102 protein-coding genes and 1 tRNA gene are annotated in these 98,394 nt (G+C 70.5%); 51 read left to right on the plus strand and 52 right to left on the minus strand.

Annotated features, from left to right (window positions below; all coding sequences use genetic code 11):
- The first annotated feature begins 117 nt into the window (after positions 1 to 117).
- The gene (locus tag ACFWP7_RS16790; RefSeq protein ID WP_328973475.1) at positions 118 to 495 is read left to right on the plus strand and encodes an HIT domain-containing protein; all 378 of its coding nucleotides are present in this window, start codon (positions 118 to 120) and stop codon (positions 493 to 495) included.
- Positions 496 to 502: 7 nt separating this feature from the next.
- Here ACFWP7_RS16790 and ACFWP7_RS16795 read toward each other — a convergent pair whose 3' ends face one another.
- The 11 genes from ACFWP7_RS16795 to ACFWP7_RS16845 all read right to left on the minus strand — a co-directional run bounded on the left by ACFWP7_RS16795 (position 503) and on the right by ACFWP7_RS16845 (position 9,835).
- Entirely contained in the window at positions 503 to 1,582 is a 1,080-nt protein-coding gene (locus ACFWP7_RS16795) for a glycosyltransferase (protein WP_384382107.1), read from the minus strand.
- A 74-nt stretch (positions 1,583 to 1,656) separates the two neighbouring features.
- Positions 1,657 to 1,731: transfer RNA gene (locus tag ACFWP7_RS16800), tRNA-Ala, on the minus strand.
- A 195-nt stretch (positions 1,732 to 1,926) separates the two neighbouring features.
- Positions 1,927 to 3,597 carry an aminoacyl--tRNA ligase-related protein gene (locus ACFWP7_RS16805; protein WP_384382109.1) on the minus strand — a complete coding sequence of 557 codons (1,671 nt, stop codon included), beginning with the start codon at positions 3,595 to 3,597 and terminating at the stop codon, positions 1,927 to 1,929.
- Positions 3,594 to 4,700 carry a glycosyltransferase family 4 protein gene (locus tag ACFWP7_RS16810; protein ID WP_384382111.1) on the minus strand — a complete coding sequence of 369 codons (1,107 nt, stop codon included), beginning with the start codon at positions 4,698 to 4,700 and terminating at the stop codon, positions 3,594 to 3,596. The genes ACFWP7_RS16805 and ACFWP7_RS16810 overlap by 4 nt, the downstream gene beginning before the upstream one ends.
- Entirely contained in the window at positions 4,697 to 5,437 is a 741-nt protein-coding gene (locus ACFWP7_RS16815; protein ID WP_384382112.1) for a WbqC family protein, read from the minus strand. The genes ACFWP7_RS16810 and ACFWP7_RS16815 overlap by 4 nt, the downstream gene beginning before the upstream one ends.
- A complete protein-coding gene (locus ACFWP7_RS16820; protein WP_384382114.1) occupies positions 5,434 to 6,177 on the minus strand; it encodes a PIG-L deacetylase family protein in 744 nt (247 codons plus the stop codon). The genes ACFWP7_RS16815 and ACFWP7_RS16820 overlap by 4 nt, the downstream gene beginning before the upstream one ends.
- On the minus strand, positions 6,174 to 6,698 hold the full coding sequence (dcd, locus tag ACFWP7_RS16825) for a dCTP deaminase (RefSeq protein WP_384382116.1): 525 nt from the start codon (positions 6,696 to 6,698) through the stop codon (positions 6,174 to 6,176). Before dcd ends, ACFWP7_RS16820 begins: the two co-directional genes overlap by 4 nt.
- Positions 6,695 to 7,255, minus strand: coding sequence for a deoxycytidine deaminase (locus ACFWP7_RS16830; RefSeq protein ID WP_384382118.1), 561 nt, complete (start codon positions 7,253 to 7,255; stop codon positions 6,695 to 6,697). Before ACFWP7_RS16830 ends, dcd begins: the two co-directional genes overlap by 4 nt.
- Positions 7,252 to 8,067 carry a TauD/TfdA family dioxygenase gene (locus ACFWP7_RS16835; protein ID WP_384382120.1) on the minus strand — a complete coding sequence of 272 codons (816 nt, stop codon included), beginning with the start codon at positions 8,065 to 8,067 and terminating at the stop codon, positions 7,252 to 7,254. The genes ACFWP7_RS16830 and ACFWP7_RS16835 overlap by 4 nt, the downstream gene beginning before the upstream one ends.
- Entirely contained in the window at positions 8,064 to 9,242 is a 1,179-nt protein-coding gene (locus ACFWP7_RS16840) for a phosphodiesterase (protein ID WP_384382122.1), read from the minus strand. Before ACFWP7_RS16840 ends, ACFWP7_RS16835 begins: the two co-directional genes overlap by 4 nt.
- The gene (locus tag ACFWP7_RS16845; protein ID WP_384382124.1) at positions 9,230 to 9,835 is read right to left on the minus strand and encodes an rRNA adenine N-6-methyltransferase family protein; all 606 of its coding nucleotides are present in this window, start codon (positions 9,833 to 9,835) and stop codon (positions 9,230 to 9,232) included. The genes ACFWP7_RS16840 and ACFWP7_RS16845 overlap by 13 nt, the downstream gene beginning before the upstream one ends.
- Before the next feature lie 233 nt (positions 9,836 to 10,068).
- On the opposite strand from ACFWP7_RS16845, the gene ACFWP7_RS16850 reads away from it, so the two are divergent.
- Positions 10,069 to 11,391, plus strand: coding sequence for an XRE family transcriptional regulator (locus ACFWP7_RS16850; protein WP_384382126.1), 1,323 nt, complete (start codon positions 10,069 to 10,071; stop codon positions 11,389 to 11,391).
- Positions 11,392 to 11,555: 164 nt separating this feature from the next.
- Here ACFWP7_RS16850 and ACFWP7_RS16855 read toward each other — a convergent pair whose 3' ends face one another.
- The 18 genes from ACFWP7_RS16855 to ACFWP7_RS16940 all read right to left on the minus strand — a co-directional run bounded on the left by ACFWP7_RS16855 (position 11,556) and on the right by ACFWP7_RS16940 (position 30,077).
- On the minus strand, positions 11,556 to 13,697 hold the full coding sequence (locus ACFWP7_RS16855; RefSeq protein WP_384382128.1) for a tetratricopeptide repeat protein: 2,142 nt from the start codon (positions 13,695 to 13,697) through the stop codon (positions 11,556 to 11,558).
- Between the two features lie 41 nt (positions 13,698 to 13,738).
- Positions 13,739 to 15,814 carry a tetratricopeptide repeat protein gene (locus tag ACFWP7_RS16860; protein ID WP_384382130.1) on the minus strand — a complete coding sequence of 692 codons (2,076 nt, stop codon included), beginning with the start codon at positions 15,812 to 15,814 and terminating at the stop codon, positions 13,739 to 13,741.
- Positions 15,798 to 16,091 carry a helix-turn-helix domain-containing protein gene (locus ACFWP7_RS16865; RefSeq protein ID WP_384382132.1) on the minus strand — a complete coding sequence of 98 codons (294 nt, stop codon included), beginning with the start codon at positions 16,089 to 16,091 and terminating at the stop codon, positions 15,798 to 15,800. The genes ACFWP7_RS16860 and ACFWP7_RS16865 overlap by 17 nt, the downstream gene beginning before the upstream one ends.
- Before the next feature lie 12 nt (positions 16,092 to 16,103).
- Complete coding sequence (locus ACFWP7_RS16870) at positions 16,104 to 16,607, minus strand: hypothetical protein (protein ID WP_384382134.1); 504 nt, start codon at positions 16,605 to 16,607, stop codon at positions 16,104 to 16,106.
- Positions 16,604 to 16,801, minus strand: coding sequence for a hypothetical protein (locus ACFWP7_RS16875; protein ID WP_384382136.1), 198 nt, complete (start codon positions 16,799 to 16,801; stop codon positions 16,604 to 16,606). Before ACFWP7_RS16875 ends, ACFWP7_RS16870 begins: the two co-directional genes overlap by 4 nt.
- 259 nt (positions 16,802 to 17,060) lie before the next feature.
- Positions 17,061 to 18,413 carry an MFS transporter gene (locus tag ACFWP7_RS16880; RefSeq protein WP_384382138.1) on the minus strand — a complete coding sequence of 451 codons (1,353 nt, stop codon included), beginning with the start codon at positions 18,411 to 18,413 and terminating at the stop codon, positions 17,061 to 17,063.
- Entirely contained in the window at positions 18,410 to 18,928 is a 519-nt protein-coding gene (locus ACFWP7_RS16885; protein WP_384382140.1) for a response regulator transcription factor, read from the minus strand. The genes ACFWP7_RS16880 and ACFWP7_RS16885 overlap by 4 nt, the downstream gene beginning before the upstream one ends.
- Before the next feature lie 95 nt (positions 18,929 to 19,023).
- Positions 19,024 to 20,859, minus strand: a complete 1,836-nt coding sequence (locus ACFWP7_RS16890; RefSeq protein WP_384382142.1) for a glycoside hydrolase family 15 protein — start codon at positions 20,857 to 20,859, stop codon at positions 19,024 to 19,026.
- A gap of 238 nt (positions 20,860 to 21,097) precedes the next feature.
- Positions 21,098 to 21,784 (minus strand): HAD family hydrolase, encoded by a 687-nt coding sequence (locus tag ACFWP7_RS16895; protein ID WP_384382144.1) that lies wholly within the window; start codon positions 21,782 to 21,784, stop codon positions 21,098 to 21,100.
- 5 nt (positions 21,785 to 21,789) lie between these two features.
- Positions 21,790 to 22,491: a hypothetical protein gene (locus tag ACFWP7_RS16900; protein ID WP_384382146.1), complete on the minus strand. Its 702-nt coding sequence runs from the start codon at positions 22,489 to 22,491 to the stop codon at positions 21,790 to 21,792.
- A gap of 105 nt (positions 22,492 to 22,596) precedes the next feature.
- Positions 22,597 to 23,031: a hypothetical protein gene (locus tag ACFWP7_RS16905; RefSeq protein ID WP_384382148.1), complete on the minus strand. Its 435-nt coding sequence runs from the start codon at positions 23,029 to 23,031 to the stop codon at positions 22,597 to 22,599.
- Positions 23,028 to 24,278: a cytochrome P450 gene (locus ACFWP7_RS16910; protein WP_384382150.1), complete on the minus strand. Its 1,251-nt coding sequence runs from the start codon at positions 24,276 to 24,278 to the stop codon at positions 23,028 to 23,030. The genes ACFWP7_RS16905 and ACFWP7_RS16910 overlap by 4 nt, the downstream gene beginning before the upstream one ends.
- Positions 24,279 to 24,292: 14 nt before the next feature.
- Complete coding sequence (locus ACFWP7_RS16915; protein WP_384382152.1) at positions 24,293 to 24,853, minus strand: ATP/GTP-binding protein; 561 nt, start codon at positions 24,851 to 24,853, stop codon at positions 24,293 to 24,295.
- Positions 24,843 to 25,232 carry a DUF742 domain-containing protein gene (locus ACFWP7_RS16920; protein WP_384382154.1) on the minus strand — a complete coding sequence of 130 codons (390 nt, stop codon included), beginning with the start codon at positions 25,230 to 25,232 and terminating at the stop codon, positions 24,843 to 24,845. Before ACFWP7_RS16920 ends, ACFWP7_RS16915 begins: the two co-directional genes overlap by 11 nt.
- Entirely contained in the window at positions 25,229 to 25,687 is a 459-nt protein-coding gene (locus ACFWP7_RS16925; protein ID WP_384382156.1) for a roadblock/LC7 domain-containing protein, read from the minus strand. Before ACFWP7_RS16925 ends, ACFWP7_RS16920 begins: the two co-directional genes overlap by 4 nt.
- A gap of 16 nt (positions 25,688 to 25,703) precedes the next feature.
- A complete protein-coding gene (locus tag ACFWP7_RS16930; protein ID WP_384382158.1) occupies positions 25,704 to 28,019 on the minus strand; it encodes a nitrate- and nitrite sensing domain-containing protein in 2,316 nt (771 codons plus the stop codon).
- A 227-nt stretch (positions 28,020 to 28,246) separates the two neighbouring features.
- Complete coding sequence (locus tag ACFWP7_RS16935) at positions 28,247 to 29,113, minus strand: hypothetical protein (protein WP_384382160.1); 867 nt, start codon at positions 29,111 to 29,113, stop codon at positions 28,247 to 28,249.
- A gap of 508 nt (positions 29,114 to 29,621) precedes the next feature.
- Positions 29,622 to 30,077 (minus strand): ATP-binding protein, encoded by a 456-nt coding sequence (locus ACFWP7_RS16940; protein WP_384382162.1) that lies wholly within the window; start codon positions 30,075 to 30,077, stop codon positions 29,622 to 29,624.
- 312 nt (positions 30,078 to 30,389) lie between these two features.
- On the opposite strand from ACFWP7_RS16940, the gene ACFWP7_RS16945 reads away from it, so the two are divergent.
- Both ACFWP7_RS16945 and ACFWP7_RS16950 read left to right on the plus strand, forming a co-directional pair.
- The gene (locus tag ACFWP7_RS16945) at positions 30,390 to 31,769 is read left to right on the plus strand and encodes a Tat pathway signal protein (protein WP_384382163.1); all 1,380 of its coding nucleotides are present in this window, start codon (positions 30,390 to 30,392) and stop codon (positions 31,767 to 31,769) included.
- 186 nt (positions 31,770 to 31,955) lie between these two features.
- Entirely contained in the window at positions 31,956 to 32,447 is a 492-nt protein-coding gene (locus ACFWP7_RS16950) for a TrmO family methyltransferase (RefSeq protein ID WP_384382165.1), read from the plus strand.
- A 59-nt stretch (positions 32,448 to 32,506) separates the two neighbouring features.
- Here ACFWP7_RS16950 and ACFWP7_RS16955 read toward each other — a convergent pair whose 3' ends face one another.
- Positions 32,507 to 32,872 (minus strand): hypothetical protein, encoded by a 366-nt coding sequence (locus tag ACFWP7_RS16955; RefSeq protein ID WP_384382167.1) that lies wholly within the window; start codon positions 32,870 to 32,872, stop codon positions 32,507 to 32,509.
- 578 nt (positions 32,873 to 33,450) lie between these two features.
- Here ACFWP7_RS16955 and ACFWP7_RS16960 point away from each other — a divergent pair.
- The gene (locus ACFWP7_RS16960; RefSeq protein WP_384382169.1) at positions 33,451 to 34,311 is read left to right on the plus strand and encodes a helix-turn-helix domain-containing protein; all 861 of its coding nucleotides are present in this window, start codon (positions 33,451 to 33,453) and stop codon (positions 34,309 to 34,311) included.
- Between the two features lie 20 nt (positions 34,312 to 34,331).
- Positions 34,332 to 34,535, plus strand: coding sequence for a DUF397 domain-containing protein (locus tag ACFWP7_RS16965; RefSeq protein WP_384382171.1), 204 nt, complete (start codon positions 34,332 to 34,334; stop codon positions 34,533 to 34,535).
- Positions 34,536 to 34,839: 304 nt separating this feature from the next.
- Here the strand turns inward: ACFWP7_RS16965 and ACFWP7_RS16970 are convergent, their stop codons facing one another.
- Positions 34,840 to 35,145, minus strand: coding sequence for a hypothetical protein (locus ACFWP7_RS16970; RefSeq protein ID WP_384382173.1), 306 nt, complete (start codon positions 35,143 to 35,145; stop codon positions 34,840 to 34,842).
- Positions 35,146 to 35,291: 146 nt separating this feature from the next.
- Here ACFWP7_RS16970 and ACFWP7_RS16975 point away from each other — a divergent pair, with 146 nt between their 5' ends.
- A complete protein-coding gene (locus tag ACFWP7_RS16975) occupies positions 35,292 to 36,137 on the plus strand; it encodes an SDR family oxidoreductase (RefSeq protein ID WP_384382175.1) in 846 nt (281 codons plus the stop codon).
- A 3-nt stretch (positions 36,138 to 36,140) separates the two neighbouring features.
- On the opposite strand, the gene ACFWP7_RS16980 is transcribed toward ACFWP7_RS16975, so the two are convergent.
- Genes ACFWP7_RS16980 through ACFWP7_RS16995 form a run of 4 tightly spaced genes read right to left on the minus strand, consistent with a single transcriptional unit; the run spans position 36,141 to position 40,033 of the window.
- Entirely contained in the window at positions 36,141 to 37,715 is a 1,575-nt protein-coding gene (locus ACFWP7_RS16980) for an amidase family protein (RefSeq protein WP_384382177.1), read from the minus strand.
- Positions 37,712 to 38,932, minus strand: coding sequence for an MAB_1171c family putative transporter (locus ACFWP7_RS16985; RefSeq protein WP_384382179.1), 1,221 nt, complete (start codon positions 38,930 to 38,932; stop codon positions 37,712 to 37,714). The genes ACFWP7_RS16980 and ACFWP7_RS16985 overlap by 4 nt, the downstream gene beginning before the upstream one ends.
- A 15-nt stretch (positions 38,933 to 38,947) precedes the next feature.
- On the minus strand, positions 38,948 to 39,502 hold the full coding sequence (locus ACFWP7_RS16990; RefSeq protein WP_384382181.1) for a hypothetical protein: 555 nt from the start codon (positions 39,500 to 39,502) through the stop codon (positions 38,948 to 38,950).
- Positions 39,503 to 39,547: 45 nt separating this feature from the next.
- Positions 39,548 to 40,033: a hypothetical protein gene (locus ACFWP7_RS16995; RefSeq protein ID WP_384382183.1), complete on the minus strand. Its 486-nt coding sequence runs from the start codon at positions 40,031 to 40,033 to the stop codon at positions 39,548 to 39,550.
- Between the two features lie 1,012 nt (positions 40,034 to 41,045).
- Here ACFWP7_RS16995 and ACFWP7_RS17000 point away from each other — a divergent pair.
- From ACFWP7_RS17000 to ACFWP7_RS17010, 3 genes are all read left to right on the plus strand, one after another.
- Positions 41,046 to 41,573 carry a hypothetical protein gene (locus ACFWP7_RS17000; protein ID WP_350248582.1) on the plus strand — a complete coding sequence of 176 codons (528 nt, stop codon included), beginning with the start codon at positions 41,046 to 41,048 and terminating at the stop codon, positions 41,571 to 41,573.
- 8 nt (positions 41,574 to 41,581) lie between these two features.
- Positions 41,582 to 42,805, plus strand: a complete 1,224-nt coding sequence (locus ACFWP7_RS17005; RefSeq protein WP_384382185.1) for an MAB_1171c family putative transporter — start codon at positions 41,582 to 41,584, stop codon at positions 42,803 to 42,805.
- 329 nt (positions 42,806 to 43,134) lie between these two features.
- Positions 43,135 to 43,764 carry an HAD-IA family hydrolase gene (locus ACFWP7_RS17010; protein ID WP_350248584.1) on the plus strand — a complete coding sequence of 210 codons (630 nt, stop codon included), beginning with the start codon at positions 43,135 to 43,137 and terminating at the stop codon, positions 43,762 to 43,764.
- Positions 43,765 to 44,088: 324 nt separating this feature from the next.
- Here ACFWP7_RS17010 and ACFWP7_RS17015 read toward each other — a convergent pair whose 3' ends face one another.
- The gene (locus ACFWP7_RS17015; RefSeq protein ID WP_384382186.1) at positions 44,089 to 44,988 is read right to left on the minus strand and encodes a helix-turn-helix domain-containing protein; all 900 of its coding nucleotides are present in this window, start codon (positions 44,986 to 44,988) and stop codon (positions 44,089 to 44,091) included.
- 346 nt (positions 44,989 to 45,334) lie between these two features.
- Between ACFWP7_RS17015 and ACFWP7_RS17020 the strand changes: the two genes are divergently transcribed.
- The 11 genes from ACFWP7_RS17020 to ACFWP7_RS17070 all read left to right on the plus strand — a co-directional run bounded on the left by ACFWP7_RS17020 (position 45,335) and on the right by ACFWP7_RS17070 (position 53,316).
- A complete protein-coding gene (locus ACFWP7_RS17020; protein WP_384382188.1) occupies positions 45,335 to 46,522 on the plus strand; it encodes a SpaA isopeptide-forming pilin-related protein in 1,188 nt (395 codons plus the stop codon).
- Between the two features lie 116 nt (positions 46,523 to 46,638).
- Positions 46,639 to 47,457, plus strand: coding sequence for a sortase (locus tag ACFWP7_RS17025; RefSeq protein ID WP_384382190.1), 819 nt, complete (start codon positions 46,639 to 46,641; stop codon positions 47,455 to 47,457).
- Positions 47,458 to 47,862 (plus strand): hypothetical protein, encoded by a 405-nt coding sequence (locus ACFWP7_RS17030; RefSeq protein ID WP_384382192.1) that lies wholly within the window; start codon positions 47,458 to 47,460, stop codon positions 47,860 to 47,862. It begins immediately after the preceding gene.
- 88 nt (positions 47,863 to 47,950) lie between these two features.
- Positions 47,951 to 49,342: a winged helix-turn-helix domain-containing protein gene (locus tag ACFWP7_RS17035; protein WP_384382194.1), complete on the plus strand. Its 1,392-nt coding sequence runs from the start codon at positions 47,951 to 47,953 to the stop codon at positions 49,340 to 49,342.
- Positions 49,339 to 50,202: a DciA family protein gene (locus ACFWP7_RS17040; protein WP_384382196.1), complete on the plus strand. Its 864-nt coding sequence runs from the start codon at positions 49,339 to 49,341 to the stop codon at positions 50,200 to 50,202. Before ACFWP7_RS17035 ends, ACFWP7_RS17040 begins: the two co-directional genes overlap by 4 nt.
- Before the next feature lie 62 nt (positions 50,203 to 50,264).
- Positions 50,265 to 50,438 carry a hypothetical protein gene (locus ACFWP7_RS17045; protein ID WP_328973421.1) on the plus strand — a complete coding sequence of 58 codons (174 nt, stop codon included), beginning with the start codon at positions 50,265 to 50,267 and terminating at the stop codon, positions 50,436 to 50,438.
- The gene (locus ACFWP7_RS17050) at positions 50,435 to 50,845 is read left to right on the plus strand and encodes a WhiB family transcriptional regulator (RefSeq protein WP_384382199.1); all 411 of its coding nucleotides are present in this window, start codon (positions 50,435 to 50,437) and stop codon (positions 50,843 to 50,845) included. The genes ACFWP7_RS17045 and ACFWP7_RS17050 overlap by 4 nt, the downstream gene beginning before the upstream one ends.
- Positions 50,842 to 51,036 carry a hypothetical protein gene (locus ACFWP7_RS17055; protein WP_384382201.1) on the plus strand — a complete coding sequence of 65 codons (195 nt, stop codon included), beginning with the start codon at positions 50,842 to 50,844 and terminating at the stop codon, positions 51,034 to 51,036. Before ACFWP7_RS17050 ends, ACFWP7_RS17055 begins: the two co-directional genes overlap by 4 nt.
- Before the next feature lie 116 nt (positions 51,037 to 51,152).
- Positions 51,153 to 51,695: a GNAT family N-acetyltransferase gene (locus tag ACFWP7_RS17060; protein WP_384382203.1), complete on the plus strand. Its 543-nt coding sequence runs from the start codon at positions 51,153 to 51,155 to the stop codon at positions 51,693 to 51,695.
- A gap of 2 nt (positions 51,696 to 51,697) precedes the next feature.
- Positions 51,698 to 52,624: an alpha/beta fold hydrolase gene (locus ACFWP7_RS17065; protein WP_384382205.1), complete on the plus strand. Its 927-nt coding sequence runs from the start codon at positions 51,698 to 51,700 to the stop codon at positions 52,622 to 52,624.
- 65 nt (positions 52,625 to 52,689) lie between these two features.
- Positions 52,690 to 53,316, plus strand: a complete 627-nt coding sequence (locus tag ACFWP7_RS17070; RefSeq protein WP_384382207.1) for a hypothetical protein — start codon at positions 52,690 to 52,692, stop codon at positions 53,314 to 53,316.
- 22 nt (positions 53,317 to 53,338) lie between these two features.
- Here ACFWP7_RS17070 and ACFWP7_RS17075 read toward each other — a convergent pair whose 3' ends face one another.
- The gene (locus ACFWP7_RS17075) at positions 53,339 to 55,135 is read right to left on the minus strand and encodes a hypothetical protein (RefSeq protein WP_384382209.1); all 1,797 of its coding nucleotides are present in this window, start codon (positions 55,133 to 55,135) and stop codon (positions 53,339 to 53,341) included.
- Between the two features lie 200 nt (positions 55,136 to 55,335).
- On the opposite strand from ACFWP7_RS17075, the gene ACFWP7_RS17080 reads away from it, so the two are divergent.
- Complete coding sequence (locus tag ACFWP7_RS17080) at positions 55,336 to 55,728, plus strand: hypothetical protein (RefSeq protein ID WP_384382211.1); 393 nt, start codon at positions 55,336 to 55,338, stop codon at positions 55,726 to 55,728.
- A gap of 85 nt (positions 55,729 to 55,813) precedes the next feature.
- Entirely contained in the window at positions 55,814 to 56,614 is an 801-nt protein-coding gene (locus ACFWP7_RS17085; protein WP_384382213.1) for a GNAT family N-acetyltransferase, read from the plus strand.
- 57 nt (positions 56,615 to 56,671) lie between these two features.
- Here ACFWP7_RS17085 and ACFWP7_RS17090 read toward each other — a convergent pair whose 3' ends face one another.
- Both ACFWP7_RS17090 and ACFWP7_RS17095 read right to left on the minus strand, forming a co-directional pair.
- On the minus strand, positions 56,672 to 57,535 hold the full coding sequence (locus ACFWP7_RS17090; RefSeq protein WP_384382215.1) for a DNA ligase: 864 nt from the start codon (positions 57,533 to 57,535) through the stop codon (positions 56,672 to 56,674).
- Between the two features lie 106 nt (positions 57,536 to 57,641).
- Entirely contained in the window at positions 57,642 to 58,313 is a 672-nt protein-coding gene (locus ACFWP7_RS17095; RefSeq protein ID WP_384382217.1) for a PolC-type DNA polymerase III, read from the minus strand.
- Between the two features lie 189 nt (positions 58,314 to 58,502).
- Here ACFWP7_RS17095 and ACFWP7_RS17100 point away from each other — a divergent pair, with 189 nt between their 5' ends.
- The 10 genes from ACFWP7_RS17100 (at position 58,503) to ACFWP7_RS17145 (ending at position 70,252) form a co-directional block, all read left to right on the plus strand.
- On the plus strand, positions 58,503 to 58,877 hold the full coding sequence (locus ACFWP7_RS17100) for a DUF6573 family protein (protein WP_384382219.1): 375 nt from the start codon (positions 58,503 to 58,505) through the stop codon (positions 58,875 to 58,877).
- 157 nt (positions 58,878 to 59,034) lie between these two features.
- A complete protein-coding gene (locus ACFWP7_RS17105; RefSeq protein WP_384382221.1) occupies positions 59,035 to 59,523 on the plus strand; it encodes a hypothetical protein in 489 nt (162 codons plus the stop codon).
- 180 nt (positions 59,524 to 59,703) lie between these two features.
- Positions 59,704 to 60,366, plus strand: a complete 663-nt coding sequence (locus tag ACFWP7_RS17110; RefSeq protein ID WP_384382223.1) for a lysophospholipid acyltransferase family protein — start codon at positions 59,704 to 59,706, stop codon at positions 60,364 to 60,366.
- Between the two features lie 320 nt (positions 60,367 to 60,686).
- Positions 60,687 to 62,048: a DUF6292 family protein gene (locus ACFWP7_RS17115; RefSeq protein WP_384382225.1), complete on the plus strand. Its 1,362-nt coding sequence runs from the start codon at positions 60,687 to 60,689 to the stop codon at positions 62,046 to 62,048.
- A gap of 288 nt (positions 62,049 to 62,336) precedes the next feature.
- Positions 62,337 to 65,759 (plus strand): DNA polymerase III subunit alpha, encoded by a 3,423-nt coding sequence (locus tag ACFWP7_RS17120; protein WP_384382305.1) that lies wholly within the window; start codon positions 62,337 to 62,339, stop codon positions 65,757 to 65,759.
- A 5-nt stretch (positions 65,760 to 65,764) separates the two neighbouring features.
- Positions 65,765 to 66,790, plus strand: coding sequence for a hypothetical protein (locus ACFWP7_RS17125; RefSeq protein WP_384382227.1), 1,026 nt, complete (start codon positions 65,765 to 65,767; stop codon positions 66,788 to 66,790).
- A 39-nt stretch (positions 66,791 to 66,829) separates the two neighbouring features.
- Positions 66,830 to 67,288 carry a hypothetical protein gene (locus ACFWP7_RS17130; protein ID WP_384382229.1) on the plus strand — a complete coding sequence of 153 codons (459 nt, stop codon included), beginning with the start codon at positions 66,830 to 66,832 and terminating at the stop codon, positions 67,286 to 67,288.
- 416 nt (positions 67,289 to 67,704) lie between these two features.
- The gene (gene lexA, locus ACFWP7_RS17135; protein ID WP_384382231.1) at positions 67,705 to 68,394 is read left to right on the plus strand and encodes a transcriptional repressor LexA; all 690 of its coding nucleotides are present in this window, start codon (positions 67,705 to 67,707) and stop codon (positions 68,392 to 68,394) included.
- A gap of 153 nt (positions 68,395 to 68,547) precedes the next feature.
- On the plus strand, positions 68,548 to 69,489 hold the full coding sequence (locus tag ACFWP7_RS17140) for a hypothetical protein (RefSeq protein ID WP_384382233.1): 942 nt from the start codon (positions 68,548 to 68,550) through the stop codon (positions 69,487 to 69,489).
- A gap of 355 nt (positions 69,490 to 69,844) precedes the next feature.
- Complete coding sequence (locus tag ACFWP7_RS17145; protein WP_384382235.1) at positions 69,845 to 70,252, plus strand: hypothetical protein; 408 nt, start codon at positions 69,845 to 69,847, stop codon at positions 70,250 to 70,252.
- Here ACFWP7_RS17145 and ACFWP7_RS17150 read toward each other — a convergent pair.
- Positions 70,204 to 70,446 carry a hypothetical protein gene (locus tag ACFWP7_RS17150; protein ID WP_384382237.1) on the minus strand — a complete coding sequence of 81 codons (243 nt, stop codon included), beginning with the start codon at positions 70,444 to 70,446 and terminating at the stop codon, positions 70,204 to 70,206. The two genes, ACFWP7_RS17145 and ACFWP7_RS17150, sit on opposite strands and share 49 nt — an antisense overlap.
- A gap of 507 nt (positions 70,447 to 70,953) precedes the next feature.
- Here ACFWP7_RS17150 and ACFWP7_RS17155 point away from each other — a divergent pair.
- From ACFWP7_RS17155 to ACFWP7_RS17180, 6 genes are all read left to right on the plus strand, one after another.
- On the plus strand, positions 70,954 to 71,331 hold the full coding sequence (locus ACFWP7_RS17155; protein WP_384382239.1) for an SH3 domain-containing protein: 378 nt from the start codon (positions 70,954 to 70,956) through the stop codon (positions 71,329 to 71,331).
- Positions 71,332 to 71,588: 257 nt separating this feature from the next.
- Complete coding sequence (locus ACFWP7_RS17160; protein ID WP_384382241.1) at positions 71,589 to 72,839, plus strand: MFS transporter; 1,251 nt, start codon at positions 71,589 to 71,591, stop codon at positions 72,837 to 72,839.
- A 15-nt stretch (positions 72,840 to 72,854) separates the two neighbouring features.
- Positions 72,855 to 74,117 (plus strand): ATP-grasp domain-containing protein, encoded by a 1,263-nt coding sequence (locus ACFWP7_RS17165; RefSeq protein WP_384382243.1) that lies wholly within the window; start codon positions 72,855 to 72,857, stop codon positions 74,115 to 74,117.
- A 107-nt stretch (positions 74,118 to 74,224) separates the two neighbouring features.
- Complete coding sequence (locus ACFWP7_RS17170) at positions 74,225 to 75,523, plus strand: PTS transporter subunit EIIC (protein ID WP_384382245.1); 1,299 nt, start codon at positions 74,225 to 74,227, stop codon at positions 75,521 to 75,523.
- Positions 75,520 to 75,894, plus strand: coding sequence for a hypothetical protein (locus ACFWP7_RS17175; RefSeq protein WP_384382247.1), 375 nt, complete (start codon positions 75,520 to 75,522; stop codon positions 75,892 to 75,894). Before ACFWP7_RS17170 ends, ACFWP7_RS17175 begins: the two co-directional genes overlap by 4 nt.
- 32 nt (positions 75,895 to 75,926) lie before the next feature.
- Entirely contained in the window at positions 75,927 to 76,721 is a 795-nt protein-coding gene (locus ACFWP7_RS17180) for a glycosyltransferase (protein WP_384382249.1), read from the plus strand.
- A gap of 176 nt (positions 76,722 to 76,897) precedes the next feature.
- Here ACFWP7_RS17180 and ACFWP7_RS17185 read toward each other — a convergent pair whose 3' ends face one another.
- From ACFWP7_RS17185 to ACFWP7_RS17195, 3 genes are all read right to left on the minus strand, one after another.
- A complete protein-coding gene (locus tag ACFWP7_RS17185; RefSeq protein WP_384382251.1) occupies positions 76,898 to 77,515 on the minus strand; it encodes a hypothetical protein in 618 nt (205 codons plus the stop codon).
- Between the two features lie 309 nt (positions 77,516 to 77,824).
- Complete coding sequence (locus ACFWP7_RS17190; protein ID WP_384382253.1) at positions 77,825 to 78,070, minus strand: hypothetical protein; 246 nt, start codon at positions 78,068 to 78,070, stop codon at positions 77,825 to 77,827.
- A gap of 121 nt (positions 78,071 to 78,191) precedes the next feature.
- The gene (locus ACFWP7_RS17195; protein WP_384382255.1) at positions 78,192 to 78,974 is read right to left on the minus strand and encodes a hypothetical protein; all 783 of its coding nucleotides are present in this window, start codon (positions 78,972 to 78,974) and stop codon (positions 78,192 to 78,194) included.
- Positions 78,975 to 79,212: 238 nt separating this feature from the next.
- Here ACFWP7_RS17195 and ACFWP7_RS17200 point away from each other — a divergent pair, with 238 nt between their 5' ends.
- The 6 genes from ACFWP7_RS17200 to ACFWP7_RS17225 all read left to right on the plus strand — a co-directional run bounded on the left by ACFWP7_RS17200 (position 79,213) and on the right by ACFWP7_RS17225 (position 84,752).
- A complete protein-coding gene (locus ACFWP7_RS17200; RefSeq protein WP_384382257.1) occupies positions 79,213 to 79,920 on the plus strand; it encodes a hypothetical protein in 708 nt (235 codons plus the stop codon).
- Between the two features lie 340 nt (positions 79,921 to 80,260).
- Positions 80,261 to 80,791 carry a hypothetical protein gene (locus ACFWP7_RS17205; RefSeq protein ID WP_384382259.1) on the plus strand — a complete coding sequence of 177 codons (531 nt, stop codon included), beginning with the start codon at positions 80,261 to 80,263 and terminating at the stop codon, positions 80,789 to 80,791.
- 60 nt (positions 80,792 to 80,851) lie between these two features.
- A complete protein-coding gene (locus ACFWP7_RS17210) occupies positions 80,852 to 81,073 on the plus strand; it encodes a hypothetical protein (protein ID WP_384382261.1) in 222 nt (73 codons plus the stop codon).
- A complete protein-coding gene (locus tag ACFWP7_RS17215; protein ID WP_384382263.1) occupies positions 81,070 to 82,017 on the plus strand; it encodes a hypothetical protein in 948 nt (315 codons plus the stop codon). The genes ACFWP7_RS17210 and ACFWP7_RS17215 overlap by 4 nt, the downstream gene beginning before the upstream one ends.
- 252 nt (positions 82,018 to 82,269) lie before the next feature.
- Complete coding sequence (locus ACFWP7_RS17220; protein WP_384382265.1) at positions 82,270 to 83,784, plus strand: hypothetical protein; 1,515 nt, start codon at positions 82,270 to 82,272, stop codon at positions 83,782 to 83,784.
- Between the two features lie 224 nt (positions 83,785 to 84,008).
- Complete coding sequence (locus ACFWP7_RS17225) at positions 84,009 to 84,752, plus strand: nuclease-related domain-containing protein (RefSeq protein ID WP_384382267.1); 744 nt, start codon at positions 84,009 to 84,011, stop codon at positions 84,750 to 84,752.
- Between the two features lie 255 nt (positions 84,753 to 85,007).
- Here the strand turns inward: ACFWP7_RS17225 and ACFWP7_RS17230 are convergent, their stop codons facing one another.
- The 6 genes from ACFWP7_RS17230 to ACFWP7_RS17255 all read right to left on the minus strand — a co-directional run bounded on the left by ACFWP7_RS17230 (position 85,008) and on the right by ACFWP7_RS17255 (position 88,367).
- On the minus strand, positions 85,008 to 85,487 hold the full coding sequence (locus tag ACFWP7_RS17230; protein WP_384382269.1) for a hypothetical protein: 480 nt from the start codon (positions 85,485 to 85,487) through the stop codon (positions 85,008 to 85,010).
- Between the two features lie 71 nt (positions 85,488 to 85,558).
- Positions 85,559 to 86,050 (minus strand): hypothetical protein, encoded by a 492-nt coding sequence (locus ACFWP7_RS17235; protein ID WP_384382271.1) that lies wholly within the window; start codon positions 86,048 to 86,050, stop codon positions 85,559 to 85,561.
- 150 nt (positions 86,051 to 86,200) lie between these two features.
- A complete protein-coding gene (locus ACFWP7_RS17240) occupies positions 86,201 to 86,407 on the minus strand; it encodes a hypothetical protein (RefSeq protein ID WP_384382273.1) in 207 nt (68 codons plus the stop codon).
- A gap of 65 nt (positions 86,408 to 86,472) precedes the next feature.
- On the minus strand, positions 86,473 to 86,928 hold the full coding sequence (locus ACFWP7_RS17245) for a hypothetical protein (RefSeq protein WP_384382275.1): 456 nt from the start codon (positions 86,926 to 86,928) through the stop codon (positions 86,473 to 86,475).
- Between the two features lie 355 nt (positions 86,929 to 87,283).
- Positions 87,284 to 87,844, minus strand: coding sequence for a hypothetical protein (locus ACFWP7_RS17250; protein ID WP_384382277.1), 561 nt, complete (start codon positions 87,842 to 87,844; stop codon positions 87,284 to 87,286).
- Positions 87,845 to 87,878: 34 nt separating this feature from the next.
- Complete coding sequence (locus tag ACFWP7_RS17255) at positions 87,879 to 88,367, minus strand: hypothetical protein (RefSeq protein WP_384382279.1); 489 nt, start codon at positions 88,365 to 88,367, stop codon at positions 87,879 to 87,881.
- Between the two features lie 312 nt (positions 88,368 to 88,679).
- On the opposite strand from ACFWP7_RS17255, the gene ACFWP7_RS17260 reads away from it, so the two are divergent.
- The 5 genes from ACFWP7_RS17260 to ACFWP7_RS17280 all read left to right on the plus strand — a co-directional run bounded on the left by ACFWP7_RS17260 (position 88,680) and on the right by ACFWP7_RS17280 (position 93,171).
- On the plus strand, positions 88,680 to 88,958 hold the full coding sequence (locus ACFWP7_RS17260) for an HU family DNA-binding protein (RefSeq protein ID WP_384382281.1): 279 nt from the start codon (positions 88,680 to 88,682) through the stop codon (positions 88,956 to 88,958).
- A gap of 172 nt (positions 88,959 to 89,130) precedes the next feature.
- Positions 89,131 to 89,904, plus strand: coding sequence for a hypothetical protein (locus ACFWP7_RS17265; protein WP_384382283.1), 774 nt, complete (start codon positions 89,131 to 89,133; stop codon positions 89,902 to 89,904).
- A 37-nt stretch (positions 89,905 to 89,941) separates the two neighbouring features.
- Positions 89,942 to 92,068 carry a hypothetical protein gene (locus tag ACFWP7_RS17270; RefSeq protein ID WP_384382285.1) on the plus strand — a complete coding sequence of 709 codons (2,127 nt, stop codon included), beginning with the start codon at positions 89,942 to 89,944 and terminating at the stop codon, positions 92,066 to 92,068.
- A gap of 10 nt (positions 92,069 to 92,078) precedes the next feature.
- On the plus strand, positions 92,079 to 92,681 hold the full coding sequence (locus tag ACFWP7_RS17275) for a hypothetical protein (RefSeq protein ID WP_384382287.1): 603 nt from the start codon (positions 92,079 to 92,081) through the stop codon (positions 92,679 to 92,681).
- A 76-nt stretch (positions 92,682 to 92,757) separates the two neighbouring features.
- Positions 92,758 to 93,171, plus strand: coding sequence for a hypothetical protein (locus tag ACFWP7_RS17280; protein ID WP_384382289.1), 414 nt, complete (start codon positions 92,758 to 92,760; stop codon positions 93,169 to 93,171).
- Positions 93,172 to 93,280: 109 nt separating this feature from the next.
- Here ACFWP7_RS17280 and ACFWP7_RS17285 read toward each other — a convergent pair whose 3' ends face one another.
- From ACFWP7_RS17285 to ACFWP7_RS17295, 3 genes are all read right to left on the minus strand, one after another.
- On the minus strand, positions 93,281 to 93,931 hold the full coding sequence (locus tag ACFWP7_RS17285) for a hypothetical protein (protein ID WP_384382291.1): 651 nt from the start codon (positions 93,929 to 93,931) through the stop codon (positions 93,281 to 93,283).
- Positions 93,932 to 94,333: 402 nt separating this feature from the next.
- Positions 94,334 to 94,654, minus strand: coding sequence for a hypothetical protein (locus ACFWP7_RS17290; protein WP_384382293.1), 321 nt, complete (start codon positions 94,652 to 94,654; stop codon positions 94,334 to 94,336).
- A gap of 40 nt (positions 94,655 to 94,694) precedes the next feature.
- Entirely contained in the window at positions 94,695 to 95,084 is a 390-nt protein-coding gene (locus ACFWP7_RS17295; RefSeq protein ID WP_384382295.1) for a hypothetical protein, read from the minus strand.
- A gap of 662 nt (positions 95,085 to 95,746) precedes the next feature.
- Between ACFWP7_RS17295 and ACFWP7_RS17300 the strand changes: the two genes are divergently transcribed.
- Positions 95,747 to 98,359, plus strand: coding sequence for an MXAN_6230/SCO0854 family RING domain-containing protein (locus ACFWP7_RS17300; RefSeq protein ID WP_384382297.1), 2,613 nt, complete (start codon positions 95,747 to 95,749; stop codon positions 98,357 to 98,359).
- The last annotated feature ends 35 nt before the right edge of the window (positions 98,360 to 98,394 follow it).

Below are 98,394 nucleotides of genomic sequence, written 5' to 3' on the forward strand. Positions count from 1 at the left end.
GTGGTGGGTGTTTTGGGGGGGGGGGGGGCGGGGGGATTCGTTGTGGTGGGCGCTGCCCCGACGACATGGTGGGGCTGGCGCCCTTCCGACGTTCCTGCCCAACGAAGGTGTGCGCTTGTGACCGGTACCGCGACCGTCTCCGACTTCTACTGCCATCAGGCGCTGGCCGGCGCGGTACCCATCGAGAGGGTGAAGGAGACCGAACGGGTCCTGGCCTTTCATCACACCAACCCCTCGTACCCGGTCCACATCGTGGTGATCCCCAAGGAGCACGTCCCCTCGCTCACTGACCTCGGCAACGCTGAGGAAGGTCTGCTGAACGAGGTGGTGGCCGTGGTGCGGGAGGTGGCCGCCGGAGTGGAGAAGGAGCACGGGGCGTGCTCGGTGACGACGAACCTGGGCCTGTACCAGGAGTCGAAGCACATGCACTGGCACGTCACCTACCGGGGCGAAAGCGAGGCGGAGATCCGCGACATGTACGGCAACCACGACTGACCCTGCGCTACCGGTGCTGATCCGCCGCTTGCAGTACGAGATCAGCGACGCGCTCGGCTGCGGCTTCCGACCGGGGACGGGCGCCCTGTCCGCCGCGGGGGACGGCGGACAGGGCAGCGCAGGCCTGGACGAGTACGCCGGTGTCGGTCAGCTGCTCGTCGGCGACGACGCGGCAGCGCTCCGGGTGCTGAGCGGCGTAGGCGCGCGCGTTGTCGAGCTGGTCACCGCGGCTGACGGAGGCGGGCAGCGGAACCAGGACGGCGGGCAGTTCCAGGGCGTCGAGTTCGGCCAGGGTGGTGGCTCCCGCCCGGCCGATGACGAGGTCCGCCAGGGCCAGCGCGTGGGGCATGTCGTCGTGCAGGTACTCCAGCTGCCAGTATCCGGGCCGGTCGGCGAACTGGGGGTCGAGGTTGCCCTTGCCGACGACGTGCAGCACGCTGTACCGCTCGGACAGGGCGGCGAGTTGGGTGCGGATGGCGCTGTTGATGCGCTGCGATCCGCTGCTGCCGCAGAAGACCAGCAGTACCCGCTTGTCGGCGGGAACGCCGAGACGGTCGCGCAGCCCTTCGGGCTTGGCGTCGGAGAGGTCCGCGCGCAGCGGCAGCCCGGTCACCTGGGTCTTGCCGCGCATCCAGCGCGGCATCGGGCCGGAGGCAGGGACGCTCAGGCAGATGGTGGTAGCCAGGCGCCCCAGGATCCTGTTCGCCAGGCCGAGGGAGTGATCGCTCTCGTGGATGACGACGGGGACGCGGGCGAGGGCGGCGCCGATGCCGACAGGCACGGAGACGTACGAGCCCTTGGAGAACAGGGCGTCGGGCCGGTCGCGCCGCAGCGCCGTGAAGGCGGCGACGATGCCCCGGGCGACGGTGAACGGCATCAGCAGGTTGCTGGCGGAGCGGTGGCGGCGCAGCCCGGCCGACGGGACGTGACGGAAGGGGATGCCGGCGCGCTGGGCGTAGTCGTGCTCGATCGTGTTCTCGCGCCCGAGGAAGACCAGCTCGGCGCCGCGGTCGCGGAGCTGGCCGGCGACAGCGAGGGCCGGAACAACGTGACCGGCACTGGCGCCGCCCGTGATGGCGATTTTCATCGGACCCTTTTCTGCAATGACCGCACCGTGTTTCACCACGGGAGCGTTCTTCTGTCGCCTTGAATATGGCTAATTGGTCGGGTCGGCTGGATTCGAACCAGCTCCTCGGCAACGCTTTTGCCGTGCTCCACCGATTGAGCTACGACCCGTTTCGAGTTGCGATGGGAAGGACGCTAGACCGCCTGTCGCCTGCGGTCAACGGGTCCGTGCGGCCGAGCGAAAACATTCCGCCGCCGCACGGACCGATTGAACTGCAAGCCCGTTTCCCGATTTTTGAAATGACAATTCGAGACGTCACCGAGGCCGGTGTCGTCCTGCATTTTCGGCTGTTTACCGCAGTGGATCTATGTGGGTGTGAAAGGATTCTGGTCGGCGATTTGGCTGAGATCGGAACGGGTGGTGCGTCCGGTGGAGCGTGCGATGACTTCGATCTCGGTATCGGGGTGGTCGGGGGAGAGGACGGCCGCGTGGGGCAGGCCGAGGAGGCGTGCGTAGCGGAGCTTGTCGCCGGCGGGCAGGGGCCGGTCGTCGACGAGCACGCTCACGCGGCGCGCGGTGAGGCTGCGGGTGAGACGGTCCGCGCGGTCGCGCATGTCGGGCTGGTCGGCGCGTAGCACCACGAGGTGGACGTCGGCGGGGCCGGTGCCCGGTGCCCATCGCAGGCCGTGCCGGTCGCGGTTGAGGTCGGCGGCGGTCTGGAGGCATCGGGTGATGCCGATGCCCGAGCAGGCCATCCAGGGTGTGGCGGGGCGACCGGCGGGATCGCTGTAGCGGAGGTTCATCGGGGTGGCGTACTGCGTGCCCAGCTCGAAGACGTGGGCGACCTCGACGGCGCGCAGGAGGCTGTAGCGGCCCTGGCGGCAGGTACCGCAGCCGCTGTGTTCGGTCGCGTGGTGCAGGTCGACGCCACTGGGGTGCAGCGCGGGCAGACCGCGGGTGCCGCTCCAGCGGACGCCGGTCCGGAGCCCGGTGTCTCCGTCAGAGATGGCGAAGGTGTCCAGTTCGGCTGCGGACAAGTCGTACAGGGGCAGGACGTCGGCGGCGTCGGTGGCGTCCCAGGGGGTGAGGGTGCCGGCCTTCTTGCCGAGCAGGTCGGGAAGAAGGCCGGGGTCGATGAGGTCGACGCGGGCGGCGCCGGTGGCGGCGGCGATCTTGCGGGGGCTGACGTGGAGGTCGGATCGGATGGCGACGGTCGCGGTCTGTGTGGTGCCGTCGGGCAGGGTGAGGGTGAAGGCGATGACGTTGACGACCGGGTCCGGGCCGGGCGGCGGGGGCTGGGCGGCGACGACGGCGCCGTCGCCGCGGTTGCCGCAGTGGGTGCAGGCGACGATGGTGCCCTGTCCGCTGTCGGCGAGGACGAGGTGTTCGGTGCTGGGGCCGGAGGAGATGCTGCCGCCGTCGGCGGGCGCGGTGAAGGTACCGGTCAGGCCCATGCCGGTGAGGGCCGCGGTGCAGGCCTGGTTGAGGAAGTCGACGGACTCGCGCATGGTGTCGGGGCCGGTGTCGAAGGTGTAGGCGTCGGCCATGGTGAATTCGCGGCCGCGCATCAGCCCGCCGCGCGGGGAGAGCTCGTCGCGGAACTTGGCGGTGCTCAGTGACAGGCGGACGGGCAGGTCCCGGTGGGAGCGCAGGTGCTCGCGGACGGTGGCGGCCGCGATCTCCTCGGAGGTGGGGGCCAGGCACATCTCCTCACCGCTGGAGGAGGCCACGGTCAGCAGCGCCCCTTCGCGGCGGTAGACGTCCCAGCGCCCGGTCTGGTCCCACAGGGTGCGGCTCTGCAGTGTGGGCGGGGCGAAGGTCAGGGCGCCGCGCTGCTCGAAGGCGCGCCGGGTGATGGCGGTGAGCCGGTCGTGCACCCGCACGCCGAGCGGCAGGAGGCTGTGTACGCCGGTCGCGTCGGTGCGGGCGATGAAGCCGAGGGTGTGCAGCAGGTCGAGGGTGGAGGCGGAGGTGTCGCCGGTGCGGGGCCTGACCGGCGGCCACAGGCGGCTGGCGTACAGCGGGACGTCGTTCATCGGGCGCCTTCCATCGCGGTACGGGACAGCGCGGTGAGGTGGGCCGCGGTGTGGGCGACGTCGTAGCCGCGGGCGTTGGCGACGGCCGCCTGGTGCAGGAGCTGCCGCGTGGCTGGGCTGGCGGCCAGGTTGTCGATGAGCGAGGCGAGGGCGGCTGCGTCGCCCGGTGGGAAGCTCAGACCGCCGGTGCCGAGCGTGACGTGCAGTCCGGGAACGTCGCTGTAGAGGATGGGCAGGCCGTACGCCTGGGCTTCGACGGCGACAAGCCCGTAGGCCTCCAGCTTGCGGGTGGTGAACAGCATCGCGTCGAAGTCACCGAACCGCTTGAACAGGTCCTGCCGCGGCAGGAACGGCTCGAACGTCACACGGTCGGCGAGTCCGAGGTCGGCGGCCCGCCGGATGAGGGTCTCGAGTTCGCTGCCGCTGCCGATCACGGTGAGCTCGTGTCCCGTGGTCCGCGCCAGAGCCTCGATGGCGGTGACCGTGTCCTTGTTGGCGTCCAGGCGGCCCGCGTGCACCAGGCGCAGGTGCTTTCCCGGGCGCGGATGCGCGGTCGGTGCCGTGGGCAGCGGGACACCCCAGGGCACGACCACCAGGCGGTCGGTGTGGCGGCCGTCGGTGAGCCGGTTCACCTCGTCGGCCATGGCCGCGTTCGGGACGATGACGCGCACGCTCGCGTCGACGATCTCGTTCAGGACGGCTCGCGCCTGCCCGTGCTCGGTGGCGGCGATGACGTCGGTGCCGTGCGCGACGGACACCATCGGCGTGCGCCCGGCCGCCCGCGCGAAGGCGAGAGCGAGGCCGAACCCGAGGTGCTGGGCGTGGATCAGGTCAGGCCGGTGTTCGCTTACGAGGCCGCGGACTTCGTCGGTGAGCGCGTCGGCGTACGCGTCGAAGCCGGGCCCGTACGGTGCTTTCTGCGCGGCCAGTTCGGCGGTGTCGGTGAAGCCGTGCTGCCAGGTTCCGCTGCCGGGCAGGTGCGCGAACACCGTGCGGTAGCCGTGGCCGGTCAGGCGGGTGTAGACGTCGCTGCACCAGATGGTCGAGCCGCACGAGGGCTCCAGGGGCAGGTCGATGCCGGTGAGGATCAGCGGGCGCGTCATGCGGTCGCCTCCTTCGGGGCGTGCTGCTGGAGGTAGGCGGCAAGGCCGGTGCGCAGGAGCGCCGTGGTGCCCGCCCAGCCCAGAGCGCTGACGGTGTCGATGACGGACAGGTTGGACGCGAAGCCCTGCCGGCCCCATGCCTGGACGTAGGCCGGGTGGCGGTCGGCGTACTCGTTCCACCGCACGCTGACGCCGTGCTCGGCCAGGGCCGTGGTGTCGAGGTAGGTGCGGGTGCCGGAGCCCGCCCACAGGATCTCGGCGCCGGTGGCCGCGCAGATGGCGGCCAGACGCCGGGTGCGGTCTTCATCGTCGATGTGCAGCTCGGAGGTGAGTTGCAGGCGCGCGGGCGCGCCGAGAGCGGTCCGGATCTGTGTGAGCAGGTCAAGGTTCAGGTCGGCCAGCCAGGTGTGCCCGGCGCCGAGGACGGGCCGCAGGACGTGCAGCGCCTCGTCGATGTGCGGGGCGCGGGCGTAGGCCAGGCGGATCGTGCGCAGCATGCTGTCGGCGTCGAAGCCGGAGGCGATGGGGGTGTCGCGGATCAGCCGACCGGGGGCGCGGGTGACCGGGACGGTCAGCCAGCGCACGCCGTCGGCGGTCTTGATCCGGTTGCGGTTCTGGTAGCCGCCGTCGGTGTAGGGGACGTCGTCGTAGAGGGCAACGGTGTCGCAGGCGAAGAGGGCTTCGCAGAACCCGAGCCAGGGCGCGAAGGGCGGCTGCTCGATGTAGGTCACGGTCACGGCCGTTCCTCCTGGGGGAAGAGAGTGAGCACGGAGGTCTCGAAGGACTCGTAGGCGCGTCCCGCGGCAGCGGCCGCGGGGCGCAGGTGCCATCCGGCCTGGGCGGCGCGGTGGTGGGTGTAGTCCTTGCCGAGGTACCAGCGCCCGGCCTGGGTGCGGTGTGCGGCCAGGGCGGTGACCTTGGCGTCGAGGTGCTCGGTGATGTCGACGAGGACGGCGGGGGTGAAGGCGGAGCGGGGGGCGTGGGGTTCGCCGTGCAGCACGGTGTGGCAGGTGGCCACGCGGGTGGCGGCGTTCGCGGCGGCGCCGGCCAGGGCGCGGTGGTCCTGGTGGTCGGTGTCGGCGTTCAGGCTGTGGGTGATGAGCAGCGTGCAGCCCAGGCGCGTCAGTTCGGCCTCCACGGTGGAGATCAGGTGCCGGTCGGCCACCAGGGCGCCGTCGGGCAGGCCGAGGAAGGTGAGCTGGATGCCGGTGGAGTGCCAGGCCGCGCGGACCTCCTCGGCCCGGTCGTCCGTGCCGAGCCGGCGCCCGTCGGCGGCGTCGGCCAGGGAGACGCCGTTTGCGCCGTGGGTGACCACGACCACCGTCACGGTGGCCCCGGCCGCCACAGCCCGGCGCAGCGTGCCGTAGCACAGCAGTTCGGCGTCGTCGGGGTGGGCGACCAGCGCCACCACCCGCTCCGCCTGCCCGGCGGGCCCAGGACCGTTCGGCTCGCCGCTGAGGGCGGCGGTGCTGTTCACCGGGCCTCGAAGTCGAGGTGGGCCTTGGAGGGCTGCGGGCCGCGGCTGCCCTGGTACTTGCCGTCGTACAGCACGCGCTCGCCGGTCGCCTCCCAGAAGGTGACCTGTCCGATCAGCATGCCCGGGTAGATGCGCACCGGCTGGACGGCGTGCAGTTGCAGGGTGAGCTGGCCGAAGGAGCCGAGGTCGATCAGGTCGGCGGTGACGTGGACGAACAGGCCCAGGCGGGCGATGGAGGAACGGGCCCGGATGATGGGGACGAAGAGGTCGCTGCCGATCCGCTCCCGGGTGGCGGCCAGGTAGATGCGGTGCGGCTGGAGCTCGAACCCGCTGGTGGGGATGGGGTGTTGCTCGAAGGGGTTGTCGCGGGCGCAGTCCAGGACGTGGCCGGTGTAGGAGCCGATGGTCTCGCCGAGGTGGAAGTCGTAGGAGTTGGGCTGGGCGTGGCTCGCGTCGAAGGGTTCGATGCGGATGTGGCCGTCCTTGACGCGGGACGTGATCTCGGGGCCGGTGAGGATCATGCGGTCACCTCCTGGAGGAGAGGGGCGGATGTGGCGCCGTGGCCGGCGACCGCGCGGGGGGACCAGGCGGCGGGAACGCTGAGGGTGCCGTAGTGCCCGTGGTAGGGGGCACGGCTCCCGGACGGCTGCCAGAAGGAGACCTGGCCCACGCGCATGCCCGGATAGATCCGCAGGGGCTGGACGACGGTGATCTCCAGGGTCCAGCGGTGCACGGCGCCGAGCTGGCCGAGGTCGGCGGAGATCTGCAGGAAGCAGCCGAGCCGGCCGAGGGAGGAGCGGCCGATCAGGCTGGTGACGAAGTCCGCGCTGCCGATCGTCTCGACGGTGGTGCCCAGGTAGACGGTGCCCGGCTGGAGCACGAAGCCGTCGGCGGTCAGGTTGATGGTGCGCGTGCGGGCGGGCACGGTGGGGTCGGCCGGCCGGCTGACGAGCTCTTCGAGCTGGGCTCCCAGGCGGTAGTTGTAGCTGTTGGGGTTGAGCAGGCGCGGCTCGAACGGGTCGATGGTGATCGTCCCGCTGGTGACGGCCTCGCGGATGGCGGGTCCGGTGAGGATCATCGTGCTCCTCCGGTCGGTTGGGGGCGGTGGCCGTAGGCCTGCTTCAGCAGTCGGCGCTGGCCGGGCGGCAGTTCGCTCTGGCCGGGGCCCAGCGGCATGCGGCCGTGGGCGTAGCGCCACTGGTCGAAGACGAGGAGCTGACCGGGCTGCAGTCGTACGCTGGTCCGCCGGGCCTCGGCGGCGGCCACGAGACGATCGAACGCGGTCGCGACCTGCTCGGGGGTGTCGCTGTCCACCAGTTCGCCGCGCTCAAGGTGGGGGAGCATCTTGGAGGTGAACCGGATCGGCTCGCTGCCGTCGAGATGCTCGGGCAGGACGGGGAAGCGGGCCAGGCCCTTGCCGACGCCGTTCACCCCGTGGTCGGTGAAGTAGGAGAAGACCGGCCGCCGCAGCAGGTCACGGTGGGCCTGGTCGAGGTCCCCGGCAGCGGCGTGAAGGTCGGACAGGGCAGAGGCGCCGCCGCCGGCCGGGTCCGCGCGCACGCAGTACAGGGCGATCAGGCGCGGTGTTCGGTCACGGTCGACGAGGTCGACATGCAAGCGGTTCTCGCCCACGCCGTGGGTGCGTCCGGGGTCCACGTCATCGCGGACCGACAGTTCGTCCCAGCAGCCCCGGTCCGGGTAGAGGGCCAGGACCGTGCCCAGGGTGGACAGCAGGCTCAGCGCGAGGTCCAGATTGTGGTCGTGCTCCTGGGATTCGAAGGTGACGAGCGCGCGGCCCGCGCCGGGACCGTCGAAGGCGTACGCGAAGGCATCCGGTGCGATCGGGCCGCAGGTCAGCTCGCGGGCGTTCAGATTCAGCAGGTCGGTCATGACGTCTCCAGGCAGGCGGCGAGGGCGCCGTGCAGCGTGCACGGCTGGGCAGGAGGCCGGGCGGGCAGTCCGAGGCGCTCGGCGAGGTAGGCGGTGGTGGCGACGCGTCCCGGCTCCTCGCTTGCCGGGGCGGGAGCGACGGTGAGGTCCTCGCCCAGTTCCCGAGCCCGCGCGGCAAGGGCACGCGGCCGGTGGGTGCCGTCGAGCACCACCAGGTCGCTGTCGAAGGGCGCACAGGCCCACAACGCCGCCCGGGTCACCTCGCACGGCAGTCCCCCGCGCAGCGTGTAGGTGTTGAGGATGAAGGCGTCGACGCCCGTCCCAAGCAGCGCGCGGGCCGCCAGGAGGCGGGCGATGTCCTCCCGCTCGGGCAGGGGGGCCGCGAGCCGGCCCACGGGATGCGCCCCCCACGCCGCGAAAGCTGCGAGTTCGGCGTCGATACCGGGCAGCGCCTGCGCCGGGCTACTCGTGGTGGGGCTGTCGTGGCGCACGCTGACCCGATCGTCGACGCCCAGGCCGAGGTGGAGCAGGCCGGCGCCCTGCGCAGCCGGCTTGACCACGTGCCGGTTCTGCTTCGTCCAGTGCGTCCATGGCGAGTGGCAGTGCGAGGCGATCACCGTGGTGAGGGGCCACCTGGACTCCTGGTCGGCGACATCGGCGAGGAAGCCGCTGTGGCTCACCCCCACCACCACATCAGCCCCCGCCGACCGCAGGGCATCGGCCTCGGCGCCGATCAGCGTGGCCGTCGGGGCCCGATAGGTGAACCCTGCGCGCTCGGCCGGAGGAATCGCCTCGTACGCCTGCTCGCCCAGATAACCGACGATCCCGACCCGAAGTGACGCCCCGTGCAGCACCAGCCCGGCCGTCCACCGGCCGGCGAAGGTGCTCGGCGGAGAAACGTTGGCGCAGACGACCGGAGGGAACGTCTCGGGATGGCGCAGTCGCATCAGGTCGGGCAGGTCGTGGTTGCCGGGGACGACCGCGTCGTACAGCTCGGCCAGGAGCCTCTCCTCCACGCGGCCGGCGGAGTAGGTGTGGAAGGCGCTGCCGGAGAAGAAGTCTCCGGTGTCGATGGTGAGGGCCCCGGCCTTCCGTGCGGTGCGCAGCGCCGACAGGGCGCGGTGGCCGTCGGGCAGCGAAGAGTGGAAGCAGCCCGTGGCGATCAGCTCCTGCATGTCGACCGCCGGCTGATTGCGAGGACCCGCAGCACCGTGGGCGCAGGCGGCCAGAAGGAGGACCGGGCGATGCCGTCTACCTCTTCGACGACCAAGTCCGTGCATTTGGTCAGTAGTTGGGCGCTGGCGCTGGGTACGACCACGAGCCCGTACTCCACGCGGGGGCAGGTGAACACATGCCGGATCAGGTCGGCGGACAGCTCGGGGTCGAACGGCATGATGGACACCAGCGCGCTGCCGAGATCCAGTCCGTCGTCCAGGTCGACGCGGCGTACGTCGTCAAAGGTGACACGGGCCCGAGCCCCGAACGGGGCAAGCCGCTCCGTCAGGTGGTCTCGCAGACGCTCGTCCTTCTCTACAGCCCAGATGCGGTGTCCGGCGGTCGCGATCGCGGACGAGAGCGTGCCCAGCCCCGCTCCGACCTCAAGCACGTGCGCTCCCGCCGGAATGCCCGCTCGCTCCAGCAGCGCGTGAGCCGCATCCGGGGTCCGCAGGAAGTGCTGCCCGAGATCTCCACGGGTCTGGAAACCGAGAGCGGCGTAACGGTCGGCCACGCCGACGACTTCGTCCACCGTCAAGGGTTGCTTGATCACTGAGGAAGTCCTTTCGCAAGGCACCTGCTCGGCGTCGAGGGACGCAGCCGGGTGCGCACAGGGGCACCGCGCAGACGGAACCGGGGTGATGCGCTGCAGCGCTTGAAAGTTCGCTGGGGTGATCGAGTGTCGGCCAACTGTGCGTACCCCCACAGGGTTTGGCGGGAGTCTCGCGGGAGTCTTGCCGCCTGCGGCAGTACGCTCAGGCCGTGCCTGCCTGATTGGATTTCGTCGTGGACGAGGACGAGCGCACACCCCACCCGCTGGCCGCGCTGCGAATCGCGCTGGGATTCACCCGCGTTGAGTTCGCCGAAGCCGTGCACGGCGCTGCCCGTCGTCGCGGGCTTCGCTCCGGCGTCGACAAAGCCCGGGTGCGTAAGTGGGAGGTCAATGGAGTACGGCCCGACGCCGTCTCCCAGACCTACATCGCGGAGGTCCTGGGCATCCCGGCCGGTGACGTCGACCCTGCCGCCTGGCCGGCCTGGCTTCCTCGTATCGACAGGGGTGTCGTACCGCTCGGCCACGCCAACTCCGTGCCCGCTCTGCGAGAGGCCCTGCACACCATGGACCGTCGAACCCTCCTCAGCGCCATCCCCGGATCCGCACTGATCGTCCTGGCCGGAAGCTGGGCCGGAACCGAACCCACGGCTCTCGCCGCCGGGCCCCCACGGCCCGGAGCCGAGGTGGGCGAGGATGTCGTGGCCCTGCTGGAGGAGACGAGCGCCCGCCTCAACGCGCTGGCCACCGAGCAACGCCAGCACATCGCGCCCCTCTACGACGCACACCTCGCTCGCGTCACCGACCTGATCGACGAGCAGCGCTACTCCCGCCCCGTGGGAGCGCGCCTGCACAAGCTCGCCGCCAGCCTCTCCCAGACGGTCGCCTGGATCCGCTTCGACCATGGCCAGCACGGCGCCGCAAGCAGGTACTGGATCGCTGGGCTGCACAACGCTCACGCCGGGGACGACCGGGACATGGGCGCGGCTCTTCTCAGCGATCTCGCCTACCAGGCTTCTTGGCGGGACGATCCCACCACCGCCGCCGGCATCCTCACCAAGGCCCTCCGCCGCACTACCCACCCCGCAGCCAGTTCCCTGCTGCACCTGCGGCTGGCACGCGCCCAAGCCGCGCTCGGCGAACGCCGCGCCACCCAGCACTCGCTGAACGCGGCCGAACGACTGCTCGACGCCGGAGACAACGGCGACATCCCCGCCTGGTGCTCGTGGATGTCGCAAGCCGACCTCGCGGTCGACTCGGGCCGCTGTCTGCTCGACCTCGGCGACACCGCCCAGGCGCACCGGCTCATCGCCGAAGGCCAAGCCCTCCTGCCGGCCAGTCGCGACAAGACCCGTGGCATCTTCCTCGCCTACCGGGCGCAAGGCCACCTCAGCCGTCGCGAACCCGAAGCAGCAGCTGCCGACGCCCTCGAAGCGTTCCACCTGGCAGAACGAATCGGAGCACCACGGTGCGTTCAACTCGTCCGCGATCTGGCCCCCGCCTTCACCCCGTACCAGACTGCGGAAGGCGTGCCTGAGCTCCTGCACGCCGTCGCATAACTCGGGCACGAACGGCACGTTGATACCGACGCTGCCATACCCTCGTCCAGCTTCCCCTCCGCTGGTGACCGAGCTGGAGTGCGGCTGTACGCCCATGATCTTCCTTCGTGAGCTGCGAACGTGGCGACCCCCGCCACCGGAAGGACTCGGACAGGCAGGGCGGGTCATGAAACGGCGGGGAGCTGCCGACGGACGCGGTCGGCGTCGCGCGGGTTAACCGACATGTAGATCTCAAGCGACCGCTCGAACGCGGCGCGGGCTTGGGCACTCTGGCCGGACTCCTGCAGGGTGCGGCCGAGGAGTTCGAGACTGCGGGCCGTCCACCGCGGGGAGCGGGCTGCGGTGCACTCGGCGACGGCCTGTTGTCCCTCGCGCTCGGCGGTGTCGTGGTCGCCGGCCAGGGCGTGCGCGCGCCCGAGCCAGGCCAGGGCTCGGGCCGCGTCGAAGGCGTCCTGGACGCCGAGGAGCGTCGTGCGCGCCGTGGTGAGCCGGGTGATCGCTCCGGCAGCGTCACCGAGACCGATGGCGACCTGGCCGAGGGCGGTGTCGCTCAGGGCGACAGCGCGGGCGTATGTGCGTTGTTCGTGCGGGTCGGTGGCCTCGGCGCCGAGAGCGTGGCGTAGCGCGCGGCCCTGCTCAAGCGGGACTCGGGCGGCGTCCATGCGGTCGGCGGCCAGGTAGGTGGCGCCGATCTCGTGCAGGGACTGGGCCTCGCCGCGCCGGTCGCCGTCGGCACGGGCGAGCTGCAGTACCTGCTCGAACCGCTCGACGGCGGCCTCGACCTTGTTGTCCCCGCGCAGGCCGACCCCCCAGGTGTTCAGCATCTCCTGCTCGGCGAGCCGGTCGCCGCACTCGCGCGCAGCCGCGAGGCCGAGTTCGTGCGCATCGAACCAGAGGGTGTGGTCGTGGACCAGGCGGAGGTAGGCCCACAGCGCGTGGACCAGCTGCCAGCAGGTTCGGGGAAGACCGGCCGCCGCCGCGGCGCGGACTGCGGGCAGCAGGTTGTCGCTCTGGGCGTGGAGCCACGCGGCCGCTCCGTCCTTACTGGTGAACGGGGCGGGGCCGTCCGGCTCGAATCGGTAGTCGCGGGCCAGGCGGCGGTGGGTGTCCGTCAGCAGGTACTCGGCCGCGGTGATGGTGGCCAGGTAGAAGTCGAGACCGCGGCGGGTCTGTTCGTCGAGTTCGCCGTCCGTGGCCTCGGTCACCGCACGGTGCCGGGCGTACGCGCGGACCTCGTCGTGGAAGCTGTACACCGCGCCCCTGGCCGCGTCCTCGCGTGCCGTAATCAGGAGTCCTGCGCCGGCGAGTGCGGCCAGCTCGTCCTCAGCCTCCTGCGGGGTGAGGCCGCAGACGGCGGCGGTTACGCCGGCGTCCAGGTCGTAGGGGAAGAGGTGGCCCAGGCTGCGGAAGACGCGGGCGGTAGGGCGGGGCAGGCCCCAGTAGGCCTCGTTCAGGGAGCTGTTCATGGCGACTCCGAAGGGGGTGAGGCCGTGAGGTGAGGCGAGGACCTGCTGGCGCCTGTGGGTCAGTGCGGTGGCCAGCTCGGCCAGAGAGCGGTCGGGGTGGGAGGCCAGTACGGTCCCGGCCAGGGCGAGGGAGAGAGGAAGTCCGACGGCCAGGGAGGCGATGGCGTGCGCGGCCCGCCGGTCGCCGGCGACGCGTTGCTCGCCGGCCACGGCCGCCAGGTACTCCTGGGCGGCGGCGGGGGAGAAGGGCTGAAGGTGGTGGTGGCGGGCTCCGTCGCGGCCGAGATCGGTGAGCGGCGTCCGGCTGGTGACCACGAGCAGGTGTTCGCGTCCGCCGGGCAGCAGGGCTCGTACCTGATCGGCATGGACGGCGTTGTCCACGAGCATCGCGATCGGCCGGCGGGAGCGCTCGGCCGTCACCGACCGCCACCACGCGGCACGTTCCTCCACCCCGGAGGGCAGGCCACCGCCGTACAGGGAGCGCAGCAGCTGGCCTAGGGCTTCGTCGAGCCGAGCCGGGCCCGCCTGGTCGTGCCCGCGCAGGTCGACGTAGAGCTGTCCGCCGGGGTATTCGTCGCGGAGTTCGTCCAGGAGGCGCTGGGCCAGGGTGCTCTTGCCGACTCCGGGCGGCCCGTGGACGGCCACCACGCGGACGTACGGCGACCTGCTGCGGATCCAAGCGGTGAGGTTTTCCAGGTCCTCGGTGCGGTCCGTGAAGGAGGCGGGCACCGGTCTGACCTGCCACGGGGTGGGCGGGCCGAAGGGCGTCTGGTGGAAGTGGACGCCGCCGCTGATGCTGCCTGCCTGGATCGTCGGTCCGTGAACGGTGGCGTCGCGCATGGTGTTGCTTGTCTGTGATCCCGGCACGGGGGATGCGGCCGTCATCGGTCGCCCTCCAGTCGGCGCAGCCGTTCCGCCTCTTCCGGCCGGATCACCTCGACGAGTTCCGCGGCCTGCCGGAAGCAGTCCCGGGCGGCGTGCTCGCTCCCGCGTATCCGGTAGGCACCGCCGAGCATCTCCAGCGTGCGGGCCTGCCAGCGGGTGCTGTTCGCCGCGGCGAATACCGTCAGCGCGTTCTGCAGCTCGGTGACGCCGATTTCGAGATCATCGAGCAGGACCCGGGTGTGGCCCTGCAGCGCGAGCGCGCGAGCCGCGTCGTAGGAGTCGCCGATGCCCGCGAGGACGCTGTGCGCGATGGCGAACCGCTCAAGAGCCTCGGACGACTCGCCGCGGGTGAGGGAGATTTCGCCCAGCAGGACCGTCGCCAGGGCAACGCCGCGCCGGTAGCCGCAGGACGTCCACAAGGCCACCGCCTGGGTGAGGTACGGCTCGGCCTGCGCGGGGCGCCCGCCCTCGTGGTGGCAGGCGCCGATCCCGAGAAGCGCCTGCCCCTCGTCACGCACGTCGCCTTCGGCCTGTGCTGCCTGCCGGGCCTGGCCGTACCAGGTGAGCGACTCCTTCAGGCGGCCGGCCGAGCTTAAGCCGATTGCTCCGGAGAGCAGCATCTGGCGTACGGCGGCGGCATTTCCGGTACGACCCGCGGCGGCGACTCCGACTTCGTGCGCCTGGATCCACAGGGCGTAGGGGTGGCGGCGCAGGAAGAGGGGCCAGAAGGCATCCACGAGCATCCACGTGAGCTCGTCCGCGCCGCTGGCCACGGCCGCCTCCAGCACGGCCGGGAGGTCGGACTCACGCTCCTCCAGCCAGGTCATCGCGCCGCGGCTGTCGCTGAAGACAGGCGGGGCATCTGCCCCGGCGGGCAGATGGCTCCGCAGCGTGGCCTGGGAAGGAGTCAGCAGACGCTGTGCCTGGGTGGCGATCGCGAGCACCCACTCACACAGCCGCCCGACCAGCCTCTGCCGCTCCTCCAGCCCGTCGTGCCGCTCGGCGAGACCGAGGGCGTGCTCGTGTACGGCCGCGCCCATCCGGTAGAGCGGCCCAGGGCCCACATAGGACGTGCCCGGGGTCAGCAGCTGCTCATCGGCGAGGACCTCCAGCAGCCGCTCGGCGTCGTCCCGCTCCAGACGGCAGGCGGCGCCCACCATGTCCGCATCGACGGCGCCGACCGGCAGGAGGGCCAGCGACCGGTACACGTACTGCGCGGCCGCCCCCAAGGAGGCGTAGGTCTCGGTCAGTCCAGCGGAGATGGCCATGCGTACGGGGTCCTCACGACGAGGGTGGACAAGGGCGCCGGCCGCCGCGCCGAGACTGCGGCCGGGCCGGAACTTCAGCCGGGCACCGGCCAGGACGAGCGGAAGGGGCAGGTGCGCGCACCGGTCCGCGAGGAGGGAGGCGGCCTCGGGCTCGGCCGCGATCCGCTCCTCGCCGGTGAAACGCGCCAGCAGCGCGATCGAGGAACGCGGGTCGAGAGGGCCGAGCGAGAGAGCCGCCGCACCGTCCACCGCCAGCTCCCACAACAACCGGCGGCTGGTGACGACGGTCATGCTGGACGTTCCGGCGGGCAGGAGCGGCGGCACCTGATCGGCGTCGCTCACGTTGTCGAGCAGGACCGAGACCGGACGGGCGGCCGTGACCGAGCGCCACAAGGCGCTCAGCTCCCGCAACCCCGCCGGCGGACGGTCGATCCCGAAGGAGCGAAGCCACGGCTGCAGCACGTCTTCGGGCCGGGCCGGGCCAGCCAGTCCGCTCAGCTCGGCGTACAGCTCCGGCCGTGCCGCGTCGGTGGTGGAGGAGAGCCACCGCGTGGCGAGGGCGCTCTTGCCGACCCCTACAAGTCCGGTGATCACCACCAGACTGCTGCCGGCGCGGCGTGCCTCGTCCAGGGTGCTGATCTCCTCTGTGCGATTCACGAAGTGCGGTGTGAGGCGCGGCAGTTGGTGCGGTGTGGGCAGCTGCTGCGGAGCCGCGTGATGGTGGAGGCCGCCGTGGACGTCGCGGGCCTGGACGACGAGGCCGGACAGCCAGGCACTCCCGCTGATCTCATTCGACGTCGTCACGGTGCTCCTCCGTGCCGGACGGCTTCTGGTAGCCGCGGCTGCGCATGGTGACCTTGGCGTCCTTGAGGATGCGGTGGATGCTGCCGTAGGAACGTCCGGTCTTCTCGCAGATGGCCCGGATCGCCAAGGGCTCGGGCTCGGAGTACAGCGAGACGACGTAGGCGCCGAAGCGTTCCGCGCGCTCGCCGGTGAGGCGCTGGCCGGGCTTCACCGACGGCGCCTTCCCGCTTGCGGCGGGAGCGGCGTCAGACGCGCAGGAGTTCGTGGATTTCGACATGACGTGTCCTGTTCAGATTCGGGTTTCGTCGAGGGCGAGGTCGAGGAAGCCGCCTGCGGCCTGCAGACGGTGAAGTTCCTGTTCGTACACGGAGTCGCAGGAGGAGATGTCGACCTGTGAGGCGGCGACCAGACCGTGGATGTCACCTCGGCGCAGCGCCGCGTAGGCACGGCCCAAGGCGAAACGGGCCCCCGGGTCGCTCTGCCACTCGTCATCGACGTAGGTCTCGGCGACTTCGAAGCCCGCCCGCCCGGCGTGGGCGAGCGCTATCGCGCGCCGGTCGGCGGCGCTGCTGTTGTCCCTGACCAGGACGTACAGGGCGACTCGCGGCGGGCCGGAGATGCCCGTGGTGAGCGAGCGCAGGATGCGCAGGCGCAGGACGCTCAGCCAGCGTGAGCGCTCCACCGCCGAAACGGGGCGCCTCTCGCGGGCCGCGGCTACCGGCGTCGGCGCGGAGCGGCGATCGAGCAGGAGCGACTCATCGACGCTGGTGGCGCTTTCCAGGAGTTGGCTCATGCCGGCTCTCCCGCCATCGGGTGCGGGCGCAGGGCGGCCGGTCCGTCGGGGACTCGGATGGTCCCGTCGTCCCGGAAGGCGGCGGCCGGGTGCTCCACGCCGTACTGCCCAGCGCCCTGGAGGCGGACGAGTACGGCGTACTCCGCGATGGTGAGCAGCCGGAGATGGGTGGCCGCCAGGAGCTGGCGGGACATCGCGAGGAGTCGCCCGGTGCGAGCGTCTGCCCGCGGGGCCGGGGGTTCGCCGGAGAGATCGGCATGGCCGGTCGGGCGGTCAGGCGTCCGCGGGCTGCCGTTCAGATCGGTGAAGCGCCGCGATCGGGCAGAGCGCAACGGTGGGAGCAATGCCTTCACGGGGCATCCCTTCGGGGCGGGAACGCAGGGAGGAGATGGGCTTCGGCGAGGGCTTTGCCCTCGTCGCAGGAGGGAGGAGACGGCTTCGCGCCGACCGCGATCAGTGGACACGGCGCTCGCCTTCCTTCAGCGGTCGCTCGGTGGGGGCGGGCAGCGCCGTGGCGTGGACGGGCATGACCTTCAGATGTCGGACCGGGGAGATCCACAGCAGGGCTACCGGGGCGAGGAGCAGCACCATGCCGGTCAGTAGCGCGGCCCACACGCCGAGCACGGCGGCGACGGCGCCCGCCGTCACGGTTGCCAGAAGGCGGGCCCCGGCGACCAGCCACACGGAGGTCTGCTGGACCCGGGACTGCAGGTGAGGCGGGCAGAGCTGCTGGCGGATCGACCTTTGTGTGGACGCGGCCGCCGTGACCGCTACCGCCTGAACGACGCTGGCGGACACCAGAGCGGTCAGCCACCCGGGGCCCGAGCGGGCAAGAAGGAGCGGTATTCCGCACATCGGGTACGCGGCGAAGCCGACGAGCAGGACCGCACCGGGTCCTATCCGGTCCGCCAGCCGGCGGGCGACCAGGGCGCCCCCGAGGCTGCCGACCCCGACGGCGCCCAGCACCAGTCCGAGACCGGCACTGCCGTAGTGGAGTTCGGTCAGCAGGTAGTAGGCGAAGTAGGTCGTAACGACCCCCTCGGCGAACGCGTGGTAGGCCATCGTCAGGACCAGGGGCCGCTGGAGCGGATCGCGCAGGACGTGCGCGATGCCCTCACGGATCGACGTGATCACCCCGGGGCGCGGCCCGGCCGGATGCCGTGCACCGCGGACGGTGGAGATGCGCGAGGCGCACCAAGCGCTGATCAGGTAGGACGCCGAGTCCAGGAGCAGGCAGCGGGCGGCGCCGAGCAGGCTGACGGCGGCGGTCCCGCCGTAGGTGCCGGTGGATCCCGCGACCGCGAAGGCCGCCATCACCCGTGCGTTGGCCTCGGGCACGAGGTGCGGTTCCACCAACTCCGGCACGATGGCGATCGCCGCGGCCTGGTGCAGCACGGTGAGCGCCCCCAGCAGGAGGGCCACGCAGTACAGGACCGGCATGGAGAGCGCTCCGGCGGCCCAGCAGGCGGGGACCACCGCGACCACCGCGGCCGACGTCAGGTCGGTGCCCACCATCAGCCGCTTCTTGGAGCAGCGGTCGCCCGCCACCCCGGCGGGCAGGGCGAGGAGGAACCCGGGTGCCATCACGGCGGAGGCGAGGGCGGAGACCTGGCCCGGAGTGGCGTCGAGTTCCATCGCCGCGATTACGGGGAGGGCGACGGCGGAGACCGACGAGCCGGCCAGGGCCGTGGCCTCGCCCAGCTGGTACGCCTGGAAGCTGCGGTGGCCGCGCAGTGAGGGCGCCGGTGCCGAGGTAGCGGCGACGAGCGCTCCGGCGTGTGCCGGCCGAGGGGGCGGAGTGCTCACCGCGCCTCCCGGTCGGGGCCCCACAGAAGCCCTTCGCGGGCGGCGTATGCAACTGCCTCGGCCCGCCGTTCTACGCCCAGCCGCCCGAAGATGCTCGTGAGCGTGTACCGGACATGCTCGTCTCCCCGACGGAGGCGCCGAGCGATGCCTGCACGGGTGAGACCCTCCGCCACGAGGGTCAGGACGGCGACCTCCGGCGGCTTCAAGAGGACGCCGGGCCGACCGAGCGCCTGCCGCCGCACCGGCGCGGCCGCGGCGGTCCGAATGCGGCTGCCTACACCGCTGGGAAGGCGGTGTCCGCCGTCAGCCACCAGGACCTTCACGCCTGTGAGGAGGTCCGGATCATCGCGTAGCTCGGCGGATCGCACCACCGCCGCCACGCCGTACGGCGCGACAGCGACGATGTCGTGCGCGGTGACGCGGCCGGCCACCAGCACGACCGCGATGTCGGGGTGATGCGCGTAGTGGGACTTCAGGTCGTCATGGAAGGCGCGGTCGACGCGGTCGGTGGTCAAGACCGTGACGTCCTTGTGGGCAACGGCGCTGTGGCCAACGGGATCCGTGGCGGGCGCGGTCGCTGTGGGTAAGCCCTCGGCAGTGGCGTTCAGGCTCATCGGGACGCACCCGCGAGGAGCGATGCCCGCTGTTCACCGAGTTCCAGTTCGAGGGCTCCCTCCACGATTCCCTTGTGGCTGAAGCCCTGGGGGAAGTTCCCGAGCTGGCGCTTCAGGTTCGGATCCCACTCCTCGGCCAGCAGCCCGACGTCGTTGCTCAGGTCGAGTAGGCGCTCGAACAGGGTCCGCGCGTCGTCGTGGCGACCGATCATCGCGAGGTCCTTGACCATCCAGAACGCGCAGACGAGGAACGCACCCTCATCTCCCGGCAGCCCGTCCACACCGGGGTCGTCGCCGTTGGTCGGGTAGCGCAGGAGGAAGCCGTCAGGGGTGGAGAGCTCCCTCTGGACGGCCTCGATCGTGCCGATGACCCGCTTGTCGTCCGCCGGCAGGAAGTCCACCTGGGGGATGAGTAGCAGTGCGGCGTCGAGTTCGTGACTGCCGTAGTACTGGGTGAAGGTGTTGCGTTCGGCGTCGTATCCGTTGGTGCAGATGTCCAGGTGGATCGTGTCGCGGAGCTGCCTCCACTGCTCGACGGGGCCGTCGGCGTGGCCGCTCTCGACGAGTTTGACGGCCCGGTCGACTGCGACCCAGGCCATCACCTTTGAGTGCACGAAGTGCTGGTTCGGGCCGCGTACTTCCCAGATGCCCGCGTCAGGTTCACCCCAGTGCATCTCGACTGACTGCACGAGCTCGAGCAGCAGGGTGTTGCTGGTCTCGTCACGTTCGAGACCGCATTGAGCGGCCAGGTGAAGGGTTCCGATGACTTCGCCGTACACGTCGAGCTGGCGCTGGCCGGCGGCTCCGTTGCCGATGCGGACCGGGCCCGACTTCTCGTAGCCGACGAGCCAGTCCAGCGTGGTCTCCGGCATCTCGCGTTCCCCGGCGATGCCGTACATGATCTGCAGGTTCTCCGGGTCGCCGGCGACCGCGCGCAGCAGCCACTTCCGCCAGGCACGGGCTTCGTCGAGGTAGCCGGCCCGCAAGAAGCTCGACAGGATTTTTGCGGCGTCCCTGAGCCAGACGTAGCGGTAGTCCCAGTTACGGACGCCGCCGATCTCCTCCGGCAGCGAGGTGGTCGCTGCTGCGGCGATCCCCCCGGTCAGCGGATTCGTCAGCGCCTTCAGGGTGATCAGCGAGCGGATGACCGCGGCCCGGTAGCGGCCGTTGTAGGTGCACCGCGAGACCCAGTCCGCCCAGAATTTCTCGGTGTCCTCGAAGGCCTGGTCGACATCCAGCCTGCCCGGCGGGCCCTTGTACGAGGGCTGCCAGCTCAGGGTGAACGTGACGCGCTCGCCCTCGGCGAGCGAGATGCGGGAGCGCGTGGTCAGCGACTCGCCGTGGGTCTCCGCCTCGGTGTCGAGCCATACCGAGTCAGGGCCTGCAACCGCGGAGATGCGGTTGTCGTCGGTCTTCTGAACCCAGGGCACCACCCGGCCGTAGTCGAAGCGCAAGGACAGGGCGACGTCGACGGTGACGGTTCCGGTGACGGCTTCGGCAACCCGGACCACGCGCGGGCTGTCGTCGTCGTCCGTGCGCGGCGGCATGAAGTCCGTGACCCGCAGCGTGCCGGTCGGGGTGTCCCACTCTGACTCCATGATCAGCGAGTCCCCGCGGTAGGAACGGCGGTCGGCCGCAGGGCTCGGGCCGACTCCGAACACCGACGGGCCGATACGCCAGTAGCCGTTGTCCGGGGTGCCGAGAAGTCCGGCGATCACGGCCTCCGAGTCGAGCCGGGGCAGGCACAACCAGTCGATCGTCCCGTCGCGGCCGACGAGTGCGGCCGTCTGGAGATCACCGATTAGTGCGTAGTCCTCGATACGCCCAGCCATGGAAGTCCGTTCTGGTCAGTGGTCCGCGGGGGACCGTGGTGGTTGTCGGGGCGTGCGGCTCGACGCCCGCGGGACGCGGGCGCCGGGTGGTGCGGTGAGGCCGGCGCAGCAAAGGGCAGGCGGCCCCGACCTCAGCGCGGATTACGGCGGGGGATGCAGCTGTGCGGCGGTGATGATCACCGCGATGGCGATCACGAAGGTGGCCAGCCGGGCGATGTCCTTGCCTCGCACAGCTGATTCACCCGCCCAGGAGCGACAGGGGAGAGGTGCGAGCCGGACGGGGCGGGTTGCCGAGCAGCCAGGCGGCCGCCTGCACCACGTCCTGCGCAACGTGAATGGGTTCAGGGTCGAGGTCATGACGTGTGCGCCCGTCGGCGATCCACACGGTGCGCAGTCCCGCACGCTGTCCACCGCCGATGTCGGCGACGAGACAGTCGCCGGTCATCACGCCGTGGGCGGGGTCATCGACACCCAGCTCGTCCAACGCGATCTGAAACAGGACCTCGCCCGGTTTCCGAACGCCGTACTCGCCGGAGATCACGACCGAGCCGAAGTAGCAGGTCAGGCGGGCGACTTCGAGCTTGCGGCTCTGCGTGTCGGGGGCCCCGTTTGTGACGACGCCCAGTTCCCAGCCGTCGTCGGCGAGTTGTTGCATGGCGGCGCAGACCTCGGGACGGTAGGGCACGAGCTCGGCCGAGCGACGCCGGTAGTCGGCGTGCAGCGACGCGATGGATCGCCGGAGCCCGAATGCGGTCTTGATCTCCGCGAAGAACGCGTGACGGGCGCCGGCATGGCACGTCTCGGCTCGCATCAGCTCGGGCACTGGGATGCCGGTGGAAGCGCAGAACTCCTCCGCCCACCGGGCGAATGCCGCTGCGTGGTCGGTGAGGGTGCTGTCCAGGTCGAAGAGTGCTGCTTTGCGCATCTTCATCACCCCCACACCGGGCGGGGACCCGGCAGCACGGCCCCGGCCGGTCCGGGCGCGGGGAAGTCAGACGCTGTAAGGGTGGTTTCGTCGAGTTCGGCGTTGATCAGCTCGCGCATCAGCTGGCGGGCGACCAGCCGGTGCAGGGCGTCATCCCCGAAGCGGACGACCTGGTTGGGCAACGGGGGCTCGGTGGGCGAGTACAGGGTGCCGCGCACGCCAATGACCGGGGCTTCGCGGACGCGCAGAGCAATGAACCCGCGTTGGAGTTCCCGGCACGCGCGCAGCGCGCGCCGGGCGCACGGGACGCAGACCGCAGGCGTGGCAGTCGTGATGCTGTTGGAGAGAGTCAGGAGCGCCTGGGCGTTCTCATCGGCGTGCAGGAGCCAGAGCGTTCCGCGTTCGTCCCGGTCCGGTTCGCCCTTGTGGACTCCGCACATCGGCCGACCGTCCATCACCTCGCACTGGCGCCCCGGGTGGTGCGCGGCCCAGTCCAATGAGCCGGTCGGTGTCCCGCCCCAGCGTTCCCACAGCAGGCCGTCGACATCCCGGTCCTCGGGCCGTTCGTCGGCGAAGTAGACGTGCCCGTTCTTGTCGAACAGGACGGTGACGTCGCACGCGAACTCGCCCTCGAACGGTGCGATGTAGAGAGGGCTGCGTCGTTCGGTGGCCAGGTCTGGAGGTGAGGGAGCGCTGGGGGGTTGCACGGGAATCTCCTGGTCAGACTGTGAGGATCTGCTCGGCGTGTTCGGCGCTGCCCAAGGCGGTGTCCGTCGGTGACTCGGTACGGCGGGCCGCGGTCACGCCCGGGATCACCGGGTGGCGGTGGCGAGGCGGGTCTGGTCGGCGGCGAGGGCCGTGACGACGGGGTGGACCAGCAGAGGCCGGCTGAGAGGGCTGCCGTCCCGGCTCACCCACCCGAAGGCGCAGTCCTGCCCATCCTGTTGGGCCCCGAGCGGAGGGAGCGTGACGCTCGCGCCCGCCTTGAGGTAGGTCGTGCCCGGCGGCCACGCGGGATCGTCGGACTCCTCGGGAAGGAAAATCCCCCACTGACCGGCGTGCGCGAAGACCCAGCCCAGGGGAGCAGCCCGCGCCGGTCTCCCCGCGAGGGCACCCCTCACAAGTCGGCCGAGCGGCGCCGGCATGAACAGGACCTCCCACCCGGGCCCGACATGCTGCAACCGGTCAGGCTCGGCGGTGCGGGGCGGCGGCCCGGGAGTGATGCGCGGCAGGGTCGCAAGGGTCATGTCACTGCTCCCTGCTGGCTGGTCTCCGGCGTACTGGCCTCGGAGGAGGTCGTACGGGGGGCGAGCTCGACGGCGAGCGGCGCGCTGCTGAAGCCGCGCAGGAGATTGTTGAGGACGCGGACCGGCTCGCCGTCGGGGGTGAGGTGGGAGCAGCGGGCGGCCAGGGCACGCAGGACGGCGCGGGCCTGGAGCTCGGCAAGTGGGATCCCGGCGCACAGGTGAGGGCCGCCGCCGAAGGCGAGGTGCAGACCGTTGCGGGGGCGCCGGATGTCGTAGTCGGAGGCTTCGTCTCCCCAGTGGCGGGGGTCGCGGCCAGCCGATCCGTACAGCAGCCACACCTGCTCGCCCTCAGTCAGGTGGACGCCGCCGACGTCGGCGGCCTTCGTCACCATGCGGCCGAACCCCTGTATGGGGGCTTCGAGTCTCAGGGCCTCGTGGAAGGCGGGTGTGGCCCAGCGGATGGGGTCGCGGCGGAGGATCTGCCACTGCTCGGGGTGCCGGGCGAGCTGGACGAGGCAGTCGGCGAGGCCGAGGACGGTGGTGTCGATGGCCGCGGCCGTGTACGCCGAGGCGAGGGGCACCGCCTCGCCCTCTTCGATCTGTCCGGCGTCGACGGCCTCGAAGATCGCCCCCATCCATGACTCTGCGGGCACGCTTTCGCGGATCAGCTTCTCGTGGAGTATCTGGACCATGCGGGACGCCAGCGGCAGCGCCTGCTGGTAGCGGTCGCCATGCGGGCCGAAGACGTCGAAGGTGGCGGCGGCGCCGTCGAGCAGGACCTCGCGGTCCGCGTCGGGCAGGCCCATCAGCTCCATCACGGTGTCGCAGACCATGTGCCGGGCAAGGGCAACGGCGTCGAACCGGCCGGTCTCCGTGTACTCGTCCACCAGGCGCTCGGCGCGGGCGGTGATGCGGCCGGCCAAGGCCTTCATCGCGCGAGGAGCGAGCTGCTTGGACAGCACCCGGCGGAGCTTGGCGTGAGCAGCGCCGTCCGAGGCGAGGACCGTGCCGGCGAGAATCTCCTGGTTGGCCAGGGCGGTGAGGGCTATCCCGCCCTCGGAACCGAAGACGTCCGGCGTCTTGAGGATCGCGGAGAGGTCGGCGTGGCGGGGTATGGCCCACACGCCGTACTCCTCCAGGTGCACGGCCGCGCCGGCGCTCCGCAGGGTGCCGTACGCGGGGTAGGGGTCGGCCAGGAGCTCGTCGGTGAAGAGGGGGAGGGAGCTGGAGGGAGCGAAGGCGGGCATGAAAGTCCTCCGGGTCAGGCGGTCACGGGCTGGTTGAGCCGGTATTTGAGGAGCGTGATCAGCGCGAGGGTGCTGGAGCCGGACTCGCGGGCGTCCAACTGGAGAAGGGGGACGAGCGGCGGCAGCTCCATGGCGGCGCGCAGGTCGCCCTCGCTGTAGGCGGGAGCGCCGTCGAAGGCGTTGACCGCCACGATGTACGGCACGCCGCGGACATCGAAGAAGTCGATGCTGGCGAAGCTGTCACCGAGCCGCCGTGTGTCGGCCAGGACGATGGCGCCGACGGCGCCGCGGACCATGTCGTCCCACATGTACCAAAACCGGTCCTGCCCGGGTGTTCCGAACAGGTACAGGGTGATGCCGTCGACGGTGCGTCGGCCGAAGTCGAAGGCAACGGTGGTGGTGGTCTTCCTCTCGACTCCCTCGGTGCGGTCTATCCCCGCGCTCGCCTCGGTGATGACGGCCTCGGTGTTCAGCGGCTCGATCTCGCTGACCGCACCGACGAACGTGGTCTTGCCGACCCCGAAGCCGCCGGCAACGACAACTTTGACGACTTCCGGAGCAGGTTCAGTTGGCACCCCGTGTCCCCCTGGTTTCTTCTTCGTATTGGGCCTGCAGGCTGGCGCGTACGCGCTCCATGAGGCGGTGAGTGACGTTGTCGTTGCGCGACATGTCCACCGGGGCGCGGGCGGTCACCGACTGGTGCTGCTGGAGATCGGAGACCAGGACGGTGATGACCCCGACGGGCAGCCGCAGGAGTCCGGCGAGTTCCGACACGGCCCTGGGCTCGGAGCACAGCTCCAGGACGTGCTGATGCTGCTCGCTCAGCAGCCGCCCTTCGCGGCGTGTGTGCGCGGTGATCTGGGTGTCGATGCTCAGCGTGGCGTCGGGGGCCTGGGTGCGGCCGCCGGTTGCGGCGTACGGCCGCGTCCGGCGGCCGCCCGAGGCCGCCGTCACAGGATCGTCTCGTTGTGCTCGCCGGTTGCCAGCTCCCGGCGCTCGACGTCCAGCATCCCGCCGAGCTGGGCGGCCAGATCGGTCAACTCGAATCCGAGCTGTCCGAGCGTGGCTTCCTTCGACGCGTGCACGGCGATGACGCTGTGCACGCCGGCGCGACTGGCGACGCACCAGCCGTTCTCCATCTCCACCACCGTGCGCAGCATCTGGCCGCCGCGGATGTAGTCGGCCTGCCGTTGGGCGAGGATGGCCATGCCGCTGGCCATGGCGGCCAGGTGCTCTCCCAGCTCCTTCCGGACTGCCTCAGCGGACTTGTCCTTGGAGGGGTCGGCGGCCACGTTCGTCCAGCCGCTCATGTAGCGGAAGATGCCGTCCTCCGTCACGACGACCGCTCCGAGCACGTGAGCGATCTTGCCGACGCGCTGGTCGAGGAGGTTTTGGATCTCGGGGTTCATGGGTGTCTTCTCGTCCTTATCGGTGGGGGTCGTACTCGGTGGCCTGCTGTGTTCCGCTCTGGAAGTCCGCCCAGTCGGTGCCGACTCGCTGGGGGTTGGACTCGGCCCGTGCGCCCGGCTGCTGGGGGGAGTGAGCGTCGCCGCGCAGGATGGGGTTGAGGTGCTGGCCTGCCGCGCGGCGCGGCAGAGGAGCGGCGTCTGCGTCGGTGGCCACGGGAAGGGTGTCGGCTCCCAGATGCTCGGCCTGCCGCTGCGCATGAGCGGCGGCCGGGTCGAGGGCCGGCTGCCGCCGACGAGGCAGGGGCACTTGCGACGGCACCCCGTCGGGGGCCGTCGCGCTGGGAGCCGCCGTCCGTACGGGACGGGTCGAGCTGGACGGCGCGGTGACGTCCTGCTTCATCGTCGTGAGCGCCTTGTTGTCGATCATGACGACGGCGGTGATCCCGCTGTACGCGGATCGCCTGAGCGACACGCTCAGATGGTGGCGGCCGGCCAGCCGGGCGACGACGAACAGGCCGAGCTTGCCCTGCCGTTGCGCCATGGCCTCGAACGTCGCCTGGTTGTGCTGGGTGAGCTCCGCGTTGGCGGCCTCGACGGCCTCCTGGGACATCCCGAAGCCGGCGTCCTCGATCTCCAGTGCGAACCCGTGCACGGCCTTGACGCTGCGCACGGTCACTTCGCCGGTGGAGTAGCCGATCCCGTTCTCGATCAGCGCAGCGATGACCTTCACCGTGGCGGCCGCGTGCTGCGGGGGGACGTAGGCGGTGTCGGTGACCTCATTGGTCACCCGCCGGGGAGAACCGGTCTCCACCGCGGCGTCGTTGACCAGGTCGAGCAGTGACCTCGGCCTGTCGTAGAGGTCCTGTCGCATGCTGCCGGCCAGCGTCCCGACGTGCTCCTGGTGGCGGCGGCTGGCGGAGACGGCCCCGTCGATGGTGATCAGTTCATCCAGCAGGACAGGGTCGACGTCCGGCCGGGCCATCACCCTCTCCAGGTGGCCCAGGGCCCGGTTGATGTGCCCGAGGGTCCGCTCGGTCGCCGCCGCGACGAAAGCGCCGACCCCGCGCCGGTCGCCAGCCTGATCGGCGGCCTGGCGCACCGCGGTGCGCTGCGCCTCGGCCAGGGCGGCCTGGACGTGGCTGAACTCGTCACCGCCGACCGGATCGGGGAACTCCGCCTTCGAGTCGACGACTTCACCGCGCATCAGCCGCTCCACGACCTGCGGCAGACGTTCGGCGCCCTCCTGCGTCTGCCGACGCAGCTGACGCAGCCGGGCCGAGATGGAACGGATCAGCCAGATGATGAGCCCGGCGATCAGCACGATCGCCGCCAGGCTTCCGGCGGCCTGGAGGAAGACCTGGGTGCGGATCTCGTCCGCCCGCTGGAAGCCGTGGGCGAGCAGCCCCTGCGTCCGTTGCAGGTTCAGCCCTGCGAGCTGCCCGCTGACCTTCCCGTACGCGTCGTCCCACTGGGCGAGGGAAGACCGGTCGCCGATCTGCTCGTTCCCGAGATCGTCGGCCGGCGGCGTGATGACCGACCGCTGCGCCGCCTGGATCTCCTTCCACTCCGGGCTGGCGGTGATCTGGTCGTAGAGGGCCTTCTCCTGCTCGGGCAGGTAGGGGGCGATCCACCGCTCGTACATCACCTGCTGGGTGCCGTACGCCTCGGCGAAGGCCACCCGGTGGGCGTCCGTCATCTGCCCCGAATCGCGGGCCTGGGTGAGAAGCATGTCCTGCTGGGCCAAGGCGTCCGAGGCGTAGAAGAGTCCGACCAACGGCCGCGTTTCCAGGGTGAGCTGGCCGTCGTCCATCGCGCTCAACGCCTGGTAGAAGCTGATCATTTTGTTGATCAGGGAGGTGTAGTAGCCGGTGGACTCGTCGGGCCCGCCCTCCCGGGCGTCCACGTTCTTGCGCACCCGGGGCAGGGTGTCGAGCTGCTGGTAGACCGCTTCGACGTACTCCCACCGGTGACGCTGGTCGGTGCGCAACTCGGTGCCGGACAGGCGCCTGAAGGACTCCAGGCCGGCATCGGTCTTCTTCCGCTGCTCCTGCAAGGCCGTCTTCGCGGCAGCGGAGGGACGGGCGAGGTACGCGGCGGTGAGCTTGCGCTCGGCCTGCGCCGCTATGAACAGGGGCAGCGACGCTTCACCACCGAGGCGGCCCGTGGTGCTGTCGTTGCGCAGGTTCCGCTGCTGATCCCAGGCCGGCACCGCGTTGACGACGACCAGGATGAGCAGCGCGGTGATCGCGACGGAGGCCACCACAATGAGGCGGGCGCGCACCGTCATGATGCGACGCGGCGCCCTGTGGCCGGAGCGGTCTATGGGGGTCATGAATCCTCGGACGAAGTGGTGGGCGGGGAAGACAGAAGGGCGGGGACCGGCTGCCGCGGGGTGTCTCTGGGACCGCGGCAGCCGGGACGACGGCGACGGGGAGTCGCCGCCTCACTCGCGGCTCCCGGGACAGGACGGCGGTATGCCGAGCAGTCCCCCAGAATTCGGAAGCCGGAGCCCACGGGCGAGCGTCGGCGGCGGGGCATCCCCTGTCGCCGGGCTCGGGTCTATGCGGGCGGCCCGCAGTCGCCCAGGGAACCCGCCGCGGCGCTGACCAGCTCGGCCGTCGAACTGGGTCCACGATGCGATGCGCCGGCTCGGGCGGAGCGCGGCGCAGGCATCCGGGCCAGTGCGGGAGGGATAACCGCCTTGGCTCCGCCGAGTTCGCGGGCGGCGGGGCTCTGGAAGGCGCCCACGGCATGGCGCTCGGAAAGCAGAGGGTCCGGAGCAGCTGTACGAGGCGGTACTTCGCCGGTCGGAGCTGCGTCGATCAGGGCCTGCGCGATTTCCGCAAGCCGGATGGCAAGGATCACCAGCGGCATGCGGCCCTCCGGCAGGCGCTCTTTACGGATCTGGCGTGACAGGCGGATCAGGTCAGGGTCCGCATCCCCGACAAGCCGTTCCAGATGGGGGAACTGCCGGCGCAGGCCCACGATGAGCAGCGTGACGTCGTTGTCACCACGGGGCAGCGGCGACGATCCCAGCACCCGCTCCACCAGGTCCTCGACGGCGTGCGCGGCGACGAGGGGACGAAGGCGCCACCGATCGAAGGCGTTGGTGGTGTGCCGCCGCCATCCGAGCGCCGATAACACCTTGTCCCCGATCAAGAGGAGTGCGGCGGCGTGCGTTCGACGCTTTCGCCGGCCGATGCCCGTGCTGCGCCCCGTGGGGCTGCCAGCACCACCTCGGCGCCGAGACAGTTCCGGGCGGTACATGCTCGGCTTCGTGCCCGACGGTTGTCCGCCGGTCACGCGAGCCCGATGGGCCGCACGTTCCTTGTCCACGGGCCGCAGACCGTCGACGCGCTGCTCGCCGATGTCGGCCGGGGCAGCTTGTCCGTTCACTGCGCCTGGACCCGAGGTTGCGTCGATCATGGCGTGTCTCCCGCGAGGTCGAGGATCATCGAGACGGCGTGCGCCAGACGCCGGAGTCGGCCCAAGTCCGCCGAGGAAGGCGGGGCTTCACCCAGGAGTTCCCGGCCGTATCGAAAGGCGGCCTCCGCAGACGGGCCGTGGAGCCGGATGATCCGTCCCGAGTTCTCACACAGGGTTCGCAGGACGGCTTCCAGCCTCGGCGCCCACGAGTCAATCTGGGTGCGGTTTGGCGCGGCTGCATGTCCCAGGACGCCCTCTAGGAGGTCCTCGGTCGTCTCGGACTCCGCTACTGCTGTGAATCGCGTGGTCTCGTCCAGGCGTGTCAGCAGGTGTCCGAACGCCTCCTCCCTCGCTCCGATCGGCGCGGTGCGCACCCGGGCAGCCGCAACATCGAGGGGTGGCGTGTGACCGGGCGGGACCGGCGACGTGCCGGAGCGGGAGCGCGTCTGCGGGATGGCGGTCCCGGTTCCTCGTGCCGCCCTCGCGGGGCGGGCCATTGCGTGAACGCTCATGAGACCCGCCTCCTGGGAGAGTCGAGCTCCGCGCAGACGGACTTGCCGCTACCGGCCGGGGCGCTCTCGACGCCCCAGCGGTCGGAAAGCGCGCCGACGAGCCGCAGGCCACGCCCGCTCGTCCGGCTCCTCGAAGCCCCCTGCTCGCTGGGCTTCTCGTCGGACGGGTCCTGCACCACGGCGCGCAACTGGGCGTCGGACCACGTCACGGTGATTTTGAGTGTGGTCCCAGACGGGAGGTTGCGACAGCCGTGTACGACAGCGTTGGCCATGAGCTCCTGGCAGATCAGGGCAACGTCGTCGGCTACGTGCTCCAGGCCGTCCTCGTTCAACAGGGCCCGCAGCCTGCGACGGATGGGCGGGATGGCCGCGGGGTCCGCGGGGAACGACGCCTCGAACTGCGGCAGGTCCGCGCCGAGCCCGCCATCGTGGTGGAGAGGAGGCTCGGTCACCGCAGACGCTCCTTGATCCGACAGGACTGTTCCCTGGTGCGTCACGACGGCGGACGCTGCCGGGCAGGCAGGCGCCCTCCGCGTCAGGTAGTGCACGTTCATCGGCCGCTTCTCCTCGCCTGCCAGCACACGCTCAGCTCTGGCCACCGGTTTGGCCCGTGTGGATGAGGTCGTCGACTTCCTTGCACGCCGCAGGCGTTGGAGGAATATCGTCTTCACGAGAGAACCGTGTTCGCGGGCCGGTGGGTATCCCGGCAGACCGACCGGCGCGATACACGTGATACAAGATCTTTTCGGGGATTGGGGCGCACCATGGGGCGCACGCGCAACACACGGCTGGAAGGCGTCATCCAAGGGCTGGGCCTGTCCCAGCGCCAGTTGGCCGCTCGCTTCCGAGCGGTGGCGGCCGAGCACGGAGCGACTGAACTCCAGAGCGTGGCGCAGCCGTACATCGCCCGTTGGATCGGTGGGGCGCCGGTAGAGGGGCGCGCACCCTTTATCTTGGCCGAGACGCTCTCCCGTGGCCTCGGTCGCCTCGTCACGCTTGCCGACATCGGGCTGGCGCCGGACACCGAGCCCGAGCCGCAGTCGGCGTGGAGCGACGACACACTGACGACGCTGGTGACGCTCGGGGGCATGGACATGGATATCGACCGTCGGCGACTGCTGGCCACCTCGGTCTACTCGGTTGCCGCCCTGGCTCTTCCCCAGGACCAGTGGTTCGAGCGGGCCATGGACCGGGCCCGGACGCGCCGGCCCTTGTCGAGCTACGTCGTCACCGCCCAGGACGTCGAGGACGTTCAGGAGATGGCCGCGATATTCTCCCGCCGTGACCAAAAGCGCGGCGGACGCGCCGGCCGCACGGCGCTCGTCGCCTACCTCCGTACCGATGTTGCAGAATTCCTGAGCGGCCGGTTCCCCTCCGAGAGCATCCGACGCGGCATGACCTCCGCAGCCGCCGAGCTCGCCTACCTCGCAGGCTGGACCGCCTTCGACGGGCGCGAACATCCACTTGCACAGCACTGGCTGACGATCGCCACGAAGCTCGCCGAAGAGGCCGGAGACGCTCCCCTGGCCGGCCACGTCCTGCGGGCGATGGCCCACCAGGCCGTCGACCTCGGGAAACCTCAGCAGGCCGTATGGTTGGCCGAAGCTTCCCTCTCCAGCCGCCGCTACGCCCAGGCCTGCTGGCGGGAGCGCTCGCTCCTCGGTGTCGTGCACGCCCGCGGCCTGGCCGCCGCCGGCGAGAGGAAGGCGGCCATCGCTGCACTCCTGCGCGCGGAACAGGACCTCGGCAGGGCCGGCGAAGGAGACGACGAGCCCAACAGAGTGGGCTTCTTCGCCGAAGCCAGCCTCGCCCACGAGACCGCTGCCGCATTGCGCGACCTCGGCGACCTCCAAGGCGCCGAAACCCAGTTCAACCGCAGTGTCAGGACGCGGGGCGCCGAGTACGCCAGAACACACTCGGTCACGCTCGGATACCTCGGCGCCGTTCAGGCCCAGCAAGGTCACCTCGACATCGCCTGCGCCACCTGGAGCCAGGCACTCGACGCTATGACCGGCGTGCAGTCCGGCCGCGCGAAGGAGACCGTCGTCCAGATGCGCCGAGCGCTGTCGCCCTTCCGTAACCGGGCCGGAAGCCACGCCGCGGACCTCGACGCCCGCGCCCGCTCCATGCTGAGCCAGGCGTAACCCGCGGCGCCCGACCTCCCGGAGGCGCGAGGACCCACCCGCGCCCAGGCGGCAGTCGCTGTTGGCGATGTCCTCACCGGTCACGAGAGGTGTGCGCTTTGGGACATAGGCTGACCGCGTTGAATCGCCAATGACCTTCTGCCGGGGCCGGGACGGCTGACCGTGCAGGTGCTGAAGGGAAGACTCATGCCCGACCCGATGCGGATCGAGATCACGGCCGTCGCACAGGTCGTCGCCGGCCATGCAGACCCAGTCGACGACTTCCAGGGCGGTGTGGAGTCGATCATCCGCATGAACGAGGACTTCCCGCTGGAGACCCTCGCGGGTCTCGAGGACTTCTCGCACCTGGAGGTCCTGTGGCACTTCCACCGAGCCAGCCCGGCGGACGTGGCGCTGCACGCTCGAAGCCCGCGCAACAACCCGGATTGGCCAGCCACGGGAACCTTCGTCCACCGCAACCACCGACGCCCGAACCAACTCGCCGTGTCTCACCCGAAGCTCGTGCGTGTCGACGGACGAGACCTGCACGTCACGGACTTCGACGCGGTCATCGGCACGCCCGTCTTCGACGTATCGCCGTACTTCCCGGTCATGGGGCCCCGCGGCCAGGTTCATGTGCCCACGTGGGTCGATGAGATGCTCGGACGCTACTGGGACGCCCCGGACGGGAAGGCGTAACCCGTGTCGTGGGGATGCCGTGCGGGGAGGTGAGCTGACCCAGGGGGGCGGAGGCGTCATCACGGCTGCACCACCCCGGCGGTGAGGAGAGCCCGGACGGTCTTACTCTCCGCCTCGGAGTCGACGAACCAGGCCAAGTCCGTGATCGCTTTACTCCGGACGAGTTCGACCAGGACGCCATCCCCGATCCCGACTCGAACATCCTGGAAGTTGGGGAACGCGGGACTGAAGTCCTCCACGTCGACGATCAATTGCCGCGCTTCCGTGATGCTCAGACACACCCGCAGGGCTCTGTCGCCGCGCCGCGGGGTACTGCCGTGCTCAAGCGCGTTATCCACCAGCACGGACAGCACCTGCAGCGCGTCCGGAACGCTCCCATGCCAGTTCAGCATTGTGAGGCCGACGCGACCTTTGACCCGGGCCATCTGCCGCGCGGTCCGGACAGGGAGTTCGACGGGATGCTGTTTGGTGATCGGGCTGCCGATCCGAGACAGCTGTGATGCGGGCGGCGTCCAGACGGCTCCCGCCCCGCTCCGGGGGGCCACCCCCGTGCTGTCTGCTGCGTAACCTCCCGGGCCGGCCGCAACTCGAACGTCCGTACCCCGCGCCGTGTCACGACGTAACTGATCGGCCAACGCAGGCCGGGGGCCTGCGGCGTCGAACGGGATGTCCTCCCGCCGAACGACGCTGGGGATCTCCCCGTCCTCGGCTCCATCTGACCTCATGGACTCGCCTCTCGAAGTCTCGGCAACACACCGCTGGGCTGACCTGCGGCATCGCCGTCGGGACGGCCAACATCAAGCTCGGCATGGCAGTTCACCGCCACGATTCGGTTGCGCTTCGTGGCCGCCTACTTACGATGGACCTAACTTAACGCCGTCCGCAACCCTCTGAGCTACAAAATGCAGGACTGGCGTCTGATGAAGGACAAGCGCCCCCCTCGTAGCGTTGCAGCGTCGGTGTCCGTCACACTGGCTGGAGACAACGGCAGAGGAGGACGAAGGTGGGACAGCCAGCGCGACGTACGGCTCGCCGGCGCCGGTTGGGCACCGCTCTGCGCGAGTCGCGCGAGAAGGCCGGGATCAGTCCGGAGCAGGCCGCCAAGGCCATCCATGGTGACAAGTCGAAGATCAGCCGCATTGAGACGGGGCGTCACCGCGTCAGCCGTCTTGAGTTGGAAACGCTGATGGACCTCTTCACCGTGACCGACTCGAAGACGCGTGCTTGGCTCGTCGCCCTGTCGGCCGAGGGCCAGCGCCGCAGCTGGTGGCGTACCCATGGCGACAGGCTCGAGCAGGACTTCAAAGAACTGCTCGCCCTCGAAGAGGATGCGCAGCGCATCGTTGCGTTCCAGCCGCAGGTCCTGCCTGGCCTCGTTCAGACGAAGGAGTTTGCCGCTTCGGTCATCAGCTCCAACGATCCGGCTCTGGGCGATGAGGAGGTCGAGTTCTTCACGAACGTTCGCCTCCGCCGTCAGGAGGTCTTCGAAAGGGACACGCTCACCGACTACCTCTGCATCGTGACCGAAGGCGTCCTGCGTCAACGTGTAGGCGGAGCAAAGGTGATGAAAGGCCAACTGCGCCACCTTTTGGAGATCGGCGCAAAGCCCAACATTGCAATCCGTGTCGTGCCGTTCAGCGAACAGGGCTACACCGGAAGCAGTAGCGGAGCATTCACGCTCTACAGCTACCCCGACCAACTGGATCTCGACGTCGTGCAGGTGGAATACCTGGACGGAGCCCTCTACCTGGAAGAGGAGAAGACTATTCGGAAATACAGAGACTCACTGGATCTGCTGCGGTCGTCGATGCTATCGACATCGGAGTCGAACGACCTGATCTCGGAAATCTGCCGAGAGCTGTGACAACCGAAGAAAGTGAAAAAATGCGGCACGACCTGCCGGAACACCAGTGGAAGAAGTCGTCCTACAGCGGGGCGCAACAAGGGGACTGCTTGGAGGTGCAGACGACAGAAGAGGGACACATAGCTGCTCGCGACAGCAAGGCACCTCATCTGGGCGCCTTCGTGTTCGACCCCACCCAATGGGCGGCGTTCGTCGACGATGTGAAGCACGGTCGCTTCGGATGACCACCCGGCCGGCAACCTGAGTTTCGACGCAGACGCGCCCGGCAGATACATATGACAGCGTCCCTCCCCAAGAGTAGTGGGGAGGGACGCTGTATCTACTTTCTACCCTCTGAGCCTAAGCCGCAACCACCTCCCCGCAACGAAGGTGACAAGCAGGAGATCTCACTGATGGAACTTCAGCGACTTTCTTCACACTTGGGGCGCGCTCTTCGTTGGCTCGTCGAAACGGCCGGATGAGTTGCCGGGTAAGCAATTCGATGCCGAGATGAACTTCCGCGATCCGGCACAGCACGGCCCACGGCGCTCACTTTTCCTGATCACCCAGTACGGAGAGGCCCGTCCCGGCTACGCGAGCCGGACGCTGACCAACCCAGCCTGATCCGTGGGCCTCTGGTGCGACGACGGTTCGGACGTCTCGGAAGCCGAGATGTACGTAGTACGTGTGCAGGCGGCTATTGGCGGTCCAGGCGTCGAGGCGCAGCCAGGAGGCGCCGGCACGGGTGGCGCGGTCGCTGCACCAGTTGAGGAGTTGGCGCCGAGTCCGTCGCAGCGGCCGGGGCAGGAGCCAGTCGATGATGCTCAGCGCGACGTAGGAGTCGTCGGTGTGCACGGGGCGACCGTCGACGATGTCCGTGCGCAGCGGTACGCCGACGTGCTCTCCGAGACGCAGGGCGGCGTTCGCTTTGGCGCAGAACCAGATGTGTTCACCAGCGGGGGAGTTGGGGCGGCCGTCCAGCGCGATCTACCGTGCCTTCCATGACAGTTCTGATCGTCGGCGGCAGCGGCTTCCTGGGTGCCGAGCTGATCCGGCAAGCGAGAGCGGCCGGGCACCGCGCGGCCGCAACGTACGCGACCGCGCCCGGTGACGCTTCCCAGGCCGCGTGGCATCACCTTGATCTGCGGGATGTGGGCCGCCTTGACGCGGTCGTGGCCGAGGCGGACCCGCGCATCATCGTCAACGCCTCGAGCGGCGGGGCCGACTGGGCGATCACGGCAACGGGGCCCGTCCACCTGGCCATGATGGCGGCGCGGCGTGGGATCCGGATGGTTCAGGTATCCACTGACGCGGTGTTCTCCGGCGCCGCGGTGCACTATGACGAGTCCGCCCTTCCGGACCCGACCACCCCCTACGGCGCGGCCAAGGCCGCGGCGGAGACCGGTGTCCTTGCCGTGCATCCGGCTGCCGTCGTCGCCCGCCCGTCGCTGATCCTGGGCAATGGCCGCTCCGAACATGAACGCCTCGTGCACCACCTCGTCGACGGCGTCGTCAACGGCGCCCTGTTCACCGACGACATCCGTTGTCCCGTACACGTCGCCGACCTGGCGGCGGCCCTCTGGGAGCTGGCGGAGTGCGACGCGGCCGGCATCCGTCATCTCGCCGGGGCCGACGCTGTGAGTCGCCATGAACTCGGCGTTCTCATCGCCGAGCGGGACGGGCTCGACGCCGCTCGCATCCCCGCGGGCCTGCGAGCGGCAAGCGCTCTTCCCGGTCCCCTCGACGTCCGGCTCGACTGCCGGGCGACCCAGCGGCAACTGAACACCATGCTGCGCGGGGCACGCGAGTTCCTGCGTCCCGGTGCGCGACACGGCCTGCCTTCCTAGAACTCACACCGAGAACGCCGATGGCCGGATGGGTTCGGGAAGTCGGGACGCGAGTTGTTTGGCTGCCTCGAGGACGGTGCGGTCTCCCAGGTACGGGCCGATGATCTGGATGGCCAGCGGCAGCCCGGCCTCGGTCTTGCCAGCGGGGAGCACCAAGGAGGGCAGGCCGACCGGGCCGGTCAAGTTGAGCCAGCCGGTCTGGTCGTAGAACGAGCGCTTCTTGCCGTCGACAGTGATGTACCGCTGCGGCGCCGGCGTGCTGGTCTGGTCGGGCACGGCGGCCGTGGGCGCAGCCGGGGTGATGAGGATGTCGTGCTCGTTGAAGTAGCTCTCCCAGGTCGCGCGGAGTTTCTGGCGTGCTTCATCGGCGACGCACCAGTCGCGATGGCGCATGGTGCGGGAGTGCAGGAACAGGCCGCTCGGGTCGTCTGCCGGGACCTTCTCGGCCGCCGCGACATCGGCCGCGAACGCCGCATCGGTGGCGGTGGCCGAGGCCGTGGCGTACATGAGGCGTTGGAACAGCTTGTCGCTTTCGGCGAAGTCGACGGGCCTGGTGGAGTCGTCGACGGTGGCGCCGAGCCCGCGTACGAGCTTGGCGACCTGGTCGAGAAGGGCGCGGGTGTCGGCGTCGACACGGCAGTACGCGTCGTCGGCCCAGATGCCGACCTTGTAATGGTGGAGCTTGGTCTTGGTCGGGGCCGGCAGGTCGATCTTCCAGCCGGCGCGGTCGGCGGGTGAGGGCGCGGCGATGACGTCCAGGAGGAGGCCGAGGTCCTCGACGCTCCGGGCGATCGGGCCGAGCGTGATCATGTCGCTGCTGGTGTCCCAGCCGGGCAGGCGGGGGATGTGGCCGCGGGTGGGCACGATCGGGCTGGCGCCACGGGAGGTCCGCAGCGCGTAGACACCGCAGTACGCGGCGGGAAGGCGCAGCGAGCCGGCGAGGTCGGAGCCGACTTCGAGGCTGGTGAAGCCCGCGGCGACTGCGGCAGCCGGGCCGCCGGAGGAGCCGCCGGCGGTCTTCTCGGCGTCGAAGGGGTTCACGGTCTTGCCGAAGATCGGGTTCGACGTCTGGATGTCCTGGCACATGGTGGGCACGTTGGTGTGGCCGATGATGATCGCGCCGGCCTTGCGCAGCAGCGCGATGACGTCGGCATCACGGTCGGGAACGTGGTCGGTCAGGCTGGGGGACCCACACGTGGTGCGCATCCCCTTGACCTCAAGGGCGTCCTTCACCGTCATCGGCAGGCCGTGGAGCGGACCGAGCGGCTTGCCGGTCGTGGCGAGATGCTGGTCCGCCTTGTCGGCGGCCGCGCGGGCCCCGGCGGCGTCGAGGGTGACGATGGCGTTCAGCTTCGGGTTCGCCTTGGCGATGTGTTCGAGGTGCTGCTCCAGCAGGCTGCGGCTGGTGATCCGGCGCTCGCGAAGAGCGGCCAGCTGGTCGCCGGCGGACGCCTGGCGCAGCGGGGTCGTGCTGCGTGGTCTTCTACCGAGACCGGGGTGCGCACTGGCTGAGGAGATCATGGCGGTGGTGGTGGCGAGGGCAGTCGTGGCGGCGAGGACGGTGCGGCGGAGGATCACGTGCGGGCTCCTGAAGTGGTGCTGGAGAGGTCGGCGGTGCGTGCCCCTGGGAGAGGCGGGGTGAAGAAGTCGGCGACTCGCTCGAGGTGGAGCAGTTCCTCCGCGGCCGTGGGCAGGGGCAGGTGCACGTCGGCGTATTCGGTGGGAGCGTCGACCGGGGCATCTGCGTAGAAGCGGACGAGGGCAGCGTGGATCTGGTCCGCGGTGACTGCCGCTGCCAGCGTGGCGCCGTCCAGTCCTTCGCCGGCGCGGCGGGCTTCGGACTCGCTGCGTGCGGTGGGGTCGAGGTAGCGGCGCAGCAGCTTCTGGCCGTGGCGGATCTCGACGCGGCGCCGCAGCAGCGGGAAGTGTGCGCTGCGCCCGTGCAGGAGCGCGTCGTGCTGGGGGTCCGGCTGGAGCAGGGTGATCTTGGGATGGGCCTCAGCCAGAGCGGCCCACAGTTTCCGCAGGCGCCGGTACGACAGGTGCGTGTTTGCCCAGGCTCTGGTGTTGCCGATGCGCCGGGACAGGGTCGGCAGGAAATAGCCGATCTGCGTGAGGGTGGCACCTACGTCGCCGCAGATCCAGGCGTAGGGGTCGAGGCCCTTGACGCTGAAGTCGAGGATCCCGCCAACGACGCCTGCGATGCGGATCGCGCAGTAGCCGAAGGTGATGGCCGCGCCGATCGCGACGAGGCGCAGGCCGGTGGCGATCGAGCGGTTGTTCGCGGAGCGCGCGTACTTCCAGCAGGACCGCACCAGGTAGACCTCGGCCACGGTGTACGCGCCGATGTAGAGCGTCATGTAGGCCTGGAAGAAGTGATCGTGCGCGTAGTAGTTCGAGAAGTCGGTGGGCCGCTGGGCGGTGGGGGTCAGCAGGGCGAAGAGCGCTGCCATCCCGATGATCACGCCGGCGGCTGCGAGGAGCAGATGACGGCTGCGGCGCCGGGCCTTTTCAGCGGGCCGGGACCAGTAGGCGAGGACGGCAGCCTGGAGCGCGAACACGAGGATCACGCAGCTCTGGGCCAGAGGCACGGCAATGTTCGTGACTCCGAGGGTGCTGTCGATGCGTACCCAGACCCAGGTGATCGAGACGAGGTAGCTGAGGGCGGAGAACCCGTAGGTGAACGCGAGGGCGATCACTGCGGGGTTGCGCGGGCGCTTGCCCAGGTCGCGGAGCAGGAAGAGGAATCCGGTGCCGGCGATCACCAGGCACAGGGGGTGGAGTATGTCTTTCACGGTGCTCAGTTCTGGTCAGCGCAGCAGCGTACGGGCTATGGGGTCGTCATCGGCAGAGCCGCGGGCGGCTGCGGCACGCGAGCGGCGGACATGTTCCTGCAGGAGGGAGCTGATCAGCTCCGCTTCGAACTCGTCCGGCTCCACGTACTCAGTCCGGCCGAGAACCAGTCGGACGGTGGCCAGGTCGATGTCGGTGAACACACCGCCGAAGCCGGAGATGTCCAAAGACTTGCTCTTCTTGCCGTGCTTGAGCATGTGAGCGATCTCGTGACCGGCGACGATCTCGGTGTATGCAGGGCTGACGCCCTCGTCGTAGAACAAATAGTCCGTCGTGTCGGTGACGATCCACATGCCGCATGGCGCGGAGGGGTCCAGCGACTCCAGGTCCGAGAGGTCCGGCGTGAACGGGACCAGCTGGACCTCCCGCCCGATCTTCTGCTCCACGAACGGCAACAGGCCGAGGACGCTGTCGACGGCGGGAAGATCCAGTTCCTCAACGAACGCTCGACAGCGCTGCTCGACTTCACCAACGTGGTCGACGGGCCGGCGCGCACGACGGCGGTGCCACATGCGTGTTCCTCTCAAGAGCCGCTGAGAGCCGAGCGTATCCGCCGGTCAGGGAAGATCATGTTCCGGGTCGGAGGGCAGCCCGTCCCGCTCCCGCACGGCCTCGATCTTCTTCAGCACCTCGTCGAGGCTCTGCGGGGACAGGCCGATGGACCGCAGTGCGATCTCTTTCACATTGGCCTGGCTCAATCTGCGCAGCAGCTCGAACTGTTTGGTGACCCTGAGCGTGACTTCGTCCTCGACGAAGAATCCCGCCTCCACGCCGAAGAACCGGGCGAACAGCGGCACCAGCTTGATGGTCGGGTTCCGCTGCCCTTTGCGGAGCAGTGAGATGTACGCGCCGGTGATGTTCTCCTCGCCGTACGAGGAGATCTCCCGGGCAGCATGGGCGTTGCTGTACTCGTCCGCACCCGGCGGCCTGACCCGGTCGAACAGGTAGTTCAGTCGGTCGGCGAAGGACGCCCCGGGCCCGGGTGCGGGAACCGGGGGCGTTGGCGGCGTCTCACTGTCCGCTCTCTCGCCTGCATGGGGCACGGTGCGCTGCTCTCTCTCGAAGTGGTTCAACTATAGTTGACGCTGTGATGTCCGGAAGTTAGGTTCACCTTGCACGCACCGGGGGTGCGGCTGGACCACTGGGGGCCCGGAAGATGACCAACGGGGGGTAGATCTGTGACGTGCACGTCGCGGGACGAGCAGGATCAACTGCTCCGAGTCCCGGCGGTGAGCCATCCGCTCCACCGTTCCGGTTCTTTCGGTCGACTCATGCCACGATCGTGACTCAGTGTAAGTGCTCGGATGGTCTGAGCCCGGCACAAAGGACGGCCGGAACTGAGGTTCCGGCGCGCGTCACATTTACGCTGCGCAATATGTCGATATTGGGACAGAAGCGCCTGAGAATAGCGGAGATCGACATCTTGCGACAATCCGGGATCGCCGGACATTGCCGGGGCGGCAGTGCGCACTGATGCCTCTTTCGGGGATGGATGGAATGCGTTGCTGGGACAGGCTAGAGCATCGGATGCACCACCTGTGAGCTGCGGCAACGGTCTTTGTGACTTCTTATCAGGGACGAATGACGCCCTCTTAGGCAATGGCGGCGATTCCTGAACCCAGGATGCCGGAAATCGGCGGTCCATCCGGACTTGCCGCTAGTAACCGGAATTCTTGCTTGCATTTGGGCGAATCGGCGGGACATAGTGGGCTCCGCCCCACGCACTACGCAGTTGAGCCATTGCGCAGGGTTGTTGATCTTTCGTCACTTAGAGCGACGGATCCAAAGGGGTATCGCCCGGCCGGATGACGCATGCGGCGTCAATCGGTTCGACATGCAAATAGAACGCGTGTTTGGGTACGGGTTGGCAGGCGCCCCCGGAAGTGAATCGGGGCAGGGGCGAGGAGGACGAACGTGATGAAGAGGTGGGTTCCACGGCAGTCGACCGCCCGGAGCTGGAGCTCCGGATTGCGCAGAGTGCCGGGTGACAGACACCCCCTGCACTTCACGAATGGATTGCTGCGCTGGCGTAGGGACCCGTCGCAGCGCGCGCTCGTGAAGGAATGCGAGAGGCTGCTCGCCGATCTGCCTGTCCCCACCCCGTTCAGCGTCGAGGCGCTGGTGCGGAACATGGAGCACGTGCTGAAGCGCCAGATTCGGCTGGTGCCCTTCGACGATCCTGACGGAGGGCTGGGCACCGCGTGTGGCCTTCGGGTCAAGGCGCCGGAGTTCACGATCGTGCTCTACCGGCGCCGGTCCAGCCGCAACCAGACAAATCACATCATCCTTCACGAACTCGCACACGAGTGGCTGGACCACGGGACGACCCTGACCCCTGAAGAGATCGAGCGGTACGTCCCTGAACACATCCGGGAGGAAGTCCTTCGCCGCTTCCCCTCGGCCCTGGTCCAAGGGCGCGTCAACTTCGACAGTCCCGAGGAGAAGCAGGCCGAGCTGTCGGCATCCCTGATCAAGCGGCTGGCCCGCAGGCACCAGTTCGCCGGGGACGACATGACCAGCCTCCTGGAGTCCTCGCTGTCCCACCCCGTTGCGCCGCCGCGCCGCGGCTCTCACCAGGAATGACGGACGGCATGCTCGACTCTTTCAGATACCTGACTGCGGCCGTGATGACCATCATCGCCGTCTGGCGTTTTCCGGCGGTCCGGTACGGAGACGCGCACCGCCGCGCCCTCTGGGGTGGCTACGCCGGATTCGCCGTAGCCCTGTGGCTGTACACGCCGGCCGTGATGCTGGCCGTGGACCGCATTCCCGTGGTCGACCTGAGCGCCCTGATGAGGCACTTCGCCAGCACCGCGGCGATCATCGCGTCCCTGACGTACGTCGCGACCAGCTACGGCAAGAGCTCCGAGGCGGTGGTGCCCCGGCATGTCGCGATCTCGCGCTGGATCGCGCGCGCTTCCTACCCAGCGGGCGCCGTCGGCGTGACTCTCCTCACCATCCTGTTCTTCACCGTGGTGGACCGCCCCAGGCAGAGCGATGACTTCCTCAGCGACCATGCCGGGGAATGGGGCGCCGCGGTATACATGAGCGTTTTCTATTTCTTCCCGCTGGTCACTACTGCCGTCTGCGGATTTCAGTGGTCACGCGCATCTCGGCAAGCGGAGACGACGAGCATGCGCATCGGTCTCCGTTTGATGGGAATCTCGATGTGGATGGGACTCGTCCACACCATCGCCCGAATCTTCATTGTGTGGGCGGCCGTGCTGTTCCCGCTGAGCCAGTCCTTGATGGAGAAGCTCGTCGACCTCACGGCAATGTGGATGAATCTGCTGTTCCTGATCGTGGCGGCAGGAGCGAGTATCCCCACAACCAGCGCGGCCGCTGCTCGCTGGAAAACCATGAAAACCCTCTACCTGCTGCACCCGCTCTGGTTCGACCTGGTGAAGACCTTCCCCGGAACGAGCCTCTACCCGCCGGGGTCACGCCTGGGGGAGCTGATCCACCTGCGTGTCCCCAGCGACGTACGCCTGGACCGATGGACCCAGGACATCGCCGATGCCTGCGAAAAGCTCCGGTACTACGCTCCGGAAGCACTGCTGTGGGCTGCGGAGGACGCGACCGAGTCGCACGAGGACCCCGAGCCGGCCGCCGAGGCGTACTGGATCGCGGCCGCGATCCGGGCCGTCTCCTCCTCAAAGGCCGGCCAGTACGCAACAGGGCAGCTGCAGGAGAAACCTTTCGTCGACACGAATAGCGAAGCGGCCTGGCTTAAACGGGTGAGCAAGATATACGCCCACATAGCCCCGGCCGATGCTCAAAGAATTCTCCAGCAGTCCGCAGAACTGAAGACGTGAGCGGTCCGCGGCAAACCATAAATCCACAGCACACTGCGGTTTCCAATTCGGCTGCCGCATGCAGCAACCACACACACCGAGACGGGAGGAATACATAATGCGAAAGCGCCCGAGATACCCGGCCGAGCCATCAAGCGCGGACGGGGCTACCCGTGTCCTCAAAATGACGGCTGGTACCTTGGGCCAGACTGTGGGTGGCGTCGATTCCGCCCCGTAGGTACCGCCGACCCTGGCATGCGAAGCGCAGGCGCTGTCGCCGCCACGCGTAAGCCGGGCCGGACGCTGTCCAGTACGGACGGCGCCCAATTTCTCAGTAATGGAGTTCCTGCATGTCTCACCGCACCGGCCTCGTCCTCGACTTCGGAGGCGTGCTCACCACCCCGCTGCTGCCTGTGGTGCTCGCCTTCGAGCAGCGCGAAGGGCTCCCCAAGGGTGCCTGCATCAACGCCCTCTACCAGGACGGCGAGGGCGTCCGGATCACCAGCGATCTCGAGCGCGGAGCGGTCAGCCAGACCGAGTGGAACGAGTTCGCGGGCAAGAAGCTGGGTGTCTCTCCCGACAACCTGATGGGCAGGATCTTCGGTGGCCTGCGTCCTGAGCCGCTGCTGATCAACGCGGCCGCCGCGGCGAGGCGCGCCGGGATCAAGGTGGGCATCCTGTCCAACTCCGTGGGGCTCGCCCCGTGGGATCTCTACGACGGATACGAGTTGGAGAAGCTCTACGACGCCGTGGTGATCTCCGAGCACTACCAGATGCGCAAGCCCGACCCCGAGCTCTTCGAGATCGCGCTCAAGCTCATGGACATGCCCGCCGACCAGTGCGTCTTCGTCGACGACACCGAGGCGTACGTCCAGGCGGCGGAGCAGCTCGGCTTCGCAGGGGTGCACAACAAGGACCCCCAGCAGACGGTTACCGATCTCTCGAACCTGCTCGGCGTGGACCTCGCCGCAGCCGCGTAGCCGTACGGTGCGCCAGGACCTCAGTGCCTGGCCGCCCAGCTCCCCGGCCCTATGTCTCCCCGCGAGAAGGCATAGGGCCGGGGGTCTGTGGTTCGGGGCCGCATCCGAGGGGCCGACGCCCGGATAGGACGTCTGGTGCAGGCCGGCGCCCGGATGAACAGCTCGCCTTCTGGTCCGCCCTCTGCACACCGCCCTGCCGAAGGGCGCCAGTATGTGTTCCTGGAGCGGCGGGTCCTGCCTTCACAGCGCGTGCACGACGACTCCGCCGATGTCCTGCGGACCTGCCCGCTGCGCACGACCTCCTGGTGGCGCCGGCGGCCAGCTTCAGGACCCGTCTTCCACGTTCGGCAATTTGCCCTTCAGCTCTCCGACGATCTCGTTGATCTTGGTCATCGTTTCGGCTGACAGCCCCGTGTGGTTGCCGCGGGCGGCAAGGCCGAGGATCTGACCTTCCTGGATCGACCGGAAGAAGCGGACGGCTGCGAGGAACTCGCGGACCGTGGGGCTCAACTCCTCGTCGTCCCGGAAGAGGGCGGCATCGACCTGGAGAGCGTGAGCCAGGCCGGCACGAACCGAATCCGAGACGTCCGTCGTGGCACCCTCGCGGAGCGCGGCGATGTCTTCGGCTGTGGTGCTTCCCATGCGGCCTTGCGCGCGTACGTGCTCGTTGACGGCCTGCGCGATCTGTTCGTCGGACGGAGCCGTCTGGCCCTCGTACCCGTACTGCAGGAGGTAGTTGATCTTCTCCGCGACTGTGCGGGGCAGGGACGGCTGCTCGTCCGATGGCGCAGACGGTCGTGCAGTGCGAAGGCCGAACGAGACGTCCTGTGCGGCCAGCAGTTCTTCCCTGGTCACCCCGTAGGCGTCCGCGAGCGGGCCCACGTAAGCGTCCTGGAGCCGGCGTCTGCCGGATTCCGCGTTGCTGATGGGGACGCGGCTAGTCCCAAGGACCGCTGCGGCTTGGGCCACGCTGAGGCTGGCGTCGCAGCGCAGGAGCTGCAGGTCCGCAGGGCCGTCATGAGGGAAGAACTCATCGAGTGGCTGACCGAGCGCCTTGGCGATACCCGGGAACTTCTCACCCTTGGGAATCTCGTCGCCGCTCTCCCACCGGGCGACGGTCGGGCCGCTGACACTCACGCCCTCGTTCGCACCCAGCTGCTTCTGGCTGAGCTCTTTACGCCGTCTGACAGCGCGCACCTTGCTGCCATCGAACTGACGGGGCACATGAACTCCTGGCGGGGTGGTGGTCTAGACGACTTCGGCGACGAACACTGCACCATAACGGGCAACCGGCTGACGGCAACCGGCTTGATCGATACACGAATCTACCGTACGTTTCTGTATCGCACCTGGTGAGTGGGGCATCGCGTCACAGGTTGATCTTATGCCCTGTTTATTCACCACTGAACTACCCGTCCTGCGAGGGACGGGTCCACCGGACCCGGTCACGAAGTGGCCTAGGAACCGTTAATGGCCGGGTCCGGTTGGTAGTCCCCGAACGGAGATCTGGATGAGTGTCGCATCAACACGCCCCCGCTCGCATGCCCGCTTCCGAATTCAGCGTCATGTCGTGTATGGCACGGCGGTTGCGCTGGGCACGGGCATTCTGCTTGCGCCGCACGCGGTCGCGGCGGACAAGTGGGGACCTGGGTACCTGATTCCGGACAGTGCCGGTAAGCCGGACACCTCCCACATCGGCGGCTACAGCGTCGCCGGCGTCGACGGCCTCGCCTACTGTGCGGATCCCGAGCTCGCCGGCCCCGACGCGGCCGGCGGATACGGGCCCGCCAAGCCCGTCACCGCCTGGACCTCCAAGGCCACCGGAAAGAGCGCCTCCGCCGAGGACCTCGCCCGCGCCGCTTACGTGCTCGGCAAGTACGGGCAGACCAAGAACGACGAGCAGGCCGCCGCGGTCGACGCCGTCGTCTACACCTACCTCGACGCCGGCACGACGTACGCGCTGCCCGACGGCAAGCGCGCCCTGGAGCGCCTCGGCTACTCCAACGTCTCGCCGTCGGCGAAGAAGTGGGCCACCGGTTACCTCAACGAGGCCGCGATGTTCGCCGGCCCGTACAAGGTCAACGTCAAGCCGATCGACGGCCCGCTCAAGCCCGGGGTGAAGACGTCCGTCACCCTCGACGTCACCTCCGCCTCCGGTCACAAGGTGCCCGGCATCAAGCTCGACCTCGACGTCTCCGGCGCGGCCGCGGGAGCGGCGAGCATCACGACCAACGCCGACGGCATCGCCACCGCGACCATCACCCCGGCCAAGGACGGCACCGTCGATTTCAAGGCCCAGGCCAAGACGCTGCCCGCCACCCAGCTGCGCGCACTGACGCCGAACAACGCCAAGGCGCAGCGGCTGCTGCTCGCCGGCAGCGCCTCCAGCGCCGAGGCCGAGGTGCACCTGAAGACCGACAGCCCCAAGGGCGCCCTGGTCGTCACCAAGACCGCGGCCGACACCAAGAAGGCCCTCGCGGGCGTCGAGTTCGCCGTCAAGGACAGCGCGGGCAAGACCGTTGCCACCGGCAAGACCGACGCCAAGGGGACCTGGCAGGCCAAGGACCTCGCACCCGGCACCTACACCGTGCACGAGGTCAAGGCCGTCGAGGGCTACCAGCTCGCCGCCGACCAGAAGGCCACCGTCACCGACGGCAAGACGGCCGATGTCGCGGTCAAGGACACCAAGATCCCCGAGCAGCCGAAGCCGAAGCCGCGCTCGGTCACCATCCCGGTCCTGCCGCAGACCGGCGCCTGACCGCCGCTGCGCCCCGCGTCCACTGCGGACCCGGCGGCGGCGGGGTGGTGACCAGCCCCCAGCTGAGCACCACCCCGCTGCCCGGCCCGCGCCGCTCTCACTCGCAGGAAACACTCATGCCCCGCACGAACAGCACCTCCGAGTCCGACGACGCCATCAACTCCCGCAAGTCCGGCCCCGCCCGTTTCAGCCGGCGCCCTCTCGTGCTCGCTGCGGCCGCGGCGGCCGCGGGTCTGGGCGTCGCTGCTCTGCTGTGGACGCAGACCGGCCACGACTCCGGCGACCCCACCCCGGCCGCCGCGAAGGCCAGTGCCGTGCAGACGCCGGACCCGCTGACCTCCTCCGCCGCACCCGCCAACGGGAAGGCGAAGGTCGCCGACAGCACCGGCGCCTCGCGCGTCGCCGCGAGCCGCACCCTGTCCGACTGGAGCGCTGCCAACCCGGCCGCCCAGGGCTCGCACGCGGTGGGCGGCACGAACGGAACGGGCCCCGGCGGCCGCATCGCCGAAGTCCTGCGCATCCCCGCCCTCGGCAAGGACTGGGCCCAGCCCGTCTACGACGGGGTCGGCGAGACGCAGCTGCGCGCGGGCGTCGGCCACTTCCCGGACACCGAACAGCCGGGCCAGACCGGGAACTTCGCGTTGGCCGGCCACCGTTCCGGAGTCGCCGACCCCGCCTTCCGCGACATCGACCGCATCACCACCGGCGCCGAGATCCAGGTGACCACCGCGCACCGCATCACCTACGTCTACACCGTCACCCGCGTACACACCGTCGCGCCGACCGACGTGGACGTCATCGCCCAGGTGCCCGGTCACCCGAACTCCACCCCCACCAAGGCGAAGTTGACCCTCGTGACCTGCTGGCCGGCCACCGGCCACACCAAGCGGGTCGTCGTCGAGGCGGACCTCGTCTCGGCCAAGGGCGGTGCCTAAGTGGCCGAGGACGCCGACCCGCAGGAAGAAGTGGCAGCAACGGCGGAGGCGACCGAGAAGGTCACCGTGCTGCCGGCGCGGCCCTGGCCGGTCTACAACGTCGACCGCGCCCGCGCCGAGCTCATCGCCATCGAGATGCTCACCCGCGGCGCCTCGTACCGCAAGGTCCGCCACGTCACCGGCCTCTCTCCCCGAAACGTCAAGCGGCTGCAGAACATGGTCGCTGAGGAGGCCGCGAACCCGGCCGCTCCGCGCATCGTGTGCCGCACCCCGGCCCGGATCCGGGTCCGCAACTCCACTGCCCCTGGCACACCCGCCCCCGCGAAGCCCGCAGCACCTGCCCGGTCCACTGAACCGGACGAGACAGCCGAACCCGTCCAGATGACGTTCTCGCTCGACTGCTGAACCCGGCGCGCCGCCGCGCGCCCCACCTGTCCTTCAGGCCCGAACTGCCGCGGGCCTACTTCGCGCACCCGAAATCTCAGGAACCCCTGTGCCCACGACCGTTGCACCACCCCGGCCGGCGCCCCTGCCGCCTGCCGTGGAGCACGACGTCGCCGGACACCGCGTGCCCTCCGCCGGTCAGTGGATGTCCACGACCGGCGGCCGCATCGCGCCGAGCGGCGAGGCATGGCTCGAAGCCGTGTACTGGTTCTACAAGTACAGCCCGTACGCCTCCTCCGGCTCCCACGGGCCGAAGAAGTTCGGCACCACCACCTGGCGCATGGCCAAGGCGATCGCCCACCTCACCGAGTGCCGCCCCAGCGTCGGCAACCTGGTCCAGTGGCTGAAGCTCTCCGAGCGCACCGTCAAGTACCACCTCGCCATGCTGCGGGAGAGCGGCCTGCTCACCTACCGCGCCAGGGGCACCCGCGTAGCCGGCTGCGGCGGACGGGCCAGCGAGTTCGAGCGCACCATCCCCCAGGCTTTCGACGACGCCGCAGGGCTGCGCACCGGCCCCTCGGACACCCTCATCCGCTCCGTGCGCGGCTTCTCCCAGGACAAGATCCAGCTGCTCAAGGAGCTCCACGCCGCCGCCCGCCCTCCCCGCCGCAAGAAGCGGACAAAGGGTGCTAACCGCCGCGCCCTCAAAGCGGCTTCGGGAACCCCGTCTTGCACCCCAATGGTGGGTAGTACTTCTAGTTCTTCTACTGCGGGTGATCTCAACTCTCCCTCTGAGAGCAAGCTCGCCAGCGGGCAGCACAAGTCCCCCGCCCCCAAGAAGCCCACCCGCCGCAAGCTCAACACCACCGGCCGCCGCTACCAGCTCGCCGCCGAGCTCATCCAGCAGGTCGGCTGGCTCCACCGCGCCGCCGTCCCGAGGATCGCCTGGATCGTGCGGCACGTCGCCGACGCCGGATGGAGCACGGCCGAGGTCATCGCCGTCATCGGACTCTCAGCCCCCGCCCGCCGCGTCCACCGCCCCTCCGGCTTCCTCGCCAGCCGCCTCAAAGGCGCGCACCTGCTGTACGACACCCCCGCCAAGCGCACCGCGATCGTTGACCACTGGCGCGACTCGCGCCCCGCCGAGCACGACCGGCACGCCGAGTGGTGGCAGGACGACTGCCGCAGGCCCGCCAGCCGCGCCGTGGCCCGCGCGGTCGACGCGGCCTTTGCCCAGCTGCAGCAGCCCGCCGCCCCCGCGGTTGACGAGCGTGAACTCGCCGTCGGCGACGACGGCCTGGTCGCCCTCGAACAGCTCACCCGCGACGAGGTCATCGAACTGCGCGCCGCCGCGCTCAAGGACCCTGCCCTCGTCCGCGCCACTCTGACCACCTGCGGGGAGACCTACGCCCGCCGCCTCTACAGCTCGGCCCTGGTCGACCAGGTTCAGCGCCTTGCCCGCCTCGGCCGCACCGTCGTGCACGGCTGGAGGCCCGCATGAGCACCGACGAGGCCACCGGCGTGGACCTGGCCCGCGTCGCCCTGGCCGCCGCGAAGAAGGCCGCCAAGGAGCGCGGCGCCACCACGTCGGCGAAGCGGGCCCCCAAGCGGCGCCCGGTCGCGCGCCGCAACGGCCGCGACCCCCTGGGCCTCGGTGGCGCCCTGGCCCAGCTCGTCACCGAGCGCGGCTGGGAGACCCCCGCGGCCGGCGGGTCCGTGATGGACCAGTGGCCCACGATCGTCACTCCGGAGATCGCCGACAACCTGCGGCCGGCGGCCTTCGACCAGAGCACCGGCCGGCTCGACCTCGTCCCCGCCACCAGCGCCTGGGCCACACAGGCCCGCCTGATCAGCGCGCAGCTCATCCGGCAGGCCAACGCCGCCGTCGGCACCGAAGCCGTACGGCAGATCCGGGTCCTCCCGGTCGGCGCCCGCACCCCCCTGGCGGCCCCCGCCCCGGCCCCCGAGCCGGCCGCCTCCACGCCGCGCGGAGAGATCCGCACCCGCGAGAACGCCTCGCCCGGATACCACCGCGCGCGTGCCGCGCTCGCGCCCGCCCCCGCTGGCACGACCCAGGGTCCGGTGCGCACCCGAGAAGACGGAAGCGACGGCTACCAACAGGTCCGCGCCCTGCTGAAGAGCCCGCCCGCCGCGCCCGCCGCCGACCAGGCGCCGCCCCGGACACGGCAGGACGGGTGCGACGGCTACCAGCAGGCGCTCGCCCAGGTCGGCGTCCCCGCCCCGGCCCTACGTGCCAACGAGGCGCCGGTCGTCACCCGGGAGAACGCCTCCTCCGGATACCAGCTCACCCGCCGCGCGCTCCTGGACGGCAGGAGCCGCCGCCGCGCCGGACCCACCTGACCACCGCGCCCCCGCCCGCCCCGCTATCGGCCCGACGCGTACGAACGAGAGCAGCCCCGCCCATGACGTCCACCCACGCCGAGCACCCGCTTCCCGCACCCCCGCCCACCTGGAGCCGGCCCGCCCGCAAGACCGCCTCGACCATCACCGACCCCGAGCTCGACGTGCTCTACGCGCAGCGCGATGCACTGCTGCGCCTGCTGGCCGGCGCCCTCGCCGCCGGAGCAACCGCATGAGCAGCCCCGCCCTCGCCCACCCCGAGGCGGCCACACCCTGCGCCGAAGCCGACCCCGAGATCTTCCACGACGACGCCCAGGCCGCCGCGGCCCGAAAGCTGTGCGCCGGCTGTCCGCTCGCCGATCACTGCCGTACGCAGGCCCGCGACAACCGGGAGTGGGGCACCTGGGGCGGCGAGACCAGCGCCGAGCGCGCCGCCGCCGGCCACCCGCCCGCCGGCTGGCGCGGCCGCGGACACAAGATCGCGCTCAAGCCCTGCGGCACCCCTGCGGCCTACCGCCGTCACCTGCGGGCCGGCCAGAAGCCCTGCCGTCCCTGCAAGTCCGCCGAATACCTCCGCCGCGCCGAGCGTCGAGCCCGCCCGAGCCACCCGCGACCTCCGACCAGGACGAGGAGCCAGACATGACCGGACCGAGCAGCACCCCCCGGGGCGAACACTCCGGCACCCGCGGCATCCGCTGGGAGACCGTTCTGACCTCCACGGAGACCGTCGTGCCCGACGACACCTGGGACGAGCAACCCCCGAAGCCGAGCCGGGCGACCCGCCGCGCCATAGCGCGCAAACAGCGCGGAAAGCCCAACTCCGGCCAGAGGTAGGTAACCCGCCAGTAGCGGCCGACGGGCTCTATCCACAGGACCCGCACCGCACCCTTTCCCTGCTTCGGCCCGCCTCCGTCCCGGCGCGCCCCCGACGAGACGAAGGAGCAGCGGAATTGTCCACGCCGAGCACCATCACGCCGGCCCCCAGCGAACCCACCACGAAACCCGGCTCACCGTTCACCACCCGCCGCGCCCACCTGGGCGACCTCGACCTGGTGAACGCCCTGCACCACGCCTGCTCCCTCGACAGCCGGTACGCCCGATACGCCACGCCACGCCGGGAGTTGAAGGCGTCGGAGTTCGCGCGGCTTGTCCACCCCGCCGCGGGCGACAGCTGGCTCACCACCCTGCACGAAAGCCCCGAGGCTCCCGCGACCGCGGCCGCCGTCACCCACCTGCTCAAGACCCGCACCGCCGGCGTCTACGAACTCGCCGTCCTGGTCGGCGATCCCTGGCAAGGCCAGGGCCTGGGCACCTGGCTCACCGACCAGGCACTCGCCGCGGCCGCCGCCAACCCCGCCTGCCGCACCGTCACCGCGATGTTCGGCGCCTCCAACCGCCGCGCCCTGCGCATCCTGCACCGCCGCAACCTCAACATCCCCGCCGCCAGCGGCGGCGTCATCGACATCACCCTCCCGCTGCCCGAACGGAGTTGACCGTGGCAAAGCTGCCCACCCCCACCGCCGAGCTCCAACGACCCGACGGCGCCCGCCTCGCCCTCTACGTCGACGGGCCCAGTGATCCCGACCTCGTGCTCGTCCTGGTCCACGGATGGCAGGCGGCGGCCTCCGTGTTCAACGAGCACGTGCGCCACCTTCCGCGCCCACGCACCCGCATCGTCCGCTATGACCAGCGCGGGCACGGCAACTCCACCGGCGGCCGAGCCCTGCCGTCCATCCCGCTCCTCGCCGACGACCTCAAGGCCGTCATCGCCGCCACGGCTCCCGGCCCGCTGCCCGTCCTGCTGGCCGGGCACTCCATGGGCGGCATGGCCGTCCTCGCGCTCGCCGCCCAGCACCCGCACCTCGTCGGCGACAAAGTCACCGCCGCCCTGCTCGCCGCGACCACCTCCGGCGGCCTCGACCTTGCCACCGCCCCCAACCCGCCGCTGAAACGCATGATCGGGATAACCCGCCATGCCATGGCTGCCGTTTGCATCCACGCTCCGGTGCCCGCCCACCGCATCCGCGAACTCGTCCGGCCCCGCCCCTACCCGCAACCCCCGATCGACCACGCCGCTCGCTGGTTCAAGGCCCTCATGCGACACGACGTCGCTGAGCAGCTCGAAGCCCTCGCCCGGATTCCGGTGCACATCCTGGTCGGCGAGAACGACCAGACCATCCCGCCCATCCACGCCCTGCGGCTCGCGGCGCAGATCCCCACCTCCCGCCTCCACGTGGTCCCCGGCGGCAGCCACCGGCTGCCCACCCAGCACCCCGAGGCCTTCCTCGCCGTCCTGGAACGGGCCTGCGCCGACGCCCTCCCGCCCGCCATCCGCTGGCACCGCCGCCTCACCCGCCGCGACCGCGCGGCGATGCTCCTCGCGCCGGGAAGAGGCGGTACGGCAGACTCACGAGCCAGCTGAACACCACCATGAGCGGGGCCGCCCGGTCGGCGGCCACGCAACCAACGAACGACAGGACCAGCACGTTGAACCATCCCGCGGACGCCGCCGGGCGGCGCCCGGAGCGCAGCCATATACCTGCGTTCCTGCGCCGGCTCGACCCGCCCCGCACCTGGGACGGACGGCCCGACTACCGGCCGCCGGCCGCGTTCCTCGCGGCCGGCGCCGCGCTCGTCCTCGTCTTCGCCGGCTTCTACCTGGCCCTGTACTCCAAGCTGTGGCACCGCCACCAGCACCTCGCCCTGACCGCGGTCTTCGCCGGCGCCGCACTGCTCTCGCTCGCGCTCTACGCGATCGTCCACCGGCTGCTTGCCCGGTTCGGCCTGTACCTGTGGCAGAGCGTCCTCGCCAGCATCGTCCTGCTGGCCGTCATGGGCTCGGCGCCCGACTGGGCACGATCGCTGTTCCCCCGGGCGTACGACCGCTACGAGCGCGAGCTCGGCGGCCCAGGACACTGCCTACACACCACGCCCTACAACCTCGACCGCACACAGACCACCTTCGCCGACGATCACCCCGGCCGGATGGTCATCGACCCCATCGCCGAGGGCCTGCCCGTGCTGCGCCTGGACCACGCCGTCGACGGTGGCCTCCAGCACCTTGCCCCCGCCGACACGACCGCCCGCAAGATCCTGGATCAGTACGGCTGCTGACGTTCGCCGCGCGAGGGCCGGATCACCAGTAGCGGTACTGGTGAGAAGAGGGAGGCGTGTACTTCTCCCACAGCGGGCCATCGTGCGAGCGGCGGTCGCGGTCACCGGTCAGGCCCACGATCCGGTGCACGGGAACGCTCAACTGGTGCTCGGTGTCGCGCCCGGTGAAAGTGAGCACGCGCCGACGCGAGTCCCAGCCGCCGACGGCTCCGTACAAGACATGCACCGCAGTGTCGCCGCGGGCGCCGGTCTCGACGATGAGCCGCATGACGCCGCGCGGCGGATACGGCTCGGTCAGCTCCCGCAGCTGTTGGCTGGCCGGACCGGCGGCGGTGTCGTCCGGAACCCAGATCCACTGCCCCAGCTCGAACGACTCCTTCCACCGCCACCGGGAGTCCTCCTCCCGCTGGGGCGCCCAGTGCACCGGCGGCTCGGAGCCGCGCCGCCCGCGCAGCAGCACACGGGCCTCACGCACCCGCTCGGACGGCCGAGGGCGCCGACCGTCCTCCGCGACGTCCTCGGCCAGCAGGGGAAAGGCGGTACGCAGCAGCGCACGGGCCGCGCCCAGCACCGCAGGAGTCGGCCCGTCCGGCGTGAGGCCGCCCTCGGCGAGCGGCTCACCGGTGATCAGACGCCCCCGCTGACCCGTGGCGTGCTCGAGCGCACGCTCGGCGGCGAACGCGGGCACCATCACGACCACCGCGTCCGCGGGCAGGTTCTCGCCGTAGGGGTTGTAGCGCTGCCCCGCCCCCCACGGCACGCGCGGCCCGATCTGCTCGTACTGGGCCAGAAAAGCAAGGTCACGATCGTGCGACCCGGTCAGCGGCCAACCGCACACCAGCAGCAACTGCTGATTGTCCGATCCCTGCGACGCCCCGGCGAGCTCGGCCTCCAGACGGGCGCACCAGCGCTGCACAAAGGAGTGCCACTGGTGGTGGAACTCGGCCTCGGCCCAGGCGGCCGGCGAGGCGTGCCCCGCCGCGCAGGTCAGCGCCGGCAGCGGCAGCGCGGTCACATCCCGCACCCGGGCCTTGCCCCACTCCCGGGCCACCACGGCCGAGGCGTAGTCGAGCGCGCCGCCCGAATCCTGGCCCTGCTCGCGCGCCATCGTCCAGGCCGCGCGAACCATCGTCCACAGTTCCAGCGACGGCCGCCCGTACCCGTATCCGTATCCGGTTCCGAGTACGGCGCCCAGGGCCCGGGACTCCTCGTGCACCGTCCGGTCGGCCGCGACCGCGTCGCAGGCCGCGGTCACCAAGGTGGTGGCCGCCGCGGGCGGAGCGGCCGCACGGTACGCGGCCAACGCCTCGTCCGACCGCCCGACCACGGCCGTCCACGCCCGCAGCGCCCGCCACCCCTGGGCGCCGAGCTCGGCATGATCGAGGACCGGCTTGAGGACGGCACGGACCGCGGCATCGTCGTGCCGGGCCGCCCGTTCCAGCGCCTTGGCGTAAGACGGCCAGGTGTGCGGCCCGCTCGCGCCGGCCAGTTCGCTGGCACGGGCATCGGCCCGCAGGATCTCCTCCAGCGCCCGCCACAACTCCTCGGTCCCGTCGGGCAGTTCCACAGCGTTGACGCAGCCGGAGCACAGCTCGGCCAGCGCCTCCAGGACCACGACCTGCTCGGGAGCTCGTCCCGACAGCCTGGCCGCGTGCTGGCAGTGCCCCCACGTCTTGCCCTCCGGCACCGGCACATGCCACTTCCCCGTCCCAGTACGCACGAGCTGCGTCTTGGCATCGACGACCGCCGGCAGGTCAATGTCCAGGCGCCGCAACTCGACTCGGTCCAGTGACGACAGACGGCTCCGGCCGTGCCTCATACTTCAAACCGCCTTGCTCTGTGCCGTCCGTTGCGCCACCACGCTACCGGCGCCCGGGGCCACTCGGAGCGAGGTATCGGCGGCACCAGTCAGCCGCAGGGCGCTACCTCGCCGTCCGCCGCAGCGCCGGCTGCGGCCGCCCTCGCAGCGAATTCGGTCAACTTCCCACGTCATGAGTCGGACCCGGAGACGATGGCCCTATGAACGAGTTGACCGCCCGCTGTTCGCCCGCCCGTTCCCGAGCAGTCGAGGAACTGGCGGAGGCCATGGCGAAGTGGGGCTGTGCCGTGCCCGACGACCCAGGAATCACCGAGCTTGCCGACCAACTCGCCTATGTGGCCGGTCACCTTCCGGAAGACCTCGTCAGCCGGGCCGAGGCCGCCACCGACCTGGAGGCGGCCGTGGAGCACCTGCGGGCCGCGGCGCGCCTGGGGGGTCTGCTGCCCGTCGTCACCCTGCACCACCTCCGCCTCGCTCTTCAGCGTGAACGCAGCGCACGGCACGACCAGGCCCGGTCCGCGACCGCCGATGAGCCGGCCGCGTACCTGGAGGCCCAGGCAGCTCGACACCACCGCCCCAGCGGCCGGAGCTGACGCCGCTTCCGGCCGCGCACGGGCGGCAGAGTCGCAGGGGCAGCGGAGCCGCAGGGGCAGCGTCCGCGTCTGCGAAGCTGAGCGAATGAAGCCCGTCGGCATCGCCCTCGACAGCATCTGGCCCGCTGAGCTGCGCACTGAGCGGCTGCTCCTTCGACCGGTCACTCCCGAGGACGCCGACGTCGTCCGCGACCTGCTGACCGACGAGAGGGTTCGCACCTACCTGGGCGGCCCCGCCTCGCCCGAGCGGGTTGCTGCCCGACAGGCCGCATACCCGCAGACGCCCGGCACCTGGGCCATCGTCCGAGTCGCCGACGGCCAGGCGGTCGGACTGGCAGGCATCGGCGCCGACCCGCGGTGCGAAGACCGGGCCGAGGTCTCCTACCAACTGCTCCCCTCCGCCTGGGGCGGCGGGCTGGGACGCGAGGCGGTCGGCGCCATCGTCGGCTGGTGGACAGCAGCGGTGCCCGACGGCGGCCCGGTCGTCGCCGTCACGCAGGCGTCCAACGCCCGCTCGCGCCGCCTGCTGGAGTCGCTCGGCATGGTCCTCGTCGACGAGCTCGACGAGCACGGAGCCCGGCAGTGCGTCTACACCCCCGGCGGCGACCAGGAAGACTCCGACCTTCGCTGGCTACGCCTGACCGCCTCGCACCTGGACAAGGTCGAGCGCCGCCGCGGCGCGCAGGCCCGCGCCACCGCCGCAGGGCAGCACGTCCCGGAGGACCTTTCGGTCCTCACCGCCGAGGAAGCGGCTCGGCTCTGTCCCGCCCGCCATGGGACCTACGGCCGGATCTGCGCCCACGCGGCCGGCCACGCGCCGACCCTCCACCTGGGCCGGGCGCAGGACGGTGCCTGGATCGCCTGGCTGGAGAACTTCGCGGCGTGATGCCCCGCGGGGGCCGGATTCCAGTGGGTGCGCACCACGAGGTGCGAGGGCGAGACGTCACCGCAGCCGGGTCACCGTCACCACCCCATGCCGCGTGGTCCCGGCCAGGACCTCGGCGACGATCCCCGTCTCCACTGCCTCGAACGCCGCCCCGGACTCGGTGCGCGCGGGGCGCCCGGGACCCACGTCGGCCATCCGCGCCACGACCTCGTGCCCGACCGGCGCGCTCACCGTCTGGGACAGGACAGTCCGCCCGTTCGGCAGCCGCACCGCCAAGGCTCGGGGCCGCGACCGCGGACCGGTGAAACCGACGACAGCGACGTCGAGGGTGTCGGCATGGCGTACCTTCCGCCAGATCCTCGCTGCCCGGTACGTCGAGGTGGCGTGCTTGGCGACCAGGCCCTCCACGCCCTGGGCGCGAAGCGCCTCGTACCAGACCAGAGCGGTGTCGCGATCGTCAGTGGCCGGCACGGCCTGCAGTGGGGGGCCCACGCCCTCCAGAACATTGAGCAGGAGCGCCCGGCGCTCGACGTACGGGCGGGACCGGATATCCCCGAGCTCGGCGTGCGCCAGGATGTCCCACGCGGCGAACGACGCCGGCCACCGCGCCGCCAGCTGGGCGGCGCGGGCGGGGGACGAGGCAGCGCGAGCCTGCGCCGCGCTGAAGTCGACCTGCCCCGCTATGTAGACGACCGCCTCGCCGTCCAGGACCGTGCCGGCCGGAAGCCGGCGAGCGGCGCGCGCCAGGTCTGTCCAGGCGCCGGTCACGTCCCGCCCGGAACGGGACTGCAGCCGCACCCGGCCCGCCTCGCACCACAAGATCGTTCTGTGACCATCCAGTTTCGGCTCAAACCACCAACCCCGGCCGGCCGGCAGCTCCGGCACGGCCTGGGCGAGGGCCACCGCCACAGGGAACTCCACGCCACTAGGCTGCGTCGCCGGTCGCCGCACCGCGCGCCGACAAGAGCCCACTGCCGCCACCCGCCCTGGCGCAGCGGGTACAGAGAGGGCGGCGAGGAAGCTGCGGTTACGCGTTCCGGACGTCGAAGAGGCCGTCCTGCGCTGAGGCGTCGATGCAGGTCTCCGGCTTGGGCCGGAGCCCGGCAGAGGCATCGAGGTCGAGCAGGGTGGACCAGTGACCGGCGAGAGCGCCGTCGCAGAGCAGCCGTCGGAACACGTCGGCGGTGACCTCTACATCGGGCATCGCCCGGTGACGGTCGGCTGGTTGCGCGATGCCGTAGTAGCGCAGCAGCGCGTCCAGCCCGTACGACGACATGCCGCGGAGGACCTGCTTGGCCATCTTGAGGGTGTCCAGGAACGGGGTGGAACTCAGCACGGGGCAGTGTCGGCGCTGGCGGGCGATCAGTCCGGCCTCGGTCGAAGCATGCTGGGCCACGAGCCGGTAAGGCGGTGCGGTCAGATTCTGGTCGAGCCCGGCGAGCACCACGGCCGGCACGGGGGCCCGCCGCAGGGCGGCTTCGCTCATCCCGTGGGCCAGGTCCCGGGAAGTGATCGGCACGTCCGAAGGCGGCTGGATCAAGGACTCGAAGCGGCCGTCCTCGACAAGATGTCCGTCTCGGACGACCAGAGCGAGGGCTGCGACCTCGGTCGGTTCCGCTGGCCGGCCCGTCGGGGTGAGCGCCTCGAAGTCGATCACCACGAAGGTCGTGCCGCACAGGTTGTCCATCAGCGCTGTCATCGAGCGGCATCCTGCCCTATCGCGACCGTCTGCGGTGGGCCGTTCGTGCCGCGGCCCCTGCCGTGCCGCCCGGCCATCAGGGGATCGGACGCACCGATCACCCATACGAGGGACAGCGATCACGGGCCCGAAGACGGCAAGCTCAAGGACACGCAGGATATGCCGCAGCCGAGACCAGGGACGTGGGACATGGATGACCAGTACGGACCGGTGGTCGCTTCCTACACGCGGGCAGAGTTCATCCAGGACGGCGTCCTCATCGAAATCCCGCCCAAGGTGGCCTCCGACGCCGGCTTCGAGGTTCCGCTGCTCATCACCGCCGGCGCCCAAGGAGAATTCGTGGCCGGCACCGACGGCGGTGAGGACGAGCGGCTGCGCACGGTGCTGTCGGCGGTGGCGAGGGCCGTAGCGAGGGGGCCCGCGAACGAGGTGTGCTTCGTGGTGCCTGCCGAGGATCTGCCCACCACTCAGGCATCCACCGGCGTCGACCGACTCCTCGCCATCACCGAGCCCGGTGATACGGGCGAGCCCGTCATGACCTTGATGCTTCCCCACGAAATGTGACCTCCGTCCGGTCGACGGCCGCGGACCGCTGGCTGGCGCGGACGAGCGGATAGACCGGCCCCGTCGCTTCACGCTCGCCGCACCATGCAAGGTCGCGTAAGGGGCCGGGAAGAGCTGCAGGGCCCCGCCTGTCAGCGGCCGTCGATAGGGTCCCCGCATGGGAATCCACTTCACGACTGCTGTCGTGCCAGCGGAGCGGTCCGGCACGGACACCGACAACGCGGTCCTGGTCTTCGCGGCCGACACCCAGGACGACATCACGAACCTGCCCTTGCCGGTGGCGCTGCACGTCCAAGGCAACGAGCTGGGGTGCTTCGGTCCGCACGGGCAGATCCTCGGCACACCGCTGCGGGTCTCGGACGCCTGGATCGCGGCGGCGGCGCCAACAGGGGAGCACGGCGCCCAGGCCCGGGTGTGCGTGGTGCTGGAGCCTCTGCCCGAGGAGCGCGGCACCGCCCACGTGCCGGTGGAGGAGGGCGTCACCGAAGCCGGCCTTGCCTCATGGGTGGGGGATGTCATCGCAGGCCGATACAAGATGGCCCTCCGGGCCGTGCGCGTCTCGATCGGCAACCCGCTCCTGATCGACGCCGCCCTCCACGCGCCGACGCGGCTCCCCGAGTGGGCAGACTTCACCCACGTTCCCTAGCCCTACCCCGCGGGAATCGGGAGCACCACCTGGGTGCGGCAGAACGCGCCACCGCCTTGTTCCACGGGGGTGCGCACAACTGGGCAGGCATCCAGCCCGAAGATGAGTACGCCGACTCAGGACTGGGCCGGGCCCACCGCCGACGATGAAGATCAACATCGTCGAGCCGGGAGACCGCTCATGCTCAGCCGCATCGCAGACCTTCTGGTGCCCGCCGTCGGCCGACTGTCGGTGACCACCGACACGGACGCCCACCTGGCGCCGGGCAGCATCCTCGCTGCGAACCACACCTCCCTCGCCGATCCCGCCATCGTCGTTGCGGCCCTGCGGCGTCTCGGTGTCGAGCCGGTCATCATGGCGGCCGCCGGCCTGTGGCACGTCCCGCTGCTCGGCCGCGCGCTTGCACGCGAGGGCCACATCCCCGTCGTCCGCCGCGACCGGCGCGCCGCGAACGCGCTGGACCTGGCCGTCGACGCCCTGGACCGGGGACGGCTGGTCCTCATCTACGCCGAGGGCGAGCTGCCGCGCCGCAGGGACGCGGCCGAAGCGGCGCCCGGGGGCTTCCGCAGCGGCCTGGCCCGGCTTGTCGAGAGCACCGGGGCTCCCGTTGTTCCCGTGGGTCAGGCCGGCGCCCGCCGGGTGACCTCGGGCAGCGCCGTAAAGCAGCTCGCAGGTCTTGCCACCGCCCCCCTGCGCCGACCCGACCTGCACGTCCATGTAGGTGCGCCACTGGTGCTGACCGGCGACCGCGTCGTACGGACGGCGCGAGCCAGGACCGCGGTGACCACGGCGTGGCGGACGGCGGCAGCCCACCTGGGCGAGCCCGCCGCGCTCGTCGCGTAGCGGCACCGCGTGCCTCCGCAGCTCCACGGCCTTCCTGGAGACGAGTGGAGGGCATCGAAGTCCCACCGCCGGACAGCGGCGTTTCGGTCGAGCACCCAGGGATGAATACGGCGCATTGGGCCGCGCAGCGGGTGCGCGGCTTCTACGATGGCCTCCTGGCCAGACACGTACCGCCACGGTCGTCAGCCGCTCGTCCACATCCGCGCGGCTTCGCTGACGGCAAGGGTTTCCGGACCCCGTGCTGCGTCATGGTGGTGTCCTTCGAACTCCCAGCCGCAGCATGATGTGGGCGCCCGCGCGCTGCGGCCGAGGAACCAACCATGCCGAAGAACCGGACCACCGCACAGCAGCGGGCCCGACAGATCCAGCACGCTCCTGGCACCCGCCTCCCGTACGGGAAGGCCCTGGAAGCCGCCCGCAGCCGTCAACTTCACCCCGACCAGGCACGCAAGACGCTGCGCGAGCTCGCCGAAGCCGACGACATCGCCGTGTCCTGGCGCGACTGCCTTCGAGGACACCTGGCCGCTGCGGACCACGCCGACTGGCCCACCATGGAAGACGCGGTCGCGCTGTGCGAGGACCTCTACCGGCTGTCTGGCGCCCCCGCCCCGGCCGAGGTCCTGCCGGACATCCCTCCGGCGCTCCGGTACTTCCCGCTCGACCAGCTGCGTAACGCGCTGAAGAAGGGAAGTGCACCCGACTACCTGTGCGCCGGCATCGCCGCGCTCACCGGCCCGCTCCGCCGTCTGCTCCGGCGTCCGTACGGCTCACGCCCCCAGCAGGACGACGTCACTTACCGGGTCCGGAAGGCGGCGATGTACCCGTCGCGCCGGCAGGTAACCGTCCACACCGTCGACGGCCTCCACATCGAGGACATCCCCTTCCCCCGCCCCTGGGGCACACCGGCCACCACCGGGTACTTCACCTGCGAAAGTGCCCCGGGCCGCGAGGACCTGGCCCGCGCAGTCCTCGCGCACGCACTCGGCGGTGCCGCGCCGACCAGCCGCGCCTCCTGCGGAGCCTGCCACGGCAACGGCTGGCTGACCGCCCTGGACCCGGAGCACGAGGCGCACGTTCCCGCCTACCGGCCGGACGGGGGCCACGTGTGCATCTGCGGCGGATGCCGGGGCACGGGCCTGCGCCCGCTCCCCGCGGACCTGTTCGCCGCGACTTTCCTTCGCCGGCTCCAGGCCCGCACCGGCCCGGAAGTGTCCCGCCGCGAGATCCTGGAGTGGACCGCCGCGCACGCACCTGCGCAGCCGGCTGTCCAGGCCAGGTGCGCCGAGGGCCCCCAGGACGCCTACGTGCAACAAGTCGTCGCGGCCGTGGCTGACGCCGGCTTCACCGTCATCAGGACCAGTGCCCCCGACGGCTACGAACTCGACTTCGACGAACAAGGAGTCCTCGGAGCGCACTTCGCCGTCGGCGGTGAGGCCGCTCTGCGTACGTTCGCGACGGACTCCGTGCTGCTGTTCTGGTTCAGCGACCGAGGCTGGTCGGTCACCGGGTTCGGGGAGGTCCGCCAGCTACTGCCCGCTGACCTGGTCCCCGAGCCGCGTGCCGTCGCGCAGGCACTGATGGCGCCCGCGATCGAGAGCGCAGCGCCCTTGCCCAGCCGGTCGCCGCTCCATCTCGACCCCTACACGGCTGTGCTGGCCTACCTGACGCCGACGCACCCGTAGGAGGACCCCACCCCACTCACCGTCCAGCTCACGGCCCGCCGAGGGCCGGCCGGGCCTGCCCGCCTCCGGGCCAGGCCCGGCATTCCTGCCTGCGCGCAGTACCCCGGCGAGGAGGATCGGCGGGCCATGGCCTCGGCGGACGGTGAGCGCGGCTACCCCTGACGGGTGAACGCCCGACCTCCCCCTTGCCCGCTCAGCGGACTCACGCGTTACAGTTATCGTACGAATGTTCGAAAACCGGGAGGGGTGCGAGCACACCAGTGGGACAAGGCACGATCGGAGGACGCCATGGAGGGCTTTGCCCACCTGCACGTCGCCTCCGGTTATTCGCCCCGGTACGGTGCCTCGTCCCCGGCCGCCCTCGTCCAGGCCGCCGCCGAGCGCGGCATGCAGGTCCTCGCGCTGACCGACCGTGACACGGTCACCGGCTTCGTCCGCTTCGCCAAGGCCTGTGAGCAGCACGCCATCCGGCCCGTCCTCGGCGTCGACCTGGCCGTCGCCCCGCTGACTGCGGCCCGCACCGAGCGCCGCCGCACCCCAGCCCGCGGCGGCGCCCACGTCCGCGAGCCGCTCCTGCGCGTCCAGCTCCTCGCGCACAGCCGCGCCGGCTGGACACGACTGTGCCGCCTGCTGTCCGCCGCGCACGCCGCACCGACCGACGGCTACCCGGTGGCGACCTGGGACCTGCTGCGCGAACACACCGGCGACGGACTGACCGCCCTGCTCGGCCCCGCGTCCGAACCCGCCCAAGCCCTGTCCGCCAGCCGCCCCGACCTCGCCGAGCAGCTGCTGCGCCCGTGGCGCGAGCTCTTCCGTTCCGACCTGCGGCTGGCCGTCGTCTGGCACGGACTGCAGGGGACCGGGCCGGGCTCGCTCAGGCTGGCCGCCCGCACCCTGGGCCTCGCCGATGAGCTCGGCATCCCAGCCGTCCTCACCAACGCCGTCCGATACGTGCATCCCGACCAGCACCGGCTCGCCGACGTCCTCGACAGCGCCCGCCTGCTGCGCCCCATCGACCGCCGCCACCTCGACTCCGGCCAGCGTTGGCTCAAGGACGCCCGGCAGATGGCCGCGGCCGCCGACCGCATCGCGCTCGCCGCCGGCGCGGACCCCCGCCGCGCCCGCCGCCTGCTCGCCGACACCGCGGCCACCGCGCAGCGGTGCGCCCTCGACCCACGCGCCGACCTCGGTCTGGGCCGCCCGCACCTGCCCGAACCCGGAGCCGTCGGCGCCGCCGACGCGGCGGACGCCGCCCGGCTGCTGCGCAAACGCTGCGAGGCCGGCATGGTCCGCCGCGGTCTCGACCGTTCCCCGGAAGTCCGCGCCAGACTGGACCACGAGCTCGACATCATTGGCCGGCTCCAGTACGACACGTACCACCTCACCGTGGCCCAAGTCGTCGACGACGTACGCCAACTGGGCATCCGGGTAGCCGCCCGAGGATCGGGCGCCGGCTCGATGACGAACCACCTGCTGGGCATCGCCGCGGCCAACCCGCTCGACCACAACCTCGTCTTCGCCCGCTATCTCTCGCTGCGCCGCACAGACCTGCCCGACATCGACCTCGACGTCGAAGCAGACCGGCGACTTGAGGTCTATGACGCGATCTTCGCCCGGTACGGCACCGACCGCGTCGGCGTCACCGCCATGCCCGAGACCTACCGGGCCCGCCACGCCCTGCGCGACACCGGACTCGCCCTCGGCATCGCCCCCGGCGAGGTCGGCCGCATCGCCAAGGCCTTCCCCCACATCCGCGCCCGCGACATCCGCGCCGCCCTCGCCGAACTGCCCGAGCTCAAGAGCCTCGCCGCCCAGGCGCACCGCTACGGGCCGCTGTTCGAACTCGCCGAAGGACTCGACGCACTGCCGCGCGGAATTGCCATGCACCCCTGCGGCGTCGTGATCTCCGACGCGACGCTGCGCACCCGTCTGCCCGTACAGCCCACCCCGGGCGGCAACTACGAGATGTTGATGGCCGACAAGGCCGATATCGAAGATCTCGGCTTGATCAAACTCGATGTCCTCGGGAGCCGGACGCAGTCCGCGATGGCCCATGCCGTCGCCGAGATCAAGCGCGCCACCGGCCAGGACCTCGACCTCGACCAGGTTCCGCTCGACGACTACTTCGCCTTCAAACTCATCCAGGACGCACGGACGGTCGCCGTCAGCACCCTCGCCAGCCCTGGGCAAATGGATCTACTGTCCCGTTTGCAACCGCGCGATGTACAGGACGTCATCGCAGATATCAGCCTCTTCCGTCCGGGGCCCGTCGCCGGCGGCATGCCCGCCCAGTACATCGCCGCCCGGCATGGCGAGCCGCCGGCCTGCCCGCACCCCGACCTGGCGCCGATCCTCGCCGACACCTACGGCGTCCTGATCTGGCACGAGCAGATCATCAAGATCGTCGCGCTCATGTGTGGCGTCGACGACGCGCTCGCCGAACTCGCCCGCCGCGCCCTCGGCGACGCCGACCGGCTGCCGAAGGTGGGGGAGTGGTTCCGCGGCCGGGCCCTGGCCCACGGCTACGACGAGCCTGTGGTGACGGAGGTCTGGGAGAAGCTCAAGGCGTTCGGCGCCTACGGATTCGCCCGCGCACATGCTGTCGCGCTGGCCGTGCCTGCCCTGCAATCGGCCTACTTGAAGGCGCACTTCCCGGCCGCGCTCTACGCGGGCGTCCTCCAGCACGACCCGGGCATGTGGCCCAAACGGATCATCGTCGCCGACGCCCGCCGCCACGGCATCCAGGTGCACGGCGTCGACATCAACCGCTCCGCCGCCACCCACCGCGTCGAACCCGCCGACGACGGCACCTTCGCGGTACGCCTCTCCCTCGCCGAGGTCCGCGGCATCACCGACGAACAGACCCGGCGCATCGTCGACGGCCAGCCGTACGCGAGCGTCCAGGACCTGTGGCAGCGCGCCCGCCCCGCCCGCCCGGTCGCCGAGAACCTGGTCAACATCGGCGCCCTGGACGCGCTGCGCGGCGCCGCCAGCCGCCGCGACCTGCTGCTGCAGATCGCCGAACTGCACCGCCAGACCCGCAACCGGCCCCTCGACGACGGCCAACTCCCCCTCGACCACGGCACCTCGCCGACCGCCCCGCCCTCCGGGCTGCCGGAGATGACTTCCCGCGAGCGCCTGGCCGCCGAGCTCAATGTCCTCGGCATCGACGTCTCCACCCACCTCATGGAGCACCACCACCAGCTCCTACGCGAGCTCGCCGTCACCAGCGCCCGCCGCCTGCCCACCCTGCGCCCCGGACAGCCCGTCCTCGTCGCCGGGGTGCGAGGTGCCACCCAAACTCCCCCGATCCCGAGCGGCAAGCGCGTGATCTTCGCGTCCCTCGACGACGGCAGCGGCATGATCGACGTCGCCTTCTTCGACTCCGCCCACGACACGGTCGCCCACACCGTGTTCCACAGCTCCTTGGTCCTGGTGCGCGGCAAGGTCCAGCGGCGCGGCACCCGCGCGACCGTCGTCGGAGAGCGGGCCTGGGACCTCGAAGCCCTCGCCGCCGCCCGCCGCGACCACGGGCCCGACGCCGTCCACCAACTCCTCGGCGCACCGGCCGCACCCGCCGCCGGCTCCCCGCCCGCGCGAGTCCTCCACCTGCCCAACGGCGCGCAGCTCCAGGCATGGGCCGACCTGGTGCCCGCCGGCGAGCGCACCGCGAACCTCAAGGCGTACGCCAGCCCCGGATCGGCCGGTTGAGGACCATGCACCAGCCCTACGTCCTGCGCATCCACACGCACCTGCCCCAACACCCCGGCGCGGAGCTCTACCCCCAGCTCCTCGAGCTACTGGAGACCATCACCCCCACCGTCCAGGCCCTGCAGCCCGACGCCGCCGACATCGAGATCGGCAGCGCCGTGCGATGCTTCGGCCGCACCCCCCACGAGCTCGCCCATCTCGTACGACTGCGAGCCCTGGCCCTGCTCGGTCTCAACCTCACGATCGGCGGCGGCCGCTCCCGCATGATCGCCGCGATGGCCGCCGACGCCACCGCCCCCGGCGCCCTCACCTGCATCGACCCCAGTGACACCGCCACCGGCGCCTTCCTGCGGCCCCGCCCCATCGCCGCCCTCTACGGGGCAGGTCCCGCCACCGCCCAGACCCTCATCCGCTACGGGATCACCACCATCGGCCAGCTCGCCGACACCCCGCTGCTGACCGTCCAGAAGATCCTCGGCACCGCCGCCGGCCGCCTCCTGCGCGAGCGCGCCCACGGCATCGATCCGCGCCCCGTCCTGCGCGAGCAGCCGGAGCAGTCCTGCTCGGCCGGCGTCGACTTCCCCAGCGACGAACTCGACCCCGACCGCCACCGCCAGGCCATGCTGCACCTCGCCGAACAGCTCGGCTTCCGGATGCGCGGCGAAGCCCAGGTCGCCCAGCGCCTCGCACTGACCGTCCGCTACGCCGACCACACCAGCACCCACCGCACCCGCACCCTGCCCGAGGCCACATCCCACACCGTGCAACTCGCCCGCACCGCCTATGACCTCTACGAGACCCTCGCCCTCCAGCGGGCCCGGGTGCGCGGCTTCGCGCTCCGCGCCGAAGCCCTCGCCCCCGCCGACGGCGCACACCACCAGCTCACCTTCGACCCGGCCGACCACAAGGCCCGCCTGCTCGAAGCCGCCGCTGACCAGGCACGCAACCGATTCGGCGCGGCGGCCGTACGCCCCGCGGCCCTCGCCCGCCCCGCGGCCGCGCGAAGGCGCGATGTCAGACCCCCTGCCTAGGCTGAGCACACCCATACGACAACCGGAGAGGCGGCGGCAGTGGGCCCCGACGAGGTACAGGAGCTGTGCACGGAGATCCTGGCCAAGGGCCCCGACATCACCGCCGTGGACCGGTGGACCGATCCCGGCCGCCCCAGCGGACTCGTGATCACCTTCAGCAGCGGTGCCCGGCTGTGGGCAGGGATCACCACCGCGGGTGCCATCGGCACCAACCCCCAGGACGCACCCGCTCCCGCGCCGCCGCTGCCCGCGCTCTTCGACAGCGCGGGGAAGATCACGGCGGCACGCGCCGAGCAATACCTTGCCGCGGTCCTCATGGCCGCGCACGCCCCGCAGATCACCAGCGTGTACGGCTACTCCTCCACCTCGTCGGCACGTCACCCTGGAGTAGGGCTGCACCTGGTCGGCGGGGGCCGCGCCTTCCTGCCGTTCATCTACACCGCTGGCCACGGCAAGAAGCCGGCCACGCGGCCGTTCACCATCGACTCCGTCTTCTGACCCGGCAGGGCAGGGGTGGTCGCACTTTGCAAAGTGCCGAAGATGGCGGACACGAAGTCGGTGGGCCGTCGTACCGTGTCCCGGTGATTCACGACTTCCACCGACGCAAAGGCGGTGCCCCGATGCTCGGGGCGAGCGCGCCTGGACAGAGCGGACCTTTCGGACCGTACGGCGATGCCCCGGCAGCCGAGGACGATGACGGCGCCGCACCGGATGTCCCCGACCGGGAGCCGGTGGACCTCCCGGGCTGACCAGGCGCGTGACCGACAGGGCCCCGACTGCGGTTACGGGAGAGGGCTGGACGCCGGAAGGCATCGCACTTTGCACAGTGGCGGGCGCGACTTCGAATACCAGTGCGCATATGTCAGTGGGGGCAGATACGGTCGACCTGTGTAGATCATTAGGGGAGGGGCGCCGTGGAGGCTGTCACCACATCGAGCCGCAGCGGGCGTCCGCCGGGCATCCGGGCCGGCCAGGACGGACTGACCGACCGTCAGCGGCGCATCCGCGACTGCATCGCGGAGTCGGTCGAGACTCGGGGCTACCCGCCGTCGATGCGCGAGATCGGCCAGGCGGTCGGCCTGGCCAGCACCTCGTCGGTCGCGCATCAGTTGGGTGCGCTGGAGAAGAAGGGCGTCGTACGGAAGGACCCGCAACGCCCCCGCGCCTACGTCATCGCCGCCGGGGCAGCGACTTCACCCGCAGACGACTCTGCCGCGGTGCCGCATCCGGACGTCGTGCACGCCCCGCTGGTCGGCCGCATCGCCGCAGGTACGCCGATCACCGCTGAACAGCAGATTGACGACTGGTACGCCCTGCCGCGTCAGATCGTCCGAGGTGGCGACCTTTTCATCCTCACCGTCTCCGGCAACTCCATGATCGACGCCGCGATCGCCGACGGAGACCAAGTCGTCGTCCGTTCCCAGCCGGCCGCCGAGAACGGGGACATCGTCGCCGCGATGATCGACGGGGAGGCCACCGTGAAGCGGTTCAAGCGAAACGCCACCGGCGTCTGGCTGATGCCCGAGAATAAGGACTACCAGCCGATCTGCGCCGATGAAGCCACCATCCTCGGCAGGGTCACCGCCGTAATGCGCCGCGTGTAGCCCTCCCGGCGCGACGGACCGGACTCCGGGGCGGGAGGAAATGAACCGTGACGGTCCTGCCCCGGCCCGCCGTCCGGTGCCCCACCCCGGCTCGGGGCGGGGCACCGGACGGCGGGGATGACAGCGGGCGCCGGACAGGCGTTGACTGAACCCATGGGTTACAGCGCTAGCCCCATAAAGCGTCCGCGCCGCACGAAGGCCCAGATCGAGGAACTCCGCGCCGCCCTGCACGCCATCGCGGAGGGCGCCCAACCGTGCAGCGCTCGGCACATCTACTACCTCGGCATCGGCCGCCTGTGGGACAAGGACACCGGCCGCTCTCGCCGGAACTACTCCGTGGTCGTCCGCGAACTCGGCTACATGCGCGAGCACGGGCTGATGCCCTGGGACTGGATCACGGATGGAACCCGGACAGTCCGCCTGGACGACCAGTACGACAGCGTGGAGGACGCCCTCGCCCACACCGCCCAGTCCTTCCGGCGCAACCTCTGGGCCTCACAGCGCCGACGCGTCGAAGTCTGGTGCGAGAGTGACTCTGCGGCCGGCGTCCTGCTGCCGATCACCACAGCCTGGGGCGTGGGCCTCTACTCCTGCCGCGGACAGTCCTCCAAGACGTACGTACGGGAAGCCGTCGACGACTACCTCCGCCAGCCCAAGCCGCTGACCACCTGCTTCGTCGGTGATTGGGATCCAAGTGGCCGCTCGGTGCCCCGGTCGGTCATCGAACGGATGGAGCGCTACGGCAACGGCCAGCTCGACCTCGACTTCCAGCAGATCGCGGTCACCGCCGCCGACGTCCGCTCCGGCCAGTTCACCACCCACTACGTGAACACCGCGGACGTCAACTTCAAGCGCTATGAGCAGGAATGCCACGCCGAAGGACTCGATCCCATGAGCGCGGTCGAGGTCGAAGCGCTTGACCCCGGCCTGCTTCGCGGCCGGCTCAGCGACGCGATCGAGGCCCTCATCGACGACGTGGCCGCGTGGAACACCCTCGCCCGAGCCGAGCAGGCCGAACGCGAGCTCCTGGACACCCTGCACACACGGGTGAGTGAGGCCCTGCGCCGAGAATCCGAGGGACCACCCGCGCCCTGACCACCGCCGACGAGCCATCCTCGGCGACATCGTCACGCAGTACGGCGGCGGGTTCGAGAAGATGGCCGATACCGCGTTCCAGTGCTCGCCGCACGCGCCCGCTAACCTGCCCGGCAGCCTCCGCCGAGACCGCCGAGCCGCCCGGCCCGCCGAGCTGACTGGCACAGCCCCCCGAGACCGGAACCCCGCTGCGCGGACCACCATGGATCGAAGCCCGCCCAGGTCCGTCCGGCTCGTCCAGCAGCTGCAGTCGAATGGCGTCGGCTGACCCGGCCGGGCGCACCTCAGAGCGCAAACGGCTCATCCGCTGCTCGGGTACCTCGCGTTGTCAGTGCCGAGTGCGACCGTAAACGGCATGACCGCCACCGTGGAGTCCGCATCGGACAGCCTGACCTCCGCGCTGCGCCTGCCCGTCTGGAAGGCGCTCGCCGACCGAGCTGAGGCACTGCGCCGTGCACTGCCCGCCCGGCCAGATGATGCGGCGGAGCGGTGGCACTGGTGGCAGGGCATGACCGGCGAACAACAGCGTCGCGCCGCCCTCCTGGAGCACCTGGACGCCCTGTGCGGGCACCTCACCGGGCGGCCGGCCCTCGGCTACGCCGCGCACGACCCGCTGCCACTCGCGGCCCTTGAGGAAGCCGACGGCTTCACCAGCGAACCTGTGGCGGAACAGATCGCCGCGTACCGGGCCGGACTCCGGGACTCCGAGGGCGGTCAGCCGCTCGACGCGCTCCGACCCAGCCAGATGCCCGCGAGGGTGTAGAAGGTGCCCGCGGCCAGCAGGAAGTGGAACGTCCTCCTGGCGCGGCGGGTGGCGAAGGGAGCGGTGCTCCCCGGGGCTCGCTCGCGGGCGGCCTGTCGTCGCGCGCCCGTCCACCGGTTCGCGGCGGTGAGGAGATGCCCGATACCCACCAGAGCGAAGATCGCCGAGAACGCGACGTAGTCCTGGGCTGGCATCCGCCCAGGAAGGCGAGAACCAACTGCCCTTCAGGAGCTCGGACTTTGACCGATCGCTCCCATGGCGGCCGCGCACCGGGCGAGCGATAGGCTCCAGGCCTATGTGATGAGAGGCACCCGGCCTTTTCCAGGGGCAGTGCTGATTCCATCCCACTCGTGTGCCGCCGAACTCTGAATTCCCATCCGAGCTGCAGAGTGATCCAGGCGGCACGGAAAGCCTCCCTCAGATCAGGCCCGGAAGGAGTCCGCAGGTACGGCGCGGACTATCCGAGCAGGGGCCTGGAATCTCACAGTTGAGGTGAATCATCCAGCGTGATTTCCGTACAAACCGTGCACGCTGTGACGGTGCGCGAGGGGGGCGGAAATCGCCGGAACTTATCCACAGGGCAACTCTCCTAGCTTTCTGACGTGTGCTTTCCGCTTCAAGCGCGGGACGTCGTAACTCGTCCTGCGTGCGAATTCGGACGGCTCATTGAGAAACGCAGTCAACGGCTCAGGAGACGACGCATGCAGACCAAGTTCATAGGCCGCGCCGGAGTTGCGGTCGCCACCATCACCATGGGGGCCGCGGTCACCCTGGCGGCCGCCCCATCCGCCCTTGCGAGTACCCCCGCGCAGGCCGCGACCACCCTCGCGGCGAAGAACACGTGCCCCACCTGGTCGGTGACCGGGAAGGCAGTGAACTTCCGGAGTGGGCCGAGCACGAACTACCGGTCGATCGGCCTGCTCTACCGCTGGAGCGACTCCGGCACGAAGGTCTCCAGCAGCGGCTCGTGGATCAAGATCAAGCTCGACCACAAGTCCAAGACCGGGATCAAGAAGGGCACCACCGGCTGGGTCAACAAGAAGTACCTCGAGCAGTGCGTCTACATGCAGCTCGACTGACCAGCCACAGAGTCCTGACGCGCGGCTGACGCCGCAGCGCCCTGAACTCCCGGCCGGGCACTACCCCCTGCCCGGCCGGGCCCGGCCGAGGACCGCCCTTCAGCCCCCGAAGTGGCGCCAGGTCCCTCTCCCCGTCCTCCGAGAGCGGACCCGTCCCGGCCAACCAGGGGGTGCCGCCACCCGCGCCGGCGGCACCCCCGCCCTCTTCCTTCGCTTCACGGCGCCGCCCTCCGCGCCGCAACCCAGCTGGAGTCTGTGTGTCCACCACTGCCACGCCGGTCGGCCGACCGGACCGGGCCGGGAACGGAACCACACGCCGATGGCCGGCGGCGATCTGGACGCTGATGGCCGGCACATTCCTCGTTCGGGGCTTCGGGTTCACGTACCCGTTCCTGCCATACCGCCTGAGCGACCTGCACCTGACCACCGGGACCGTCAGCACCATCCTCGCCGTGTTCGGCGCCGGCTGGCTGCTGGGCTCCATCCTGTGCGGCTGGCTCGCCGACCGCATCGGCCACCGCGCCACCCTCATCACGACGATGCTGCTCGCCGCGGCCGCCCTGCCCCTGCTCGCCCAGGCGAACGCCGTCCCCGCGCTGTTCGCCGCGACCTTCACCGCCGGCATCGTCTACGACGCCTCGCGGCCCGTGTTCACCGCCGCGATCGCCGACGCCTTCCCCGAGGACGGCGTCCGCGCGTCCGTGAACGCCTGGCGGCACTTCGCCGTCAACGTCGGCGCGGCCGTCGCCGGAACCGTCGGCGGCATGCTCGCAGGCCCCCTCGGCATCCAGGCCCTGATCTGGGTCAACGCCGCCGCCTGCACGCTCTTCGCGCTCCTGGTGTGGCGCTTCCTGCCGCCCGCCGACCCCCACCGCCACCCCGACGGCCCCCCGCCCGCCAACTACCGAGCCGCGCTGAGCGACCGGGGCCTGTGGCTGCTGCTCCTGGCCAGCCTGTGTGCCCTGACCTGCGCCGCGAGCCTGTTCTCCTCCCTCCCGATGCTCATGGCCAAAGACGGACTCGACGCCGCGGCCTACGGCTGGACCCAGACCGCGAACGCTGCCGCGGTCCTGCTGCTCTCCCCGCTCCTGAACCGCTGGCTGAGCCGCCAAGCCGATCAGCCCAAACCGATGACCGGCCTGTTCGCCGCGAGTTCCCTCGCCCTGGGCGCGAGCATGGGCGCCGCCGGCTTCGCCTCCACCACCCTCGGCTACTCCGCCACCGCCGCGCTCGCCGTGCCGGGCGAGATCGTCGTCTTCGTCGCCGCGTCCGACCTCCTCAACCGCATCTCGCCCCCCACTGCCCGCGGCCTGTACGCGGGGATCTGGGGAACGACGCTGGCCGGCGCGGTCATCATCGCCCCCTCCCTCGCGGGATGGGCGCTCACCCACGGCGGCGACGAACTCGCCGCCGCCGCCACCTTCACCGTCGGCGCCCTCGGTGCCGCACTGGCCTGGCCCCTGGCCGCGCTCATCCACCGCTCCCGCCCCGTTCCCGCCCTTCCCTGACCAGGAGCCACCACGATGTCCCACCACAACCAGCCCGTCCTGCTCGTCCTGGGCGCCGGCGACCGCGCCTACCGCTCCTTTCTCCTGCAGGAGTTCGCCGCCCGCCACCACCTTGTCCTCCTCGACAGCCTCCCGCCCGCCTGGACCCGGCCCTACGTCACCGACGCGATCACCGTCGACCTGCACGACCACCATGCAGTCCACCGTGCGGTCACCGAGATCGCCCTGCGTCACCCGATCTCCGGCGTCACCACCTACCTCGAGCACCACGTCGAGCTCGTCGCGCACCTGGCCAAGGAGCTCGGCCTGCCCGGCGCTGATCCGGACGCCGTCGAGGCCTGTCGCGACAAGGCCCGCACCCGCCAACTCCTCGCCGAACACGGAGTCCCCTCCGCCCGCTCCGTCCTCGTCAACAGCGCCGAAGAGGCAACCGCGGCCGCCGACGCCATCGGCTACCCCGTCGTCATCAAGCCCCGCGGCCTGGGCGGCAGCGCCGGCGTACACCGCGCCGACTACCGCGAGCACGTCGCCGCCCACTACGACAGCGCGTCCGCCGCGACCCTGATCGGCCTGGAGGCGAGCGCCGCCGCCGGCGTCCTGGTCGAGGAGTACCTGCACGGGCCCGAGATCAGCGTCGAGTGCGCCGTCCGCGGCCGCGGTGACGTGCACATCGCCGCGATCACCCGCAAACGGCTCGGCGCCGAGCCGGCCTTCCTGGAGACCGGCCACCTCGTCGACGCCACAGACCCGCTCCTCGACGACCCGGTCCTCCACCACGTCGTCACCTCGGCCATCAAGGCCGTGGGCATCACCACCGGGATCCTGCACGTCGAGGTACGCCTCACCCGCCAAGGCCCGCGCATCATCGAGATCAACGCCCGCCTCGGCGGCGACCTCATCCCGCGCCTCGTCCACCTCGCAACCGGCATCTCCCTGCCGCAGGCCCAGGCCGCCATGGCCACCGGAGACACCCCGGACCTGAACGCCTCCGTGGCACAGAGCGCCGCCGTCGAGTTCCGCTACCCGACCGTCACCGGGCCCGTCCAGACCGCCCACGCCCGCGCGTTCAGCGCCGACTGGCTCGAACGCCTGGTCTGGACGCGACAGCCGGGCGACAGCGTCACCGCCGGCCCGCACAGCACCATCAACGACCGCCTCGCCCACGCCGTGGTCTGCGCTCCCACCGCCGGGGCCTGCCAGGAGCGCCTGGACCAAGTACTGCAGAGCCTCACCGTGCACATCGCCGAACCCGTACGCACCACCGCCTGCGTGCGCTGACCCAGCCCCCGCCCCGTCGTCTCAGGAGCCCCCGACATGTCCCGCGCCCTGGCCGCCACCGCACCACGGCGCCTCCGCCCGCCCTACGCCGACCGGAGGCCGAACACGTGGTGACCCTGCCGTTCATCCGGTCCAAGAGCGCCGCCCCGGCCGACGACGGCGCGGCAGTGGCGGACCCGACCACTCTCACGGCGCGACTGCGCCGGATGGGCCAGGGTCTCGCGCTGCCGATCGCAGCGATGCCCGCCGCCGGCCTGCTCCTGCGCCTGGGACAAGACGACCTCCTGGGCCGCTACCCGGCTCTGCACACCACGGCCGCGGTCATCTCCGGAGCGGGCGCCGCCGTCCTCGACTACCTCCCGGCGCTGTTCGCCGTCGGCATCGCCCTGGGGCTGAACCGCGCCAAGGACGTCGCCGGCCCTGTCCTGGCCTGCCTCATCTCCTACCTGGTCCTGGCCAAGGTCATCCTGGTCCTCAACCCGCTGCCCGCCGACCAGCTTGACGCCCCGCCCGCCCGCTGGCCCTACGGCGCGCTCGCCGGCATCGTCGGCGCCCTGCTGGCCATGGCCATCTGGAAGCGCGTCACCACCGGCCGCCGACGCATCCCGCCGTTCGCCGCCTACGGGATCGTCGCCCTCGCCGCGATCACCGCCGGCACCCTGCTCGGGCTCGCCTACCCCACAGTCGAGCGGGCGCTCACCGCGTCCGCGGCCGCTGTCACGGACCACGCAGTCCTCGGCGGAGGAGTCTTCGGATTCCTCAACCGTCTCCTTGGCCCCATCGGTTTGCACCAGCCGCTCAACGCCGTCGTCTGGTACCTGACCGGCGACTGCGGCAACGGCATCAAGGGCGATGTGCCGTGCTTCATCCAGCAACACGACCCGGACGCCGGGGTGTTCATGGGCGGCTTCTTCCCCGTCTACATGGCTGGCCTGCCCGCCGCCGCTCTGGCCATGTGGCGCAGCGCACTGCCCGAGCACCGCCGCCGCGTCGGCGCCCTGCTGCTGCCCGCGGCCGCGATCTGCTCCCTGGCCGGGGTCACCGAGCCGATCGAGCTCACCTTCGCGTTCGTGGCCTTCCCCCTCTATGTCGTGCATGCCGTCCTCACCGGACTGAGCCTCGCGATCGTCAACCTCCTCGACATCCACACGGGCTTCGTGTTCAGCGCCGGAGCGATCGACTACGTCCTCAATTTCTCTATCTCGCACCGGCCATTGCTCCTGCTGCCGCTCGCCCTCGCCTACGGCGCCCTCTACTACGGGATCTTCCGGTTCGCGATCACGCGCTTCAACCTGCGCACCCCCGGCCGCACACCCACCGCCCCCGACGCCCTCCGCCGCGAAAGCCCCGCTGACGCGCAGCCCCCGCACCAGCGCATCAACACAACCGAAGGAGAACGGAGTTGACCCGGCACGCCATACAGGCAGCCTGCTACGGCATCGGAGCGATCTACCCGATCGTTATCCTCGACCCGGTCCACCGGTGGCACCGGCCCGTCCACCCCGGCCTGCCCGAGCAGAGCCACGGCGAGGGCCACGGCATGCTCGTCCTGCGCTGGACCGGACCTCCGGGGGAGGACGCCCACGCTCCGGCGCTCCTCGAAGCCGCGGCCGCCCGAGCCCCCGTCTCACCGCCCACCGGCGCCGAGCTACGGGCATTCCAGGCATCGCTGCCGCCTGGCCTCCACCTGATCGACCTGCACGACCAGTACGTCATCGGCCCGTGGTCACAACGGCCCGGTACCACCCGGCACACCCCGCCACCGCACGCCGCATAGCACCGGCTCCACCTACCGACCGGAAGGCTCCCGTGTCCCAACGTCCCCACGCCCAGGTCGCCGTCATCACCCCGACCCGCCTGGATCCGCTGCGCCGCACCTACTTCCTCGAGCTCTACAGAAGCCTTGACGCGCAGCGCGTCACGTTCGAGTGGATCATCGCCCCGAACGGCCCCGACGCCGATCCCGCCACGATTCCCGACGTGATCGCGAAGGACCCGCGCGTCACCGTGTGCGCACGGCCCCGACCGGGCGCTGCCCCAGCCCGCAACATCGCGATGAACGCAGTCACCGCCCCCTTCACCTGCTTCGTCGACGATGACGATGTCCTTCCGCCTGACTCCCTCAGCACCCGCTACCACCACGCTGTGGAGACGGGCCTGGGCTGGGTAGCGGGCTGGTCAGCTGACCTTCTGGAAGACGGCTCCCTGAACACCTGGGTCTGCCCCACCCCGGTGGGCCGCCATGCGGCCGGAGACGTCTGGACGTACTGGCCCTCACCCGACAAGAAGCCGCCACTCGGCCACACCATGCTTCTCACCCGCACCGAGATTGCACGTGCCTGCGGCGGTCAAGGTGGACTGTGGAAAGGCGAGGATTACGTGTACGTCATGGCGGTCACCGGCCGTAGTGCCGGCGAGCTGCTGCCGGTGGTGACGTACCACTACCGCGACCACGCGCACCAGATGACAGAGGCCGCCACGTATTTGGACGACGACGAGCGAGGCGCAAGAGTCTTCTCCTGGCTCCAAGGTAGAGACGACCGGGAGCTGCGCCGCCGGGAACGCGGCAGCGGCGACCTTGCGTTGGTGCGCAGGGCCGGCTGAGCGGGTGGCCGCCTCGACACCGCCACGGATGTGGCCCCCGCGCCGGTCGGCGAGGGGGCCACGTCGTACGCACATGCGGTGGATCGAGCTCCTGATCCGAAGTGACAGGAAGACGCTGTCACCGATCGGACGGGGTCAGGAGGATTCCTCGCGGGGAGGAGCCGCGCACGCCCCGGTCAGCTCTTGTTCGCGAACTTCCAGATGCTCGGGTCGCCTTCATCGTTCGCGGACCAGTGCACCTCGATCGACTTGGCGTCCGCCGGGACCAGGTACGACTCGCACAGCGTGTGGCTCTCGCCCGCCTTCCAGCCCTCGATGTCGTAGGGGTCCTCGCAGCCGGCCCCAGTGTCCGCGGCGCCGATCAGGAGCGCGCCCCGCTTGCCGTCCGCCCAGATGGTCGTGCCCTTGTTCGCCTCGGACCGATCGGTGAGCGCGGGGCCTTCTTTGTGCGTGAACTTCACGTGAGCCACGGCCAGGACCAGGCCCTTCGCCGCTTCCTTGTCGGTGACCAGCTTCTGCGCCTCAGCTTCGGTCCCCAGGTCGACCTTCTCGGCGACCACGTCGTAGGTGACGCTCTGGCTGCCCTCCTTCACCTTCCCCGTGACGGCCTTACCCGGCGCGAGTTCGCCGCTGGCCGGATCACGCGGTGAAACGCTCGCCTCGCTCTTGCCCGCGGCCTGCTTCTCGCTGGACTTCCCGGAGTCGGAGCTGTCGCCTCCGCCGCACGCGGTCAGCCCCAGCGCGAGAACGGCGATCGGTGCGGCGGTGCGGAGGATGGTCTTTCGGAACGGCACAAGAACTCCTGCCTGGGGTGCTCCCGCAGCGCCGTGTCGGCGCGCGCGGGAGCAACGGTCAGTGACGTCCCTGACCCTCCAGCCATCGTCCTGTGGACAGAGTCCGGCCGTGCAGCACCAATGGGGAGCCCGCTGCAGCAAGGGCGGCCCCGACCCCTCCCGCGCGCCGGTGGCCCACGTCCGGGACCGGCGGGAACACGGAGTGGGACTTTGTGGCGGTGAGCGGGTAGCCGCTGGGCGGCCGACTCAGCACGAGGCCCCCGCGCGCCGTCCGGCTGCGGGGGCCTCGTGCCGTCACGTGTGTGGGGGCTACTGATCCACCCAGCGGGTGGCGCTGCCCTGCGCGTCGACGTCGACCAGGTGCACGCGGGTGTCCCGGGTGGCGACCTGAAGGGCGATCAGGTGCGAGAGCGAGCCCGGCGTTCCGGGTTCGGGGTACTTGGGCTGACCGCCCTTGGTGATCCCGAAGGTGAGAGGGAGCCGCTTGCGGGTGGTGGAGGCCGCCGCGTCGTTCTGGACGGGATCCGGTGTGCGCGCCGTGTGATCGTCGGACATGCGCTGTCTCCAGGTTCAGGAAGGGGCGGGCGAGGAGTGCGGCTGACGCCACTGTGTCATGCGAGCGGCGGTGCCAGCCGCGTTCTGCGCGACTCGAGGGCCGGCCGTGCGCGATGGGGTTCTACCAGTGCGCCGGTCGGCGCCCTCGGTGTAGGGCTCCGAGGAGCGTGACGCCGAACTTGGAGCGCAGGCGCCGAAGTTCCCACAACGAGAGCAGGCTGACGGACACCGGCGGACCGATCAGGAAGAGCAGCTGGACCGTCGGCGGCGCGACCACAGGGGAGCCGCCGGTGAGCTGGAAGCCGAACATCACCCAGACCAGCAGCGGTGAGAGCAACGGGGGGAGAACCTCGTGAACGTCGCCGGTGCGGAAGACGTAGTGGACGCACAGCACTGCCGACGCGAGGCCGAAGGGTACGGCGAAGAGCACCGCGGCCAGGGCGGCAAGGAGGAAGACGATCTGGAACACGCCGAACTGCGGAGCCAGGCGGGCCCCGCCGCTGTTCTGCAGCAGGAGGAACAGGACGAGCACGGACGCGAACAGTGCTGCGAAACCCGCCATCGGTCCCGATAGCCGGCGTACGTACACGGCGCGGCCCGGGGCGCGCGCTGCGGCCACGAAGAGCACGAGCGCCAGGGGGCCGGCGACGACCAGCACGCCGGTGCTGATGAGGACCTCCGCGAGCTTGTCCTTGGCGAAGGCGGACATCGACTGCTGCATCGGGTACGCGTAGATCATCCATATTGTCGCGGCAATCCCGATGACCGTCCGCGCCAGCTGGACGGCTTCGATCGTTCCGTCGGTTAGCCGGCCGGGCCGGGCCGGGCGGAAGACGCGGGCCGCGAGGGCGAACGGCAGCATCAGGAATGCCGGACGCGTTCTCCTGGGCGGGTGCTGTGTCATGTAGGTCATCGAATCCCCCGTGGGGTGGGCCGGTCATCTGCCGGCGGGCGGGTACTGCAGGGCGTGGTGCGGTCGAACTGCGGCCTGGGTCAAGCGCTGTTGTGGTCGGCTGACGTCCGCGACGCGAGCGGCCGACCACTGCGCATGACCCAAATAACTTGACTAAAGATCGCATTGTAGCTTAAGCTATATGGGTCAGGCGAGGGGGGTTCCCTCGCTCTCCGAACCCGGGAGTTTCATGATTCACCTGCCCCTTGCCCAGGATCTCGACAAGGAGATCTACAACCCGCACGAGTTCCACAACCGGGTACGCAAGGCACTCCTCACCGCCGCGGAACTGCGGACCAGCCATTTCGGCGGCGTCATCACGCCGCGCGAGGTGAGCACCCTCACGCACGAGCACATGGCGCTCGCGGCACGCCGGATCAGCGAAAAGCCCCCGACGGTGCGGCCCGACGGCAGCCCGACCGCCGACCTGATCATCGAGGTCCTGCTCGTCCTCCACTCGGCTCAGCCCTCCGGCCGCGGCCGCAGCATCCACCAGCCCGCGTGGGTTGCGGACTTCACCAAGGACCTCCACCAGGCGATCCCGATCGCCTTCGACGCGTTCTGGAACAAGTTCGACGGCCATCTGACCGCCGACCTCATCGACAACCTCACTCCCCGCCAGATGACGTCCACCGCACGCCGGATCAACTCGTCCGGTCGGGCGGCCACCCAGCTCGGGACCCACTCCGAGCTCCTTGTCCGCAGTCTCCTGCGTGTCATCCATGACGCTCAGCCGGACGTCTCCGCCGCGGTGCCCGCCCCCGTCACGGCGGCCCAGCTCGACCAGGGCAGGGCAACCGAACCGACCACCCTGAATGAGGCAGTGACCGCGGCGATCGCCGCAGCGGCCCAGTCGAAGACCCCGACGATCGTGGTCTTCAGCCTCCCTCAGCCCTAACGCCGCCCCAGCGCCGGCGGTGCTGACCAGCACCGCCGGGGCGGGCGCCCCGGCGGCACCCGGCGCGAGACCGCTCCGCGGCGACGACGCCCCGGTCCGCCGCGCACGCGAAGGCGCGCAGCTCAGACGGACACAGCTCAGACGGACAGCGCGCCTCAGCGGCCTAGCCCTCGAGACCCCACCAGCTGCACCGCACCGGTCGGCGGCACGCGCGCTACGACGATCCGGCCGCCGACCGGCCTGCGCGCGCCCGCCGCCACCCACCCGACCGTCACGGCCAGAGCGTGGCGAGATGCCGGCACGCGATCTCAAACGCCCCTCACCACCAAGGAGTTCTGCCATGCACCGCGACCTGGAAAGCACAGTCGCCGACCTGTCTGGGGACGAACACGTCCTCGCCACCGGCGTGGACACCCGCGGCCACCAGGTGACCCGCGCCGGATACCTGCTCGCCGCGCCCCAACGCAAGACCGGGCAGCACGACAGCGGCAGCGAGGAGGGCTGGCTCGTTCACGTCGGCGCGCGCGAAGCCATACCCGAGCGCTCCAACCGGGTCATGCTCTACCCGGGCAACGGACGCATCGCGCGCACCCCCGAGCCGGACATGAGCCGGTGGCGCAAGACCCCGCTCACACAGACCGGGGCGAGCGCGCGCACCAGGAATCTGCAGATCGTGTTCGGCGGCAAGGCCCTTCGCGGATCGGCCGAGCCGACCGAGGAGACCCTCGTGGACGTCACCTACAACACCGAGGGCCTGTACATCCTGAGCATCCCGGACACCGGGGGAATGACCCACTTCCAGTGCCGCCTCGGAACGGCGATCTGGTGGGCGCCGGTGCCGGCCGCGAACTCCCAGGGAATCGGGGCCTGAACGTGACGGCGCAGAAGATGCTTCCGCTGGCCGAGCTGCCGGAGGAGGCGACTGAGACCCATGCCTGACCGCACCGACTTCCCCACCCGCATCGGGCAGCCCGCGATCAACAATCTGGCCGCGCTGCTCCGCGGTGACGTGCGTGTGGACCCCGAGCGGGCCGAGGAGCATGCACGCCGCATTCTGGCCCCGGCGGAGAGCATCGGGTACCGGCACGGCGCCGAGGTCGGCTACCTCGAGGGCCTGTCAGCGCGAGCCAAACGGGATGAGGAGGGAGTGTGACCCCGCTGCAGGCCGAGCCCCGTCAGCTCCGCCTGACCGCGCCCGAACAGCAGGCCCTCCAGCTTCCCGGTGCCGAAGACCTGTGCCAGCGGTGGCACGAGCGCACACCAACCTGGCGCCGCACGAGCGAGGGCGGGTTCGACCCCGGCCTGCACCGTGTCGTCGCCATAGCGGAAGGACCCGCTCGTCGCTTCGTCGAGATCCACCACTACAGCGGCTCCTGGCCCGCGGTCCGCTTCGTCTTTGGTTTGCAGCGCGTCGACGAGCCGTCTGGCCCCGGCGAACCCGCCGGGGGCCGGCTCCTGGGCGTCCTCTCACTTGGCATCCCGATGAATGGCGCCGTCCTCGACGTGTTCGAGGGGACCCGCAGGTACACCGAGACCCTCGAACTCAACCGGCTTGTCCTGCTCGACCGGGCCGAGTCCAACGCCGAATCCTGGTTCTGCGCACGGGCGTTCACCGCAGCCGCGCGGCAGGGCATACGCGGCGTTGTAGCGCATTCCGACCCACATCCGCGTGTCCGGCGCACGCCCGAAGGCGGCACCGAGCTCCTGAGCCCCGGCCACATCGGGCACGTGTATGCCGCCCAGGACTTCGTGTACCTGGGACGTACGCGTCCCCGGAAACTCACGGTCCTGCCCGACGCCACGGTGCTCTCCGATCGCACAGTTGCCAAGATTAAAGGTGACGAAGTCGGACATCGTGGTGCTGAGCGCCGCCTCGTCGAATTCGGAGCGTCGCCCCGCCGGTCCGGACAGCCCGGCCGCGACTGGCTTGTCCAGGCCCTTGAGCAGATTTCGGCGACCGTTGTCCACCACGGTGGCAATCACCGGTACGCCCGTGCGATCGGTCCCCGCCGCACTCCCATCATCGCCACGGCCTATCAACGGCCCCGCCATGGGCGGACCGGAGCGTGCGCCCCGACGGGACAGCGGTCGACCTGAGTACCTGCTACGGACTAGCTGCTCCGCCGCCCGCCGGGTTGCCGATGCCGGCTCGGACGCCTGAGCCCGCTGGGTACGATCGGGGCAGGGCAACCGCGCCGCGCCCGAGTCCCGCCCGACCGCGACCACGCCGCATCAGGCACCGAGGCCAAGAGTCTGAGACTCGCGCGAGGTGATTGGCCTGCCGCGATGTCCCCTCCATCGACGGTCGCAGAGCGTGGGACAGCCGACCGTGGACAAGGTGCGACACCGATGACGAACAAGAACCGACGCGAGATCGACCGCGCGGTCCGCCAGTACCAGCAGGGCCATCCCGGAACCTCCCTCTCGGATGCGCGCCGCGCCGTCGAGCGCAGTGCAGAACACCCCGGCCCGGCGCCCTCCCGCCTCCCGCACGTTGTGCTGCCGCGGGCCGGCGAGTCGCTCGTGGACTGGATCGACCGGCTGGCCGAGGCCAATGGAGCCCGCCGGCACCAGATGATGGAACGCCTCGGTCTGGAGCCTGGACGCTCAGCCAACGAGCGGCTCCGCGACCTGGCCCAGCACATGCCGGAGCACACCGCGCGCCAGCTGCACGCTGCCACCGGGATCGACACCGAACTGGCCCATGCGATGGCAGCTGTCCCTCCGAGGTCGAACCGGAGTGTCCCGGAAGGGCCGCTGACCGCGGACCAGGCGGCCGATCGCCTCCACCATCTGCTGGCCGAGGCACGCTCGAAAGCGGAAGGCGAAGGCATGCCGGCCTCATCCTCCTGGAACCTGCAGTTCATCGAGCCGCAGATCACGCGCCTCGGCGGAGCTGTTGCGCTGCGCACGGCAGCCAAGAAGGCCGCGCGCCGCCTGCGAATGAGCGTCCGTGTCACCGTCTACCGCCCCGAAGGACACCCGGAACAGCTCATCACGGTCAACAACCAGGGCCCGTACAAGACCGTCAAGCGCGAACCGGTAGACACCCAGGTGTCCGTTCCGTTCGAGATCGCCCCGTTGCACCGCCAGGGCCCGCAGTGTGACTGCGGCCGCGGGTACTGCCTCAGCGGCACCGACACCGGCTTCGGCCCGGAGCGATGGCCGGAGCAGATCTGGGACTCGATCCGGCCCGACACCGACCTGCGGACCCTGCCCGAGGAGTACCGCACCACCTTCGCCATCGACGTGCTGTTCGCGCAGCTCAAGCACCGCGACTTCCGTGACTCCATCCTGGACCTCACCCCGTTCCTCGAAGGAGCCGAGCTCGGCCCTCTCGCCGACGTGCAGGTGTACGCCACGAACGCCCGCGGCCACTACCGGGGTCGCTCCCACGGTGCCGTGTGTCAGCACGCCGACACCCGTGAGGGCCGCGGCTTCGGCCCCATGCCCTCGGAGCGCCACGAGATCCTCTCGCTGGCCGAGCTCGTCGAGACGTTGCGCCCCCTCCGCCACAGCCGTCAGCGCATGGGTCTGAGCAGCTTGGTCGGCCCCGGCGCCGCGCGACGCGACCGGGACCTTGAGGAGCGCTGGTGCACTTCCTGCGGCGGCTACTCGGTCCGCCGCTTCACCACCGTCGAGCAGTGCGCCCACTACCTCGCGGAGCACGAACGCTGGTCTGAGCGCATGGATCACGAACCGGACACCACGGCCGAGGACGAAGTCAACGAGGATGAAGAACGGGCCCAGGAACTGCTGAGCAAGATGTTCGGCGCTCTGGATTCTCCCGGCGTTCTCCGGATCTTCGATGCCCACGACCGTGCCATGGGGATCGTTCCCGACGACCCGCACGAACGCCCGTAACAACCTGCAGCCCGCCCGGCACCCGCAGTTCCCCGTGGTGCCGGGCGCCTGAGCGCGTCCCCGTGCGAGCGCACCACGGACGTGCTCAGGCATCGCCGCCGAACGCGCCGGACCACCTTCTCCGCGGTAGCCGGCCGAGGATCTCCCCGGACTCTGTCCACAGCCCGCCTCGCGCACCATCGCCGTCTCCACACCTGTGTGATCTTGAAGGAGACCGCATGCCCATGACGCGATCGAGGCGCCGCCCCGGCGCCGGAGCGAGCGCCCAGGCCATGGCCGACACCATCCGCGCGGCCGAACGCCGCAAGCAGCACCGCACCGCGGCCTGGGCGATCCCGCTTCTTGTGGCGCCGGTGGTGCTCGGCATCGGCTTCTTTGTCGCGGCCGTGACCAGTTGGCACGCAGGTCTCGCGGTCGCCGCGGTGACGGCGGTACTCGCCCTGCGCCGCATCTACCGGAGCAAGGGCAGCACCTGGGCCACCGGCGCCGCCGGCGAGCGGCGTACCCGCTGGATCCTTGCCCCACTCGTCTGGTGCGGACTCGGACGGTGGGCAGTCCTCCACGACCGCCAAATACCCCGGTCCCGCGCCAACCTCGACCACATCGTGCTGGGCAAGTGCGGCCCTGTCTATGTGGACACCAAGACATGGAAATCACGCAAGGCCAAGGTCCACCTGCGAAGCGGGAAGCTCTGGTACGGCAACCACCCCCAGAAGGACTCCCTCGACACCGTGTTGTGGGAGGCCAGCCGCGTCGCCGAAGTGCTCGGTCATCCAGTCCAGGCCGTCGTCGCCGTCCACTACGCCGCCGTTCCTCCTGGTGGGCTGATCAGCCAGGGGGTGACCATCATCCAGTCCAGCGAGCTCCGGCGATTCCTGCGGGCCCTGCCCAAGGAGCCCGGCTGGGACCGCAGGCGCATCGCCGCGGCCTACCGGCTCGCCGACACGCAGCTGCGGCCCGCAGGCTGACAGGCGCCGAGGGGGAGCGCTGCCGTTCTCGATGGCCATGCGGATGTCGACTCGCGTCCGCCACAGGTAATTCACGTGCATTGGGCATCAGTTGTGGCTACTGTGCCGTATGTGAGCCCCGGGTCGCAGTCACTGCGATCCCCCCGCACACTGTCCGGGGCACAGCTCGGTAGGCCCCGGTGTCCGCCTCTGCTCTCAGGAGTACGCGGCCCGGGGCACAGCCTTTTTCGCAGACAGTGGGCTCGGGGCACGCAGCTAGTCCGCGCTGACCACGGTGTACGTGATGGTCATCCGCACGAGTCGTACCTCGGCGTCGGGGTGGCGCCGCTGCCGATCACCCAGTCGCTCCTGGGCCAGGTCGTACTCGTCGTCGCGGTAGCTGAACCGGAACCGGCCGGCCGGGTGCCGGACTTCGACGATCCAGGCGTCTACGACAGGGGCGGCTTCAACTCCGGCGTCGGCTTGCACCCACGTCGTGATCGGTACGCGCGCGGGCACAACACGGGTGGCCACCACGCAGCGACCCCATCCGTGGTCCACGACGTCCTGATGCTCGGTGAGCGGCCTGTCGTAGTCGACGGCCCAGAAGGCGTCGGCGTGCTGGAAGATGCACCGCCGCGTCTCGGCCCAACGGCCGTTGGAGACATGGAGGTCGGCTACGGCGACGTGTTGCGGCAGGTCGTGCGGAACGCCGAGGGCGCGGATCTCCTCGATGGTGAAGGTACGGGTCTTCAACGATCTCCTCGCAGGGAGCGGGCGGTGGAACGCCTGGGGGCCGTGGTCTGTGGCCACGGCCCCCAGGGAGGTCACTTGAAGGTGTCGGCTTCGGCCAGCTGCGCGACGCGCTGGCCGAGCTCGGTGCGGAAGGCCCGGAACAAAGGTCCGTGTTCGCCGGTGCCTCCGTCGTCCGGCTGGACATCGCCGTGGTCGTCGCGGTACTCCGCGAGGCCCAGCCAGGCGAGTCCGTTCTTGGTAACCCAGTGGACCTTGCTGGTGAAGGCCCCGCTGGCGTCAACCCGGTCGGTCAGGTCGCGCCACTGGGCTGCACTGAGTGCAGCGCGGCGGCCGGCCAAGGTGATCCGCCAGGTCGTGTTGCCCGTGTAGACGAGCGCTTCGTCGTCGCTCAGCCGGTACCCGTCGGAGTCTTCGCGGTAGATGAACTTCGCATCGAGCATGGCCTTGAGCAGGCGGGAGGACACCTTCGACGGGAGGTGTCCGTCCGGATGGACCGATGCGGCCTTGAGATATTCGACTTCGCGCGTCGTGGCCTGGCGCTGCGCCTCGGGCTTGAGATGCAAGAAGCCTCCTTCGGCTGGAATGTATGGGCGTCACCGTCCGTAGACCTCGCGCGCAGGCCGGGCGACCAGCGCTGCGGCCCCCGGCTCAGCGGTGCGAGATGGAGGTGTGTGCGGCTGCCGCGGGCAGCCTCGACGGGAAGTGGCTCGGCGTCACAGCAGCGCAGACATGACGACGACGAACCCGCCGAAGCCGACGAAGAACGCGCCGAACCCCAGGAAGTCGGAGTCGATGCGCTTGTCGAGCTCGTGGAGTCCGCCCGCGGCGAGCAACATCGCGACGCCGATGATGAGCTGGAGCCACCAGGGGAGCTTGTCGACGCTGGAGAGATCGGCGTCGGAGGCAAGGTACGAAATCACGGGCGCTCAATTCTCTTTGGTCATGAAGCGGCTGAAGCGGCCGTCGCGTGTGTCCTGCTCGTGCGTCACGCCAGGTCGGGGTCGGTGCAGTGGACCGTCCTCGTGCGTCCCACGGCGTCGGTGACCGTCCACAAGGACTCGGTGATGTCCGTGTTGAGCTGCCGCCCACGGGCCTCCTCGGCCGCCTGCTGGGCGTCGTTGACGTCGTCGATCTCAATGCGCCAGGTCGCCACGAAGGCCTCGGGGGCGGTGGTGGGCGAGGGCACTTCTGGGAGGAGCACCAGGGCGCCGAGGTCGAGGGCGCTCTCCCATCCCGCGCGACGCAGGGTCTTGGCGAACGTGGTGTTCTGCTCCTCCTCCAGGTCCCAGGTGTCGGAGCTGAGCGGGTTGTAGCGAACGATGATGTGATCCGCCCCGGGATCGGGGCGGGCGATGAGGATCTCGGCCAGCTCGTGTCCAGCGCTGTCGAGCGCGGCGCGCACGGCGGAGAGGGCAGGGTCGGCCTGTGAGGGCGTAGGCATGAAGAGTCCGTTCTCCCAGTACCTGCTGGCGCGGCCTGGCAAGGCGGCGCGTTGTCGGGTCGATAGGGGGGCGACGGACCCGCCCGGGGGTTGGGCGGGTCCGCCGCAGGAAGCCGTCCGGCGGGCGTAGGGGAGCGCCGGACGGCGGGTTGGTGAGTGCACCGGGAAGGACTCTGGAGAGCCCCTCAACCCCTGTGACGCTAATAGCTTAACCCAGATCCGCGAGTGAATCAAGCTAATAGGGTCATGAGGGGGGAGGGTCCGGCCCACGCGCGTAACGGTCACGGTTGCGCGGGCGGCTCACGAGGCGGGGGTGCCCAGTTTGCGGTCGGCGGGGCGGCCGTTGCGGCCGGCTCTACGCCGGGGGAGTCTCGCGCGTCTCGTCTGCCCGTTCGTGCGGCGCGAGCGCGAGGGCGATGCGCAGGACCTCAGCGGCCGTGAAAACGCTCTCGTCGTCCAGTTCGAGCGCGACGTCGCCGCGGCCGAACGGCGAGCGGGTCGCAGACCCGCGCTCCTCTCCGCCGAGGCGGCAGATCACCACCTGCTCCTCACGGGGCAGGGCATCGAGCGCGGGCCACGGATCCTGCTCGCAGTCACAGGCGTGGTCGTGGAAACACTCCTCCTCCAGGTGCTTCCGGATCCGCTCGTAGGCCGCAGGACTGACGTGGATCTTCAGGGTGGCGCGCTCGCCCCGGGACTCCGGGATGATCACGGCCGTACCCAGGCCCGAGGTCATCACGGCGTTGGCCGTGCCGGGCATCCCGCTGTACTGGCGGATGTGACCCTGCGCGGCGTCGGCCAGCGTCGCCAGCGCCACCGTGCGGGCGGTGTCGATGGCGTGGCGGACACCGTCGAGCGCGGCGCGCAGGGCCATGGCCGAGGTCTCGGGCAGCACGTGAGGTTCAACGCGGTTCATCTCGCGCCTTTCTGGAGGGCCGCAGCGGGCGACGTCAGCGGACGTCCGCCAGAACCTGCCGGTCCTGGCGGAACCGCTGGATCATCGGAAGGCGGGCGCCGGACTGGAGGAGCGCCGGCAGTTTGGCGGGCGCGGGCTCGCCGTCGGCGATGCGGCGGGCGTAGCTGATCGCCTTCTGGAAGGCGGTGAGGTACGGGAGGAGGTCCTCGGCCGCACGTCGTCGCAGACGGCGGTCGCGGCGGCTCCTGGGCTCATCGATGTAGCGCTCACTGCGCTCGTAGATGCGCTCGAGCAGGAATCGGCCGCCCACCAGGGATGCCAGCGCCCGGTTGCCGGCGACCACGCTTCCCGTGCCGGACGCGCTCAGCGGCAGCACGTCGGCGGTGGCGCGGTCGACGGCGACGGCGATCGCCTTCCAGGCGTCGTCCTGCAGGAGTGCGTGGTTGGTGCCGCCCAGAAGGCTGGAGCGGCCCAGTCGGAACCGAAGCCGGGGCAGGAAAAGCGGTATGGCGGACGAGCTCATCGTCGAATTCCTCTCGGAAGGCGGCCGTCATCGGCAGCCGGGCGGAAGCGTCGGGATGCGGCGCCGGCGCGGAGGGCCGGGGCGACGCGCAAGAGAAAGCGCGAAAAACGATCACGACCCTGGAAAATTAAGTCATGTCCCAATCATGTGTCAACTTACTAGGGTCAACGTGTATGGTGAGGGAGATCCACGTCGGACAGAGGTGCCGCCCGCCCCCTCGGGTGCCGCGGTGCGCGACGGGGATTGTCACTGGGTGCTGGCAGCATGAAGGCGCAGCAGCCGAACAGGCAGAACGAACATGGAGACCCCTATATGAACCGCAGTGAGTTGGTGGCCGCACTGGCCGACCGCGCCGAGGTGACCCGCAAGGACGCCGACGCCGTGCTGGCCGCCTTCGCGGAGGTGACCGGCGAGGTCGTCGCCAAGGGCGAAGAGAAGGTCACCGTCCCCGGCTTCCTCACCTTCGAGCGCACCCACCGCGCCGCCCGCGAAGGCCGCAACCCCGCGACGCAGGAGACCATGACCATCCCGGCCGGCTACAGCGTGAAGGTCTCCGCGGGGTCGAAGCTCAAGGAAGCCGCCAAGGGGTAGCGATCCGGCGCGTGCGATGACTGGAGGGCCCGGTCGTCCGGCTCGCCGTGAAGTCGCCCGTGGGGCGGCCCGGGACCATCCCGGGCCGCCCCAAAATCTTGGGCCCGGAGCCATGGCATCGAACATAGGAAAACGAAGGTAAATATTGGGAAGTTCTGGTAAACTTTGGCGTATGGACGAGGCATTGGACGCGATCGAGCGCGAGATGGACCGGCTCCGGGCCGAGATCCGGTCCGCCGTCGAGGCGTCCGACGGCGAGAGGGTCGCGGAACTCCGCGCCCAGTTGCGCGCGGCACAGAACGGGTGGGATGCACTGCTCCCCGGAGCCTCCACCCCGACCGCGGCGCCTGTCCTGCGGCGGTCCATGAAATCCGCACGCGAGCAGGTGCTGGAGACCCTGACCCTGATCGGTGCCCCGGCGACGCAGAAGACCATCCGCAGCGTCCACCACGCCTTCTTCGGCACGACGCTCGCCACCTCAAGCCTGGTGACTCTGCGGCGGGACGAGGAGCGCAGCTTCCGCAGCCGCAGCAGCCCGCGCACCCACGTGTGTCCCGCGTTGGCCGCCGATACCTTGCGGCCCGTCCGGTCCGTGCTCGCCTCGTCCGACTGGCCCCTGCCCCAGCGGCTTCTCGCCTCCGGATCCAGCCGGGTCAACTACCTGACCATGGCCGTAAATCTGGCCGAGGCCGCAGAGCGCGCTGCCGGGGAGGCGCACGCAGACGCCGACGCGATCCGCGACCTGCTCCAGGGCCTCGCGCTCAACATCCCCGGCCTCAGCAGCGGGAAGCCCGTCACCGCCGCACGGATACGAACCGTCGCACAACGAGAGCTCGATCACCTGCTCCCCGCCGACCAGGACGCGCGCGACAGGGCGGCTCACGCCGCCGCCCAACTCGAATCCGCACAGCGCCTGTTCGGCGCTTCAGCACCGCAGAACACCTGATGACCACCGTAGAACGACCGGAAGGACAGGGCAGGCGATGACCGAGGTACGCCTTGCCGGGTGCGCCGGCTGCATCGGCAGCGACCGCCCTGGCTACGTCGTCGTATGGAACGTCGACAGCGGGAAGATGCTGTGGGATTGGAAGCGCTGCCCGGAACGGTGCACCCCTGAATCCCGGGCCGCCACGATCGCGCGTCACCAACAGCGCCGTGCCGAGGAGGCCGAGGCCGCCGCCCGCCAGGCCGACGCCGTACCCGCGTCGCCCACCCGGCCGGAACCCGCCCCCGAACCCGCCCGCGCTGAGCCCATGCGGCAGCAGCCAGTGCACCGCCCCGCCAGCCCCCGCCCGGCCGGCGGAGAGCGCGGACGCAGCCCCCAGGTCGCAGCACGGTCGGGCGGCCGCCGCACCCCGGCGCGCGACGCACCCGGCACCGCGCCAGTGACGAACAAGCCGCGCCGGTGGCCGGCCGTCGCACTCGATCACGACGGCGCAGACTGGAACCTGGACATCGAGCAGGTCCCGCCGCCGGCCGGAACGAAGGTCACTGACTGGTTCGCCTGGCTCGGCACCGGGCTGCCGCTGCGCATCGATCGCGTGCACGACGCGGGCCGCACGGGCGACGGAATGGTCTGCCTGTCGGCGACCGCGCTCAAGGCCCTGGGCCTGCCCGCGGCGTTCCCCACCACCGACAAGGCCCTGGCCGCCCTCACGACGAAGCTGACCAAGGCAGCGGCCAGCGTTGGAATGGAGCTCTCTCAGGAGATCGGCCCCATCTTCCACGCGTTTCGCCGCGCGGGCGCCGCGGGCGGCCCCAAGTCGTCCCTGCGCGTCGTGGTCACTCCGTGGCTCGGGCAGGGCAGCGAGAAGCAGCAGGTGACCGGCGCGATGCTGGCCCGGCTCGCCGCCACCCCCGCGGGCGACCCCGACGCGCTGACCCTCGCCCGCCGCATCCGCACCTACGTCAGCGACCTCGGCGTCGCACCCGGCATCACCCCGGCCACCACCAGCAAGCTGCTCCTGGACGGGGTCCGTCCCCGCAATGAGCCGTACCAGGACGAGCAGGGGGAGTGGCACTCCCGGCTCCGCGACGGGGCGCTGCCCTCCGGTGACACCGTCGTCCCGCCCGCGGCCGGTGCTCGGCACCCCCTCACCCGCGAGCTGGTGGAGCGCGGCGAAGTCCTGTGCGAGGAAGAGGACTTCAAGTGGTGGTCCCGGCCACTCACGGAAGCCGAGGCGGCCATGCCGTACGCCGTCGCCTGCGACGTGTGCGCCTCCTACCTGTCGGTGACCATGTCGCTGCGGCTGCCCGTCGGCCCGCTGGAACACCGCACCAACCCGCCGTGGGACACCAAGTCGGCTCCCGCCGGGCTGTGGTGGTGCGACTTCACCGCCGTCCAGGTGGACACGGAGCTGCCACACCCGGCCACCTTCCACGGCAAACCCCCCACCGGACCCGGCTGGTACGCCACCCCGACCGTCGCCTACATGGTCACCGAGTTCGGCTTCGACCCCACCACCATCACCGAGGCGTATCTGTCCCCCCTGACGGTGCCGTTCCTCAAGGAGTGGACGGTCCGCCTGCGCGAGGCGTACAAGCGCGTCTACGCGCTGCTCGGACTCCAGGACGGGCAGGAGCCGGAAGAGTTCCTTGCCGCCTACGCCCGCCACAAGGACCTCGACCCGCAGGACGTCGAGCGCACCGACGCCCTGGTGCTGGCCGGCCTCTACAAGGAGGTCTACAAGGGCGGCATCGGGAAGTGGACCGAGGGAGCAGCGCACCTCGACGACGAGACGTGGCTGAAGGACATCGTGGCCAACTGGTCCTATCGGCCCGAAGTCCGCTTCCACATCATTTCGGCCGCCCGCATCGCCAACCACCGCCGCATGCGCAAGACGTACAAGAAGACCGGGCGCGCCCCGTTCGCCATCAACGTCGACTCCTACCTGTACGCGACCGAGCACCCGTCGCCGCTTGAACTGCTCACCCCGCCGGAGAACGGCAAGCCCGTCCTCGGCGTCCTTCGCCTGGGCATCGGCCCCGGCCAGTTCAAGCACGAGTCGAGCATCCCGATGGACCAGGTCCTGGAGCTCATGAACACGGACGAGCACCCCTCGCGCCTCACCCACGACTACAGCACCGACGGCACCGCCGTAGCGGCGTAAGGAACGTCCTGTGAGAAGGAACCAAGCAGAGGTCGCCAAGCAGACCGAGCTGACCGAGATGTACTCCCGGGTCAACCAGCTCTTCTACACGTCCAAGCACGCACCTGTACGCACCACCACCCAGACCGAGCACGTCCTTGAGCGGCTCTACGGAGGCCAGACAGCGGCGATGGCCGCCGCCTACAACATGTCGCCGCGCACCATCCGGCGGTGGCTCGACGGCAGCCGCACGCCTCAAGGCGCGAACGCCGCGCGGCTCCTCCGCGACGCCACGGCCGCGCAGACAACCAAGCGCGGGCGGGAGCGGCGTGCCCAGCAGGCAGAACAGCACCGGGGTGACGTCCTGGTGCCACGGGTGAACAGCTTCACCGTCCGCGGCTCAGATGCGGTGAGGCCGCGGGACATCTCCATCAGCCTCAGCGGCCGGCAACTTGCCGCCCTGGCGCTGGCGGAGAACGAGAGCCAGGTCGACGACGTCATCCAGGAAGGGATCGCCGCGTATTTCAACGGCGGCGCAGCGGGCAATTTCGGCCCAGGGGACTTCGGGTACGACGCGGGTTCCCTCGTCTTCAACGTGCCGCTGATGACCGGCGCCGGCCGGAACGCTGAGTGAGCGAGACCATGGAGACCGGCCTCCTGACGGGCGCCGGCCGGGGCCGGTGTCGGTGCCTACGGGCACACTGGACGCCATGGTGACATCGGCCCAGCCGGAGCCCGCACGAGTCCTTCCCGCGCTGCCGGACCACGACCACGAGGCCGGCGAGATCCACTGGGACCGATGGGAGCCGGCCCTCGACGCCTCGCACATCGACCCGCGCTGCCCCACCTGCGCCTTCCCCGGCCCGCTGTCGACCGCCTTCGGCCAGACCTGGTACACGCCCGAACCCACCACGGTCCGCGTTAAGCGGTCGCGCCCCGGCCAGCCGTCCGAATGGGTCCAGGTGCGGGGCAAGCCGTACTGGTGCAAGACCCACTACGCGGTGCGCTGTCCGCAGTGCGACGAGATGAGGGTCTACCGGCGCAGCGGGTGGGTTGAGATCTACTACCGTCCACCCACCACCGAGCGAGCTGTTCCGCAGACGGACGACAACGTCCTTTTCTAGACACAGGCTCCGAAGCAGAAGCCCACGTCACCGAGCCGCATTCCCGCCCAAGTCGCCCCCGACGGGGGGCCGGAGCGGTACGTATTCCACCACCCTGACAGGGGCACCGTCAGGAAGGGTCCTCGTTGGCATCGAGGTTCGGGAAGTGCGTCGCGGTGAGCAACTCCGCCGCGGTGATGCCCCGCTCGATCCCGGCCCGGTAGATGACTCCGACGGTGGTGACCTTCGCCGCGAGCCGCTCGTACTCCGCCAATGGATCGGGAAGGCCCGCCAGTTCAGCCGCTGCGGGCGCAGATGCCGGCGGCACCATGTCCGGGTACAGGTCGCGCCACCTTCGGATCTTTCGGATGGACTCGACCGAGGTGTGCCAGCACGCGGCCAGTACCTGCTCGGCGAGTTCGCTGGGCAGACGCATCGGAACGCTCTCCGGGAACCCGCCGGTGCGCGATCCTGGCCACCGGCCGCCGAGAGCCCGCGCCTCCGAAGGCACCGCGGGCCACTCCTTGGACCACCCCCGCTCCTCAAGCTCCTGCCCGATGCCACTGGCGGTGAGGGTGTCGATCGTGTCGAGCAACTGAGCAGTCCCGCGGAGGCGTTCCACCTCCAGCCGCCACCGGTCGCGCACTGCGGCAGCGCCCTCGCGCGACAGACCTCGCGTCTGCCAGGAGGAATGCGACGACAAGATGATGCGGCGCCGCTTCTCCATCCCCAGGGCGTCCGTCATCCGGGCCCGCGTGCCCGCGACCACCCAAGCCGTCACCGCCGTCGTTCCTTGCGCCACCAACGCCACCCACCGACCTCGTACTTTGCAAAGGACAGTTGGTCAGGCTAGTCGCGCACCAGAGCGTCGGCGTCGTCGGCACGTGCGGGACTGTTCGGAAGCGTCCGACCGGACAGCGCCGGACACGCGCCGCCGGCCCAGGGCCACCGCGAAGCCGCGGCCTCGTCATCCGACCAGACCACCCGCGGGGCGACTCGCTGGGCACGCCCGTAGATACCACCACTCCCCAGCCCAGCCCGGGGGCCGTCGGTGCGAGTTCGGTGTCACGCCGGGTGTCACGGTCACTGTCACGCAGTCAGGCGTGACACCCGGCCACCTGCGCAAATGCGCAGCCAGAAGGCACGCGTGCTGCCGTGACGCCAGTTGGGGCGCGACCGGGGGCTAACTGCTCAAGAGCATGTGGCGGGCGTCGAGAGCCCGGCTCAGCAGGGCCGCCTCACCGGCGTCGACCGGCATCGGTCCGCTGGCGTGGATGGCAGGCGGCATGGTGATCCGCACTTCACCGTCCCCGAAGCTGGCGGCCAGGTCGGCGATCTGGTTGTCGGTCAGGGAGTGGCGGACGAAGACGTCCACGCCGCTGAGGGAGACGAGGAAGGTCAGCAGGGTGGCGAAGCGCACCTCGATGATGTTGCCGCTGAACATGGCTTCGGCCAGCTCCTCGGTCGTGCGCTGGGTGTCGCTCAGGTCGTCGGTCGAGGGCATGGAACTCCAGTTCTCTCGGGGCAGAAGTCGGGCAGAGCGATCAGGTCTGCGTGTCGGCAGGGGCGTAGGGGCCGCGGAACCGCACCGGGATCTCGCTGGGCGGGGTGCTGGGGTGGGGCGCGTCGGCGGGGCCGCGCTCCGAGTGGCTCCAGTAGTGCAGGGCGAGGACGTCGACGGAGGCGTCGCGCTCCTCACGGGTGGCCCAGGCCTCGACGCTCACATCGCCCTCCGTGTAGACGGCGAAGGCGTAGCACAGCTCGAAGGGCGAGTCGTAGAGGGCAACCGCCTGGTACGGCCAGTTGCCCAGGTCCCAGCCTTCGGTGCCCCAGTCCCGGATACCGGTCCATCCCCAGGGCGCGAGGTGGGCCAGCCAGTCGTCGGCGTCACCCCCGTCGTGGAAGTCCTCCGGGAGGAACGGCAGGAGCTCCACGGGAACAGGACCAGAGACGAAAGGGCGGTCACTGGAGGGGCGGGGAGCGGCAGTCACGGGAGCCTTCCTGGTCGGAAACGAGACCGAATCAACACTTCTAATGTACGCACATGGTAGTTATATGTCAAATTAAAAGGGTCATCATTGAGGGGTGACGGTTCCGCGAGTTCGTTGTGACCCTGGAAACTTGACGACTACCCCTGACGGGGGTACTGTGATACTCGTTGAAGCGGTTGCTCCGGCCCGCGACGGCCGACCCGTAACTCTGCGGGACGGCTGTCCACCTGGAGCGGGAGGGGTTCGGTACCTCTCCGGCCGCGAAAACCCCGTGCAGCGGCAATCTTGCGATTGGTAGTGTCCCGGCTGCGGGGCGGCTCCGATACGTGCTTCCTTCTCTCTCTTTGGAAAAGACTCAGCGCGATCACTTCCCGCCCCGCATCCGAGAGCTTCAGCCCGCCGCGCCCGATGCACGAGCAACCGGCGCCCGGCTTACGCCCGTTGACCAAGAACAGGTTGAAACTTTCGACGACGCCGAGCGGTTCTCAGGGCCCTTCCTCCCACCGGGACGGACACGGGCCCGAACGCTGCGGCTCATGAAGACGATGCCCTGCACGACAGGGCCCTGCAGGCCCGGCGAGCGCCGGGGCAGGGGGAGGACGGCAATGACAACCACGACCATCACGACCACCACCGGAGCCCGCCGCGGCCTGGCCGCAGTGCTCCTTTCCCGTCGTGGATCCGTCTACCTGAACTCCCCGTCGCCCGCGGCGCACGCCTCGACGGCGACCGTAGACTCCCTCGTCGGCATCAACCTGCTGGAAGCCGACCTCCTCGAGCGCGGCTTCCTCCTGTCGGCAGACCTGCGCCAGAACCTCACCGGCCGCACCGAAGCCCAGCTCGTCACCGCCGGGCGCGACCTGCTGGCCGACATCGACGCAGCCCTCGGAGCAGACCGCGACCACACGCCGCTCTTCCGTCGCTTCCCGGACAGCACCCCGGCCGACACCCTCGCCTTCTACGTCGACCGGGTACTTACCGTGCTCCTCCAGAAGGCCGAGCAGCCGTGCGTGCTGTGCGGCTCGAACGACACCGTGCACCCGGTCGCCCCGTGCGCCCACCTGGTCTGCACGTCCTGCTTCGACGGCGCCGACTTCTCGGCCTGCCCGATCTGCCACCGCCGCATCGACGTAGACGACCCGTTCCTGCGCCCGCAGGACCACCGGCCCACCGCCGGCACCCGGCGCGCGCTGCCCGACCGGCTGCGGGTCCTCACCTACGGGGGCGCCCTCACGGACCGCACCGCGGACGCCAAGACCGAACTGACTGGACTGCTGACGCGCACCAGCGCGCTCAGCCCGCAGGACACCGACGACCTGTCGACCCTCCTCGACGCGGCCGGCGACCGCAGCGACCTCGCGTGGCTCCCGGAGTCCATCCCCGGACGCGCGACCAAGGCCCTCGTCCTGGCCTGGCTCCTCGACGAGCCGGACCACCACCAGGTCGTACTCCCGGCCGTCATCTCCCGCATCACCACGGCCACCGACGTGCTGCGCCTCGCGGCCGTCCGCTCCGGCGGCGACGCCGGACTCCTCACCCCGACCCGCTTCACCGCCCTCTCGCGCCCGCTGCGCCGCGCCATGCTGCAGGCCCTCGACGGCCTCGACGTGACCCTGGCCGCGGAGGACATGCGCCGCCACGAGCAGGCATGGAAGCACCTGGCAGAGCGCCTGCACCCCTTCGAGCACGCCACCCGCTACCCGAACGCGGCCCTCACCTTCGCCGCGCTGCGCAAGACCACGCTCACCGACGACGCCCTCTCCCACACCCTGCGGACGACGGCGCGCCGCGTGCCGACCGCCAGCACCAACCGGCCGAAGGTCGCCCTCGCGCTCTGGTCCACCCAGGTCGAGACGGCCCTCGCCGAAGCCGACGTACCCCGCGCCCTGCCGCTGTTGGCGCAGCGTCCCGGCGAGCTGCTGCGCCGCCTCGACCACATGCTGCGCCTGACGGGCAGCGACCACGCTGCGCGTGTCCTGGACGCACTGGAGCAGGCGGTTCCCCTGGTCGCCCCGGGAGTGATCCTCTCGGCGCTCGGCGAGATCCGCACCCGGACCCGCAAGGGTGCCGAGCGGGTCTTCTTCCCCAAGGGCGGCAACGCGAAGGCCCACATCGTCGCGGACCAGCGGGCTCCGCTGGCGGGCACGGTCGTCGACCGGGCCGTGGCCATCCTGACCGGTGAGATCCTGCGCCGCGCGGGCCATCTCGCTCCGGTGGAGACCGCAGTTCTCGACGCAGGGCTGGACGGACTGATGGTCCCGTTCGCCGAGCGGACCGCCTCGCGCGCCCTGGTCACCCTGCCGCGCGGCAGCGAGCTGGCCCTGCCCGACGGCCGCACGGTCCGCCTCTTCCTCCACTGGATGGAGAGCGCCGCCTCCGGCCGCACCGACCTGGACCTGTCGGCGGCGATGTTCAACGACTCCTGGGAGCACGTCGGCACCTGCGACTACACCCGGCTCCGCTTCGCGGGGACGGCCGCCGTGCACTCAGGCGACCTGACCAGTGCCCCGGCGCCGCAGGGCGCCAGCGAGTTCGTCGACCTCGACCTTGACCAGCTGGCCGCCGCAGGCGTCCGCTACCTGGTGGCCGTGGTCTTCTCGTTCAACAACGTCGCCTTCGACGACCTGGCCGACGCCTTCGCAGGATTCATGGCCCGTGACGAGGAAGGCAACACCGGAGCGGTCTTCGACCCGCGCCAGGTCGAGCAGCGCTTCGACCTGACCGGCCAGTCCCGCGCGAGCGTTCCCCTGCTGATCGACGTGAAGGGACGGACCATGCGGTGGCTCGACGTCGTCAAGGGCGTCACCGGCACCAACCATGCCGTCCACCGGCACGCGAATGACCTCGCCACCCTCGGCGAGGGCCTGACCGGCCTGTTCACCTCCGGCGCCCGCGTCGGACTTGGCGAGCTGGCCACCTGGCAGGCGGCAGGCCGTGCCCGCACCGTCGTCGTCCGCCACCTGGACGGCTCCACCACCACCTACCGGCGCCGCCCGCAGGAGACCAGCGAGACCTTCGCCACCCGCATCGGCACCCCGAACGCCGACGACGCCCTCGACCTGGACGCCACCGACGTACACCTCGCGTACCTGGTGCGCGGCGACCTGGCCCTGGCCGACGGCGGTGAGGCGTACGCGCTCTACCCGGCAGGTCTTGATGCCCGGAACGTGCGCCTGCTGGGCGCTTCCGATCTCGTCGCCACGCTGTCCCCGCTGTAGGCGTCAACCCCGCCGCTGTACACAGGCCCTTGGGG

The sequence above is a fragment of the Streptomyces sp. NPDC058470 genome, assembly GCF_042721055.1.
In the GTDB taxonomy this organism is placed as follows: Bacteria; Actinomycetota; Actinomycetes; order Streptomycetales; family Streptomycetaceae; genus Streptomyces.

Bases quoted from the DNA above. Each gene is read 5' to 3' on its own strand.
- ACFWP7_RS16890 (WP_384382142.1), bottom strand. From the start codon at position 20,859: ATGGCTGGGCGTATCGAGGACTACGCACTAATCGGTGATCTCCAGACG.
- ACFWP7_RS16965 (WP_384382171.1), top strand. From the start codon at position 34,332: ATGCGGCACGACCTGCCGGAACACCAGTGGAAGAAGTCGTCCTACAGC.
- ACFWP7_RS17080 (WP_384382211.1), top strand. From the start codon at position 55,336: ATGAACGAGTTGACCGCCCGCTGTTCGCCCGCCCGTTCCCGAGCAGTC.
- ACFWP7_RS16865 (WP_384382132.1), bottom strand. From the start codon at position 16,091: ATGTCGAAATCCACGAACTCCTGCGCGTCTGACGCCGCTCCCGCCGCA.
- ACFWP7_RS16975 (WP_384382175.1), top strand. From the start codon at position 35,292: ATGACAGTTCTGATCGTCGGCGGCAGCGGCTTCCTGGGTGCCGAGCTG.
- ACFWP7_RS17255 (WP_384382279.1), bottom strand. From the start codon at position 88,367: ATGAGCTCGTCCGCCATACCGCTTTTCCTGCCCCGGCTTCGGTTCCGA.
- ACFWP7_RS17290 (WP_384382293.1), bottom strand. From the start codon at position 94,654: ATGCCCTCGACCGACGACCTGAGCGACACCCAGCGCACGACCGAGGAG.
- ACFWP7_RS16935 (WP_384382160.1), bottom strand. From the start codon at position 29,113: ATGATCGACGCAACCTCGGGTCCAGGCGCAGTGAACGGACAAGCTGCC.
- ACFWP7_RS17225 (WP_384382267.1), top strand. From the start codon at position 84,009: ATGACGCGATCGAGGCGCCGCCCCGGCGCCGGAGCGAGCGCCCAGGCC.
- ACFWP7_RS17250 (WP_384382277.1), bottom strand. From the start codon at position 87,844: ATGAACCGCGTTGAACCTCACGTGCTGCCCGAGACCTCGGCCATGGCC.
- ACFWP7_RS17300 (WP_384382297.1), top strand. From the start codon at position 95,747: ATGACAACCACGACCATCACGACCACCACCGGAGCCCGCCGCGGCCTG.
- ACFWP7_RS17155 (WP_384382239.1), top strand. From the start codon at position 70,954: ATGCAGACCAAGTTCATAGGCCGCGCCGGAGTTGCGGTCGCCACCATC.
- ACFWP7_RS16830 (WP_384382118.1), bottom strand. From the start codon at position 7,255: ATGATCCTCACCGGACCCGCCATCCGCGAGGCCGTCACCAGCGGGACG.
- ACFWP7_RS17260 (WP_384382281.1), top strand. From the start codon at position 88,680: ATGAACCGCAGTGAGTTGGTGGCCGCACTGGCCGACCGCGCCGAGGTG.
- ACFWP7_RS17050 (WP_384382199.1), top strand. From the start codon at position 50,435: ATGAGCAGCCCCGCCCTCGCCCACCCCGAGGCGGCCACACCCTGCGCC.
- ACFWP7_RS16905 (WP_384382148.1), bottom strand. From the start codon at position 23,031: ATGACCCTTGCGACCCTGCCGCGCATCACTCCCGGGCCGCCGCCCCGC.
- ACFWP7_RS17040 (WP_384382196.1), top strand. From the start codon at position 49,339: ATGAGCACCGACGAGGCCACCGGCGTGGACCTGGCCCGCGTCGCCCTG.
- ACFWP7_RS17150 (WP_384382237.1), bottom strand. From the start codon at position 70,446: ATGCCAGCCCAGGACTACGTCGCGTTCTCGGCGATCTTCGCTCTGGTG.
- ACFWP7_RS16990 (WP_384382181.1), bottom strand. From the start codon at position 39,502: ATGTGGCACCGCCGTCGTGCGCGCCGGCCCGTCGACCACGTTGGTGAA.
- ACFWP7_RS17025 (WP_384382190.1), top strand. From the start codon at position 46,639: ATGCCCCGCACGAACAGCACCTCCGAGTCCGACGACGCCATCAACTCC.
- ACFWP7_RS16955 (WP_384382167.1), bottom strand. From the start codon at position 32,872: ATGGCCCGGGTCAAAGGTCGCGTCGGCCTCACAATGCTGAACTGGCAT.
- ACFWP7_RS16875 (WP_384382136.1), bottom strand. From the start codon at position 16,801: ATGTCCCGCCAGCTCCTGGCGGCCACCCATCTCCGGCTGCTCACCATC.
- ACFWP7_RS17095 (WP_384382217.1), bottom strand. From the start codon at position 58,313: ATGACAGCGCTGATGGACAACCTGTGCGGCACGACCTTCGTGGTGATC.
- ACFWP7_RS17100 (WP_384382219.1), top strand. From the start codon at position 58,503: ATGGATGACCAGTACGGACCGGTGGTCGCTTCCTACACGCGGGCAGAG.
- ACFWP7_RS17005 (WP_384382185.1), top strand. From the start codon at position 41,582: ATGCTCGACTCTTTCAGATACCTGACTGCGGCCGTGATGACCATCATC.
- ACFWP7_RS17105 (WP_384382221.1), top strand. From the start codon at position 59,035: ATGGGAATCCACTTCACGACTGCTGTCGTGCCAGCGGAGCGGTCCGGC.
- ACFWP7_RS17205 (WP_384382259.1), top strand. From the start codon at position 80,261: ATGCACCGCGACCTGGAAAGCACAGTCGCCGACCTGTCTGGGGACGAA.
- ACFWP7_RS17075 (WP_384382209.1), bottom strand. From the start codon at position 55,135: ATGAGGCACGGCCGGAGCCGTCTGTCGTCACTGGACCGAGTCGAGTTG.
- ACFWP7_RS17195 (WP_384382255.1), bottom strand. From the start codon at position 78,974: ATGACACAGCACCCGCCCAGGAGAACGCGTCCGGCATTCCTGATGCTG.
- ACFWP7_RS16870 (WP_384382134.1), bottom strand. From the start codon at position 16,607: ATGAGCCAACTCCTGGAAAGCGCCACCAGCGTCGATGAGTCGCTCCTG.
- ACFWP7_RS17085 (WP_384382213.1), top strand. From the start codon at position 55,814: ATGAAGCCCGTCGGCATCGCCCTCGACAGCATCTGGCCCGCTGAGCTG.
- ACFWP7_RS16855 (WP_384382128.1), bottom strand. From the start codon at position 13,697: ATGCGCGACGCCACCGTTCACGGACCGACGATCCAGGCAGGCAGCATC.
- ACFWP7_RS16795 (WP_384382107.1), bottom strand. From the start codon at position 1,582: ATGAAAATCGCCATCACGGGCGGCGCCAGTGCCGGTCACGTTGTTCCG.
- ACFWP7_RS17110 (WP_384382223.1), top strand. From the start codon at position 59,704: ATGCTCAGCCGCATCGCAGACCTTCTGGTGCCCGCCGTCGGCCGACTG.
- ACFWP7_RS17220 (WP_384382265.1), top strand. From the start codon at position 82,270: ATGACGAACAAGAACCGACGCGAGATCGACCGCGCGGTCCGCCAGTAC.
- ACFWP7_RS16950 (WP_384382165.1), top strand. From the start codon at position 31,956: ATGCCCGACCCGATGCGGATCGAGATCACGGCCGTCGCACAGGTCGTC.
- ACFWP7_RS17280 (WP_384382289.1), top strand. From the start codon at position 92,758: ATGGTGACATCGGCCCAGCCGGAGCCCGCACGAGTCCTTCCCGCGCTG.
- ACFWP7_RS17190 (WP_384382253.1), bottom strand. From the start codon at position 78,070: ATGTCCGACGATCACACGGCGCGCACACCGGATCCCGTCCAGAACGAC.
- ACFWP7_RS16895 (WP_384382144.1), bottom strand. From the start codon at position 21,784: ATGCGCAAAGCAGCACTCTTCGACCTGGACAGCACCCTCACCGACCAC.
- ACFWP7_RS17265 (WP_384382283.1), top strand. From the start codon at position 89,131: ATGGACGAGGCATTGGACGCGATCGAGCGCGAGATGGACCGGCTCCGG.
- ACFWP7_RS17245 (WP_384382275.1), bottom strand. From the start codon at position 86,928: ATGCCTACGCCCTCACAGGCCGACCCTGCCCTCTCCGCCGTGCGCGCC.
- ACFWP7_RS16925 (WP_384382156.1), bottom strand. From the start codon at position 25,687: ATGAACCCCGAGATCCAAAACCTCCTCGACCAGCGCGTCGGCAAGATC.
- ACFWP7_RS17140 (WP_384382233.1), top strand. From the start codon at position 68,548: ATGGGTTACAGCGCTAGCCCCATAAAGCGTCCGCGCCGCACGAAGGCC.
- dcd (WP_384382116.1), bottom strand. From the start codon at position 6,698: ATGATCCTCACCGGCCCCGAGATCACGTCCCGCGTCAAGGACGGCCAC.
- ACFWP7_RS16930 (WP_384382158.1), bottom strand. From the start codon at position 28,019: ATGACCCCCATAGACCGCTCCGGCCACAGGGCGCCGCGTCGCATCATG.
- ACFWP7_RS16835 (WP_384382120.1), bottom strand. From the start codon at position 8,067: ATGACCGACCTGCTGAATCTGAACGCCCGCGAGCTGACCTGCGGCCCG.
- ACFWP7_RS16945 (WP_384382163.1), top strand. From the start codon at position 30,390: ATGGGGCGCACGCGCAACACACGGCTGGAAGGCGTCATCCAAGGGCTG.
- ACFWP7_RS17055 (WP_384382201.1), top strand. From the start codon at position 50,842: ATGACCGGACCGAGCAGCACCCCCCGGGGCGAACACTCCGGCACCCGC.
- ACFWP7_RS17200 (WP_384382257.1), top strand. From the start codon at position 79,213: ATGATTCACCTGCCCCTTGCCCAGGATCTCGACAAGGAGATCTACAAC.
- ACFWP7_RS17120 (WP_384382305.1), top strand. From the start codon at position 62,337: ATGGAGGGCTTTGCCCACCTGCACGTCGCCTCCGGTTATTCGCCCCGG.
- ACFWP7_RS16810 (WP_384382111.1), bottom strand. From the start codon at position 4,700: ATGACGCGCCCGCTGATCCTCACCGGCATCGACCTGCCCCTGGAGCCC.
- ACFWP7_RS17270 (WP_384382285.1), top strand. From the start codon at position 89,942: ATGACCGAGGTACGCCTTGCCGGGTGCGCCGGCTGCATCGGCAGCGAC.
- ACFWP7_RS17045 (WP_328973421.1), top strand. From the start codon at position 50,265: ATGACGTCCACCCACGCCGAGCACCCGCTTCCCGCACCCCCGCCCACC.
- ACFWP7_RS17165 (WP_384382243.1), top strand. From the start codon at position 72,855: ATGTCCCACCACAACCAGCCCGTCCTGCTCGTCCTGGGCGCCGGCGAC.
- ACFWP7_RS17115 (WP_384382225.1), top strand. From the start codon at position 60,687: ATGCCGAAGAACCGGACCACCGCACAGCAGCGGGCCCGACAGATCCAG.
- ACFWP7_RS17125 (WP_384382227.1), top strand. From the start codon at position 65,765: ATGCACCAGCCCTACGTCCTGCGCATCCACACGCACCTGCCCCAACAC.
- ACFWP7_RS16910 (WP_384382150.1), bottom strand. From the start codon at position 24,278: ATGCCCGCCTTCGCTCCCTCCAGCTCCCTCCCCCTCTTCACCGACGAG.
- ACFWP7_RS17210 (WP_384382261.1), top strand. From the start codon at position 80,852: ATGCCTGACCGCACCGACTTCCCCACCCGCATCGGGCAGCCCGCGATC.
- ACFWP7_RS16805 (WP_384382109.1), bottom strand. From the start codon at position 3,597: ATGAACGACGTCCCGCTGTACGCCAGCCGCCTGTGGCCGCCGGTCAGG.
- ACFWP7_RS17145 (WP_384382235.1), top strand. From the start codon at position 69,845: ATGACCGCCACCGTGGAGTCCGCATCGGACAGCCTGACCTCCGCGCTG.
- ACFWP7_RS16840 (WP_384382122.1), bottom strand. From the start codon at position 9,242: ATGCAGGAGCTGATCGCCACGGGCTGCTTCCACTCTTCGCTGCCCGAC.
- ACFWP7_RS17010 (WP_350248584.1), top strand. From the start codon at position 43,135: ATGTCTCACCGCACCGGCCTCGTCCTCGACTTCGGAGGCGTGCTCACC.